The sequence below is a fragment of the Acinetobacter sp. 8I-beige genome, assembly GCF_902505955.1.
GTDB classification, from domain to species: Bacteria; Pseudomonadota; Gammaproteobacteria; order Pseudomonadales; family Moraxellaceae; genus Acinetobacter; species Acinetobacter johnsonii.
Genome location: NZ_LR732790.1, coordinates 1,844,870 through 1,960,212, shown reverse-complemented (window position 1 = coordinate 1,960,212; position 115,343 = coordinate 1,844,870). Strand labels below are relative to the sequence as shown.

The 115,343-nt window shown below is 41.4% G+C and carries 107 protein-coding genes, 4 tRNA genes, 1 other RNA gene and 3 pseudogenes (1 of these 115 cut by a window edge); 74 read left to right on the top strand and 41 right to left on the bottom strand.

The features are described 5' to 3' along the window. The 14 genes from rplF to GVX98_RS09305 all read left to right on the top strand — a co-directional run. A protein-coding gene (gene rplF, locus GVX98_RS09370) for a 50S ribosomal protein L6 (protein WP_004691306.1) crosses the window boundary here: on the top strand, positions 1-14 show its final stretch. The gene continues 520 nt to the left of window position 1, outside the view; only the last 14 of its 534 coding nucleotides appear in the window; the start codon falls outside the window, past its left edge; the stop codon is at positions 12-14. A gap of 14 nt (positions 15-28) precedes the next feature. After that, positions 29-379, top strand: coding sequence for a 50S ribosomal protein L18 (rplR, locus tag GVX98_RS09365; RefSeq protein ID WP_004650473.1), 351 nt, complete (start codon positions 29-31; stop codon positions 377-379). 2 nt (positions 380-381) lie between these two features. Beyond that, complete coding sequence (rpsE, locus tag GVX98_RS09360; RefSeq protein ID WP_004691304.1) at positions 382-879, top strand: 30S ribosomal protein S5; 498 nt, start codon at positions 382-384, stop codon at positions 877-879. Between the two features lie 6 nt (positions 880-885). Beyond that, positions 886-1,062 carry a 50S ribosomal protein L30 gene (gene rpmD / locus GVX98_RS09355; RefSeq protein ID WP_004691302.1) on the top strand — a complete coding sequence of 59 codons (177 nt, stop codon included), beginning with the start codon at positions 886-888 and terminating at the stop codon, positions 1,060-1,062. 3 nt (positions 1,063-1,065) lie between these two features. Beyond that, positions 1,066-1,506 (top strand): 50S ribosomal protein L15, encoded by a 441-nt coding sequence (gene rplO, locus GVX98_RS09350; protein ID WP_004691300.1) that lies wholly within the window; start codon positions 1,066-1,068, stop codon positions 1,504-1,506. A 45-nt stretch (positions 1,507-1,551) separates the two neighbouring features. Then, positions 1,552-2,871 carry a preprotein translocase subunit SecY gene (gene secY, locus GVX98_RS09345; RefSeq protein ID WP_171054269.1) on the top strand — a complete coding sequence of 440 codons (1,320 nt, stop codon included), beginning with the start codon at positions 1,552-1,554 and terminating at the stop codon, positions 2,869-2,871. Positions 2,872-2,890: 19 nt separating this feature from the next. Further along, positions 2,891-3,007 (top strand): 50S ribosomal protein L36, encoded by a 117-nt coding sequence (gene rpmJ / locus GVX98_RS09340; protein WP_000867907.1) that lies wholly within the window; start codon positions 2,891-2,893, stop codon positions 3,005-3,007. Between the two features lie 107 nt (positions 3,008-3,114). Beyond that, positions 3,115-3,471 carry a 30S ribosomal protein S13 gene (gene rpsM / locus GVX98_RS09335; protein ID WP_004691296.1) on the top strand — a complete coding sequence of 119 codons (357 nt, stop codon included), beginning with the start codon at positions 3,115-3,117 and terminating at the stop codon, positions 3,469-3,471. A 19-nt stretch (positions 3,472-3,490) separates the two neighbouring features. Beyond that, complete coding sequence (rpsK, locus tag GVX98_RS09330; RefSeq protein ID WP_001040166.1) at positions 3,491-3,877, top strand: 30S ribosomal protein S11; 387 nt, start codon at positions 3,491-3,493, stop codon at positions 3,875-3,877. Between the two features lie 12 nt (positions 3,878-3,889). Further along, positions 3,890-4,516, top strand: coding sequence for a 30S ribosomal protein S4 (rpsD, locus tag GVX98_RS09325; RefSeq protein WP_159127881.1), 627 nt, complete (start codon positions 3,890-3,892; stop codon positions 4,514-4,516). A gap of 16 nt (positions 4,517-4,532) precedes the next feature. Further along, positions 4,533-5,540 (top strand): DNA-directed RNA polymerase subunit alpha, encoded by a 1,008-nt coding sequence (rpoA, locus tag GVX98_RS09320; RefSeq protein ID WP_004691292.1) that lies wholly within the window; start codon positions 4,533-4,535, stop codon positions 5,538-5,540. An 18-nt stretch (positions 5,541-5,558) separates the two neighbouring features. After that, positions 5,559-5,924 carry a 50S ribosomal protein L17 gene (gene rplQ, locus GVX98_RS09315; RefSeq protein ID WP_004691290.1) on the top strand — a complete coding sequence of 122 codons (366 nt, stop codon included), beginning with the start codon at positions 5,559-5,561 and terminating at the stop codon, positions 5,922-5,924. A gap of 195 nt (positions 5,925-6,119) precedes the next feature. Continuing rightward, positions 6,120-7,610, top strand: coding sequence for an NAD(P)/FAD-dependent oxidoreductase (locus tag GVX98_RS09310; protein WP_159127880.1), 1,491 nt, complete (start codon positions 6,120-6,122; stop codon positions 7,608-7,610). 139 nt (positions 7,611-7,749) lie between these two features. After that, complete coding sequence (locus tag GVX98_RS09305) at positions 7,750-8,541, top strand: alpha/beta fold hydrolase (protein WP_159127879.1); 792 nt, start codon at positions 7,750-7,752, stop codon at positions 8,539-8,541. 35 nt (positions 8,542-8,576) lie between these two features. On the opposite strand, the gene GVX98_RS09300 is transcribed toward GVX98_RS09305, so the two are convergent. After that, positions 8,577-9,749 carry an acyl-CoA dehydrogenase family protein gene (locus GVX98_RS09300; RefSeq protein ID WP_159127878.1) on the bottom strand — a complete coding sequence of 391 codons (1,173 nt, stop codon included), beginning with the start codon at positions 9,747-9,749 and terminating at the stop codon, positions 8,577-8,579. 192 nt (positions 9,750-9,941) lie between these two features. Between GVX98_RS09300 and GVX98_RS09295 the strand changes: the two genes are divergently transcribed. The 5 genes from GVX98_RS09295 to GVX98_RS09275 all read left to right on the top strand — a co-directional run bounded on the left by GVX98_RS09295 (position 9,942) and on the right by GVX98_RS09275 (position 15,258). Continuing rightward, entirely contained in the window at positions 9,942-10,199 is a 258-nt protein-coding gene (locus tag GVX98_RS09295; RefSeq protein WP_004977895.1) for a succinate dehydrogenase assembly factor 2, read from the top strand. A 5-nt stretch (positions 10,200-10,204) separates the two neighbouring features. Further along, a complete protein-coding gene (locus GVX98_RS09290) occupies positions 10,205-10,591 on the top strand; it encodes a protein YgfX (protein WP_078426173.1) in 387 nt (128 codons plus the stop codon). Positions 10,592-11,111: 520 nt separating this feature from the next. Beyond that, positions 11,112-12,149, top strand: coding sequence for a hypothetical protein (locus GVX98_RS09285; RefSeq protein WP_159127877.1), 1,038 nt, complete (start codon positions 11,112-11,114; stop codon positions 12,147-12,149). 71 nt (positions 12,150-12,220) lie between these two features. Further along, positions 12,221-12,793: a rhombosortase gene (gene rrtA, locus GVX98_RS09280; RefSeq protein ID WP_004977887.1), complete on the top strand. Its 573-nt coding sequence runs from the start codon at positions 12,221-12,223 to the stop codon at positions 12,791-12,793. 182 nt (positions 12,794-12,975) lie between these two features. Further along, a complete protein-coding gene (locus tag GVX98_RS09275; protein ID WP_159127876.1) occupies positions 12,976-15,258 on the top strand; it encodes a TRAP transporter large permease subunit in 2,283 nt (760 codons plus the stop codon). Between the two features lie 424 nt (positions 15,259-15,682). Here GVX98_RS09275 and GVX98_RS09270 read toward each other — a convergent pair whose 3' ends face one another. Genes GVX98_RS09270 through rnr form a run of 5 tightly spaced genes read right to left on the bottom strand, consistent with a single transcriptional unit; the run spans position 15,683 to position 21,852 of the window. Then, positions 15,683-16,102, bottom strand: coding sequence for a hypothetical protein (locus tag GVX98_RS09270; RefSeq protein ID WP_004977884.1), 420 nt, complete (start codon positions 16,100-16,102; stop codon positions 15,683-15,685). 5 nt (positions 16,103-16,107) lie between these two features. After that, on the bottom strand, positions 16,108-16,326 hold the full coding sequence (locus tag GVX98_RS09265; protein WP_171065374.1) for a YheV family putative zinc ribbon protein: 219 nt from the start codon (positions 16,324-16,326) through the stop codon (positions 16,108-16,110). A gap of 52 nt (positions 16,327-16,378) precedes the next feature. Continuing rightward, entirely contained in the window at positions 16,379-18,421 is a 2,043-nt protein-coding gene (locus tag GVX98_RS09260) for a M3 family metallopeptidase (protein ID WP_171065373.1), read from the bottom strand. A 52-nt stretch (positions 18,422-18,473) separates the two neighbouring features. Further along, on the bottom strand, positions 18,474-19,355 hold the full coding sequence (locus tag GVX98_RS09255) for a VanW family protein (protein ID WP_159127875.1): 882 nt from the start codon (positions 19,353-19,355) through the stop codon (positions 18,474-18,476). Positions 19,356-19,413: 58 nt separating this feature from the next. Next, on the bottom strand, positions 19,414-21,852 hold the full coding sequence (rnr, locus tag GVX98_RS09250) for a ribonuclease R (RefSeq protein ID WP_212749323.1): 2,439 nt from the start codon (positions 21,850-21,852) through the stop codon (positions 19,414-19,416). A 264-nt stretch (positions 21,853-22,116) separates the two neighbouring features. On the opposite strand from rnr, the gene GVX98_RS09245 reads away from it, so the two are divergent. From GVX98_RS09245 to GVX98_RS09235, 3 genes are all read left to right on the top strand, one after another. Further along, positions 22,117-22,206: transfer RNA gene (locus tag GVX98_RS09245), tRNA-Ser, on the top strand. A gap of 14 nt (positions 22,207-22,220) precedes the next feature. Continuing rightward, positions 22,221-22,297: transfer RNA gene (locus tag GVX98_RS09240), tRNA-Arg, on the top strand. Positions 22,298-22,345: 48 nt separating this feature from the next. Then, positions 22,346-22,422: transfer RNA gene (locus tag GVX98_RS09235), tRNA-Arg, on the top strand. Positions 22,423-22,487: 65 nt separating this feature from the next. Here GVX98_RS09235 and GVX98_RS09230 read toward each other — a convergent pair. Then, on the bottom strand, positions 22,488-23,168 hold the full coding sequence (locus tag GVX98_RS09230; protein WP_004977864.1) for a hypothetical protein: 681 nt from the start codon (positions 23,166-23,168) through the stop codon (positions 22,488-22,490). A gap of 245 nt (positions 23,169-23,413) precedes the next feature. On the opposite strand from GVX98_RS09230, the gene GVX98_RS09225 reads away from it, so the two are divergent. The 3 genes from GVX98_RS09225 to GVX98_RS09215 all read left to right on the top strand — a co-directional run bounded on the left by GVX98_RS09225 (position 23,414) and on the right by GVX98_RS09215 (position 24,945). After that, positions 23,414-23,490: transfer RNA gene (locus GVX98_RS09225), tRNA-Arg, on the top strand. Between the two features lie 270 nt (positions 23,491-23,760). After that, the gene (locus GVX98_RS09220) at positions 23,761-24,258 is read left to right on the top strand and encodes a YcxB family protein (RefSeq protein ID WP_004691260.1); all 498 of its coding nucleotides are present in this window, start codon (positions 23,761-23,763) and stop codon (positions 24,256-24,258) included. 42 nt (positions 24,259-24,300) lie between these two features. Further along, positions 24,301-24,945 (top strand): fumarylacetoacetate hydrolase family protein, encoded by a 645-nt coding sequence (locus GVX98_RS09215; RefSeq protein WP_159127874.1) that lies wholly within the window; start codon positions 24,301-24,303, stop codon positions 24,943-24,945. Positions 24,946-25,004: 59 nt separating this feature from the next. Here the strand turns inward: GVX98_RS09215 and GVX98_RS09210 are convergent, their stop codons facing one another. Then, positions 25,005-25,811 carry a helix-turn-helix domain-containing protein gene (locus GVX98_RS09210; RefSeq protein WP_159127873.1) on the bottom strand — a complete coding sequence of 269 codons (807 nt, stop codon included), beginning with the start codon at positions 25,809-25,811 and terminating at the stop codon, positions 25,005-25,007. A 104-nt stretch (positions 25,812-25,915) separates the two neighbouring features. Here GVX98_RS09210 and GVX98_RS09205 point away from each other — a divergent pair, with 104 nt between their 5' ends. Then, positions 25,916-26,851 (top strand): DMT family transporter, encoded by a 936-nt coding sequence (locus GVX98_RS09205; RefSeq protein ID WP_159127872.1) that lies wholly within the window; start codon positions 25,916-25,918, stop codon positions 26,849-26,851. 91 nt (positions 26,852-26,942) lie between these two features. Here the strand turns inward: GVX98_RS09205 and GVX98_RS09200 are convergent, their stop codons facing one another. Then, positions 26,943-28,193 carry a YihY family inner membrane protein gene (locus GVX98_RS09200; protein ID WP_159127871.1) on the bottom strand — a complete coding sequence of 417 codons (1,251 nt, stop codon included), beginning with the start codon at positions 28,191-28,193 and terminating at the stop codon, positions 26,943-26,945. A gap of 115 nt (positions 28,194-28,308) precedes the next feature. Here GVX98_RS09200 and wrbA point away from each other — a divergent pair, with 115 nt between their 5' ends. Next, positions 28,309-28,902, top strand: a complete 594-nt coding sequence (wrbA, locus tag GVX98_RS09195) for an NAD(P)H:quinone oxidoreductase (RefSeq protein ID WP_159127870.1) — start codon at positions 28,309-28,311, stop codon at positions 28,900-28,902. A gap of 43 nt (positions 28,903-28,945) precedes the next feature. Here the strand turns inward: wrbA and GVX98_RS09190 are convergent, their stop codons facing one another. From GVX98_RS09190 to GVX98_RS09170, 5 genes are all read right to left on the bottom strand, one after another. After that, positions 28,946-29,320 carry a hypothetical protein gene (locus tag GVX98_RS09190; protein WP_029575121.1) on the bottom strand — a complete coding sequence of 125 codons (375 nt, stop codon included), beginning with the start codon at positions 29,318-29,320 and terminating at the stop codon, positions 28,946-28,948. A gap of 212 nt (positions 29,321-29,532) precedes the next feature. Beyond that, complete coding sequence (locus GVX98_RS09185; RefSeq protein ID WP_228716281.1) at positions 29,533-30,585, bottom strand: sensor domain-containing diguanylate cyclase; 1,053 nt, start codon at positions 30,583-30,585, stop codon at positions 29,533-29,535. A gap of 277 nt (positions 30,586-30,862) precedes the next feature. Next, on the bottom strand, positions 30,863-31,438 hold the full coding sequence (locus GVX98_RS09180) for a xanthine phosphoribosyltransferase (RefSeq protein WP_004691243.1): 576 nt from the start codon (positions 31,436-31,438) through the stop codon (positions 30,863-30,865). 90 nt (positions 31,439-31,528) lie between these two features. Continuing rightward, positions 31,529-32,239, bottom strand: a complete 711-nt coding sequence (locus GVX98_RS09175; RefSeq protein WP_004691241.1) for a DUF3108 domain-containing protein — start codon at positions 32,237-32,239, stop codon at positions 31,529-31,531. A 155-nt stretch (positions 32,240-32,394) separates the two neighbouring features. Next, entirely contained in the window at positions 32,395-33,072 is a 678-nt protein-coding gene (locus GVX98_RS09170; RefSeq protein ID WP_004977854.1) for a hypothetical protein, read from the bottom strand. 260 nt (positions 33,073-33,332) lie between these two features. Between GVX98_RS09170 and GVX98_RS09165 the strand changes: the two genes are divergently transcribed. Continuing rightward, positions 33,333-34,190, top strand: a complete 858-nt coding sequence (locus tag GVX98_RS09165) for an energy transducer TonB (RefSeq protein WP_004977853.1) — start codon at positions 33,333-33,335, stop codon at positions 34,188-34,190. A 289-nt stretch (positions 34,191-34,479) separates the two neighbouring features. Continuing rightward, positions 34,480-36,624, top strand: coding sequence for a TonB-dependent siderophore receptor (locus tag GVX98_RS09160; RefSeq protein ID WP_159127869.1), 2,145 nt, complete (start codon positions 34,480-34,482; stop codon positions 36,622-36,624). A 170-nt stretch (positions 36,625-36,794) separates the two neighbouring features. On the opposite strand, the gene GVX98_RS09155 is transcribed toward GVX98_RS09160, so the two are convergent. From GVX98_RS09155 to miaB, 4 genes are all read right to left on the bottom strand, one after another. Further along, complete coding sequence (locus GVX98_RS09155) at positions 36,795-37,205, bottom strand: hypothetical protein (RefSeq protein ID WP_004977849.1); 411 nt, start codon at positions 37,203-37,205, stop codon at positions 36,795-36,797. A 101-nt stretch (positions 37,206-37,306) separates the two neighbouring features. Then, positions 37,307-37,786 (bottom strand): rRNA maturation RNase YbeY, encoded by a 480-nt coding sequence (gene ybeY, locus GVX98_RS09150; protein WP_004977848.1) that lies wholly within the window; start codon positions 37,784-37,786, stop codon positions 37,307-37,309. A gap of 57 nt (positions 37,787-37,843) precedes the next feature. Then, positions 37,844-38,920, bottom strand: coding sequence for a PhoH family protein (locus GVX98_RS09145; protein ID WP_004977846.1), 1,077 nt, complete (start codon positions 38,918-38,920; stop codon positions 37,844-37,846). 38 nt (positions 38,921-38,958) lie between these two features. Beyond that, on the bottom strand, positions 38,959-40,416 hold the full coding sequence (miaB, locus tag GVX98_RS09140; protein ID WP_159127868.1) for a tRNA (N6-isopentenyl adenosine(37)-C2)-methylthiotransferase MiaB: 1,458 nt from the start codon (positions 40,414-40,416) through the stop codon (positions 38,959-38,961). Between the two features lie 311 nt (positions 40,417-40,727). Here miaB and GVX98_RS09135 point away from each other — a divergent pair, with 311 nt between their 5' ends. The 5 genes from GVX98_RS09135 to GVX98_RS09115 all read left to right on the top strand — a co-directional run bounded on the left by GVX98_RS09135 (position 40,728) and on the right by GVX98_RS09115 (position 45,328). After that, a complete protein-coding gene (locus GVX98_RS09135) occupies positions 40,728-42,695 on the top strand; it encodes a lytic transglycosylase domain-containing protein (RefSeq protein WP_159127867.1) in 1,968 nt (655 codons plus the stop codon). 27 nt (positions 42,696-42,722) lie between these two features. Beyond that, positions 42,723-43,376, top strand: a complete 654-nt coding sequence (locus tag GVX98_RS09130; RefSeq protein ID WP_228716280.1) for a ribonuclease I — start codon at positions 42,723-42,725, stop codon at positions 43,374-43,376. A 169-nt stretch (positions 43,377-43,545) separates the two neighbouring features. Next, on the top strand, positions 43,546-44,532 hold the full coding sequence (locus tag GVX98_RS09125) for a malate dehydrogenase (protein WP_004691225.1): 987 nt from the start codon (positions 43,546-43,548) through the stop codon (positions 44,530-44,532). Positions 44,533-44,704: 172 nt separating this feature from the next. Continuing rightward, on the top strand, positions 44,705-44,965 hold the full coding sequence (locus GVX98_RS09120; protein ID WP_004691222.1) for a DUF2789 family protein: 261 nt from the start codon (positions 44,705-44,707) through the stop codon (positions 44,963-44,965). 105 nt (positions 44,966-45,070) lie between these two features. Then, on the top strand, positions 45,071-45,328 hold the full coding sequence (locus GVX98_RS09115; RefSeq protein ID WP_004691219.1) for a DUF2789 family protein: 258 nt from the start codon (positions 45,071-45,073) through the stop codon (positions 45,326-45,328). 86 nt (positions 45,329-45,414) lie between these two features. On the opposite strand, the gene GVX98_RS09110 is transcribed toward GVX98_RS09115, so the two are convergent. Further along, on the bottom strand, positions 45,415-45,942 hold the full coding sequence (locus GVX98_RS09110) for a hypothetical protein (protein WP_125274114.1): 528 nt from the start codon (positions 45,940-45,942) through the stop codon (positions 45,415-45,417). Positions 45,943-46,013: 71 nt separating this feature from the next. Beyond that, the gene (locus tag GVX98_RS09105) at positions 46,014-46,616 is read right to left on the bottom strand and encodes a 2OG-Fe(II) oxygenase (protein WP_159127865.1); all 603 of its coding nucleotides are present in this window, start codon (positions 46,614-46,616) and stop codon (positions 46,014-46,016) included. Between the two features lie 115 nt (positions 46,617-46,731). Here GVX98_RS09105 and GVX98_RS09100 point away from each other — a divergent pair, with 115 nt between their 5' ends. From GVX98_RS09100 to rimI, 7 genes are all read left to right on the top strand, one after another. Continuing rightward, complete coding sequence (locus GVX98_RS09100; RefSeq protein ID WP_004691214.1) at positions 46,732-47,589, top strand: 23S rRNA (adenine(2030)-N(6))-methyltransferase RlmJ; 858 nt, start codon at positions 46,732-46,734, stop codon at positions 47,587-47,589. A 44-nt stretch (positions 47,590-47,633) separates the two neighbouring features. Continuing rightward, positions 47,634-48,464, top strand: coding sequence for a CDP-diacylglycerol--serine O-phosphatidyltransferase (gene pssA, locus GVX98_RS09095; protein WP_005401245.1), 831 nt, complete (start codon positions 47,634-47,636; stop codon positions 48,462-48,464). 27 nt (positions 48,465-48,491) lie between these two features. Beyond that, positions 48,492-49,565: a DUF6670 family protein gene (locus tag GVX98_RS09090; RefSeq protein ID WP_159127864.1), complete on the top strand. Its 1,074-nt coding sequence runs from the start codon at positions 48,492-48,494 to the stop codon at positions 49,563-49,565. 211 nt (positions 49,566-49,776) lie between these two features. Continuing rightward, the gene (tuf, locus tag GVX98_RS09085) at positions 49,777-50,955 is read left to right on the top strand and encodes an elongation factor Tu (RefSeq protein WP_159127863.1); all 1,179 of its coding nucleotides are present in this window, start codon (positions 49,777-49,779) and stop codon (positions 50,953-50,955) included. After that, positions 50,915-51,094 carry a hypothetical protein gene (locus GVX98_RS09080; protein WP_323843838.1) on the top strand — a complete coding sequence of 60 codons (180 nt, stop codon included), beginning with the start codon at positions 50,915-50,917 and terminating at the stop codon, positions 51,092-51,094. The genes tuf and GVX98_RS09080 overlap by 41 nt, the downstream gene beginning before the upstream one ends. Positions 51,095-51,388: 294 nt before the next feature. Continuing rightward, positions 51,389-52,270: a metal-dependent hydrolase gene (locus tag GVX98_RS09075; protein ID WP_159127861.1), complete on the top strand. Its 882-nt coding sequence runs from the start codon at positions 51,389-51,391 to the stop codon at positions 52,268-52,270. 104 nt (positions 52,271-52,374) lie between these two features. Next, complete coding sequence (gene rimI / locus GVX98_RS09070) at positions 52,375-52,833, top strand: ribosomal protein S18-alanine N-acetyltransferase (RefSeq protein WP_159127860.1); 459 nt, start codon at positions 52,375-52,377, stop codon at positions 52,831-52,833. A gap of 29 nt (positions 52,834-52,862) precedes the next feature. Here rimI and GVX98_RS09065 read toward each other — a convergent pair whose 3' ends face one another. The 3 genes from GVX98_RS09065 to trxB form a co-directional block, all read right to left on the bottom strand. Then, positions 52,863-53,678 carry an arginyltransferase gene (locus GVX98_RS09065; protein ID WP_125273874.1) on the bottom strand — a complete coding sequence of 272 codons (816 nt, stop codon included), beginning with the start codon at positions 53,676-53,678 and terminating at the stop codon, positions 52,863-52,865. A gap of 21 nt (positions 53,679-53,699) precedes the next feature. Continuing rightward, positions 53,700-54,431, bottom strand: a complete 732-nt coding sequence (gene aat, locus GVX98_RS09060; RefSeq protein ID WP_159127859.1) for a leucyl/phenylalanyl-tRNA--protein transferase — start codon at positions 54,429-54,431, stop codon at positions 53,700-53,702. Positions 54,432-54,517: 86 nt separating this feature from the next. Then, entirely contained in the window at positions 54,518-55,471 is a 954-nt protein-coding gene (trxB, locus tag GVX98_RS09055) for a thioredoxin-disulfide reductase (RefSeq protein WP_004694912.1), read from the bottom strand. Positions 55,472-55,766: 295 nt separating this feature from the next. Between trxB and GVX98_RS09050 the strand changes: the two genes are divergently transcribed. Continuing rightward, the gene (locus GVX98_RS09050) at positions 55,767-58,859 is read left to right on the top strand and encodes a DNA translocase FtsK (RefSeq protein WP_159127858.1); all 3,093 of its coding nucleotides are present in this window, start codon (positions 55,767-55,769) and stop codon (positions 58,857-58,859) included. Positions 58,860-58,916: 57 nt separating this feature from the next. After that, positions 58,917-59,822, top strand: a complete 906-nt coding sequence (locus GVX98_RS09045; protein WP_159127857.1) for an AEC family transporter — start codon at positions 58,917-58,919, stop codon at positions 59,820-59,822. 64 nt (positions 59,823-59,886) lie between these two features. On the opposite strand, the gene GVX98_RS09040 is transcribed toward GVX98_RS09045, so the two are convergent. The 6 genes from GVX98_RS09040 to GVX98_RS09015 form a co-directional block, all read right to left on the bottom strand. Continuing rightward, positions 59,887-60,174: a PA4642 family protein gene (locus GVX98_RS09040; RefSeq protein WP_159127856.1), complete on the bottom strand. Its 288-nt coding sequence runs from the start codon at positions 60,172-60,174 to the stop codon at positions 59,887-59,889. A 121-nt stretch (positions 60,175-60,295) separates the two neighbouring features. Beyond that, a complete protein-coding gene (gene minE, locus GVX98_RS09035; RefSeq protein ID WP_004694905.1) occupies positions 60,296-60,568 on the bottom strand; it encodes a cell division topological specificity factor MinE in 273 nt (90 codons plus the stop codon). Positions 60,569-60,570: 2 nt separating this feature from the next. Further along, positions 60,571-61,383 carry a septum site-determining protein MinD gene (gene minD, locus GVX98_RS09030; RefSeq protein WP_039889843.1) on the bottom strand — a complete coding sequence of 271 codons (813 nt, stop codon included), beginning with the start codon at positions 61,381-61,383 and terminating at the stop codon, positions 60,571-60,573. A 69-nt stretch (positions 61,384-61,452) separates the two neighbouring features. Beyond that, complete coding sequence (minC, locus tag GVX98_RS09025; protein ID WP_087014344.1) at positions 61,453-62,184, bottom strand: septum site-determining protein MinC; 732 nt, start codon at positions 62,182-62,184, stop codon at positions 61,453-61,455. A 123-nt stretch (positions 62,185-62,307) separates the two neighbouring features. Then, positions 62,308-63,354, bottom strand: coding sequence for a preprotein translocase subunit SecA (locus GVX98_RS09020; protein ID WP_159127977.1), 1,047 nt, complete (start codon positions 63,352-63,354; stop codon positions 62,308-62,310). A gap of 13 nt (positions 63,355-63,367) precedes the next feature. Then, positions 63,368-64,300: an acyltransferase gene (locus GVX98_RS09015; protein WP_159127855.1), complete on the bottom strand. Its 933-nt coding sequence runs from the start codon at positions 64,298-64,300 to the stop codon at positions 63,368-63,370. A gap of 257 nt (positions 64,301-64,557) precedes the next feature. Between GVX98_RS09015 and GVX98_RS09010 the strand changes: the two genes are divergently transcribed. The 9 genes from GVX98_RS09010 to GVX98_RS08970 all read left to right on the top strand — a co-directional run bounded on the left by GVX98_RS09010 (position 64,558) and on the right by GVX98_RS08970 (position 73,702). Next, a complete protein-coding gene (locus GVX98_RS09010) occupies positions 64,558-65,208 on the top strand; it encodes an OmpA family protein (RefSeq protein ID WP_004984284.1) in 651 nt (216 codons plus the stop codon). Positions 65,209-65,334: 126 nt separating this feature from the next. Further along, positions 65,335-67,374, top strand: a complete 2,040-nt coding sequence (locus GVX98_RS09005; protein ID WP_004984285.1) for a UvrD-helicase domain-containing protein — start codon at positions 65,335-65,337, stop codon at positions 67,372-67,374. 43 nt (positions 67,375-67,417) lie between these two features. Further along, positions 67,418-67,870, top strand: a complete 453-nt coding sequence (dut, locus tag GVX98_RS09000) for a dUTP diphosphatase (RefSeq protein WP_004694889.1) — start codon at positions 67,418-67,420, stop codon at positions 67,868-67,870. A gap of 196 nt (positions 67,871-68,066) precedes the next feature. Then, complete coding sequence (locus tag GVX98_RS08995; RefSeq protein ID WP_159127854.1) at positions 68,067-69,494, top strand: phosphomannomutase/phosphoglucomutase; 1,428 nt, start codon at positions 68,067-68,069, stop codon at positions 69,492-69,494. Positions 69,495-69,504: 10 nt separating this feature from the next. Continuing rightward, entirely contained in the window at positions 69,505-70,407 is a 903-nt protein-coding gene (gene argB / locus GVX98_RS08990; protein WP_159127853.1) for an acetylglutamate kinase, read from the top strand. A 168-nt stretch (positions 70,408-70,575) separates the two neighbouring features. Beyond that, a complete protein-coding gene (locus tag GVX98_RS08985; RefSeq protein WP_159127852.1) occupies positions 70,576-71,424 on the top strand; it encodes a class II glutamine amidotransferase in 849 nt (282 codons plus the stop codon). Positions 71,425-71,698: 274 nt separating this feature from the next. Next, positions 71,699-72,154, top strand: coding sequence for a bacteriohemerythrin (locus GVX98_RS08980; protein ID WP_005400160.1), 456 nt, complete (start codon positions 71,699-71,701; stop codon positions 72,152-72,154). Between the two features lie 142 nt (positions 72,155-72,296). Beyond that, on the top strand, positions 72,297-73,379 hold the full coding sequence (locus GVX98_RS08975; protein WP_159127851.1) for a hypothetical protein: 1,083 nt from the start codon (positions 72,297-72,299) through the stop codon (positions 73,377-73,379). Continuing rightward, positions 73,379-73,702: an RnfH family protein gene (locus GVX98_RS08970; RefSeq protein WP_004984298.1), complete on the top strand. Its 324-nt coding sequence runs from the start codon at positions 73,379-73,381 to the stop codon at positions 73,700-73,702. The genes GVX98_RS08975 and GVX98_RS08970 overlap by 1 nt, the downstream gene beginning before the upstream one ends. Positions 73,703-73,748: 46 nt before the next feature. Here GVX98_RS08970 and GVX98_RS08965 read toward each other — a convergent pair whose 3' ends face one another. Then, entirely contained in the window at positions 73,749-74,147 is a 399-nt protein-coding gene (locus GVX98_RS08965; RefSeq protein ID WP_004694868.1) for an outer membrane protein assembly factor BamE, read from the bottom strand. A 112-nt stretch (positions 74,148-74,259) separates the two neighbouring features. Between GVX98_RS08965 and fur the strand changes: the two genes are divergently transcribed. Then, entirely contained in the window at positions 74,260-74,697 is a 438-nt protein-coding gene (gene fur, locus GVX98_RS08960; protein ID WP_004694866.1) for a ferric iron uptake transcriptional regulator, read from the top strand. A gap of 59 nt (positions 74,698-74,756) precedes the next feature. Here the strand turns inward: fur and GVX98_RS08955 are convergent, their stop codons facing one another. Both GVX98_RS08955 and GVX98_RS08950 read right to left on the bottom strand, forming a co-directional pair. Further along, a complete protein-coding gene (locus GVX98_RS08955) occupies positions 74,757-75,878 on the bottom strand; it encodes a PilT/PilU family type 4a pilus ATPase (RefSeq protein WP_004694864.1) in 1,122 nt (373 codons plus the stop codon). Between the two features lie 26 nt (positions 75,879-75,904). Then, entirely contained in the window at positions 75,905-76,942 is a 1,038-nt protein-coding gene (locus GVX98_RS08950; protein ID WP_004694862.1) for a type IV pilus twitching motility protein PilT, read from the bottom strand. A 122-nt stretch (positions 76,943-77,064) separates the two neighbouring features. On the opposite strand from GVX98_RS08950, the gene GVX98_RS08945 reads away from it, so the two are divergent. Both GVX98_RS08945 and GVX98_RS08940 read left to right on the top strand, forming a co-directional pair. Next, on the top strand, positions 77,065-77,754 hold the full coding sequence (locus tag GVX98_RS08945; protein WP_159127850.1) for a YggS family pyridoxal phosphate-dependent enzyme: 690 nt from the start codon (positions 77,065-77,067) through the stop codon (positions 77,752-77,754). A 190-nt stretch (positions 77,755-77,944) separates the two neighbouring features. Continuing rightward, complete coding sequence (locus GVX98_RS08940; RefSeq protein WP_159127849.1) at positions 77,945-78,679, top strand: hypothetical protein; 735 nt, start codon at positions 77,945-77,947, stop codon at positions 78,677-78,679. Between the two features lie 115 nt (positions 78,680-78,794). On the opposite strand, the gene GVX98_RS08935 is transcribed toward GVX98_RS08940, so the two are convergent. Both GVX98_RS08935 and GVX98_RS08930 read right to left on the bottom strand, forming a co-directional pair. Further along, complete coding sequence (locus tag GVX98_RS08935) at positions 78,795-82,388, bottom strand: AAA family ATPase (protein ID WP_159127848.1); 3,594 nt, start codon at positions 82,386-82,388, stop codon at positions 78,795-78,797. Positions 82,389-82,397: 9 nt separating this feature from the next. Then, the gene (locus GVX98_RS08930; RefSeq protein WP_159127847.1) at positions 82,398-83,651 is read right to left on the bottom strand and encodes an exonuclease SbcCD subunit D; all 1,254 of its coding nucleotides are present in this window, start codon (positions 83,649-83,651) and stop codon (positions 82,398-82,400) included. Between the two features lie 397 nt (positions 83,652-84,048). Here GVX98_RS08930 and GVX98_RS08925 point away from each other — a divergent pair, with 397 nt between their 5' ends. From GVX98_RS08925 to GVX98_RS08910, 3 genes are all read left to right on the top strand, one after another. Further along, a complete protein-coding gene (locus GVX98_RS08925; protein WP_159127846.1) occupies positions 84,049-85,026 on the top strand; it encodes a sensor domain-containing diguanylate cyclase in 978 nt (325 codons plus the stop codon). A 334-nt stretch (positions 85,027-85,360) separates the two neighbouring features. After that, positions 85,361-85,807, top strand: coding sequence for an ABZJ_00895 family protein (locus GVX98_RS08915; protein WP_004984321.1), 447 nt, complete (start codon positions 85,361-85,363; stop codon positions 85,805-85,807). 59 nt (positions 85,808-85,866) lie between these two features. After that, complete coding sequence (locus tag GVX98_RS08910) at positions 85,867-86,787, top strand: TIGR01777 family oxidoreductase (RefSeq protein WP_004984323.1); 921 nt, start codon at positions 85,867-85,869, stop codon at positions 86,785-86,787. Positions 86,788-86,794: 7 nt separating this feature from the next. On the opposite strand, the gene thiO is transcribed toward GVX98_RS08910, so the two are convergent. After that, complete coding sequence (thiO, locus tag GVX98_RS08905; protein ID WP_004984325.1) at positions 86,795-87,904, bottom strand: glycine oxidase ThiO; 1,110 nt, start codon at positions 87,902-87,904, stop codon at positions 86,795-86,797. A 27-nt stretch (positions 87,905-87,931) separates the two neighbouring features. Beyond that, positions 87,932-88,945 carry a porphobilinogen synthase gene (hemB, locus tag GVX98_RS08900; protein ID WP_004694843.1) on the bottom strand — a complete coding sequence of 338 codons (1,014 nt, stop codon included), beginning with the start codon at positions 88,943-88,945 and terminating at the stop codon, positions 87,932-87,934. A gap of 108 nt (positions 88,946-89,053) precedes the next feature. Between hemB and GVX98_RS08895 the strand changes: the two genes are divergently transcribed. The 3 genes from GVX98_RS08895 to GVX98_RS08885 all read left to right on the top strand — a co-directional run bounded on the left by GVX98_RS08895 (position 89,054) and on the right by GVX98_RS08885 (position 92,486). Next, positions 89,054-89,551: a thioesterase family protein gene (locus GVX98_RS08895; RefSeq protein ID WP_004694841.1), complete on the top strand. Its 498-nt coding sequence runs from the start codon at positions 89,054-89,056 to the stop codon at positions 89,549-89,551. A gap of 247 nt (positions 89,552-89,798) precedes the next feature. Then, the gene (locus GVX98_RS08890; RefSeq protein ID WP_004984327.1) at positions 89,799-90,950 is read left to right on the top strand and encodes an efflux RND transporter periplasmic adaptor subunit; all 1,152 of its coding nucleotides are present in this window, start codon (positions 89,799-89,801) and stop codon (positions 90,948-90,950) included. Between the two features lie 6 nt (positions 90,951-90,956). Next, positions 90,957-92,486, top strand: coding sequence for a DHA2 family efflux MFS transporter permease subunit (locus GVX98_RS08885; RefSeq protein WP_004984332.1), 1,530 nt, complete (start codon positions 90,957-90,959; stop codon positions 92,484-92,486). A 96-nt stretch (positions 92,487-92,582) separates the two neighbouring features. Here GVX98_RS08885 and glpK read toward each other — a convergent pair whose 3' ends face one another. Next, positions 92,583-94,067: a glycerol kinase GlpK gene (gene glpK, locus GVX98_RS08880; protein WP_004984334.1), complete on the bottom strand. Its 1,485-nt coding sequence runs from the start codon at positions 94,065-94,067 to the stop codon at positions 92,583-92,585. Positions 94,068-94,197: 130 nt separating this feature from the next. On the opposite strand from glpK, the gene ssrA reads away from it, so the two are divergent. From ssrA to GVX98_RS08850, 6 genes are all read left to right on the top strand, one after another. Then, positions 94,198-94,556, top strand: a transfer-messenger RNA (tmRNA) gene (gene ssrA, locus GVX98_RS08875). Between the two features lie 182 nt (positions 94,557-94,738). Beyond that, positions 94,739-95,875: a tyrosine-type recombinase/integrase gene (locus tag GVX98_RS08870; protein ID WP_078426400.1), complete on the top strand. Its 1,137-nt coding sequence runs from the start codon at positions 94,739-94,741 to the stop codon at positions 95,873-95,875. Between the two features lie 430 nt (positions 95,876-96,305). Continuing rightward, complete coding sequence (locus tag GVX98_RS08865; RefSeq protein ID WP_159127845.1) at positions 96,306-98,285, top strand: type I secretion C-terminal target domain-containing protein; 1,980 nt, start codon at positions 96,306-96,308, stop codon at positions 98,283-98,285. Positions 98,286-98,509: 224 nt separating this feature from the next. Next, on the top strand, positions 98,510-100,024 hold the full coding sequence (locus tag GVX98_RS08860) for a TolC family outer membrane protein (protein WP_159127844.1): 1,515 nt from the start codon (positions 98,510-98,512) through the stop codon (positions 100,022-100,024). Continuing rightward, positions 100,021-102,150, top strand: a complete 2,130-nt coding sequence (locus GVX98_RS08855) for a type I secretion system permease/ATPase (RefSeq protein WP_159127843.1) — start codon at positions 100,021-100,023, stop codon at positions 102,148-102,150. The genes GVX98_RS08860 and GVX98_RS08855 overlap by 4 nt, the downstream gene beginning before the upstream one ends. Continuing rightward, positions 102,147-103,337 carry an HlyD family type I secretion periplasmic adaptor subunit gene (locus GVX98_RS08850; protein WP_159127842.1) on the top strand — a complete coding sequence of 397 codons (1,191 nt, stop codon included), beginning with the start codon at positions 102,147-102,149 and terminating at the stop codon, positions 103,335-103,337. Before GVX98_RS08855 ends, GVX98_RS08850 begins: the two co-directional genes overlap by 4 nt. Before the next feature lie 140 nt (positions 103,338-103,477). Here GVX98_RS08850 and GVX98_RS08845 read toward each other — a convergent pair whose 3' ends face one another. From GVX98_RS08845 to GVX98_RS08835, 3 genes and pseudogenes are all read right to left on the bottom strand, one after another. After that, a complete protein-coding gene (locus GVX98_RS08845) occupies positions 103,478-104,131 on the bottom strand; it encodes a hypothetical protein (protein ID WP_159127841.1) in 654 nt (217 codons plus the stop codon). Positions 104,132-104,442: 311 nt separating this feature from the next. After that, positions 104,443-105,354, bottom strand: a pseudogene (locus tag GVX98_RS08840) (IS5 family transposase). A gap of 151 nt (positions 105,355-105,505) precedes the next feature. Beyond that, on the bottom strand, positions 105,506-106,723 hold the full coding sequence (locus tag GVX98_RS08835) for an integrase arm-type DNA-binding domain-containing protein (protein ID WP_159127840.1): 1,218 nt from the start codon (positions 106,721-106,723) through the stop codon (positions 105,506-105,508). 652 nt (positions 106,724-107,375) lie between these two features. Here GVX98_RS08835 and GVX98_RS08830 point away from each other — a divergent pair. The 4 genes from GVX98_RS08830 to GVX98_RS16925 are packed head-to-tail and all read left to right on the top strand — an operon-like array spanning position 107,376 to position 112,960. Continuing rightward, a complete protein-coding gene (locus GVX98_RS08830; RefSeq protein WP_159127839.1) occupies positions 107,376-110,186 on the top strand; it encodes a type VI secretion system Vgr family protein in 2,811 nt (936 codons plus the stop codon). Between the two features lie 2 nt (positions 110,187-110,188). Then, positions 110,189-111,631, top strand: a complete 1,443-nt coding sequence (locus GVX98_RS08825; RefSeq protein WP_004980955.1) for a LysM peptidoglycan-binding domain-containing protein — start codon at positions 110,189-110,191, stop codon at positions 111,629-111,631. Then, entirely contained in the window at positions 111,621-112,427 is an 807-nt protein-coding gene (locus tag GVX98_RS08820) for a tetratricopeptide repeat protein (protein WP_159127838.1), read from the top strand. Before GVX98_RS08825 ends, GVX98_RS08820 begins: the two co-directional genes overlap by 11 nt. Before the next feature lie 44 nt (positions 112,428-112,471). Beyond that, entirely contained in the window at positions 112,472-112,960 is a 489-nt protein-coding gene (locus GVX98_RS16925; RefSeq protein WP_228716288.1) for a tetratricopeptide repeat protein, read from the top strand. Positions 112,961-112,972: 12 nt separating this feature from the next. Here GVX98_RS16925 and GVX98_RS08810 read toward each other — a convergent pair whose 3' ends face one another. Continuing rightward, complete coding sequence (locus GVX98_RS08810; RefSeq protein WP_035326623.1) at positions 112,973-113,842, bottom strand: IS982 family transposase; 870 nt, start codon at positions 113,840-113,842, stop codon at positions 112,973-112,975. Positions 113,843-113,932: 90 nt separating this feature from the next. Between GVX98_RS08810 and GVX98_RS08805 the strand changes: the two are divergent. The 3 genes and pseudogenes from GVX98_RS08805 to GVX98_RS08795 all read left to right on the top strand — a co-directional run. Further along, a pseudogene (locus tag GVX98_RS08805) lies at positions 113,933-114,415 on the top strand (tetratricopeptide repeat protein); the annotation flags it as partial. 237 nt (positions 114,416-114,652) lie between these two features. Beyond that, a pseudogene (locus GVX98_RS08800) lies at positions 114,653-114,835 on the top strand (IS5/IS1182 family transposase); the annotation flags it as partial. A gap of 2 nt (positions 114,836-114,837) precedes the next feature. Beyond that, the gene (locus GVX98_RS08795; RefSeq protein ID WP_155118242.1) at positions 114,838-115,218 is read left to right on the top strand and encodes a hypothetical protein; all 381 of its coding nucleotides are present in this window, start codon (positions 114,838-114,840) and stop codon (positions 115,216-115,218) included. The last annotated feature ends 125 nt before the right edge of the window (positions 115,219-115,343 follow it).

Sequence of the window (115,343 nt, the reverse complement as noted above, 5' to 3'; positions counted from 1 at the left end):
CTAAGAAGAAATAAGGCGCGAGGTTCTTATGAACGAAAAGAAACAATCCCGTTTGCGTCGTGCGAAAAGCACACGCTTGCACATCCGTGCGTTGGGTGCGACTCGTTTGTGTGTAAACCGCACTCCGCGTCACATCTACGCTCAAGTTATTTCAGCAGATGGTGGCAAAGTTTTAGCGCAAGCTTCAACTTTAGATGCTACTTTACGTGCTGGCACAACTGGTAACGTTGAAGCAGCTACTAAAGTAGGTGCTTTAATCGCAGAACGCGCTAAAGCAGCTGGTGTTACTAAAGTTGCATTTGACCGTTCTGGTTTCAAATATCATGGTCGTATCAAAGCCTTGGCTGATGCTGCTCGTGAAAACGGCTTGGAGTTCTAATCATGGCTAAAGTTGAACAAAACGAAGGTCTTGTTGAAAAGCTGGTTGCCGTTGATCGTGTAGCCAAAGTTGTTAAGGGTGGTCGTATCTTCTCTTTCACAGCATTGACTGTGGTTGGTGATGGTAATGGTCGTGTAGGTTTTGGTCGTGGTAAAGCACGTGAAGTTCCAGCTGCTATTTCTAAAGCACTTGAAGCTGCTCGTCGCAACATGATTACTGTTGACCTTGTTAACGGTACTGTACAGCACCCTATTAACGCGCGTCACGGTGCAAGCCGTGTTTACATGCAGCCTGCTTCTGAAGGTACTGGTGTAATCGCTGGTGGTGCTATGCGTGCAGTTTTAGAAGCTGTAGGCGTACGTAACGTATTAACAAAATGTTATGGTTCTACTAACGCTGCAAACGTAGTAAACGCGACTTTTAACGGTCTGCGTGATATGACTTCTCCTGAGAAGGTTGCTGCGAAACGTGGTCTTACAGTAGAACAAATTCAAGGGTAATCAATCATGAAAACGATTAAAGTTACCCAGACTAAATCTTCTGCGCATCGCTTGAAAAATCACAAGCTTAGCCTACAAGGTTTAGGTCTGCGTCGTATTGGTCATACTGTAGAAGTGCAAGATACGCCTTCTAACCGTGGTATGATCAACCAAGTCTACTATATGGTTAGTGTAGAGGAATAAGCCATGACTCTGCGTTTAAATGAGCTTGCACCTGCTGAAGGTGCAAAACGTGAAAATCGTCGTCTAGGCCGTGGTATCGGTTCTGGTGTTGGTAAGACTGGTGGCCGTGGTGTCAAAGGTCAGAATTCACGTAAGAGCGGTGGTACTCGTCCAGGCTTTGAAGGCGGTCAAACTGCGTTATATCGTCGTTTACCTAAATTCGGTTTCACTAGCCAAATCGCTTTGAAAACTGCTGAAGTACGTTTATCTGAGCTTACTAAAGTGGAAGGCGACATCGTTAGCCTAGAAACTTTAAAAGCTGCAAACGTTGTACGTAAAGATATGTTACGTGCTCGTATCGTACTTTCTGGTGAAATTACTCGTGCATTCACTGTTCAAGGTGTTGCTGTGACTAAAGGCGCTAAAGCTGCTGTTGAAGCTGCTGGCGGTAAAGTCGAGGAGTAATCGCTAGTGTCTATGTCTCCTAGTTCTTCAGGTCATGTCAATATGATGAAAGGCCAGCCATTTCATGTGAAATACCGTGAAATTATTCGCCGCATGATGTTTCTCATCGGTGCATTATTGGTTTTTCGACTAGGAGCACATATTCCAGTACCAGGCATTAATAATGCCGCACTTGAAAATCTTTTTAATGCAAACCAAGGCACGATCCTTGGTTTGTTTAACATGTTTTCAGGTGGTGCATTAGAGCGTATGTCCATTCTTGCTCTTGGGATTATGCCGTACATTTCTGCATCGATTATCGTGCAGTTAATGTCTACAGTTATTCCTTCGCTGGAAGCTTTAAAGAAAGAAGGCGAACAAGGCAAGCGTAAGATTAATCAATATACGCGACAGGGTACATTGTTCCTTGCACTCGTGCAGGCAATTGGGATGTGTGCTGGTCTGATCAGTCAAGGGATTACCTTAACTGCAGGTCTGGCTTTCTACGTACCAGCTGTAACCTCTTTGGTTGCAGGTACAATGTTCTTGATGTGGTTAGGTGAGCAAATTACCGAACGTGGGGTGGGCAATGGTATTTCCATGATCATCTTCGCCGGTATTGTTGCAGGTTTGCCGAATTTAATTCTGCAATCAATATCATCAGTAGATAATGGTCAAACCAGTCTAATCGGCTTGGTAATTTTTGGCGTGTTGTCTCTGGCTGTATTAGCTGCAATTGTGTTTATTGAGAAGGCGCAACGTCGTATTCCAGTAAACTATGCTCAAAAACAACAAGGACGTCGTGTATTTACTGCACAACAGTCACATTTGCCATTAAAAATTAATATGGCGGGTGTGATCCCTGCGATTTTCGCAAGTTCATTGCTTTTGTTCCCTGCGAGCTTAGGGCAATGGGTGGGTAGTGCAGATCCGAATGCGGGTATTATCAAACGTAGTTTGCAAGATTTGGCATTGGTGCTTTCGCCTGGTCAGCCGTTGTATTTGGTGCTCTTTGGTGCGTTAATTATCTTTTTCTGTTACTTTTATACAGCGCTTGTATTTAGCCCGAAAGAAGTATCGGAAAACTTGAAACGCAGCGGGGCTTATGTACCTGGTATTCGTCCAGGTGAGCAAACTGCTCGTTACTTAGATCATATTCTTAACCGTTTGACATTTATTGGCGCGATTTATATCACCATCATTTGCTTAATGCCGATGATTTTACAAAGCTCATTTGGTATTCCATTCTCTTTAGGTGGTACCTCTTTGCTTATTGTTGTGGTGGTAGTGATGGACTTTATGGCTCAGCTGCAAGCACATCTCACCTCGCATCAGTACGATAATCAAACGTTAATGAGAAAAACGACTGCTCATCCTAAGGGATAAGCGCACTTGAGGTTTCATCATGAAAGTACAAGCTTCTGTAAAGAAAATTTGTGGTAGCTGTAAAGTTATCCGTCGTAATGGGGTTATTCGCGTAATTTGTAGCGCAGAACCTCGTCATAAGCAGCGTCAAGGTTAATCTGATCAAGACCTGTTGATTTCAGTAGGCTAATTAGGTTATTATCCGCCCCTCAAGATTTTTGTGGGGCGGTTGATTGTCTTAACTGCCTTTTTGGAGAAAATTGAATGGCTCGTATTGCCGGTGTAAACATTCCGGATAACAAGCATGCTGTTATCTCTCTAACGTACATCTTTGGTGTAGGTCGCCACACTGCTAAGAATATCTTGGCTGCTGTTGGTATCGCGCCGACTACAAAGATCCGTGAATTAGATGACGCTCAGCTTGATGCGATTCGTGCAGAAGTTGCTAAGGTTCCGACCGAAGGTGATTTACGTCGCGAAATTTCCATGAACATTAAACGTTTAATGGATTTAGGCTGCTACCGCGGTCTTCGTCATCGTCGCAGCTTGCCTGTCCGTGGACAACGCACCAAAACTAACGCACGTACCCGTAAAGGTCCGCGCAAACCTATTAAGAAATAAGATTTCTGGAAGCTAAAAGATGGCTAAAGATACTCGCACACGCAAGAAGGTCACTCGTACCGTCTCTGAAGGTGTTGCACACATTCACGCTTCTTTTAATAACACCATTGTGACTATTACCGATCGTCAAGGTAATGCACTGGCTTGGGCTACCTCTGGTGGACAAGGCTTCCGTGGATCACGTAAATCAACTCCGTTTGCTGCTCAGGTAGCTGCTGAAGTTGCTGGTAAAGCTGCTTTAGACTACGGTTTGAAAAACTTGGACGTCCTTGTAAAAGGTCCTGGTCCTGGTCGTGAATCTGCGGTTCGTGCTTTAGGTGCAGTGGGTTATAAAATTAACAGCATTACCGATGTGACGCCAATCCCGCACAACGGTTGCCGTCCACCTAAAAAACGTCGCGTGTAAGGAGAAACATTCATGGCTCGTTATATTGGTCCAAAATGCAAACTCTCTCGCCGCGAAGGGACAGACCTGCAATTAAAATCTGGCGTTAAACCATTTGACGTCAAAACTAAAAAAGCTGCTAAAGCTCCTGGCCAACATGGCGGAGCGCGTGGTGGCAAACAATCTGAGTACTCACTACAATTACGTGAAAAACAAAAAGTACGTCGTATGTACGGTGTTTTAGAGCGTCAATTTAGTAATTACTATAAAGAAGCTGCTCGTGTGAAAGGCGCAACTGGTGAAAACTTGTTGAAACTGCTTGAAAGCCGTCTTGATAACGTCGTTTATCGCATGGGTTTTGGTTCTACACGTGCAGAAGCTCGTCAGCTTGTATCTCACCGCTCGATCACTTTGAATGGCCGTCGTGTTAACATCGCGTCTATCCAAGTTAAAGCTGGTGATGTAATTGCTGTGCATGAAGGTGCTAAACAACAATTGCGTATCAAAAACGCAGTTGAATTAGCTGCACAACGTGGCATTCCTTCTTGGATGGAAATTGACCATTCTAAGTTTGAAGGTACGTTTAAAGCTGCACCAGATCGTTCAGATTTACCTGCTGAAATCAACGAAAGCTTGATTGTAGAATTGTATTCTAAATAATCCTTGAGGTAGCAATATGACGCGTACTGCAAATGAGTTTCTAACTCCGCAAGCGATCAAGGTCGAAGCGGTTAGCGGGACCTCGGCAAAAGTTATTCTAGAACCCTTAGAGCGTGGCTTTGGTCATACTCTGGGCAATGCTTTACGTCGCATCCTTCTTTCTTCTTTACCTGGCGCTGCTGTGGTTGAAGTTGAGATTGAAGGTGTCGAGCACGAGTACAGTACTTTGGAAGGCTTGCAGCAGGACATCGTCGAGCTCTTGCTGAACCTAAAAGGATTGTCTATTAAGCTGTTCGATCAAAATGAAGCTTATTTGACATTAGAGAAACAAGGTCCTGGCGACGTAACTGCCGCTGACCTTCGTTTACCTCATAATGTTGAAGTGGTTAACCCTGAACATTTGATCGGTACTTTAAGTGCTTCAGGCTCATTAAAAATGCGCTTGAAAGTTTCTCAAGGTCGTGGTTATGAAACTTCTGACTCGCGTTTCCCAGAAGGCGAAACTCGCCCTGTAGGTCGCTTACAGTTAGATGCTTCTTATAGCCCAATCAAACGTGTGTCTTACACAGTGGAAAACGCTCGTGTAGAACAACGTACAGACCTTGATAAATTGGTCATTGATCTTGAGACCAACGGTACAGTTGATCCTGAAGAAGCGATCCGCAAAGCGGCAACAATCTTGCAACAACAAATTGCAATTTTTGTTGACCTTCAGAAAGATCAAGCTCCTGTTGCTCAAGAACCTCGTGAAGAAGTTGATCCGATTTTGCTTCGTCCAGTAGATGATCTAGAGCTTACTGTTCGTTCTGCTAACTGTTTGAAAGCAGAAAACATTTACTACATTGGTGATCTTGTACAGCGCACTGAGGTTGAGTTACTCAAAACTCCTAACCTTGGTAAAAAATCGCTTACTGAGATCAAAGATGTTCTGGCTTCAAAAGGCTTACAACTCGGCATGCGTTTAGAGAACTGGCCACCAGCTAGTCTCCGTATGGACGATCGTTTCGCCTATCGTAGCCGTTAATTAAGTAGGACTATCACCATGCGTCATCGTAATAGTGGTGTGAAATTAGGCCGTACAAGCAGCCATCGTAAAGCGATGTTTCAAAACATGGCTAACTCTTTGTTTGAGCACGAGTTGATCAAAACAACTGTGCCTAAAGCAAAAGAGTTACGTCGTGTAGCTGAGCCTTTAATCACTTTAGCTAAAAACGATACTGTTGCAAACCGTCGCTTAGCGTTTGCTCGTACTCGTTCAGCAGCAACTGTTGGTAAATTATTTACCGTTCTTGGCCCTCGTTACAAAGAACGTAACGGCGGTTATCTACGTGTTCTTAAAGCGGGCTTCCGTGCAGGTGATGCTGCGCCGATGGCTTACGTTGAACTAGTAGATCGCGAAGTTAAATAATTTCGTAGAATTATTCAGTTGTTCTTAGAAAAAGACCAGTGTTTCACTGGTCTTTTTTTATGGGTTTTTGTTCGACAATCTTTGTATTTTGGCCTGTAGTGACATATTTTACGACAGATCTGCTTAAACTTGACATTGTGTATTGTCAGTTTTATGGTTTAATAAGAACAGAATATAAGACAGGATAAAAACAACATGGATAAGCACGTCGATCTGCTCATTGTAGGTGCAGGTATTTCAGGCATTGGCCTTGCGGCACATTTAACCAAGCATTGTCCACAACGTTCGTTTGAAATTATTGAACGTCGTGACAGCTTTGGTGGAACATGGGATTTGTTTAAATACCCAGGTATTCGTTCTGATTCAGATATGTCGACCTTTGGTTTTAATTTTAAACCGTGGCAACAAGCCAGCGTTTTGGCAGATGGTTCTTCGATTAAGGGCTATTTGGCGGAAGTCATTGATGAACAGAAACTCAAAGAAAAAATTCATTTTAAGCATCGCGTACTCAGCGCCAATTATGATTCTGCTCAGAAAAAGTGGCAGGTAGTGATTGAGAATGCAAAAGGCAAAAAAGAAAACTGGATTGCAAATTTTGTGTTTGGCTGTACAGGCTATTATAACTACGACCAAGGCTACCAACCTGATTTTCCAAATAAAGACGTATTTAAAGGCGAGTTTGTAAATCCACAGTTTTGGCCTGAAAAATTAGATTATACAGGTAAAAAAGTCGTCATTATTGGTAGTGGTGCGACAGCGATTACACTGGTGCCTGCGATGGCCAAAGGTGGGGCTGCGCATGTCACTATGCTACAACGCTCTCCAACCTATATTGCTTCGGTACCATCGATCGATTTTGTATATGACAAAATGCGTAAAGTGTTGCCGGAAGATGTGGCGTATAAACTGACTCGTGCACGTAATATTGGAATGCAACGCGGGATTTACGCACTCGCGCAGAAACAACCGAAATTGTTACGCCGACTGCTGCTCCAGTCGATTAAAATGCAGCTCAAAGGTAAAGTGGACATGAAACACTTCACCCCTGAATATAATCCTTGGGACCAACGTTTATGTGTGGTGCCAGACGGTGATTTATTTAAAATTCTTCGTTCAGGCCAAGCCAGTGTTGAGACAGATCAGATTGAGCACTTTACTGAAACGGGTCTCCAATTAAAGTCTGGTCAGCATTTAGAGGCCGATATTGTCGTCTCAGCCACTGGTCTAGAAATTCAAATCTTGGGTGGTATACAAGCGACCATTGACGGTAAACCGTTAGATACCTCTAAACATATGTTGTATCAGGGCGTGATGGTCAGTGATGTACCGAATATGGCGATGATTATTGGCTATATTAATGCGTCATGGACCTTGAAAGTGGATATTGCAGCTGAATATATTTGCCGCTTACTCAACTATATGGATCAAAAGCAGTGGGCTGAAGTGATCCCGAAAGGGGATGCGACAGAGCTAATGGATGATACGGTCATGGGCAGTTTAAGCTCGGGTTATATTGCACGTGCTGCAAATGTGATGCCAAAACAGGGTAAACATGCGCCATGGAAAGTCAGCAATAATTATCTTGCGGATCGTAAGACATTAAAAAGTGCTTCTTTTGAGGATGGAGTACTGAAATTTGCTAAACGTGATGCAGCATTGGATCAAAAACCTAAACTGGTGTCTTAGACTGAATGGTTGATTTTAAAAAGGAGCGTAACGCTCCTTTTTTATGGAAATGACTTTAGGGTGTTCTGTTTTTACTTTCTTAAACGGTAGGACTGGTGGATGATTTTAAAAACTTAAAAGATAAAGAATAGGGAATATTTTGAATATCTTAGAACAAAGTTACCAAGTCCCATCTGCATCGAATATGATTCATGCCAAAAAATGGCACACTGATGCAGCAGATCATGCTTTAGCTCCGATTATTTTAATGCACGATTCATTGGGTTGTGTGGCTTTGTGGCGGGATTTTCCTGCCCGACTGGCACAAGTGACCGCGCGCGTGGTCTATGCCTATGATCGATTGGGTTTTGGTTTATCTGATGCGAGTACACAGCCCTTGGCACATAGTTTTGTCATCACTGAAGCAGAACAGACCTTTAAAGCTGTATTGGATTATTTTTCGATCCAGGATTTTGTCATCCTCGGGCATAGCGTGGGTGGGGGGATGTCTGTTGCGATTGCTGCGGCTTATCCAGAGCGTTGCCAAGGATTAATTTCAATCTCTGCACAGTATGCGGTTGAAGCACTGACACTGAAGGGGATAAGTGAAGCAAAAATTGGCTTTCAACAAGCGGGACAAATGGAGCGTTTGGAGAGGTATCACCCAGAAAAGGCGCAGTGGGTGCTTGATGCATGGACTGAAACATGGCTATCGCCCGCTTTTCAAGATTGGAATTTGGCCAGAGTGATTGATGGTGTGTGTTGTCCAACGTTGGTTATTCATGGTGAACTGGATGAATATGGCAGTACTGCACAACCTCAGCAGATTTTTGAAGGGGTGTCTGGACAGGCTGAGCTGCACATTTTAGAAGGTCTACATCATATGCCACATAAAGAGCAGCCAGAGTTGGTGGTTGCCTTGATTGCGGAGTTTCATCAAGTACATTGTTAAAAGTAAAAGCCCATCGAAAGAGGGGCTTTTTGATCTTAGAGTGAACGGGAAATTAACTCTTTCATAATTTCATTGGTTCCTGCATAAATGCGATTGGCACGATTATCTAGATAAGCTCGTGCAATCGGATATTCCAGCATATAACCATAGCCGCCATGCAGTTGTAGACATTCATCGACAACTTTAGAAAACATCTCAGAAATTTTATATTTGGCAGCCGCTGCGGCATCAATGCCGAGACTCTCTTCCAGTTGCAATTGCATACAACGGTCGAGGTAAGCGCGGCAAAAATCGATTTCTGTACGTAACTCTGCCAGTTTAAAACGGGTATTTTGAAAGCTTGAAACTGTTTTTCCAAAAGCTTTACGTTCTTTGGTGTACTGAACAGTATGCGCCAGTGCTGCTTCAGCACCCGCTTGGCAGATAATGGCCACCAACATGCGCTCCCAAGCCAGTTCTTTCATCAGCATCATAAAGCCCATGCCTTCCATACCCAGCAAATTTTCTTTGGGGACTCGGACATGATCAAAAAACAATTCGCAGGTATCTTGTCCTTTCATTCCAATTTTATTGAGGGGTTTACCTTTACTGAACCCTGCACGATCAGCTTCAACGATGATTAATGAGAGATTAGCTGAACCTTTTTCACTGTCGCCCGTCTTACAGACCACAATCGCCATATCACAGAGATAGCCGTTGGTAATGAAGATTTTGGAGCCATTGATAATATAGTCATCCCCGTCTAAAACAGCTGTTGTTCGTACCGCTTGCAAGTCTGAGCCTGTGCCAGGTTCAGTCATCGCAATGGCTGTGACGGTTTCACCCGAAGCCATCCGTGTTAACCAATAGTGTTTTTGTACTTCACTGCCAAAGTTATTGATATAGTTCGCGACAATGTCCGAGTGTAGTGAAAATCCAGTTGAGGAATCCATGGCATAGGCTTGCTCCTCGATCAAAATCATACTGTACAAACGGTCTACACCCGAGCCACCATAAGCTTCAGGCATGGTGGCACACAGTAGTCCCATGGCGCCTGCTTTATTCCATAGTTCACGATCGACATGCTGCTGTTGTTCATATTTTTCAATATTTGGAACAACTTCTTTGGCATAAAACTTTCGCACAGTTTCTCGAAATGCCTCATGTTCAGCATTAAATAAGTTGCGCGGCAGCATATTGTTTAACGGGCGAATTGCGCCTGATTGCATGGAAGCTCATCCTGATGTTGTTATTTTGCTAAGAGAGTAGTGAAAAGCAGGACATGCGACAATGGACTGAATGCTCAAATCTATTTGATTTTTTGATGAGTTTTGCCAGTTGTTAAAATTGCGACATTTAACTAGTGGCGAGGGAGGTGTGATCGGTTAAACTAAGCCGTTTCAATTAATTTGGGGAATGTAATGACTGAAGAAATGAGCTTGGAAGAACGTAAAGTAATCTACCGTGCACGTCGTGGTTTAAAAGAAATTGATGTGTACTTTGACCCTTATGTGAAAAATTATTATCTTCAGGCGGATCCTGCGGAAAAGGCCATGTTTGCGGCCTTGGTTGAACAAGAAGATCCAGATTTGCTGGATTGGTTTATGGAAGTCTCTGAGCCGCCACGCCCTGAAATGAAAACCTTGATTCAAAAATTAAAGCATTATGTACACGGATAAGTGCAATGGAACATCGTCATTTTCAACTTAAACCCAGCCGCCTGGCTTATGTGTTTCAGTTGTCGATTTATGCCGTTCTGATGCTGGTCTTGTATCAGCTACTTCCTTTAGGAGTGTGGCTGATCGCTTTGGTTGCAGGCTTTGTGCTGTATTTGTTTTTTCTACGTGGGCCGCAACATTTTCAGCTTCAGCATTTAGATGGCCGTGATTGGTCTTTGTCACTTCAGAAACAAACCAATGTGCAACGAGTGCAAATCAGCCATATTGTTGATCATCGTGCTTATATTGTGATTTATTTTCAACACTTTAGAGCTAAACCGATGTTGGTTTGGTGTGATCAGTTACCCATCACGCAATGGAAAGCCCTGAAAATACTCACTAAAATGCAATAATTGTTGGACAATTTTAATTCGCATTATTTATTTAAGTGATTGAAAAATAATAAATATAACCGTATCGCATTTTACTTTGTCTGACATATCTGAAGAAACTGATGTGCTTTTTAAGATTGTCAGACAACTTTCCTGCAGTTTTTTGATCTTAAAATGTACATTCAAATCACCAACAGCAAACAAGGAAAATCGTATGATGATCCCAACTTGGATGTTTCTAGTGGTAGCAATTGTGTTAGCGATTGTTATAGGACGATTAGGAACTGTGCTGAAGGAACGATTTGCACCAAACAAAGCCTAGCTAGGCTTCACAGTTGATAAGTAGCATGTGCCGAACCGTCGCTATGCTACTTTTTTTTGCCTAAAAAAAAGTTGAGGCGTCATTTTAGTCAATTTTCCGCTTTTTATTTCATGGCAGAGTAGTGGTCTGATTTAGAGTAAATACTCTTTTCTTCGGAAAATGCTTCTGCTATGTTTGTCAGCATGGACACATACAATTATACAAATAGAGGACAGGAAAATGTCGCAAGTCCAAAAAATAGGCCAAGGTGTGGCTGTTGTAGCGCTTACAAGTTTATTATTTTCGGGTTGTTCACAAGTGGTTAAAACAGGCGCCAATGCTGCGCTCGGGTTTAGTGAAAAACATATTGTGCCGCCTATTTTAGCCATGGAAGATGCTGAGATGGTGTGTAACTCAGGCAATGCTTTGACTCCTGCAATTATGTCGACCAAAGACATGGGGGCAGATCCAACGCGTGTTGCAGTTTTACTTTATTCAGCATCGGGTATTTGTGCGGAAAATCAGGCACTTGAGGCTGAGTTACGTTATTTGCGTGCCTCGAAAGCAGGCAATGTCTCTGAAGCACAGGATGCTCGAATTGAACAAAAGCGTTGGGCGGCGACTGCAGCACAACGTCAATATACTGGCTATCAACTTTTTCAAAACCGCTGGGAAAAGAAATATAAGAAACCATTGGGTGAAGGCTGCCCAAAAATGAACAGCGATTTGGATCAAACTGTATATATGCTGGGGATGTTGAGTGGGTTACAAGCCATGACCAATGATATTAACTCAGGTGGTGCAGTCAATGTTCCTAAAGACATTGCGGCTATTGTTGAACGTGGGATGGTGTGTCTAGACAATGAAAAGTTTTGGGGTGCGCCGAATGCAACACGTGCGGTGATTTGGACCTTATTGCCAGGTGCGGGTGAAGGTAAACCTGATCCATATCAGACCTTGAAACAATCGATGCAAATTGGAGAGCAAAAAGGGGTTCGTTTATCTCATGCAATGTATGCTATAGCGGCTCAAGCCAGTGGGGACGATGCCAAGATTCGTGATGCATTGAAAAGTTATGCGGCCTCTTATAGCGATGAAAAACAGAGCAATCCACAATTTAAACTGATTGATAGTATGGCCTCGAGTATGGTTCAGGGTATTTCGGATCGTTATTGGACTGAACATACCGGGACACGAACTGGGGATGGTGGTATGGCGCACTTCTGGGATGAAAAAGAAGACCGTTCTGAGCTAGATGAGTTGTTTAGTGAAAGTTAACCAATTTTAAACTGAGCCGAAGCGCAGAAAAAATAACAATAAATAAATGAGCAACACGATAAGGACATGTGATGCATGATCAATTTCTGAATCGAAAAATCATTTTGATTGCGTTTGTCGTGTCGATCTCGGCATGCCTACAGATTTTTAAAGATCAATTTATTTATTGGCGAGTGGATATTTTTCCTGAAATTTGGCGCTTGTGGACAGCGCACTGGGTGCATGTGGGATGGATTCATTTTGCACTCAATATGCTGGCTTTTATGTGCTTGCCTTTTATTTTTCCACGTGCGCGCGTCTGGCATTTTGTGGCGTTATTGCTGATTTTACCGCCGTTGATTAGTCTGAGTTTTTATTATTTTCTGGCGGATATTGAAGCCTATGCTGGTCTGTCAGGGGTGCTGCATGGGATGTTCACTGCCATAGCCATTGTCCATTTGCTATACCGTAAAGAACGGATGTTTGCGAGTTTGGTGCTGTTTCTCATTTTAGGCAAACTGATTTGGGAAAATACCTTTGGCGAGAGTGCTACGGCTGAACTGATCGGTAGCCCTGTTTTGGTCGAAGCGCATTTGTTGGGCGTGATCTGGGGGATTGTGATTGCAGCTTTATATTTAATTGGGGTGAATCTATTTGATGAATAGAGGATTGACCTAAATTCTAAAAAGAAAATCTAGATTGTCATATTCAAAAATATAAATTTGATGAAAAAATAAACAAAACAAAAATCTAAAGGCATAGAGAAAGGACAAGCTCGAGCCGACTAAAACGACAGGTTCTACGGTGTATTGCGCCGAATAGAACTGTAATAAAAATAGGAAACAACATGCAGAATCATGGACAGCGCAGATCAGGACTCGATCTGCTGAAGTATATATGGACCGAGTGGATTTCTACTTTTTTCATTCTGATTTTACTGTTACTTACGCTGTTAATTGGTACAGGTGAAATGATCCATGGCCAATTGCTACGTATGGGTGAGCGCTTATATGGCGATCCAGCCACGGGTATGCAGTACTCTTTTTTAAGGGCAGAGCCAGCCAAGCCAGAGTGTAATCGTCAGCCGAATGTGGATGCTTTGGTCAAGACTCAAATGCAAGCCAACGCTGCAGATGAGTTCGCAGACTTTTTTGGTACGGCTTCGGAGGCTGATGTGCGTGCGTCCATTTTGGCAGGTGTGCAGCAGTGTGAAGAAAAGTATCAGTTTTATGATAAAGCCATGCAACATATGGAGGCACATCCAAGTATCCGTGCCTATCGTAATTTTGAAACCACTTTTTTTGGTATTTTTAAGTTTGGAACAGAAAATCGCGCCATTCTATTAATTTTTATGGTGGTTTTAGCTGCGATTAGTGCCACCTTAAAAATCCATCATATTGGTTTGCGTGGCCCTGCAACCAAGCTGGATTATCGAGTTTATAGCCTACTGATGACACTGGGTAATGGTTTATTGACTTACTCGAGTATCAGCCAATTTAACTCAGTCAAAGACTCGGGTGTACCGATGAATGGCGAAACCCAGCTGATTTATTGGCTGTGGATGATTCTGTTTTCGGTACTTACCTTGATAAGTGTGTGGCAGCTGTTTAGCCCACCGAAAGAGGCCAAAGCCGGCGGGCGTCTAGGCTTTGCTTTCCTGAGTGTGCCTCTGTATGCCTACATGGCGGTGATTACGGGTGTGGCGTTTATCTTCTTCATGGACTACCCCATGGGGCAAGGGATTTACTTGGGACAGCTGGTTGAATTCTCCAGTATTTTCCTGAATTTAGCCCTATTTATTTGGGCGGGTATGTTGTTGAAACAAACTCGTGTCGTGGATCTGTTCTTAAATATTTTGCGTCCATGGAATTTGGCGCCTGAAACTTTAACTTGGTTGATTTTAATCGCTGCGGCTTTACCGACCGCATATACCGGTGCATCGGGGATCTTTGTGATTGCAGCAGGGGCGATTATTTATAAAGAAGTCTGGAATGCAGGTGGACGTCGTCAGTTTGCTTTGGCTGCAACGGCAATGTCGGGTTCGCTGGGTGTAGTTTTGCGTCCATGCTTATTGATTGTCGTGGTGGCATCCTTAAACAAAGAAGTCACGACGGACCTGCTTTATCAATATGGTGTTTACACGTTCTTACTGACCTCAACACTGTTTTTAGTAGTTTCACTCTTCTTTGCAGAGAGTAAATTCCGCATCGCGGCACCGAGTTTGGCCGCACCGAAATCAGGGCGCGCATTCCTAGCAGTTGTGCCTTATATCGTGATTTTTGTCCTCACGTGGATGTTCTATAAATTCTTATTAGACACTGACCTAAATGAATTTACTGCACCCGTGATGATGCCTGTGATTTTATTGATGATCGTGTTGTTTGATAAATTACGTCATCAGCCTGCGCCTTTGCCTGCTGTGGGGCATTGGGATGAGACACTCAGCGCAAATTATAACTCGGGTGGTGAACCTGTATTGGCAGGGGCTCAAGTTGCCCATGCAGAATACCGTGAAGGGCTACATGGTAATGCCGCAGATGATGGACAAGTGGTGAATCATGGGGTGGTTCAATCTAGTTCCATGGACGTGTTACGCCAAGTCGGTTTTTGGAAGTCGATGCATATCTCGACCAGTGAAACCGTTGGACACATTGGTGCTTTGGTCATTTTAATGGCGCTGTCGGTGAGCGTGGGCGGATTGCTTGAACGTACGGAGGTGATGAGTTTCTTCCCAACTGATATTAGCAGTACGTTCTTGGTCATTACTCTGATTTTGGGGTTGATGGTCTTTGTTGGGATGATTATGGATCCGTTTGGCGCCGTGATCTTGATTTCTGCGACGGTTGCACCTGTGGCCTATCAATATGGTATTCATCCTGTCCATTTTTGGATGATCACCTTGATTGGCTTTGAGTTGGGCTATGTGACACCACCTGTGGCCCTTAATCATCTTTTAGCAAGACAATCCATTGGTGATGCCGAGGTGAATGAGGCCGATGAGGAAGTGCGTCATTTATCTTTCTATTATCGTTATGAACGTTGGATTTTACCTTTGATCGTGTTGTTCCCAGCGATGCTGATCATTGCTTATGTTCCATACTTCTTTAAGTTATTTGGCTGGTATCACTAAGTTGTGAACTTGAGTTAGACCATAAAAAAAGCATCTTCGGATGCTTTTTTATGTTTTGGAGTTATTGGAGATACTTCTGAAGAAAATAGCTCTTTTTTAGGATTTACCAACGTAAATTGCCACTGATATCAAAACAAAGTACAACGATATTGCTAAGCGGCCTATCTTAGAAAATCAGCCCTCACTTAGGCTCAATGATAAGACCCAATCGGCAAATAAACTCCTTCTAAAAGATATCCTTGGCATGAGCTAGGGGCTGTGATGTATAGCGACTAGAGACTTTATTGGTGAAGGTAGTTCAAATGAGATGATGAGTTATGTAATGGCTTAGTGCTGATTGAAAGGATGGGTGAAGCAGCTAGGCAAAAAAAGACGTTAGCGTATCAGTCGATAGGCTAACGTCTTTAAAAAGAATAACTGTATTTTACTGAGCAGCCAATTGTGCTTCTAACAGTTTAATTTGTTCTTCTTTGAGTTTTACGAGTTCATCAGCATCTTTGTGCTGTGCTTGCAAGCTTTTTTCCTGTTCCTTCAACTGGCTTTGAATATCGTCCAGTTTCGCCACTTCTTCTTTAGCAAGTGAGGCATTTTCAGGTACAGGTGCTTTTAAAATATCTTCTTCGACCAATTTAATGGTGTTGTCAGCCATGGAGGTCGAAGCTGCTTTTTCAGCTTCTGGAAGCGCCTTCACGGTCGGTTGAATCAACTCCGCTTGGTGCACCGGTGTTGCAGACTCTTGTGCAGCAAACAACCATTGATAAAGTGCAAAAAACGCAATGATTGCGACTAAACCTGCTGTAATACCCCAGAGTAATTTAGGGTTGTTGTGTTGTACGGACGACATTCGATTCAACCTTTATTCTTTGATTGACGTGGTTTAAATTGAATGACCCCAACCTCGTCAGGGATAGCAGGGATCTGAGGCTCGTCTACATGAGTTGGACGATTCTCAGAATAACCACAGTCGATACATTCAATCCATTCATCGTCATTCGAGGTAAGCATAACAACTCGATCCATCGCCTGACATTTAGGACATTTTGCACCTGCAATGAAACGACGTTTAATAGTCATTAGACTTACCTTCTGAACAATTTAGGCGCCTAGTTTACTCACTTTTTTAGCGGTTCGTCCAACCTTGATGACGAAGTAAAGCATCTATTTTTGGCTCGCGTCCACGGAAATTGATAAATGCATCAAGCGCTGTATCTTTTCCGCCAACTGCTAGAATAAACTGGCGAAATTCTTTTCCAGTGGCAGTATTAAAAATCCCTTCATTTTCGAAACGATCGAAGGCATCACTGGCCAAAACTTCCGCCCATTTATAAGAATAATAACCTGCTGCATAGCCGCCTGCGAAAATATGGCTGAAGCTATGTTGGAATCGGTTATAAGGAGTAGTCTCTAAAACAGCGTATTGTGCACGGATGTCATTTAAGGTGGCTTGGATCTGATCTGCTTTCAAAGCAGGGGCTGCTTTATGAATGCTGAGATCGAACAGGGCAAACTCAATTTGACGTAAACTTTGCATGCCAGATTGGAAGAAACGCGCGTCCAGCAAGGCTTTGAGTAGACTTTCTGGTAAGGTTTCTTGGGTGTCAACATGTGCACTGAGCAGGTCTAAGCTTTCGGTATCCCATGCCCAAAACTCCATGAATTGGCTTGGCAACTCTACAGCATCCCATGCCACGCCGTGTGTCCCCGCAACTGCAATATTGTCAACTTCTGTCAACATATGATGTAAACCATGTCCAAATTCATGGAACAAGGTAATCACTTCATCATGTGTCAGTAGTGCTGCTTGATCTCCCACAGGTGGCGTAAAGTTACACACCATATAGCAAATCGGTTTTTGTAGGCCTTGCGTTGTTTGGGTGCGAGAGCGGAAACCACTCATCCATGCACCACCACGTTTGCCCTGACGCGCATAGAGGTCAAAGTAGAATCCACCGACCACTGCGCCTTGATCTTCGAGTTCAAAATAGCGTGCATCTGAGTGCCAAACTGGGGCTTCACGCTCCACAATTTGAATTCCATAAAGACGGTTCACAATGCTAAATAAGCCCTGCAAAATCTTAGGTGCAGGGAAGTAGGGCTTGAGTGCTTCTTGAGATAAATTGAACTGTTGGACTTTCAATTTTTCCGAATAATACGTGCTGTCCCACGGTTTTAAATCATCAATGCCATCTTCAGCGGCAATGGCTTTCAGCTCCGCCACTTCTTTGAGCGCAGGGGCACGTGAATGTTCAGCCAAATCACGTAAGAACTGATCTACGGTGGCTACATTTGGCGCCATTTTGCTGGCCAATGAAAGCTCGGCATAATTATTGAAACCTAACAGTGCAGCCATTTCCTGACGTAGGCTTAAGATTTCTTCCATCACCGCGGTGTTATCAAACTCAGCATGTTCAGACTGATCTGATGCACGTGTGGTATAGGCACGATACAGCTCTTCACGTAAAGGACGGTTTTCCGCGTAGGTCATAATCGCCAAATATGACGGGAAGTCTAAAGTGGCAACGGGTTGATCCAGTTCGCGCTGCTGACCATATTGTTTTAATAGCTCTACACTGCTTTGGGGTAATCCTGCCAGTTCGTGGTCCGCTAAAGGTTTGAAATAGGCTTGTGTAGCATCAAGAACATGGTTGGAAAAGTCGGACGATAGTTGTGATAAGCGTGCCGAGATTTCTGCATAACGTTTTTTGGCTTCACCTTCTAAAGCCACCCCAGACAGTTTGAAGTCGCGCAGTGCAAGTTTAATCGCACTTTGTTGGGCTTCAGGCAGGTGATCAAATTGTGCAGCATCATGAATGTGTTGATAGGTTTGATACAGCGCTGTGTGTTGACCTAACTCGGTATAGTATTCACTTAAGCTTGGTAATAGTGACTGGTATACCTCACGAGTTTCAGCATTGTTCATCACCGCATTGAGGTGGGACAGTACGCCCCATGCTTCACTCATATTATTTTCTAAATGATCGACTTGTTCTAAGACCGCAAGCTGTGCCTGAATCGATTCAGGGACTTCGCTCAGGTCTTTTAAAAAACTTTGACCCTGTTGAATGGCTTGTTCGATCTGTTGTTGGAGTTGTACTAAGGTGATTTGATCAAACTGTGGAACAGGCAAGGTTACTTTTTCTAATGTCATGCGTTTAAGCCAAATTAAAAGTTCAGTTATCACTAGATGTAAGGGTGATGCACTGGGAAATCAAGTTTTAATTGGTTTTGATGTTTTGCGCCGCTTGAAATTCAGCCCATGAAGGGTAGTGCTGATCAATGCGTGAGGGCTGATAAAGCACTTTGGCAAAGTTACGGGTCATACATTCAGTTGCTAAGATTTCACCGCTTTTATATTTTTCTTTGCGGTGTCGCCAAATTTCGTTTTGTCGGTAGTAGTCCGTCCCGATTTTTAGGAAGGCATGCTGTTGTTCAAACACGTGATAGACATAGCCTAAATCGACTGAGCAACGCAGTTCACCTTCTAGGCATTTCTCACTAAACCACAGCCGAAGTTGAAAGCTATGCGGGGTGGGGTTGTAAAATTGATAATCAATATAGTTATAAAAAATTGCAGCGCCACTACCAAATGGAAGTACACGACCATGATCTGGAAAAGGGTCAAAGGAGTGCTGTGAACGCTGTACCACTTGCAATGGGCTATGCAAGACAAGCCAGTGAATGAGATTGGCAATTTGGCAAATACCGCCGCCAATACCACCGCGTGCTTGACCAAAGCTGAGTTCCATTCCCTCAACATAGCCTTTTTGAGTTGTTGGTTGTCCTACCAACTGACAAAAAGAAAAAGTCTGTTGTGGGTGGATTAAAATCCCAGAAATACACGGACTGGCAATTTTGAGATTGATGACTTTATTGTGTTGCCAGTGCTGATCGATGTCGCCTAATTTACGAAACAGAACGGACTGATGCTTTTTGACGCGAAAAGCCAAAGGAGCGTTAGAAAATGAATGTGCGTAGTCTTTCCCATCTGTTTTCCATTGCCAATAGCGCATCATACGTCGGCTACGCGTGGCCATGAAGTAAAGCAAGGGATGATATTGGCTGATGGGTTTGCTTAAAAATAAACGCAAAAAATTCATGTTGGCCCTATGAAAAAAGGTGCTAGGACACATTAAGCCCTAGCACCTTTTTCATCATTTACTCAGTTTTCGCTTTTGCGTTTGATTTTTTCTTTTTAAGTTTAGCCTTTTTCTTCACTTTATCTTTAACCTTTGTTTCAGACTTTGATGAAGATTTTTTACCAGGCTTTTTGCTGTAGGAGCTAGGTTGGGATTTATCTTTTTTGCGTCGTATGGGCTGGTCTCCGCTGTTACTGGGAGAGGCGTTTGTCGACTCGCTGAAGACTTCTTCTTTACTTTCGCTTCGTGCTGTTTTGGCTTTACCAACACGGGGTGCTCGACTACGTATGGGCCGACCACCATGTGAGAGTTGCTGCAATAATTCAAAATCAATTTTGCGATCTTCTAAATTCACTGCTGCAACTTTGATTTTCACTTCATCGCCCAAGCTAAAGCTTTGACCGCGTGCCTGCCCAATCAAGCTCTGACTTGGTTGGTCATAGACAAAGTAGTCATCGCCTAGTTGGCTGACATGGATCATGCCGTCAACATATAAGTCTTTGAGCGTGACAAATAGACCAAATTCCGCTACGGCAGAAATGGTGCCGACAAACTCTTCACCTAAATGTTGCTGCATATAATGACATTTCAACCATGTGGTGACAGAGCGAGACGCTTCATCTGCACGACGCTCAGTCGCTGAGAAATGTTGACCAGCATCATCCAAAGCAGCCCCTGAAAGAGGTGCAGGTTTATGTTTTAACTTGGCTTTAATCGCACGGTGTAACAACAAGTCTGGGTAGCGACGAATTGGGGAAGTGAAGTGCGTATAGGCTTCATATGCCAAACCAAAGTGACCTGCGTTATTCGCACCATAGTAGGCTTGCATCATTGAACGTAACAGCACGGCATGGATACTTGGAGCATCAATACGATCTTTGGTTGCATCAATCACGGCTTGGTAGTCTTTCTGAGTCGGCTGTTCTGGGAACGGTAGACCGAGCAGTTTGACAAAATCGCGTACTTTTTGAATACGTGAAAACTCAGGTGGTTCATGAATACGGTATAACATTGGCACATCATGTTGTAGCGCATATTCAGCCGCTGCCACGTTTGCCAATAACATACATTCTTCAATCAGTTTATGCGCATCATTACGCGTACGCGGTAAAATTTCCTTAATGCCGCCCAGTTCATCAAAGGTCATGTAGGTTTCAACGGTTTCAAATTCCATAGCATGACGTTCTGCACGTAAACCTTTGAGGACTTGATAAAGTTGGAACAGGGTGTTTAAGGATTTGCGTACATCACGGTCTTCTGGGATGGCACTGCTGTCACCTTCAAAGTATTGAGCAACGTTGGTATAGGTTAAACGTGCTTTTGAGTGCATCACAGATGGGTAGAACTCAAACTTGGTGACGCGACCGGCACGTGACAGGTTTAAATCACAGACCATACACAGACGGTCTACATGTGGATTGAGTGAGCATAAGCCATTCGAAAGAGCTTCAGGCAACATCGGTAAAACAAAGTGCGGGAAATACACTGATGTACCCCGTTCTTGGGCTTCATCATCCAGTGGTTTGCCTGAACGGACATAGTGACTGACATCTGCAATGGCCACCACCACACGGTAACCGCCGCCTGGACGTTTTTCTGCATAGACTGCATCATCAAAGTCGCGTGCATCTTCACCATCAATAGTGACTAAGGCTAAATCTCGTAGGTCAATACGACCTTCACGGTCCTGCGCTGAAGGCTCTTTAAAGCTTTCTGCTTCTTTAATCACTTCTTCTGGGAATTCATACGGCAAACCAAACTCTAAAATGGTTTGGGGAATAATAATTTCAGTATCGGCCTTGTCTGCCATCGATTGCACAATATGACCTGTCGCCAACTCATCTTTGGTTGGGTAGTCATCAATTGCAACACGAACCGAATCGCCCACTTTGACTTGTGCGTGTTCGATTAACTCTTTTTCTAAAGTAATCGGTTGGTGCGCATTGGGATTTGCTGGTTGAATAAAGTATTCACCGTCATGTATCGATACTTTACCAATGATTTGCTTCACACGGTGTTGCACCACTTCGGTAATAAAGCCCCAAGCTTTACCTTTGCGGTCTACTGAGGTTTGACGCACTTTAACACGGTCACCATTAAACACTTGGCGCAGTTCGCGTTCAGGTAGAAGTAAGTCTTCATGCCCTGCAATATTCGCCGTGCCAAAGCCTTTACTGTTGATGTAAACCGTTGCTTCATGTTCAGGTTGCTCTTCGGCAATTTGAAACTTGAAGCCATCTTTCATCAGTTGACCATCACGAACCATCGCAATCAGACGATGGCTGAGCGCTTCAATGCTTTTTTGGTCTGCAATTTCAAAAATTTCGACCAAGTCCGCATGCGATAAAGCCGTCTTTTTTTCTTCGATGGTTTCTAAAATGAGCGTGCGGCTCGGAATAGGGTTGTCATAACGTTCAGCTTCAGCTTTTGCTTCAGGATCGACCCAATTTTTCATAATGTCTTTGGCTGTATGTCAGTAGATAGGATTAGCATAAGTCATGCGAAGACAGACTGCACGCAAATGATTGCAATATTGTGTTTTATGTCGGCAATTTAGAATATCTGCTGTTTTATTCAACATGCAGATGTAGAGAAAAGAATAAATTCGGCTGAATCCGCTCTAAATTGTTTAAAAAGTATTTAATTGAACAGAAATATGCAAAAAATTGAGTGTCTGTGCTTGCAGTGCTAGCATGAAGTTTGTATTATGGCCGCACGTTACGGTGAGATGGGTGAGTGGCTGAAACCACATCCCTGCTAAGGATGCGTACGGGTAACTGTACCGAGGGTTCGAATCCCTCTCTCACCGCCAACTTTACTTATGTCGCGCTCATAGCTCAGCTGGATAGAGCACTTGGCTACGAACTAAGGGGTCGGGAGTTCGAATCTCTCTGAGCGCACCAATAAGTAAATTGTATGTAACGTATCGCCTGAATTGGCACACAAGTAATGCGCTCATAGCTCAGCTGGATAGAGCACTTGGCTACGAACTAAGGGGTCGGGAGTTCGAATCTCTCTGAGCGCACCAACTTGAACAATCAACCGCACATGTTGCGGTTTTTTTGTGTCTGATCGTTTTATATTTGAAAAATATTAATTTTTCAAGAATGTAATTAATGTGATTGCAATTAAATAGCAATAACACATACAGATTGCGATAATAATAGTTTTATTGATCTTTTTTTGCATTTTAATATTTTGAGGAATACTATCGGAAATCTGAAAAGATGCCACGGATCCGAAGAATAAATAACTTATAAATATGAGTATGAGTGAAATCCATAAACTATTTTTTTTATTAGAAATAGAATTTTGATCATCTGGAGGTGTAGTTAAATAATTAAATGTTTGTTGGCGATTATTTTGATCTATGAAAACGATGTCTTTTAAATGTAGTGAAGTATATCGCCCTGTCTGTTTATGTATTTGAGCGTAAAAAAGTACACTTTCAACTTTTATTTCAGATGAATAAGCTAATTTACAGATATTTTTTAGTTTGTTAGTGCAAAGTTGAGAATAAAATACGTCACCATCCTGGCTTATATATAGGCTTTTACGATTATCTCGAAATTTTGACACGGTAAAAAAATAGTTTGAAGTCATATGCCTTTCAAATACGTGCCATTCGTTTGAGTGTAAGCTTTCAATATATCGAACTTGATTTTTTATTGTTTTAATAGAATAGCCAATGACGATGAGCAGGATAAGTACAGATGCTATTGCTGGTCCAATTTTACTCATGTTTAAAGTTGATTGATCTACTTGATTTGGCATTTGTATCTTAAATTAATTTTATGTAATTCTTCTATTTGATTATAAAGAATCTCATACTAGTTGTGGTTGCTGTTTGTGAATTTGCACTAATTTTTAATGTATTGAGTGAATGTTGTAATTATTTATATATTTTTTAGCGACTTAATCTGATTTATGTACGATTAATAAACATTTGATGGTTTGTTGCTACAAAATGACTTATCAAAATGAAATAAACCATATACAATGCACCCGATCAAGACGTCGCGCTCATAGCTCAGCTGGATAGAGCACTTGGCTACGAACTAAGGGGTCGGGAGTTCGAATCTCTCTGAGCGCACCAACTTGATCAATATTGAAAAAACCGCACATGTTGCGGTTTTTTTGTTCCTGAACTTTCTGTTCAGTAGAAATCCATAGCATGGATAGATTTTTTGCCGTAGTTATTCAGTTGTTTCTTACATCTCAGTTTTATAATGCGGTTCTGATATCGGTATGGCCTCGGCTTAAGTGGATAGCCAGCTAATCAACATCGATCTGCTAAAGTCCTAAAAAAATGACCGATTGTGTTGTAGTATTGAGCACAATATTTTTAGCTATTTGATATGACCCTATGTCAGAGAACAAGCCTGCATTATCGACACGTTATTTCCTCACTTTAGAAGAATCCCAAGATGGCTTTGCCTTAGCGACCTTTGGTAAAAAGCAAATGACGCGTTTTATCACGCCGTTGATTAGTGTCGGGATTATTGTGTGGGGCTTTATGCTCGGCTTTTCAGGTGTCGGTCGCTACTATGTGGCGTTGGGTATATTTTTCTTAGTTTTACAAATTCTCATGCGCTATTGGTTTCTGCCGATGATGTTTAAGCGCCAATTTGTGAAATATCAGTTTGGTAAAAGTGAGCAAGGCATCGATTTATACCAAGATTATGCGGAAATTTATGCCAATGGCCGTAAGCAAGTGGTCCATTATAATGAAGTGCAAAAGTTTGCCAGTGGCAAGCTGACCTATATGCTTGAGCTGAAAAACCGTACTGTGGTGATTGTGCCTAAGCGTGCGTTGGCCGATAGTGCGGATCAAGCAAAATTTGAAAATACTTTCAAAAAATAAGCATTTTGTTCCATAACACCATCAACAAATCAGAGGAAGATCATGAGTACACGTCCATCTAAAATTGTCTGTGTCGGTCGTAGTTATGCAGACCATGCCAAAGAATTAGGCAATGCGATTCCTGATCGTCCCGTTTTATTTATCAAACCACCGAGCAGTTTGCTCAGTTTAGATGAGGGCATCTCTTGGAATCCTGCATGGGGGAGTTGCCATTATGAATGTGAACTGGTTTTACGCATTGACCATCGCCTAAGCAAAGCAGCCGATCCAGCTCAAGCCCTGCAAGCGGTGGGAGCTGTGACTTTAGGTTTGGACTTAACCTTGCGTGACTTACAAGATGACTTAAAAAGCAAAGGCCAGCCTTGGGAACGTGCCAAAGCCTTTGATGGTTCGTGTGTGCTGGCAGACTGGGTTGCTGTTTCCGATGTGGTACAGGACTGGGATGATGTGCATTACAGTTTTCATGTCAATGATGAGCTTCGCCAAGCGGGCAACACCGCACACTTAATTTTTGATATTGGGACCTTGTTGGCCGACATTAGCCAAGTCTTCACTTTGGAAGCAGGCGATGTGGTCATGACAGGTACACCTGTTGGGGTTGCTGCATTACAGGCAGGTGAGCAATTGAAAATGACCCTAAAAGGTAAAAACCAAGACTATTCTTGGAATACCTTTGTTAAAGCTTAATTTACAGGCTTTCAAACCCCATCATTCAAAAAGATCACTTCGGTGATCTTTTTTTAGCGTTATTGGTGGCTATGGTACAGTTTACGGAACTGATCGGGGGTATATACCATCCAGCGTTTAAACATATTAATAAAGGCCGATGCATTGGCATAGCCCAAATCCAGCGCGATACTTTCGACCTTTTTTCCCTCTGTCAGCATGCTCATGGCTTTCATGACTTTTAAGCGCTGTCGCCATTCATTCAAGGACATGCCAAGTTCTTTTTGACTATAACGTGCCAGTGTGCGTTCAGTCATATTGTGCTGTACTGCCAGTTGTTGCAAAGAACTGTTGTCCGCAGGGTGCAGATGTAAAAAATCTAAAATGCTTTTTAGGGTCGGGTGTTCAGAGTGCGGTAAATAGCTACTGACCAATTCTGCATGGTGTAATTGGTCAAGCAAGACATAGAGTAAGCGCATGTGTTCAGGTGCATCATCTGGCAGGCTGTGCTGTCTCAAATGCTTAAATAGTGCCGAGACCAAAGGTGAGCTGAGCATAATACCCGCTTGCTGAGGTAGATGAGTGCATAAGCTTTCATGGATATACAAGGTGCCATGCGAAACATCGGTACGATTTAAGCTGCTATGAGCCACATTGGGGGGGAGCCAAATGCCATAAGGTGGTGGGGTAAGGTAGTCAATCTGGTTAATATTCACTTCCATCACACCATTAAAGGCATATACAAATTCGCCCCATGCATGTCCATGCACGGGATAAACCGACTGCGCGGGGTCTTCACGAAAGCTGATCCACAATAATTTATCAATATGATCATTGGTTGGTAATTGTTTGAGTGGCGCGCTCTTTTTTTGTTGTCGTTGGGGCATGGCTGAAATTGCCTGAATAAGAAGATCTCTTGTCTGTTTTAAATTATATGTTTTATTTCAGACAAATCTATAGTGAGCTTTGATCTTTTTCAGTGGAGCAGGTCGTGAGTAGTCGTCAAGCGCTGGACAGTAAAGCTTCAGGGATTATGTTTGGGCTGTGTATTTTGTGGGGATTACAACAAGTGGTGTTAAAGCTTGCTGCCCCCGATATTTCTGCAGTGATGCAAATTGCGCTTCGCTCAGGTTTATCTGCGTTGATGGTTTACCCCATGATCAAGTTGGCAAAGGGCACATCTTTGTGGGGGCGAGACTACTTACCCGCAGGAATTTTAGTTGGGCTTTTATTTGCAGCAGAATTTTTTCTGGTCGCGCAAGCTTTACGTTTTACCTCAGCGGCGCATACCGTGGTTTTGCTTTATACCGCGCCTATTTTTGTAGCATTGGGTTTGCACTGGAAGCTGCCTTCAGAACGTTTATCACTTATCCAGTGGTTGGGCATTGCATGTGCATTTTTCGGGATCGTGATTGCATTTTTATTTCGCCCTGCAGCTTCGCAAGCAGCCGCAAGTTCTGCACTTTGGGGCGATGCTTTAGCACTCTTGGCAGGGGTATTGTGGGCAGCCACAACTATTGCAGTTCGGTTGACTAAACTAGCAGAAGCACCTGCGACCCAAACTTTGTTTTATCAGCTCTTTATCGCTTTCTTAGTGTTATTGCCTGTGGCTTTTTTCATGGGACAAGCGACGATTCACTGGTCTGTATTATCCGTTACAAGTTTGCTTTTCCATACCGTTGTCGTGTCATTTGCCAGTTATCTGATTTGGTTTTGGCTGTTGAAAAAATATTTGGCATCCCAGTTGGGAGTCTTTTCTTTTTTGACCCCAATCTTTGGGATGTGTTTTGGTGTGGTATTACTCAATGAGCAGCTGGAACTCAACTTTTTGGTGGGAACATGCTTTGTGTTGATGGGGGTAATGGTGGTGAGTTTGCATCATAAAATTAAGCAGTATGTACAAGCATTTAAAATGGCTTTGCAGTAAATACTGAGTCGGTTTGAATCTGTCTTAAACTCAGACTGATTTGAGTTGGATGATAAAAAACGTGTCTTGGACACGTTTTTTATATGAAGTCTTAAGACTTATCATCAAAAATTGTAGACAGTGGAATGGCGAGTTTGGCCGCCAGGTAATCATCCGATTCTACTAACGCTGGGCCAATTTTCTGCATCCAAACATCATCCGGATGGACATTACCCATATCTTTACGCTTTGGTAAAGGGTAAGGAAGTTTGCTGTAAAAACTCCAAAAATCGACTTGAGATAAATTACGTACCAGTACATATTGGTTGTCATCGGTACGTTTGACTAAGTTTTGCTGTTCAAGCATAAACACGTAACTCGGCCAACGCCCCAATTCATCCCGTCCTAATACATCTAAAGCTTCATCATCAGAGACACTGAGTCCTTGCTGTTGCTTTTTATAAAACAGCTCCAGCAAATCTAACAGCATAATGACTGGGTGCCGTTTTTGCTCTTTATGGGAGGTAAATGCGGTCAGTGCATAACTAATTTCGACCCCGATCAGGACAATATTCCACGATAGAAAAATCCATAATAGGAAAATTGGAATCGCGGCAAATGCACCATAGATAATTTCATAACTGGTGAAGTTCGACATAACGAAGCCGAATAAGTTTTTTAGGAGTTCAAACACGACGGCACTAAATAAACCTGCAATCAAAGCTGATTTAATTGGGACACTGCGGTTTGGAATGGTCCAATTCAGAATAAAAAAGCCGACGACGGTTAAGCAGAATGAAATCAGCCACAGGACAAATGCACCATCAAGCTCATAGCCTGCAAAATTATTGCTCAGAACATTGAGCGAAGCCATCGTCGACGAAATGACAAAGGCACTGCCGAGTAGAATGGGGCCCAAAGAAATAATGGTCCAATAGCGCATAAAGCCAATAATGCCACCGCGAGTCTCACGAACGCGCCAAATTCGGTTAAAGACCGTTTCAATACTGGTCAGCATCATGACGGTAGTGACGAATAAAAATAAGATCCCGATAATGGTTAAATTACTGGATTTATCGGTAAACGCATTTAAGGCCTTGTCAAAAGCAATCGTGGTTTTCGGTAAAAAATTACTATAGATCAGTTGTTGTAGTTGCTGCCGTGCAGGTTCAAGTGCTTTAATTGAGGAGATGATCACCAAAAAAACGGTCAGCATCGGAACGACGGCAAACAGGGTGGTATAGGTCAGCGAGCCCGCTTGTTCACGACATCGATCGGCCTCAAAGCGGCGCAGTACAAATAAAACGAACTGAAACCAAGTTTTCTCATAGAAAGGAAGTTTTCTTAAGTACTGTTCTAACATAGGCAAAGTATCTCTTTTGTTTTCTTCATCTTTTCTACATTTTTCACCCTAAGCTTAACCAAAAAATAGGAAAAATACCGTATAGTTTTATTTTTTCTGTCACTGAACTCTATTCATGCAAACCTATGTTTTAGTTTTATATTACAGCAAATACGGCAGTACCCGTGAAATGGCGCATCTGATTGCAAATGGAATTGAAGCCAGTGGTGTTGCAGTTAAAATTCGAACGGTGCCGAATATTGCGGCTGTGGTGAAGGAAGCAGAGCCGAGTATTCCTACAGAAGGCGATATTTATTGTAGTTTAGAGGATTTGGAGAACTGTGCGGGTTTGGCGCTAGGCTCACCAACCCGCTTTGGTAACATGGCCTCTGAAATGAAATATTTCCTCGACCAGACCACAAGTCTTTGGCTCAATGGAGCTTTGCATGGCAAGCCGGCTTGTGTGTTTACCTCGTCAGGTTCGATGCATGGTGGGCAAGAAAGTACTTTATTGACCATGCTGCCACCATTGTTTCATCATGGCATGATGATTTTAGGGTTGAACAATGCCATTCCCGCATTGTCATATACTAAAACAGGTGGAACACCGTATGGCGCTAGCCATGTCAGCGGGGCTCGACATGATCAGAGCTTAAGCCAAGATGAAAAAGTGCTGTGCGAAGCTCAAGGTAAGCGTCTTGGGGAAGTTGTGAAGAAACTACAAGCCTAGAACATTGAGACATGAAAAAAGCCCATCCATGATGGGCTTTTTATTATTGGGCTGGTGTCAGATGCTGTTCTTTGAACTTTGTACCGCACTTGAGACATTTATAGTCAAGAAATACATTTTTATCGACAATCACACCTGCTTTTTTACCAAAACGATGTCCTAAAAAACCACCTGTCACACCAATACTGACTGCACCGACAAAAGTGCCAATAGTACCACCCATAATCACCCCAAGAGGTCCAGCCGCTGCACCGATCGCTGCACCAATAGAGGCCCCAGATGCTGCACCACCGACGGTACCAGCGGTTGCACCTGCCGAACTGAGCAATACGCCCCCAATTTTAGTCAGTTGTTGCTCGTGATTGCGTTTTTCAACCTCACTAGAGCCACATTTTGGGCAGAGAATTGTATTTTCCATAGTCTATTGGCCTATTCGGGTGACCAGTGTTTGAAGCTGGCAGCCGTTTTACGGTGTGGATGACACGTTGCGCAGAACAACCGTGTTTTGTGCTTGAATTTGAAAGATCTAAACAACTGAATCTAGAGTAAATCTTAGTTGAACTTGCAGCAATAATATTTATTAAACTTGTAATTTTCTTGAGTACTTTATGCTGTATTTTTAAATATGGTTTAGTTGGCAAAGTGAATTCGGTTTCGTCCTGCTTGTTTGGCACAGTACAAGGCTTTATCTGCGCGTTTAAAGACATCCTCTGCATCAGCGTCATGTTTACCGACTTCAGCAACCCCTATACTGACCGTGAAACAAAGCACTTCTTGTTCATAATGCACTTCCATGGCTTCAATCGTTGAACAAATACGTTTAAAGACTCGCATGGCTTCATCACCCAAGCAGGCGGGTAAAATAATCGCAAATTCCTCCCCACCAATACGGGCTAGAAAGTCTTCGTCACGCAGTACGCTGCGGATTTTTTTGGTCATCTTTTTAAGCACATGGTCACCTGCGGTATGCCCATAACAGTCATTCAGCTGTTTAAAGTGATCAATATCTAAGATGCCTATCGTAAAGGGCACGCGAGTATGGCTGAAATGCTGCATGGTTTGATTACTTTCTTGCACAAATACTCGACGGTTAAAGGTTCCTGTGAGTTCATCTGTAGACGCTAAGACAGCCATTTCTTGCACTTGTAAATGCAGTTTAATGTTTAAAGCTAACCATGTGGCGAGGCTCTGTAAAAGAATCGCTTGTTGTAGGGTGTAGTGATATTTACGTTGATCTGCCACATTTAAGGTGCCAATACACACGCCATTGTGAATCATGGGCGCATCCATACAGGTGCCCATGCCATGCTCTAAAAGCATTTTACAATCCAGCTCATCCGACTGAGCGAGGTCATCGCAAATGATCAGTTGAGACTGGGCAAAGACTCGTCCGACAAAAGTCTGCCCAATCGGAATTTTAAAATCCATCGGAATCGCATGATTGCCTGAGATCGAATACAGCTTGAGATATTCTTCAGTATCTTGCAAGGTAATACTGGCCCGATCCGCATCAAACACGTGAGAAATCCAGTAAGCAATGGTATCTAGAACAGCTTGCAAGGAGTCTGCTTTACTCAAGTCGTGAATGAAGTCTACAGGGAGTTGGATGGAGTGCGCGCCATCAAAGCCAGATAATTGGCTTGGGGTAAATGATCGTTCAGTTAATTGTTTCTTGTTTATCATTCAATTCGGTATCTCTATAAAATAGTATCCAATTTAGTCTTTGTTTGTTTTGCTCTTAGAAAGTGGACATTACCTTTTAGATTTGATCATGCTATATAAATCGCATTTCTCCAACTTCAATGTGTAATTAAATTGAAAAAAAACGATATATTTTTACTTTAAATTAAAAATAACCTACAGCGCAAATGTGGCATTTACATGTGGATGACCCGCGGGTCATCTGAGTGACAAAAAAAGAGCACCTGAAGTGCTCTTTTTTTGAAGTTAAACGCCGTGATTAGTCTCGAACAAATTCAACAGTGCCATTTGCCAATGACTTTACGCGTGCCAAAGATTCAACGCGGTAGCCTTTTTCAAGCAAAATGTCACGACCAGGTTGGAATGATTTTTCAATCACAATACCCACACCAACAACTTCTGCTTTCGCTTGGTGAATTAAGTCAATCAGACCCAATGCCGCTTGACCATTGGCCAAGAAGTCATCAATCACGAGGGCTTTGTCTGCTGAGCTGATGTGCTTATTTGAAATTGCAATCGTGCTTTCGGTTTGTTTGGTAAACGAAAAGACTTTTGAGCGGTAAAGGTCATCTTTTAAGGTTAAAGATTGGTATTTACGCGCAAAAATAACGGGCACGCCCAGTTCTAAACCTGCCATGATTGCAGGTGCGATACCTGATGCTTCAATCGTGATGATTTTAGTGATGCCTGCATCTTTAAAACGAGCAGCAAATTCTTTACCGATTAATTGCATCATAACCGGATCAATTTGGTGGTTTAAGAAAGCATCAACTTTCAGAACTTCATCAGATAGAACGATACCTTCGCTTAAGATTTTCTGTTCTAGTGCGTACACGGGAGAATCCTCTAGGGGCAGGTGCTTTTTCAAGCAAAAGCGTATTTTAGGAAGCACCTGAAAAAATGCAAGTAAAATTCGTCAAAATGACTAATTGCTTGCACCTTTATAACCCGTTAATAGCAATCCATAGGATGTTTTCTTATCCACATGGCTGACTTTGACTGGAAGGTAGTCCAATTTAGGTGCTAACCAGAAAATGGTTTCGCGGCCAGGTTTGTCATGTTTCATGACCACTTTAATGGTGTCAAAGGTCCCATAATCGGTTTTGATTGACTCAGAACCTTGCTTCACAAATTTACGTGCTTCGACTTCTTTGGCATCGGCCAAATAATAAGTCGATTTTAAACCACCATTTTTGATGTCTTCACGAAGTTGTAATTCAGCATTCAGTTCATCCAGTACGCCAGCTTTCCAAGCGAAAGAACGCGTTTCTTTGTCTTTCTTGGTATTGATGGTTTTTGCCGCTGGATTGAAGTTAATACTCATGGTGTTGTTATGCACCAAAATTTTACTACTACGGCTAAAGCTGCTGGACTGAATTTGTTTACCATTAAAACTAAAGCGACTACTTTCGGTTGCAGAGGCGATACCACCAGCTTTGGCTGCAAAGACATAGTTCCAGTTGTTGCCCGATTTCGATAACGTACGCGTCGCTGAGCCCATGTTTTTGCCATTATAGTTAAATTGATAACTGGCCTGGAATGGACTCATGGCAAAGGTTTGACTTGAGAAACCGACAAAGAGCAAGGTGCTGACACCTGTTGCCATTGCGACTGTTTTCAACATTGATTTAGCCATAAGAAAAAGTTTCCTATTCAGTTGTAGGCACAAATTTTTTGCATAGAAATATTATGCACGTTGATTATGAAGAAAAAATTCGAAACATAGGGCAAACTGTAGTTTTATGTTTCTTTTACCCACCTTAAGTCACATTTTAGTCGCAGCATCCCGAGTTATTTTTGTCGAATTGGCGAGACCGTGCTTTCGTCTAGATTGGGTTCAATCAAGTCATCGATAGAGGTTTGCGAAAACTTATTGAACAATGCCGTTAAGTTGACATTACCGATCACCACCAATTCTGCTTCACGCAATACGGCATGATTGACATGGACTTTACCTAAGGTATCGATAATAGAACGATTTTTTCCTAACCAGCGATTCAGATCCAAATGCAGTAGATCATCTTTGACTTTAATCACATTTAGTTTTTCTAAAATCATGCCTAAGGGGTCTTGGTTCAGGACTTTTTGATAAAAGAATAGGGCACAGCGCACACCCATTTTATGAAATACCGTTGGGTATTCAGCATCCAGCACACTGGTGTCACTGATTTGCTCAAATACGATCAACTGCGTTTTTTTATTTAACTCCATTTGTGCCAGTTTCAAATCTACCGAAAGCGTGAGTTTGAGCCCGTTATAGTCGAGCGTGGCATATAAGCGTAACCAATCATCATGTAAGTCGGCATGCAGGTCTTTCAACATTCTCACGTTGTCGGTCACAAAACGCTGAAAAGTGGCATTTAAAAAGACTTGAGACATTGGAAACTCGCGCTCATCCTCAATAAATCCTTCCGCCTTTTGATAAACTTGGCGTAAACGATTTGAAATGTTGGAAATAAGCGTTTGCATAAGAGGCGTCCTAGCTAATCAACGTGTTTGAGCGATCAGATCTCTGGTCGAAATGTTTGAAAAATACTGCTCATGAACCTTGCAGTTTAGCAAAATTAATTGCACCATTTTCATGATTTTACGAAACAGTGAATCTAAAGGGCACAAGGTCTCATTCTACGCAATAAAATGAAGACTGTGTCTATTTTATACTGCGCGTATGCGCTTTGGGGAACAAGACAAATTGTCGGTTTGGTGTGATGCTTAGAAAAATAAATGTAATGCCTTTGGCTCATGATTGGTGGAAAGACCCAATTTTTACAGCGACCGTCGTACTGGCGGTATTTTTGCATCTCGTGATTTTGACTTTGCAATTTGCGATGCCTCAAGAAAATGATGCGGCAGTGAAAGAAATTGCCGTTACTTTGCGTCCTTCAGATAAAAAAATTGAAAATGCAGATTTTTTAGCGCAGGCCGATCAACAAGGTTCAGGGACCTTTCGTGAGTCACATCGCATGTCGAGTGACATGCCCGCACCGATGCTTGAGCAAAGTACAGGGGAACAGCAGCGCGAGACTTTAGAGCAGATCCAACAAAAACGTGAGCTGAATTTTGAAGAAAAACTGTTGATGACGACTTTAAGCTGGCAAAAACAAGCTGAGGATAATCAGCGCAAAAAAGCCATGGACGAAATGAACAGTCAGTTTCAAGCCAAAGCAGCAATGGTGGCCAGCCTTGAAGCGCAATATTTACAACGCCAACAAAACTTTAGCCGTCAGCAAAAAATTAAAACAGTCGATGGTATTCAAGCCAAGCAAGATATTTCGGCTGCCTATCTTGAAAAGTTCCGTCAGAAAGTCGAGTTTTATGGCAACCGTTACTACCCAGAAGCAGCTAAACAGCAGCGGCTGGCGGGTGAAGTGCGTTTAATGGTGATTCTAAATGCATCAGGAGGTATCCGCGCCATTCGCCTGATTGATAGTTCAGGCCATGAGATGCTCGATGAGGCTGCAAAAGCCTCGGTACGTAAAGCTGCACCATTTGGTGGATTTGATGCCAAAATGAAGGATATTTCTGAGTTACGCATTGTGCGTACATGGCGTTTTGATCCAGCAGAGGCAGAGTTTGAAGTGCACTGAGCTGTGCACTTTTTTACGTAAAATTATTATAATTAATTTAAATTTAATAAAATTTTAAAAAACAACATGTTATTTATTTGTTTTGGTTTTTAATTATTTTAAACAATAAAAAACAACAAATTAGGTTTACTTCTTAAAACTTGAATTGATAATAAAAATAATTATCATTTGCGGTGTATTTTTTGTTAAATATTTTTAAGCATTGAGACATCTTTCTTTATAGCGAAGCGATGGGGTGAGAGCGTGCATGCCTTTAAATATTCGATCCCTGTTATAAGGACATAGTTTTATGTACAACTCTCCAACGTTAAATCGCTTCAAAGTTAGCCCACTGATGTTGGCTATGGCGGCAGCAACGGTATTTCTCCCGACGTTGGTATCTGCAGCAGCAATAGACAATGAAAGCACCCAGCTTGAAACCATCACTGTTCAGGCTGAGGAAGAGAATCCAGCCGTAACAGAAGGAACAAAGAGTTATACGGCTAAGAGTGCAAGTACTTCGACCAAATTAAATTTGTCGCTTCGTGAAACACCGCAGTCGGTTAAAGTTTTAACCCGCGAGTATTTAGATGATGCAAATATTAATTCTTTCCAAGATATGTTGAACAGCGTGACAGGAGTCACTACCAATCGCTGGGATGAACGTCAATATCCGACAGCACGTGGGTTTGATGTGGATTACTATTTATTTGATGGTGTTCCGAGTTCGTCTGAATTGGACATTGCAAGTGATCCAGACCTGAGTATGTATGATCGTGTGGAATTGGTGAAAGGCGCTAATGGGCTAATGACAGGTGCGGGTAATCCCTCGATTGCGATTAACATGGTGCGTAAACATGCCAATGCAAAAGAGTTAACGGGGACATTAAGCAGCTCTTATGGTTCGTGGAATGCATGGAATAGCATGGCAGATATTTCTGCACCTTTAAATGCGGATGGTACTGTGCGTGGGCGAGTTGTTGTTAAACATGAAAGCACAGACTCTTTCGCAGATTTGTACGAAAAAGAAAATAATTTATTTTATGGCGTGCTTGATGCAGATCTGACCGATAGCACATATGTGTCAGTTGGTGCAAGTTATCAGGAACTTGATCGTTCAGGCATTAAATGGGGGGGGTTACCTGCATTTTATAATGATGGTTCGCTAACAGATTTTGATCGTGATTTAACGGTAACCAGTGATTGGACCTATTGGAATACCAATACAACTACAGCATTTGCCCAGTTTAAGCAGAAGTTATTTAATGATATTACGTTGAATGTTAATTATGATTACCGCGAAATTGATGCAGAGACAGCATTATTATATCTGTGGTCCGAATCTGTAGATAAAGCAACCAATAGCAGTGGCGGGTTATATCCATACACAGATACTTCAAAGACTACGCAAAATAATGCAGATGTTTATATTTCTGCACCTTTCACTTTGGGTGGCCTACAGCAAGAGGTTGTTGCTGGATTTATGTATAACCAAAGTGAGCTGACTGACCGTTATTATGGATCACCAACTTTAGATAATGGAACGATTGATTTTAATAATTTTACGCCATCAAAAATTATTGGATCCATTAATAATAATGTCGCAAATCCATCTAATAAAACCACGCAAACAGGGGCTTATCTAGCAGGTAAGTTCACTTTGTTAGAGCCTTTAAAGTTAGTAACAGGTGTACGTGTATCTAACTGGGAGTATGAAAGTGAGGATGGCAATGGCAATCGTAAATATAATAATAAAGTGACGCCATACGCAGGATTGATTTACGACTTCTTAGAAGATTACTCATGGTATGCAAGTTATACCGAGATTTTTAAACCAGAAAATAAGCAAGACGCGAATCAGCAATATCTTGACCCACGTGAAGGTAAAAGCTATGAAACGGGCTTGAAGGGAGAGTTTTTTGACAAACAACTTAATGCATCAATGTCGGTATTTTTAACCCAGCAAGATAATGTGGCTGAGAAAATTGGATCAATTAAGATTGGCGATGAATTCAAAGATGTCTATAGCAGTACAGATAGTGTAGAGAGTAAAGGGTTTGAAATAGAACTAGATGGTAAAATTACCAATAACTGGGACATGAGTTTTGGTGTCGCTCATTTTAATGCCGAAGATGCGAATGGCAAAAAAGTACAAACGACTGCTGCGAGAACTTCAGCCAATCTATTTACCAAATATACACTCGATAAATGGAGTTTAGGTGGTGGCTTAAACTATAAGAGCGAGGCATATAAAGATGAGGCTGCGGGGCGCATTACGCAAGATGCCTATGTGTTGGCGAACTTGATGGCAGCTTATCAAGTTGATCAAAATATTAAACTTCAACTGAATGTGAACAATTTGTTTGATGAGAAATATTACGAAGGCTTAGGTAAAAATAGTATGGTATATGGTGCACCACGTAATGCAACGCTAACTTTCCGCTATCAATTCTAAAAATCTTGAGAAATACAGAAACAGCTTATTAATAGCCGTTTTTTATTAAAATGTGGATAAGTCTCGGCTTATTCACATGCTGTCTTGACTTGAGTAAGCATGTTCTCATTTTCAGACTTAAATGGCCGTATATTGGTTTTAAGTTGTTATGCTATTTGGGTTCGCTCAGTTTATTGGGTTGCGCGGACATAGGCCCCGTCTTGACGCCCACCGATCCAAGTCACAGTTAAATGAGACTCTTCCACATCTAGGCGGCTAGGAAAGATTTCTAAATGCTTGCTATATTTCGGCAGTGCCTTTAAACCAATGCAGTTGCCATTTTTCCACCATGTCCCCTCAGCATATTGATCTAAAGAGCCGACAGCTAAGTACCATTTAAATTTACCGTTGGTCTCTAGTAAAAGCTCGGAACCGACCTCCATAACACCCTGCAAATAATAATGTCCAGCCCACGCCTGAGCAGTGTCTTGAAACTTCACTTCTTGACAGGATGTTTGATTTTTATCATTGCTCTTGGCATAAAGTGGTGTAGTGCAAGATAGGGTGATAATGCAGAGTAGTTTTGAAATTGGTGTATGCATTTTTATAATCTCTTCATCTATTTTTTCATCTTGTATTATTTTTAGCATAAATAAACCCGACACATCGAGATGAATCGGGTGAGTTGTTTCAGATCTAATAGCTATTGTTCTAAATAAGGATTTTCAAAACCGAGTTTAGCCAAAATTTCAATTTCGATACCTTCCATTTCTTCAGCATCTGCTTCTGACGTTTCATGGTCATAGCCCATGAGGTGCAAAGTGCCATGTACCAACATATGAGTGAAATGCGTCAGTGGCGCTTTGTTTTGTTCTTTCGCTTCCAACAGCACCACAGGAATGCAAATGACTAAATCGCCAATCGGAAATGAGTCAAGAATTTGCGCCATTTCATCGGGTAAGTCGCTCGGGAAAGACAACACATTGGTTGATTTATCTTTGCCGCGATATTCCAAATTCAATTTATGACTTTCGTCATGGTCGACACAAGCAATGCCAATTTCACAGTTAGTCTGTGTGCCAATATGACGTAAAACAGTTTCTACAACTTTTTTGATATAGCCACGTTTCAAGACCAACTCAGGTGCTTGAAAGTCCTGTTGTAGAGAAAGACTCAGTTTCAAAATAGATCCTTAAATAATGATATCTGCGGGCATTTTAAAATGCCCGCAGACTTTAACTTAATGCTGAGCATCGGCAGCGGCATCATTTTCAGCCACTAAGGCCTCTTGACGCGCTTTGCGTTCAGCACGCGCTTCAGCAGTTAAGCGATGTTGTTCTGCATCCCATCCCTCATAAGCTTCAACAATTTTTTGCACTAATTGGTGACGTACTACATCACGAGAGTGGAAGCGGGTAATGTGAATTTCTTTGATTTTGTCGATGATGCGTAAAGCATGCGCCAGACCAGATTGCTGACCACGCGGTAAGTCGACCTGTGTGATATCGCCTGTAATCACTGCGCGCGAACCAAAGCCTAAGCGTGTGAGGAACATTTTCATTTGTTCAGGCGTGGTGTTTTGTGCTTCGTCTAAAATCACGAAAGAGTGGTTTAAAGTTCGACCACGCATATAAGCCAGTGGTGCGACTTCAATCACTTGACGTTCAATCAGTTTGGCCACTTTTTCAAAGCCAAGCATTTCATACAAGGCGTCGTAGAGTGGACGCAAATAGGGATCAATTTTCTGGCTTAAATCACCCGGTAGGAAACCAAGTTTTTCACCTGCTTCAACGGCAGGGCGAACTAATAAAATTCGTTGAATTTCATTGCGTTCTAGCATGTCGACTGCGGCTGCAACTGCGAGATAGGTTTTACCTGTACCCGCAGGTCCAATACCAAAAGAAATATCGCTTTGTAGAATACGCTGCACATAACGCTTTTGGTTGGCACCACGTGGATTGATACGACCTTTACGGGTTTGGAGCCACACTTCATCTAAACCAGTGTGCTCTTGCCCGTCGAGGTCTTCTTGCAATTCACGGTCAGTCTGACTGCCTTGAATCATGAGGTGTAAGGTGTCGGCACTGATTTGTGCCGTATTTTCCGCTTCTTCATGCAGGCGATGGAGCAGACCTTCGGCTCTCTCAACTGCATCCATTTCACCATCGACATAAAATGCATCACCTCGATGGGAAATAGTGACATCTAAACGCTGTTCGATTTGTTTCAAATGACCGTTATAAGCACCGAGCATGCTCTTTAAACGTTCTATTGAAACCCCAGGAAAAGTTACTGTACGTCGAATCGCTGCAGTCAAGAGAATTCCTTTAAGTAGTCAGAATCTATTCCCTTACATTACGCCACGTCAGGCTCAAGATTCAAGAGTTCACCATAAACAAAATTCAAAGTTTTAATCTCTGTCACTTCGATTTCAGCGAAACGTCCGACCCATGCTGCATCACCAATAAAACTCACACAACGAGTGTTATCCGCCGTACCAATCAGTAAGTTTGGATCTTTATCCGAAACTTTCTCGACCAAAACGCGTTGAATGGTGCCGAGCATGGCATCGGTCTTGTCAATACTGGAGCGTTTGATCCATTTTTGAACTTTACTGAGACGCTCTTTTTTCACCTCTTCAGAGGTGGTGTCTTCAAGATCAGACGCAGGTGTACCTGGACGTTTTGAATAAACAAAACTGTAGGAATGGTCGAAGTCCATATCTTTGATGAATTGATAGGTTTCTTCAAAGTGTGCATCGGTTTCGCCCGGGAATCCAATGATGAAGTCACTGGATAAATGCATATCTGGACGGACTTTGCGTAATTTGGCAATTTTGTCGATATACACATCAATGGTGTGGTTACGTTTCATGGCTTGCAGAACATCGTTTGAGCCGCTTTGTACAGGTAAATGTAAATGCGATACCATTTGTGGGAGGTCACGGTAACATTCAATCAAGTCATCATTAAATTCAAGCGGATGTGAGGTGGTGTAGCGTAAACGTCCAATCCCCGGAATTTCTGCTACCAGACGCAATAAGTCTGCAAAAGTACAAATATCGCCTTCGAATGTTTCACCGCGGTAACCATTGACGTTTTGACCCAATAAAGAAATCTCACGGACGCCTTTTTCGGCTAAGGTCGCAATTTCAGCTAAAACATCATCCAGCGGGCGAGAAACTTCTTCACCACGGGTGTAGGGCACCACACAGAATGAACAATATTTTGAACAACCTTCCATAATTGAAACAAAAGCCTTGTAACCTTCTACACGCGGTTCAGGTAAAAAGTCGAATTTTTCAATGTCTGGGAAAGAAATATCGACCAATTTGATTTTTTCTTTCTTGGGTTTTTCGATTTGATCAAAGTGCTGATCCAGCATTTGTGGCAAACGGTGTAAGGTTTGCGGGCCAAAAATCATGTCGACATAGTTGGCACGTTTTTGAATGTTGTCACCCTCTTGAGAGGCCACACAACCACCGACACCAATGATCAGGTCTGGATTTTTGTCTTTCAGCTTGCGCCAGCGACCCAATTCAGAGAACACTTTTTCTTGGGCTTTTTCACGAATCGAGCAGGTATTCATGAGTAGAATATCGGCTTCTTTCGGGTCTTGGGTCAGCACATAACCGTGCGAGTCGCCAAGTAAGTCTGCCATACGGTGACTGTCATACTCATTCATCTGACACCCTTGCGTTTCGATATACAGTTTTTTAACTGATCCATCGATGGCTGGGGTGTGCTGTGGCTGGGTAACAGTGTTTTCTGAGGCAGCTTGGGCACTATTTGGAATGAAGGTTTGAACCGTCATGTAGGCTCCTAAGGGGGGATAAATCTAGGTTTTTGTGTCTGATCAGTATCTGTGGCGGCGAAAGCAGAGCTTAGCTGGCGACAAAAAAAGGGTGATCAAACACCATGTGAAATCTACGAAAGGCGCATATTTTAGCAGGAAATCTGAATAAACTTATAGCTTTAAATCTGAAGCTAAAAAGATTGATTTGTGAAGTGAAAATGCAGGAAAATTAATATTGTCTAATCATAAGGTTACATAAGAGAACAATAGAGTCTGTTATGAGTTATTAAACTAATGAAAATGATGAGACGAGACTAGGCAATCCAAAGATGACTGAAGGCAAACCCATGTTAAAACGATTACAGAATAAATATTATCAAGTGTTTGCGTTGGGTGTAGCTGCCTTGGGTCTATCGGCAGCGACACATGCCGCAGATGAACAGTTTAATGATGCCTTGCGTGCAGCAAATGCAGGCAATGTTGGTTTATTACAGCAATATCAAAGCAGTATGCAGGATGATGTGCTGGGCTATTATCCTGAATACTGGGTGCTTAACAGTAATTTGGCGTTGCAACCTGCGGCGAATATTGTCAATTTTGCACAGCGCTATCCGCAATCTGCTATGGCTGAGAAGTTAGCAGCAGATTACATCGAAGAAAAAGTCAAAATGGCCGACTTTGCTTCTGCGCAGCCAGTATTGGCCTATGTGTCCAATGCAGATCGCGCAGAAAGCTGTGCCATGGCGCAAGTCCGTGCCAAGTCAGGCGATCCTTTGGTTTTTGCCGAATATAAAGATGTTTGGCTCACCACTAATTCACAACCTGAATCTTGTACAGGGCTGGGGCGCATGATGTTGTCTAGTCCACTGATGACGGAACAAGACAAACAACAACGCCTATGGTCACAGTTACGTGCAGGGCAGTCAGGCCAAGCAGTTGCAACCGCACAAACTATTGGCATGAATCTGTCTTTGGCTCAGCTGAACAGTATTCAAGCCGATCCACTGAACTATCTATGGTCCGCACCGAAAGCATCGGCGGCAGATCAAGCGTATTTAATTTATGCCATTGGGCGCTTAGCCGACAGTGATCTAAATACTGCACTGGCGTCGGTAAAGCGTGCTGCTGAGGGGACACCTGAGTCGGTGCAAAAAGCGTTGTACCGAGCCGTGGGGTATATCGGTGGTACAACCGTCATGAAAAATAATTTTAATGTCGAAGTGTTGCAAGCTTTCGATCGGAGCTATGGTTTAGCACTGAGTGAAGAAGAAGCTGAAATTTATGCACGCCAAGCCATTCGTTTCGGCGCATGGGAGAGTGTCATTCGTGCCATTGATGGCATGAGTGTGACGCAGAAACAAGAAGATCGCTGGCAGTATTGGTTAGCCCGTGCTTCAGAACAACGTGGTGATGCAAAATCAAAAGCACTGGCGCGCGAGATCTTCAAAAAATTGTCAGTAGGTGACGATTATCATAACTTATTGGCAAAAGATCGTATTGGTCAGCGTTATCAAACGATTCCAGCCAATACCCAACCGAGCAATGCGGATGCGCAGCGTTTGAGTCAAGATATTCACTTTAGCCGCGCTTTTGCACTGCGCAACGTCAATGCGCCAGACAATTATGTCAACCGTGAATGGAACTGGGCCGTTCGACAAGCTTATTTAAAACAAGATGATGGATTAATTTTGGCTGCTGCCAAACGTGCAACAGAAATGGGATGGTATGACCGCGCGATCTATGCAGCCGATCGAACCGTCAAGCAACATAACTACAGTTATCGTTATGCCATGCCGCATCAAAGCTATGTGGTCAGCCATAGTCGCAATGCAGGCATAGATCCTGCATGGGCGTATGGGTTAATGCGCCAAGAAAGCCGATTTGTTACCCATGCTCGCTCGCATGTTGGAGCAGGCGGTTTGATGCAAATCATGCCGGATACGGCAAAACTGGTCGCTAGACAAATGGGTGAAACCTATAATCCTGCTGCACTGAGTGATATGAATACCAATGTTCGTTATGGCACATTTTACTTGTCCATGATTCAAAGCCAATTAAGCAACAGTCCTGTACTTGCCACAGCAGGTTATAATGCAGGGCCAAATCGTGCGCGTCGTTGGCAGCCTGAAAATCAGCCGATTGCGGCGGATCAATACACAGAAAGTATTCCTTTGACAGAAACTCGTGATTACGTCAAGCATGTCATGAGTAATGCGACCCATTATGGTGTGCTGCTTGGACAGGGTCCACTGTCAATCACCCAGCGCATGCAAAATATTCCTTTTAGAAGTCAATAATAAAGGCCTAGGCATTTTATGGTTTTGATGTCATCCCAATCAGTCTTAACGCAAAAGCTTCTGCTATTAATCAGCAGCGGTATTGCTATGGGATTTTTTGCGACATCAGCCCATGCAACACCGACCGTGTTTGGCTATGTGATGGAAGTTCAAATGACACCCGCCGTGTGTTTGTTCGATAACCAAGGCTCAAAGAAACGGAAATGTTTGGAAGGCTATTCGCTCAATATCACAGGATTGTATCCTGAAACCACGACACGAGAGTGTCAGACCAAGTCTTCAGCCGTCCTGTCACCACTTCAGGCCAAAGTGGTGGCGAGAGTCATGCCCGATGAACATGCGCGTCGCCAGTTGTGGGCAGAAATTGGGGGGTGTGTGCCGATGAGTGCCAGTCAATATTTTCGTAACGTGATTAATTATGCAGAACGTTTAAAAATTCCCGCAGATTTGACTTCGTCTGAAAATAAAACCACGCAACTTAATATCTTACGAGGGCAGTTTCAGCGTTTGAACCCCGGGCTGCCTGCAAGCGGGTTACGTTTTAGCTGCCGTACTCACCGTCAAACCAATATTTTGACCGAAGTCAAGGTCTGTTATAAACCCAATGGTCAGTACAAAGGCTGTGCAGAGAATATACAAGAAAACTGCCCAAATTCTTTTGCGATCAAGGGTTCTTACTAATATCTTTCCTTAAATTAATTTATATTTCCTATCATACTTTTGTTGGAATTCATTCTCTTTTACATGCATCTGCCAAAGTATTGGAGTACAATCTTTGCCGTTTATGATTATTAAGATTAGATAGAACAGCTATTTAATCATATAACGTTCCTCAAATGGAGATAAGTACATGAAGCAACCTGTTCGCGTTGCCGTTACTGGCGCTGCTGGTCAAATCGGTTATAGCCTATTATTCCGTATCGCTAGTGGCGAAATGTTAGGTAAAGACCAACCAGTTATTCTGCAATTGTTAGAAGTTCCTTTTGAGAAAGCTCAAGCTGCGCTTAAAGGCGTAATGATGGAATTAGACGACTGTGCTTTCCCATTATTGGCTGGCATGATCGGTACTGATGATCCAAAAGTTGCATTTAAAGATGCTGACTACGCGTTATTGGTTGGTTCACGTCCACGTGGTCCTGGTATGGAACGTGCTGACTTATTGAAAGTGAACGGTGAAATCTTCATCGGTCAAGGTCAAGCACTAAACGAAGTTGCTAGCCGTGACGTTAAAGTACTTGTTGTAGGTAACCCTGCAAATACAAATGCTTACATCGCAATGAAATCTGCTCCAGATCTTCCAGCGAAAAACTTCACAGCAATGTTACGTCTTGACCACAACCGTGCGTTGACTCAAATTGCTCAAAAAGCAGGTGTTGCTGTAGCTGACATCAAAAACATGACTGTTTGGGGTAACCACTCTCCAACGATGTATGCTGACTACCGTTTTGCAACTGTAAACGGCGAAAGCTTAAAAGACAAAATCAACGATGCTGACTGGAACGCGAATGTATTCCTTCCAACTGTTGGTAAACGTGGTGCTGCGATTATCGAAGCGCGTGGTTTGTCTTCAGCTGCTTCAGCTGCGAACGCTGCGATCGACCATATGCGCGATTGGGCTCTTGGCACAAATGGCGAATGGGTAACGATGGGTATTCCTTCTGACGGTTCTTATGGTATTCCTGAAGGCGTAATGTACGGTGTTCCTGTAACTTGCGAAAATGGCGAATACACACGTGTTGAAGGCCTAGAAATCGATGCGTTCAGCCGTGAACGTATGGACAAAACTCTTCAAGAACTTGAAGAAGAGCGCGCAGCAATTGCTGACATGCTTAAATAATTAAAAACTAATCTGTTCAAGATCTGTTTTGAAAAAGCACTCCGTTTGGGGTGCTTTTTTATATGGGGGTGTGTTGAACAAAAAATAACATGCTGTGATGTAGATACAACTGAGCATAGATGGCCAACGGTTTATTCTAAAAGGGCATGATCAGAGCTTGAGGAGAACAATGATGTTTGACCAACAACCGACTTTAGAACTTTTATTTGAACAATTGGGGCTTGATGCGAGTGCGGAAGCAATCGATCAGTTTATTGAAACACACCAACTTACTTCAGACGTTCCATTGCATAAAGCACCCTTTTGGTCAAAAGCACAGCATGACTTCATTATCAGTAATTGGAAAAAAGATGATGAATGGGCAATGGTGGTCGACCTGTTAAATGAACAATTGCATACAGAACATACGCTTTCAGGATCGTGTCATTTATAATCACAAATTGAAACAACAAACCTAGTTTTATGACTAGGTTTTTTTAGAAAATACATATAAGTTAATTCAATAATAATTGACAATAGTATTGATAAGGAGGCCGAGATGCTCAGTCAACATAAACCATCCTTAGAGCTTTTATTTTCGCAACTGGGACTCGCCAATAGTGCGGCTGCCATCGAGTTGTATATTCGTACGCACCAACTTCCTGCTCATCAATCTTTACACGATGCACCGTTTTGGAATTCCGCACAACGTGCGCTATTAATCAGTCATTTGGTTCAAGATGATGATTGGGCGATTATGGTTGATGAACTCAATCAACAGCTACATCTTGATGCTTATAAACTTCAAACTGCCTAAATTGATCCTATGCCGTTGTGATTTACATAGTGGAATTGACCCATTAAAAAAACGCCTGATTTCAGGCGTTTTTTTATTTGTAGATTTTAGTGCAATTTACTTTGCATCAGCTTGATAAACCAATCTTCTTGATGAAGGTCAACAAAAGCTGCATGTTCACGCAGTAAAACGAAATCGAACTCGGTGCTTTTCGCATATTTGCTAAGCCAGTGTCGTGCCAATGCTGACTCTTTTCTACTGACTGAGGCATAGGCCAAAAACAGGTAAATATCGCCCTGACCATAGCTGGTCAGTGGTTTTAGAATTTGCTGTGTAATCAGTGCAAAGCGATCTTCTTTGGTGATTTCAAAGTACAGCATATAAGCCTTTGCAAGGTGCAAAGACAAATTGAGGTACAAAGACAGAGGCATTTCCTCAAACTCAATTCGACCTTGCTCAAGTAATACTACCGCTTCTTGTAAAAAGTGGACTTGCTCTTGGCGCAGTTGGCTCAGTGTGACCAACTGTAAGCGCAAATCAGCACGCTCAAGGGCTAATTCAGGGCTATTGCCTTGTAGGTAGAGTTGATCTGTTTCACCAATACGCTGAATAATTTGTTGACTGCTGGCACGCATCGGTTACATCCTCATCAATTGATGTTCAGTATATGAGGATACTTCTTACAATTTAAAGTCTTTTGCTTGAATCACAGGATTGTACTGTCACTCCGTAACCATCCAGTAATCGATAAACGCTGATGTTTAGCTTCTAAGACCTCATGCAGTAAGTTACTTTGAAACAGCGCAATACGATTCGGTTTGGGTTGTAGCACATGCCAAATGTCATTTTTATCTTGCAGATGAAGTTCACCGCCCCAATCGTCTTGCCAGTCTTCGTGTAAATAATAAACCGTAGAAATCATGCGGCCATTTTTGCCTTGAGGATTATCACGGTGTAGGGCATAAAACTCGCCAGCGTTATAGCAAGCAAAATGTGCTTCTACGTCTCGAATACCAAGATAAAAGGCACGATTTAGTTCCTGACCCAAACTATAAAGGGCTTGAACATGATGATGAGAAATAACGAGCTCGGGATTGAGCCATAAAATGTGATCACTACGGATGTTGCTGATGACACCGTTTTGAATAGCGGCTTCACGAAAGCGGTTTAAGTTCGAAGTGCATTCTTCAATGAGTTGATGTACATAGTCATTAGAATAAACGTCATCAATGATGGCAAAACCATGTTGATCTAAATCATCTAGGATTTGATCAACATTCCAAGACTTTGGGAGAAGAACTGCTTCCATTACATTAACCTAAAAAAGACAAAGAAAAGCCACGGTTATTCTAGTGTATGAAAGCAATCTGAACGAAACTATTTTTCATGCTAAAATACTCATTGATTTTAGGAATGATAGAAACATGAATTACCGTCACCACTTCCATGCAGGTAACTTTGCAGATGTCATGAAGCATGTCCTTTTGCTTCAGATTTTGACTCGCCTCAATCAAAAAGATAAACCGTATCGTTATATTGATACGCATGGCGGTGCTGGTAAATATGATTTATCGACTTCAGAAGCACAAAAGTCGGGTGAGTTCTTAAATGGTATTCACCGTTTAGTAAAACTTGATGACTCGATTAAGCGTAATGCGCCTGAAGGTGTTCAGCAGTATTTAAAAATTGTTGAAAAAATGCGTGAAGGTTCAGGTAAGGGCGCTTATCCAGGTTCGCCGTGGTTTGCACTGGAAGGCATGCGCGAAATCGATAAAGCCACTATTTTTGAAATGCAACGTGATGTATTCCAACAGTTGTATTACAACGTTCGTGACAAACGCGCGGGCTTACATGAGCGCGATGCGTATGAAGGGCTATTTGGCGTTATTCCACCCAAAGAAAAACGCGGTTTGGTGATGATTGATCCACCTTACGAAGTGGAGCGTAAAGATTTCCCTCAATTGGTTGATCTCATAGCGACTGCATATAAAAAATGGCCAACGGGTGTGTTTGCAATTTGGTATCCAATCAAAGACCGTGCCATGATTGATCGTTTTGAAAAGAAAATGATTAAAACCGGTATTCGTCGTCAGTTGATCTGTGAAGTATGTGTTTGGCCAGATGATACTCCAGTGGGCTTAAACGGTTGTGGTCTATTGGTGATTAACCCACCTTGGAAGTTTTCTGAAGACGCAGATGAGGCGCTACAATGGTTATTCCCACATTTACGTATGAGTGAAAATGGTGGTCATGCTGCTGTTCGTTGGTTAGTTGGCGAATAAAGATAGACTAGTAAGAGAAAAGGCTAGATTAGGATCGACAGAGAATGACAAATATAAATAAACCTGAAAGCGAATCTTCACCCCGCAGTACGCCTACTTTTGATGGGATTACTTTTGAGGTAGAAGAAGAAGAGCACACACAGGAAGGTCAAAAAGTAAAACGTCGAGGTATTTATTTGTGGCCGAACCTGATTACAACGGCAGCGTTGTTGTCAGGCTTTTATTCCATCATTGCCAGTATGAATGGCAACTTCCAGCAAGCGATTTATGCCATTTTCTTGGCAGCGTTGTTGGATGGCTTGGACGGCCGTGTTGCACGAGCAATTGGTGCGCAGAGTGCTTTTGGTGAGCAGTATGATTCTTTATCTGATCTATTGGCATTCGGTGTTGCACCCGCTATTTTGATGTATAGTTGGAGTTTGGATTCGCTCGGTCGTATAGGTTTGGCGTGTTGCTTTGTCTACACCGCCTGTGCTGCGTTCCGTCTAGCTCGTTTTAATGTGCAAATCGGTGTGGTCGATAAGCGTTACTTTATTGGTGTAGCTAGTCCACTTGCTGCGATTATTATTATTTCATTGGTTTGGGTCGGACTCGATTTCCCCGAAATTTTTGATATTCGTGAGCGGGGGATTCAAGCCATCAGCGCAGCAGTGATTGTGTCTGTCGGACTCCTCATGATTTCGAATATTAAATATTATTCATTTAAAACGGTAGATCGTAAGCGAGTACCATTTTTTGTCCTTCCTATTGCGGTCTTTATTTTTGCTGCAATGACTTACAATATTCCTGTGGGTATTTTAGTTATTTCTTTGATTTATGCACTATCTGGCTTTGTTACTACATTTTTAGCACGACGTCAGCACAGCCCATCATGAGTTAATGATATGTAGAAGGAGTATGATATGTGGTTGTTTCAAGATTTTCTCGATCAGTCTAAACAACTTAATCAGGCTCCTTCACGGTCACTTCCTGCTTATCACCCACCCAATAAAAAATATAAAATTATTCATCAAGCTTTAAACATTCCCAATCTTCCAGCACCATTACATTATTTAAATTTTTTGAGCATGATTGGTCAGCCCAATACGCCCATGTTTCGGAATAACAGTGCAATCAGAACTACACCCTTAGATACCGCGACCGTATTGGCCAGTAGTAGTCCACATATGGCAGGGCAACTGAACCGCTATTCAATTTCTGCGGAATGTTCATTTCAAGAAAAAACATTTAAATTTGCCAATAAAGAACAGCTCATGGGGGCATTCCCAAAATTTCAAATTCAAAGAAAAGACACAGAATTGAGTTTTGAAATTGAAATAACAACAACACCACTGATCTCACATTTCACCAAATTGCGTTTTGGTCTTGCTGAGCATTGGTCTGTATTGTGTCGATGTCAGGGAGAAGTTAAATATAAAGAACAGCGCTATGACATTGATCAGTTGGGAGCTTTTGAATACGCGCGCAGTATCGACTTTAGTTATTTACCCTTAGCGTTTTTCACATATCAAGTCATTAATCTAGTAGATCAGCGTCAGTTATTGTTAGAACAAATTCGAGATTCATTTAATCGAATTGTACAGTCACGTATCTATATACGTGATTTGCACAAACAACAAACCCATATGTTTGATCGGATGGTGCGCTTTCAAGTTCATCGTGTTTATCCTGCTGTGAAAACCCCCAATGGGCAAAAAATGTATTTGCCGCGAGAATTTGAATGGCATTATCAAGACGAGCAGGGACATCACATCCATCTTTGCGCGCAAAGTCGTGGTGATTTTAAATTTGGTTTAGCTGCAGGTTATGTGGGGAGCTTTAAATATCAACTCAAAATGGGTAATTATGAGGAACAGGGCGAAAGTGGTTATTGTGAATATGTGGATTGTCGTGCATTAAAGTGGCAAGAAAAAAATTCTCAGGAAAAAATACACAATGAAATTGAGGAAATTATTCCCTTTTCACTCAAAAAATAAGAAAAAAGCATCATTTTGCTGAATAAATAAACAAGTGGGAGTTTTTTTATAAATAATTGAGAAAAGGGGGTTGTGTTGGGTGTGAAATGCTGTAGAATGCACATCCATCGGCGGTGATGTTGATTAAAACTTGTTGAGAAACAAGGATTTAGCCCAAGCGGTAGAATCTGAAAGTCTTGAATAAGTTTAAAAATAATTAACAAAACCAGTCATGGCTAAGGCTAAGTTTGAACGTAATAAGCCACACGTTAACGTGGGCACAATCGGTCACGTTGACCATGGTAAAACAACTTTAACAGCTGCAATTGCAACTGTATGTGCGAAGAAATTCGGTGGCGAAGCGAAAGACTACGCTGCAATTGACTCTGCACCAGAAGAAAAAGCACGTGGTATTACAATTAATACTTCACACGTAGAATACGATTCTCCAACTCGTCACTACGCACACGTAGACTGCCCGGGCCACGCCGATTATGTTAAAAACATGATTACTGGTGCTGCTCAGATGGACGGCGCGATCCTTGTATGTGCTGCGACTGATGGTCCAATGCCGCAGACTCGTGAACACATCCTTCTTTCTCGTCAGGTTGGTGTACCTTACATTCTTGTATTCCTTAACAAGTGTGACCTTGTTGATGATGAAGAACTTCTTGAATTAGTAGAAATGGAAGTTCGTGAACTTCTTTCTACTTATGACTTCCCAGGTGATGACACTCCAGTTATCCGTGGTTCAGCTCTTCTTGCACTTAACGGTGACGCTGGTCAGTATGGCGAAGAAGCGGTTGTTGCGCTTGTTGACGCACTTGACACTTACATTCCAGAGCCAGTACGTGCAATCGACCAAGCATTCTTAATGCCAATCGAAGACGTATTCTCTATTTCTGGTCGTGGTACAGTAGTAACTGGTCGTGTAGAAACTGGTATTGTGAAAGTAGGCGAATCAGTTGAAATCGTTGGTATCCGTGATACTCAAGTAACTACAGTTACTGGCGTAGAAATGTTCCGTAAACTTCTAGACGAAGGCCGTGCGGGCGAGAACTGTGGTGTTCTTCTACGTGGTACTAAGCGTGAAGACGTACAACGTGGTCAAGTACTTGCTAAACCAGGTGCAATCAAGCCGCACACTAAATTCGATGCAGAAGTATACGTACTTTCTAAAGAAGAAGGTGGTCGTCACACTCCATTCCTTAACGGTTACCGTCCACAGTTCTACTTCCGTACAACTGACGTAACTGGCGCGATCAAATTACAAGATGGCGTTGAAATGGTTATGCCTGGTGACAACGTAGAAATGTCAGTAGAATTAATCCACCCAATCGCAATGGACCCAGGTCTACGTTTTGCGATCCGTGAAGGTGGCTGGCGCGATCAAATTACAAGATGGCGTTGAAATGGTTATGCCTGGTGACAACGTAGAAATGTCAGTAGAATTAATCCACCCAATCGCAATGGACCCAGGTCTACGTTTTGCGATCCGTGAAGGTGGCCGTACAGTTGGTGCTGGTGTAGTTGCTAAAGTAACTGCATAATCATCTAATTGTGTGAAAAAAAGCGCTCCTTTGGGGCGCTTTTTTTTATTTCTTCATCTTAGCAATTAAGTGATTATTTTAGGGCAAGATACAGCATGCTTTAGTGTTCATCCTAAAAATAGCGTAGAACTTTACGCACACTAAACTGTCTAACAATCCACCCTGAAAACTGTCCTAAACTGATATTTTGCTGACCCTAACTGCACTTATGGGCGGAGCCCAATCACGTAAGATAAAAAGACGAAAACAACTATAAGTAATGGATGTCTTCAGGATATTCATAGGAGCAGAAAGATGAATGCAAAGGTAAAAATCACCAACCGTGCGGGCGCGAGTTTCCCTGTACGTCGGATGAACTTTGAGTTTGAAAGCGTACCTGAATATTGGATGAATGGTTCAGCTGGACTGACCCATTTTATGACTGCGCTTTCGGCACTCTTTCCAGCAGGTGAAATGTTTTTTATCGACAGTGTTCGTGCCGTTAGACAGCATCCCTCAATCAAAGACAATGCCGAATTACAAAAAGAGATTTCAGCCTTCATTGGTCAAGAAGCGATGCACACACAAGAGCATGAAGGTTTTAATGCGTCGGCACAAAAGTATGGGCACGATGTTGCAACACTTGACCGCTATACCGACCGTGCAATTCAAACCACACGTAAAGTGTTTGCTTTTCTAGGCAAGCCTGTGGGTATTACTCAAGAGATGGTGGATTTAACAGCCACCACCGCGCTGGAACATTTTACTGCAACGATTGCCTCTCAGTTGTTGGTCAATAACCACATTCAAGAGCTAATGAGCGATGAAACCATGAAAACCATGTGGTTATGGCATGCTATTGAAGAAAATGAGCACAAAGCTGTGGCTTATGATGTGTTTGAGGGAGTTTTTGGAAAGGGAGTCAAATCCTATCTACTACGAACGGGATCGCTGGTTGCAGCCATGGCCATTTTATTTTGTGTGCAGTCGTATTTTGTGTTTCGTTTATTACAGCAAGATAAACAGCTGAACAGGACTGCGCTGAAAGATATTTATACCTATGCGTATAGTCCATCGAAAGGAATTATTACCGGGATGGCACGTGAAATGATCATGTACTTTAAACCAGGTTTTCATCCTAATCATCATGACACCGATGCGTTACTTGAGAAGTGGAAGCTAAAATTAGGTTTTTAAGCGGTTTTGGTTCTTTGAGCGATGTAAATCGCTCTTTTTTTTGTTCGGTTTTTAGCACAAATTTTTTATACTGTAACCTCCACATTTTAGAAAGATAAACGAAGATGATTCGTTTAATGCAAGCTACGGACTTAAGCCAAGTTGCGCAGATTGAAAATTTAGTTCAAACCCATCCTTGGAGCCTAAAACAGTTCCAAGAGTCTATGCAGTCTTATCATAGTACCGTGATTGAACAGGCAGGGCAGGTCGTGGGCTTTTGTATCCTCCAACCTGTTCTTGATGAGGCTAATTTATTGTTGATGGCCATTCATCCAAGCCAGCAAGGCAAAGGGCTGGGTTACCAGTTATTAGATGCATCACTGGCACAACTCAAAAACAACCCGCTACAGGTGTTCTTAGAAGTCCGTGAGAGCAATCAAGCAGCCATTGCCTTATATGAGAAGTCTGGTTTTCATCAAATTGATTTGCGTAAAAATTATTATCCTAAACCAGATGGTGGTCGTGAGCATGCCATTATTATGGTGAAATCGTGTAGTGATGACTTTTCCGAGTTGTTTAAATGAGAGAACAGTTAAGCTTCTGTATGGCGCCATTATTTAATAATGGCGTTATTCCACCCCGAAGGTAGGGTGGTCATTAAGGAGTTTCCCAATTGCTGCACTTCCTCGCTGCTCAGGCTATGATTGAGTCTGCGCCACTGACCATCAATCAACAATTCTAGTGGTAAATACTGCGATTTATAGTTCATTTTTTCTGAGTGCGGTACCCAATAGCCCAAATACACAAACTGTAAAGCGCGTGCTTTGGCGAGCTCTATTTGTTTTAAAATGGCGAAAGTGCCGAGTGAGCGTTTGTTTTCATCGGGATCAAAAAAGGTATAAACCGCAGATAAACCATCATCTAGAGGATCGCAGGTCGAAACACAGATGAGCTGGTCTTCTTTCCACAGTTCTAAGAAGAAGCTATCGGTACAGCTATGGACGAGGAATTTATCAAACTGATCACGGCTAGGCGGGAACATGTCTCCATCTGCATGCCGTTTAAAAATATAGCGCTCATATAAGTCATAATGTTTTTTGGTGGCATCCGCAGTGCGGGTAATTTTTAAAGTGAGGTCTTGATTGCGTTTCCATGCTTTTTTTTGACTGCTGTTCATTTTAAATTCGCGCACAGGTACGCGGCTAGATAGGCACTGTCGACACAGATGACACTCTGGGCGGTAGACAAAATCACCACTCCGGCGAAAACCCACCCGAGAAAGTTCGGATAGCGTGACGACATCAATACGATGCGCTGGATCGAGAAATACCATCCGGGCTGACTTTTTTTCTAGATAGCTGCAGTCATGCGGTGGCGTGATGTAATACTGTAAATCATTCAGTAGGGACTTCGGGTGATACGAATTCATGATAAATCCCTCTATTATTCTTTATTCAGTCAGTCGCGCATTTTGCGCTATTGTTTTACTTGAAAATACACCCTCCTGATACATTTTCCAATCGATAGCGGGTTGATTTACAACATCTTGTAACGATTTTAAGTAGGTTTGCCGAGAAAGTGTACAAGCACCAAGGCTTAAAAGATGATCATTGACCAATTGGCAGTCGATCCAAGGCAGCTTATTTTCACGCCCAATCAACATCAGCGTATAAAATGCCATTTTTGAGACATCCGTTTCGGTACTGAACATGGACTCCCCAAAGCAGCCGTGTCCAATGCTGATGCCGTATAGTCCACCAACCAAGCGTGTTTGATCCCAAACTTCAACGCTATAGCCATAACCAGCATCAAACATTGCACAGTAGCCATCTATAATGTCTTCACTGATCCACGTGTCACCAGCGTAGCTGCGTGGTAGTGAGCAGGCACGGATCACCCGTTCAAAAGCTTGATTGATGGTGATGCGATAATCTTGCTTTTTCATGCTCCGAAGGAGAGTTTTACTGGGCTGATAATCCTGCGGACGGATGATGCAACGTGGCTCGGGGCACCACCAGCAAATGGGCTCGCCTGTTGAGAACCATGGAAACAAACCATGGGTATAGGCTTCAAACAGGGTAGAAGGGGAGAGGTCTGCACCGATACAAATTAAGCCTTCACCCTCGGGGTCAACTTCAAGCGGATCGGGAAAGATATACTCAGAAGGCGGTAACTGCTGCATAGTGGTGTGTATACATGATAAAAAATGACTTTAAGATCATACATAAAAAAACCGCCTATGGAAGGCGGTCTTTTTCAAGGCTCAGATTATTCGCCTAAAGCATCCAAATACTTTTCCGCATCTAGCGCAGCCATACAGCCAGAACCCGCTGAAGTGATCGCTTGACGATAAACGCTATCAGCAATGTCACCTGCTGCGAATACACCAGCGACAGAAGCAGCTGTGGCATTACCAGATGTACCGCTTTGAACTTGGATATAGCCATCACGTAAGTTCAATTGACCATCGAACATTGCGCTGTTTGGTTTGTGGCCAATTGCGACAAACAAACCTTGAACATCAATATCTTGTGTAGATTCGTCTTGAGTCGATTTTAAGCGAACTGCGGTTACACCCGTGTTGTCACCTAAAACCTCATCCACTTGGTGATTCCAAATGATGCTGATTTTGCCTTCTTTTTCTTTCTCAAATAAATGATCTTGAAGGATTTTTTCAGAACGCAATGAATCACGACGGTGAACCAAAGTCACATGCGATGCAATGTTAGACAAATATAGTGCTTCTTCAACGGCAGTATTACCGCCACCCACAACCATGACTTTTTGGTTTTTGTAGAAGAAACCATCACAGGTTGCACATGCGCTCACGCCTTGGCCCATAAAAGCAGCTTCAGACTCAAGACCTAAGTACTGAGCGGTTGCACCTGTGGCAATAATCAGTGCATCACAAGTGAACTCATCCATGTCACCTTTGAGTACAAATGGACGTACAGAAAGATCGACTTCATTGATATGATCGTAGATGATTTCGGTACCAAAGCGTTCCGCATGCGCTTGCATACGTTCCATCAGTGCAGGACCTGTTAAGCCTTCAGGGTCACCCGGCCAGTTATCGACTTCAGTTGTTGTCGTTAGCTGACCACCGAGTTGGATACCCGCAATCAATGTAGGCTTTAAGTTGGCACGCGCAGCATATACCGCAGCGCTGTAACCCGCAGGGCCTGAACCGAGAATAATCAAACGTGAGTGACGAGCGCTCATACGTAGAATCCTTTTTTTATTTAGAAATTTGTGGAATTATACGTGAAACTCTATAACAGTTGTGTGAGTTCAATGTCGATATTATTGATCAATCAAATCGATTTGAGCTATATAGAAGAAATATGCGGTGTAGAGCGGGAAAAAGTGGAAAAATCATCTGCTCGCTATACATAAAGCATTTAAGAATAGTGCATCTTTTTATAAAGAAGAGGTGCATAATATGACGTTTATTGTGAAACTTTTGCTTTAGGTTTCGAACAAAAACATTAATGAAGAATTTGTTACAGGACAGTATATGACTGAGGTGTCGGGTGCTTATGCACAGCGCTTATTAATGACATTATTTTTAGTCTCGTTTGGCATTTATTTGTTCCTTGCTACCGTGACCTATACCCCATTTGATCCGGGCTGGATGCATATATCAAGTGATACTTTGCAAGTCTCGAATGCCAGTGGCGTTGCAGGGGCGTGGATTGCTGACTTACTGTTCGGTTTTTTAGGCTGGGCAAGTCTACTTATTCCTGTGTTTTTGTTCATTGAAGCCATTCAAGTCTGGTGGCCGCATAGTTTTTTAAACCGCCCATTTCGTTATGCTGCACAATTCTTTATTTTGCTTGCAACCGCCAGCTTACTGTTCTTGTTTTGGAAAGTTCCAGCAGACACTTTAGACAATGCCTCTGGCGGCATTATTGGTTATGAACTGGGACAAAGTTTGTCGCAGATTTTAACCATTTACGGTGCAACCTTATTTTTGGTCGTATTTACCTTGGTCTTATTGACCTTGGCTTTCGGTATCAAATGGAACCGTACTTTCGCGACCCTCAAAGCAACTCCTGCGTATTTACAAGATTTATTTTACCGTAACGTACCTGAAAGCGAGTCTGCCTTTGATCGTACGACGCCAAGCGTGAAAAAAGAAGTGATTGCAACGGCACCGAAAAAGGGTGTTGAAGTAACGGAGTTGGTCGAGGCGCCAGCCGTACAAGAGCTATCGGTTAAAGCACCTCAGCGCGACTATTCAGCCGAGCATTTGTTTAATGACATGGTGGCCAAAGAGCAACTTGTTCAAGAACAACAGGTGGACGTGGATGATGAAGTAGAGCTTGAGCGGACTATAGAAAAAGCGCACCAATTAGAACAAGACAGTCAACGTGTGGTGGCGACAGGAGAAGTGTGGCGTGCATTAAACTCAGGTGAAGATCAACGTCATAAAAATGATATTGATGCTTTACTTCGTGCTGCCGAAGAAGATCGCCCATTTAGCCCAGAACAACATTTTCAAGCAGTGGTACAAGATCATACAACTCCAATTGCTGATCCTAATTATTTCCAAGACGATGCCCCTGCACAGAAGAAAAATGTTGATTGGGATGATGATGAAATCTTTGACGAGCTGCTTGCTGCCGTACCCAATGGCAAAACAGCAACGGATGTTCACAGCCCCTTCAATACGCCTGAACCGGTGTCTCATTTACATGTGGTTGAAGATCCAATTGCGGTAGCCGAGGTTGCAACCTTAAGTGCTGCTGCAAGTCCCGTTGCATTACAACCAGCGCCGAGTGGAATTGCAAAAGCACAGCTTGATGAGTCGGATGATTTAGACGAATTCCTTGCTGAAGATTGGTCGGAGCAGAAAGTTGCTGCTTCAGATGTACGGACTAGCAGTAGTTATGCGCAGTCATCTGCTTTTGTACAAGCACCTATTCAGCATCATAATACCGTAAGCACAAGTGCTACAGCGGCTGTAGCCAAAGAAGTTTTGTCCAAAGAAGCATTTATTGAAGCATGGCAGGACACCGCTGGAAAACCGCAAGACGAAGAAGGGTTTGACTTTGATGCTCCATTGACTGATGCATCAGGCCGTCCAATGTCTTTGTCCATGCAAGTAGCAGAGCGTCGTCGTGATTTATCACCGCTGCCAGGACTGGATTTACTGGATGAAGTTGACCTCAATAAAAAAGTCAATTTCACTGCGGAACAGCTAGCTCGGTTATCTGAATTGCTTGAAATTAAGCTACAAGAATTTAATGTCAAGGCTAAAGTGGTCGAAGCACAGCCGGGGCCTGTGGTAACTCGTTTTGAGTTGGATTTAGCACCAGGTGTGAAAGCCTCTAAAGTTACCAATATCTCACGAGATCTGGCACGTTCAATGTCCATGGCATCTGTACGCGTGGTTGAAGTCATTCCGGGTAAACCGTATATCGGGATTGAAGTGCCGAATAGCACACGTGAAATGGTGCGTTTAATCGAGTTGTTGACTATTCCTGCTTTTACCGATCCGAATAGCATTCTTTCGATGGCAATGGGCAAAGATATTTCAGGTAATCCTGTCATTGCTGACTTAGGTAAAGCGCCGCATATGCTGGTTGCAGGCACAACGGGTTCAGGTAAGTCGGTGGCAGTAAACTCGATGATTTTATCGATGTTGTTGAAATATACGCCGAATGAGTTACGTTTAATTTTGATTGACCCGAAACAGTTAGAGCTCGCTAACTATAACGATATTCCACATTTGCTTACCCCTGTGGTCACGGACATGAAAGATGCAGTCAGTGCCTTGAACTGGTGTGTGAATGAAATGGAACGTCGCTATAAGCTGATGTCTTTCTTAAAAATTCGTAAGCTAGCGGACTATAACCGTAAAGTGGAAGAAGCGATTGCCAATGGCGAAGAGTTGATTGATCCGACCTGGAAAGCCAGTGATTCGGTTGCCGGTGAGCGTGCACCACGTTTGACCCCATTACCATCGATTGTGATTGTGGCGGACGAGTTTGCCGATATGATTATGCAGGTCGGTAAGAAAGCTGAAGAAATGATTACGCGTTTGGCACAAAAGTCACGTGCCGCAGGCATTCATTTGTTACTTGCAACGCAGCGTCCATCGGTCGATGTAATTACGGGTCTGATTAAAGCCAATATCCCAACACGTGTGGCTTTACGTGTGAACTCGAAAATTGACTCACGCACGATTTTGGATGCTGGTGGGGCGGAAGACTTACTCGGTCATGGTGATATGTTGTTCTTAGGGCCGGGTAAAATTGAACCTGAACGTGTACATGGTGCCTTTATTGCCGATGATGAAGTGAACCGCATCTGTGATGCTTGGCGTGAACGTGGCTCGCCAAATTATGTTGATGAAATCCTAACGCCATTTGATGAAGAGCCAAGTTCTCGTGGCTTTGAAGATGGTGATGGCGATCCAAACCGTGATGCACTTTATGACCAGTGCGTATCCTTTGTATTGGAAACACGCAAGGTTTCGGTGTCCTCGCTACAACGTAAGTTTAGTTTGGGCTATAACCGTGCCGCGCGGATTGTCGACCAAATGGAAGAAAATGGGATCGTGAGTGCGCAAGGTGCGAACGGTAAGCGAGAAATTTTAGTTTAAAAAGAAAGCCTGCGGATTGCAGGCTTTTTCTTAATCATTCAGTTTAGGCATCCAGTCATGCAAATTATTGATGCATTAATTCCATTGGTAGTACTCATTGCCATGGGGTATGTATTAAAGCGGTATCGCTTTTTAACGGTAGAATTTTGGCAAGGCGCTGAAAGACTGAATTATTGGATTTTGTTTCCTGTTTTGCTGTTCAGTAGTCTAGCCACCGTTCATTTTAATGTCGGGCAAGTCTTGCCAGCGCTTGCTGTGGTCTTTAGTGTGACCTTGCTGATGAGTGTGGTGCTGTGGGTATTAAAAGCGGTGTATGGTACGCCTGTGGCGCAATTTGGCGTCTATTTACAGAGTCATATTCGTTTCAATACTTATATTGGTTTGACCAGTATGGCTTTGATTTTTGGTGCTGCAGGGATGCAAGTCTTTGCCATGATTATTGCCTTTGTTATTCCTTTAGTGAATGTACTTTCCGTACTTGGTTTTTCTCAAGGGCAGGGACTGTCTTATAAAAATATTGCGTGGTCGGTTGCGAAAAATCCACTGATTCTCGCCTGTCTGGTCGGGATCATTTTTAATTTTTCAGGTATGCATTTGTCCGAGAGCATTAGCCAATCTTTAAAGCTGGTAGCAGGGATGAGCCTCCCGCTTGGGCTCTTGTGTGTGGGCGCAGCACTCCAGTTTAATGCGTTAAAATATGCGGGTCGAGCGCTAATCTTAAACACTTTTGGACGTTTAATCTTGGTGCCTATTTTAGCCTATGTAGGCTGTCTTTTATTTGGTTTAGCAACATTTGAAACCATGATTGTAGTGGTATTCTTCTCGCTCCCAACGGCTTCAGCAGCCTATGTCCTGACCAAATATTTTCAAGGGGATAGTCAACTCATGGCAGCAATCATTAGTTTGCAAACTTTGTGTTTCGGTTTGACTTTTCCACTTTGGATGTGGTTTTTACAGTCATAAAAAATGCCAGTCTCCTAGGAATGAACTGGCATTTGTAGATCATGCGCATTAAGCAGATCTAGGTTTAGGCGAATTTAGCCAAAACCTCTAAGAAGGGAGCTGCTTGACATGGATAAGCGGCAATCACGTCATGGATACGCTGACCTTCTGGATTGGTGGCATTAATGTCGCGACCATCCGTTTTAAATTGGGTGAGCAGTCGCTCATAATCACTTGGGCGCATGTGTTTAAATGCATGGTACAACACATGAAAATCGCCATTCACGCCTTCAGGAGGAAGCTGAGTTAAGTAGGCAAATACACGCTCATCTGACCATTCTTCATTGAACGTTGCTGGCTGAGATAATGCCATAGCAATCTCCTTGCTGGTTTAATCATTAAAAAAGGCAAAATATGGGAGACAAAGAAAATACTTTCTTGTGTCTGCGCATATTCTGCCTTGATTCAATTTGCTTGACTAATCAAAAATCAGATTAACGTTCTTCAGGCAAATTGATATTCATTTCAAGCATTTCAATATTCGCTTCAGAGCGTACAGCCATTTGAATGTGCTGTTCATCTACACCGCGAACATAGCGATTCACCACTTGCATGATTTCTTTCTTCATTTGGTCGATTTTGTCTTGGCTAAGACGTTTACCTAAACCACTTTCAGACGCTACGATGACTTTCAAACGATCCTTCGCTGTTTGAGCACTAGACGGTTTTTCATCATTACTAAAAAGCTTACTCCAAAATCCTGCCATGTCTACGCTCCAAATAGTCGTGCTAACCAGCCTTTAGGCTTCACCGTAATATGACGGTAAGGACGTTCGTCACCTAAGAAACGTGCCACAAGGTCATCATAGGCTTGACCTGCTGATTCTTCAGTAAAGAGAATCACTGGTTTACCTTCGTTCGATGCTTGTAAAACGCTCTTACATTCAGGAATTACTCCCAAAGTTGGCACACGTAAAATATCTTTAGAAATGTCGTCAATGGTTAACATTTCTTGTTTATCGGCACGTTCAGGGTTGAAACGTGTGATACACAAGTGTTTACGAATACGACCTTCATTCATTTCAACTTTTTTGGTTTTGCTGTCGAGCATACCAATAATACGGTCAGAGTCACGTACAGATGAAATTTCAGGGTTGGTCACAATAATCGCTTCATCGGCATGGTACATTGCTAAAATTGCACCGCGTTCGATACCTGCGGGTGAGTCACAAATAATGTAGTCAAACTCTTGTGACAACTCATCCATGACACGTGCTACGCCTTCATCAGTTAAGGCATCTTTATCACGGGTTTGCGAAGCAGGTAAAATATATAAATTCTCGATATCTTTATCGCGGATAAGCGCTTGTTGTAATCGAGCTTCGTTATTTAATACATTGACAAAATCATACACAACGCGGCGTTCACAACCCATGATCAAATCAAGGTTACGTAAACCTACGTCAAAATCGATCACAACAGTTTTGTGACCACGTAGGGCTAAACCTGTTGCAAAAGATGCGCTTGTCGTAGTTTTGCCTACGCCACCTTTGCCTGATGTTACGACAACAATTTTCGCCACCGAATCCACTCCTGTTATGGTTTAAATCCCCTTATTTATCATTTGGGGCTTTTGGTGTTTATTTATACATTAAAATTCAAGCGCTTCAAATACAAGCTCTTGTTGATCATTTAAGTAAATATGTGTTGGGCGTTTTAAATGCTGCGCTGGAATATCATCTGCAACACAATAGGTCCCTGCAATTGAAACCAATTCGGCTTCTAAAGCATGACAGAAGATGCGTGCAGCGCTGTTTCCGCCCGCGCCGGCAATGACTCTACCACGAGCACTACCATAAATATGTATATTTCCTGAAGCAATCACTTCCGAGCCACTGTTAATGCCTGCGGTAATAATGATATCGCCTTGATTTTGAACCAAGCACTGACCAGTACGTAAAATTTCGTCATGGTATGAAGTTGCATGGCGAATGACAGGTGCTGCCGCAACGGGTGCATTGGTAGAAGTTGTCGCAGCAGGGGCAGGGGCTTCAACCACTTGCTCTTTGGTTGCTTTGACTTCTTGAAGTTGCGAGCTAATACCATGTCCTTGCGCTGGAATCACAGGGAACTGAATGGCGCGGGCTTGTTCAGCCAAAATTCCTTCTTGTACTGCCATCGGCTGTACATCTAGATCCAGTAATAATTGAATCAAGGAAATTAACTCTTGCTCAACGCTACTTTCCAGAACAACTAACGCCCCAGCAGTCGATGCATTTTGTAATGTTTTACTTAATTGCTGTCGGATTGCATCATGATCATTGGTGTCAAGGGTAATGCGAATCGCATTGACCATTCTGCCAGTTATCCGGATATCAGCCATAATTTTTCCTTAAGACTTCTCAGATTTATTTTTTACTAAAGAAGTGATGTTGTAAATAGAGCAAATCCTAGAACAAAATGAAGGATTGCACTAGCTGCGTTTGTAATATTTTTACCTTAATGCTTATTCTTTGGCTTGATCATCTTTTTCAAGCTCTTCTAACCACTGTTTCACCTTAACTTGCTTGCGAATGGCATCCAAACTTTCATAGACCACAGACTCAACCAACTGTTCCAAAGACTGATTATCGATTTTTAAATTACTGACTTTTTCAGCTATCAAGCGATAGGTGACATTGGGCTGTGCTGGATTTCCCACCACCATCGGTTCCAGTAAACCTTGTGTGATGTTTTCACCAAGTCGTTGTCCGATACTTTGAATTTGTTGCTCAATTCTTCCACCCACAATTGGGATTAAACGCAGTAATTGGGTGAGTTCAGGGGTATCTTCAATCGCACGATTCACAATCAGACCAACATTTTGAGCAATAAAATATTGACGTTGTTTCAGTTCAGTGGCGAGAGATTCTTGTAAAATTTCAGCCAATGCTTGTGCAAATAAAGCCCGATGATGATCGACGAGGTCATGGATAATTTTTTTATGGGTCGAACTGGTATTTAATTCGTGCTTCACCCCATCCAAGACGGTAATCACGACGCGGTCAGAGAGTTCTTCCATCACCACACGGTAGTAAAATTTGGCTTTGGCTTGTACCGACTCAGGAATCACGTTATAGCCTAATTCATGCAGTCGAAAAGCAATCACCCCTGCACGAAATAATCTTAAAAAACGTAAATGAGGAATAATCGCTAAAATTTCGTACCAATGAATGAAGGGAAAGAAAAACCAGCGACGATGGTGTCGATAAACGATCGCAATGCCCCAACGCACCAATAGTTCAGTAATCAAGAACAGAATAAACCAAGCTTCTGTGGTGATGACCCACGGATGTAAATGCTCACGATAGACGGTTAAGACACTTTCTAGGTGAATGGCATGAAAAAACCATCCACCAATATTGCTCATGATAAAAAAATTAGCACATAAACAAAACAAGTTAAAAATGATGAGAAACACCATAAAAATGTCATAGATCAAAAACAGTTTGAAATACAAACTTTGTGGATCAACCTGATGATATTTAGACTTTTTGACTTGGTTATTCTGCATCATGCATAGACCCTTACTGGGTTGAATTGGAGGTTGAGTATTTGGCTTTCATTTTTTCAATCAACTGGTTTTTTTCAGCCCAAAGTTGATCGACCCACTGTTGGAATTGTTCACGAAAGTGAGCATCGTCTTCATAGTTTCCAGCGAGTACCCATGTAGGAATATCAATTTTACGCAAATTAACCGCAATCCGTGGGACTTCCCCGAGCCAAAATTCGCTATAGCCAGGTGCGCCGTCGGGATAGACAATGGTCATATCTACTAAGGCATCAATGTCATTACCTAAAATACTTAAGGCTAAGGCCAAGCCACCCGCTTTCGGTTTAAGTAAATTTTGATAAGGCGATTGCTGCTGTGCATGTTTTTCTGGAGTAAAACGCGTGCCTTCCAAATAGTTTAACAGGGTGAATGGTTGGCTAAGCAGTTGTTCACAAGACTTGCGTGCCTCTTCCATATCGCGTGTTTTCAACGCAGGATTTTTCGCAATTTGTTCTTTACTATGCCGCTTCATCATCGGGAAGCCTAGAATTTTAAAAGCTTGGCCGACAAATGGAATAAAAATAAGTTCCCACTTGGTAAAGAAACGGGTGAGGGGCATACGGGTTAAACCAAAATATTGGTTAACCGTGGTGTCGACCCAACTTTGATGGTTGCAAGTCATCAGGTAACGACCCTGCATACTTAGCTCAAGATCATCATCAACAGAAATGTCCCATTTCGTGTTGGGCAAGACATGATCGATTAAATAATTGTTCACAGCCAGCCAGCTGTTGGTGATTTGAATATTGGTCTCATCCACTTTTTTAGATTTTTTAAACAGTTTGGTCAGGCCGAGTGCCAGCACTGGCGGACCATGAAAAAAAGTACTGCCTGTAATGACTGAACCAACAGTTAAACCACGTGTGATTTTTTTTAATAAAGGTTGTTTTTGGTTTGGCGATGACATAAAAATAAACCCTAAAATATAATGCGTTTCGCAACTCGTTCTATTTTCTAAAGGTCAATATAGTACGGGATGATCAAATAGAAAAGCACCAAACATTAACTGTGTAGAAATTGTGACGAAGAAAGCCTTGAAAAGGAAATTTTTTATTACATATTGTAAATAAAGGCTTTATTATTAACAAAAAATCAATGGTCTAGATCATCGTTTTACGACAATATTCGTTCTATAAACAAAACACACAAAGAAGGAGGCATGCGATGCGTGCACTAGCAATTTCCGCAGTCGTTGGGGCAATGGTTCTTACAGGTTGTCAAAGCACTGGTAATAACATTGGTGGTGTAGAATACGATAAAGCTGCTCTAGGGACCTTAATTGGTGCTGCTGCGGGTTATGGTATTTCTAAAGGAAGTGCAAATACTAGCCGTCAAAACAACCGTGCTGCAGCAATTGGCGCAGTTGTCGGTGGTGCAACTGGTGTTTACCTTGACAACAAAGAGAAGAAACTTCGTCAACAAATGGCGGGTACTGGTGTAGAAGTTAACCGTAATCCAGATGGTTCTGTAGGTTTGGTTATGCCAGGTAACATCACTTTTGATACCAACAAATCAAACATCAAGCCGAACTTCTATTCAACTTTAAACAAAGTTGCGCAAACCTTAACTGAAGATAACAAGAGCGGTATTCTTGTAACGGGTTATACAGACAGTACAGGTAATGATTCAATCAACATTCCTCTGTCTCAAGCGCGTGCGCAATCTGTAGCAAGTTACTTGGCATCTCAAGGTGTTTCTACAACACGTATTAATGCACAAGGTCAAGGTTCAGCAAACCCAATCGCGTCTAACGCGACTGCTGAAGGCCGTGAGCAAAACCGTCGTGTAGAAATCAGCATCTACGCAATTCAATAATTTTTATTGAAGACTGAAAAACCACCTTCGGGTGGTTTTTTTATGACTGTTAAAATATGAATTTGCATTATGCATCTGTAGCGGAGATGACTATAATCGAGCTCGGAATGAAATAGAGGAAAGACTATGTCACTGGCAAGTCAGTTAAACGACAAGCAACTTGAAGCCATGAAATACACTCAAGGACCCTTGTTAGTACTTGCAGGGGCTGGTTCAGGTAAAACTTCGGTGATTACCCGTAAGATTGCCTACTTGGTGAAACACTGCGGCATTCCTGCTTATCGTATTACCGCGATGACGTTTACCAACAAAGCAGCACGCGAAATGAAAGAACGTGTCACCAAGCTGCTGTCACGTGAAGAGGCAAAAGGGCTTTCAGTCTCGACCTTCCACACCTTTGGCCTAAACATGCTGCGTTTAGAGCTGAAACACACACCATTAAAAAATAATTTTTCTATTTTAGATGCGGACGACTGTAAGCGTATTTTGATGGACTTGATGCACCGTGACAATTTATCCGGTGCGGAAAGTAAAGAACTGATTGCTAAAGCCATGAAGATGATTTCAGATTGGAAAAACGATCTGATTCCACCTGAGCAAGCGCATACCACTTGTGAAACAGCTGAAGATGTTCAATTTGCGCACTTATATCAGTTGTATGAGCGTAATTTGCGTGCCTATAACGCAGTCGATTTTGATGACTTGATCGTGATGCCGACGCGTCTTTTACAAGAAAATGTAGAAGTTCGTGAGCGCTGGCAAAATCGTATTCGCTATTTATTGGTCGATGAGTATCAAGACACCAACACCGCACAGTATATTTTGGTGAAATTGCTGGTCGGGGTGATGGGACAGTTCACTGCGGTGGGTGATGATGACCAATCGATCTACGCATGGCGTGGTGCCAAGCCTGAAAACATGGCTTTGCTCAATGAAGATTTTCACAATTTAAAAGTAATTAAGCTCGAACAGAACTATCGTTCGACCAGTCGTATTTTAAAAGCGGCCAATACCGTGATTGGTAACAATCCGCATATTTTTGATAAAAAACTGTGGTCAGATAAAGGTCATGGTGAAGTAATTCGAGTGATTACGTGCCGCAATGATGACGATGAGTCAGAACGCGTAGTGAAAGACTTAATTACCCATAAACTGATGAATGGTAAAAATTGGAAGGATTACGCCATTTTGTATCGGGGTAACTTCCAAGCACGTGCATTGGAAACACAACTGCGTCAAATGCAGATTCCGTACAAATTATCAGGTGGTCAGTCGTTCTTCGGACGAGCTGAAATCAAAGACGTGATGAGCTATTTGCGCGTCATTATTAATCCTGAAGATGACAGTGCATTTTTACGGATCATCAATACACCTAAACGTGCCATTGGGCCTGTGACTTTAGAAAAGCTGGGGCTGTTTGCACAAGAAAATCATTTGTCTTTGCTCTCTGCCGCAGGTGATCAGCGTCTCACCATGGTGATTCCTAAAAAAGCCACCACGCAGTTGGCGGAGTTTGCAGACTTCATTACCACCTTTACCCGTGAGTTGCTTGAGGATGATGAACCTGTACCGATTATTCGCAAGATGATGGTTGAAGCGGGTTATATCGACTATGTCAAAGAGTCTGCGGCGACGCCTGCGCAAGAAAAAACCAAGCTTGATAATATTGAAGTGCTGTATAGCAGTATTCAAAGTTTGATTAACCGTGCTGAAGATGTTGATGAGAAAAATATTGAAAGTGTAATTCGTAAAATGGTGTTGCTGGATATGTTAGAGCAGCAGCAAGAAGAAGAAGACACTGACAAAGTAAACCTGCTCACGCTGCATGCATCTAAAGGTCTAGAGTTTCCATATGTCTATCTGATTGGTCTTGAGGAAGAGTTACTGCCGCATAAAAACTCGATTGCCGCAGATACAGTTGAGGAAGAGCGTCGCCTGATGTACGTGGGCATCACCCGTGCGCGTCAGGGTTTAACCATCACGCTTGCAGAACAACGTAAGGCAGGCGGTCAAATGAAGCAAATGACACCAAGTCGTTTCTTGGATGAGTTGCCGCAAGATGAGTTGGAATGGCTGGGGCGTAAAAAGAAACTGGCGGGCAATGTCGATCCGAAATTACAAGCGCAGCATTATTTAGACAATTTACGTGCGTTGATTAAGCGCTAAATATTTTTTTGTTTTAGAATTTTATTGTACTAGGAAAAAGAGAATGAAAGTTCAGGTTAAAGTGTTGGATTCACGTTTAGGCAATGAATGGCCAATGCCAACTTATGCGACAACGGGTTCAGCAGGCTTAGACCTTCGTGCATGTGTCGATGCTGCGACCGTCATTGAACCGGGACAAACTGTTTTGGTCAAAACGGGTTTATCTATTTATATTGAAGATCCACACTTTGCAGGTTTAATTTTACCGCGTTCAGGCCTAGGTCATAAGCACGGTATTGTTTTGGGTAACTTGGTGGGATTAATTGATTCGGACTATCAAGGTGAATTGATGGTGTCAGTTTGGAACCGTAGCCAAACAGCTTTCAGTTTAGAACCGGGTGAACGTCTTGCACAATATGTACTCGTACCTGTGATTCAAGCACAGTTTGATATTGTAAATGAATTTGAAGCGACAGAACGTGGTGCAGGTGGTTTCGGACATACTGGTCAAAACTAATCTGTCAGTGATAAAGTAAAACAACAAAGCCTCTCCATGAAAGAGGCTTTGTTGTTTTAATGCTGAATGATCATTTTTAGTTCATAAAAAGTTACAACTCTTTTTTGAATCCTTAGTAAAATTAAATGCAGCGTTAAGCATAACAACAAGGACAGCTGAAAGAGCTGTTGATCTGAATAAATTAGAAGTTAGACCTATGGATTTTCAGCCAAAATTTCCTGCACATATTTTTCGTGCCTATGACATTCGTGGCAAATTGGATGTCATGAGTGCTGAGCTGATTCGTGCCATTGCACAGGCGCTCGCAACTCAATATTTAAAGACTGGGCAGACACGTTTAGCCATTGGTTATGATGCCAGACAAAGCAGTCCTGCTTTTGCAGAAATTATTTACAAAGAATGTCTTAAACAGGGTCTAGATGCGCAGATCATCGGATGTTGTGCTAGCCCTGTGTTGTATTACACGGCACGTCAGTTTGATGGCAATGGCATTATGGTGACAGCCAGCCACAATCCGAAGTCGGATAATGGGATCAAATGGATTATGCAGGGTGAGCCTCCTTTACCTGAGGCAATCCAGCAGGTGGCACGCGATGCAAATGAATATTTTGACAGCCGCGCAGAGATGAACTGGCAAATGTTGCCACATCAGATCGTGCCTGAATATTGTCTGGCTTATCAGGCGGCGTTGCTCAATGATATACAGCTCATGCCTCAACCTCGACCCTATAAAGTAGTGGTGGATGGTTTATACGGTTCAGCGGGACGTTGTGCCGTCTTGGTCTTAAAGAAACTCGGCTGTGAGGTGCATGCTTTACGCTGTGAGGCCAATGGTGAATTTCCTGAACATGCCCCCGATCCATCTCAAGCCAAACATCTAAATCTGCTGCGTAACGCCGTGCAGCAACAGCATGCCGATATCGGTATTGCCTTTGATGGTGATGGTGATCGTGTTGTATTGATTGATGAAAAGGGCGTAATCATTTCAGCAGACCGTTTATTGTCCTTGTTTGCGCACATGTGTTTGGCCGATCATCCTGAGCATGAAGTGGTTTTTGATGTGAAATGTTCCACAATGGTTCGAAATACAGTATTGGCTCATCAGGGTATTCCAAAAATGATTCGCACAGGCAGTTCTTTTTTGCGGAAATATTTGGCGCAATCCCATGGACAAGCTATTTTTGGCGGTGAATATGCAGGGCATTATGTGTTTAATGATGGTCGTGGTTTTGGTTATGACGATGGTTTATATGCCGCACTACGTGTGTTGGAATACCTAAGCTTGAAGCAATGCACTTTGTCAGAAGCGCTAGCAGCCTATCCAGAGCGTGCCAGTACAGAAGATATTTATATCAGCACCCATCAGATTTCACCCGCGCTGGTTTTAGCGAATGTGGAAAAACAAAGTCAGCACTTTCAAGCGGAAATGAGTAAAATTGATGGCGTAAGACTTGATTTTGAGGATGGATTTGGCATTATTCGAGCATCGAATACAGGCGAGTATTTTACCGTACGTTTCGACGCGGACAGTAATCAGCGGCTCCATCAAATTCGCCATAACTTTGTGCACATGCTGACGGCAGATTATCCGCAGATTGCACAAGACCTATTAGACGCCCATTAAGGAGAGGCACATGCCACATCAACATACTGGCCTCGACAAAGCACAAGTTCTGACTGAAGCTTTGCCGTACATTCAACGTTTTGCTGGAAAAACGCTAGTAGTGAAATATGGTGGCAATGCAATGACCGATCCTGAGCTTGAGAGCTCGTTTGCACGTGACATCGTTTTGTTAAAAACCGTCGGTTTAAACCCAATCGTAGTACATGGTGGCGGTCCACAAGTGGATTCGTTTTTAAAGCAATTGGGGCGTGAGTCTGACCGTATTGATGGTATGCGTGTGACCGATTCAGCGACCATGGAAGTGGTTGAAATGGTGTTGGGTGGTAGTGTGAATAAATCTATCGTAAACTTGATTAACCAACATGGCGGTCGTGCCATTGGTTTAACGGGTAAAGATGGTAACTTACTGCGTGCACAAAAGTTACTGATGGAAAAAACTGCTGAAGATGGCACGGTACAAAAAATTGATCTTGGTCTAGTTGGCGAAGTGACCAGTGTTAAAACCGATGTATTGGAAATGTTTACCAGTGGTGATTTTATTCCTGTGATTGCACCCTTAGGTGTGGATGAAGAGGGCAACACCTATAACATCAACGCAGATTTAGTGGCTGGAAAAGTGGCTGAAGCTCTCGGTGCTGAAAAGCTGATTTTGTTGACCAATATATCAGGTGTTTTAGATGAAAATAAAAACCTACTCACGGGTCTAACTACCCAAGAAGTTGACCGTCTCATTGAAACGGGCGTGATCTACGGCGGAATGATTCCGAAAGTGGGCTGTGCTCTAGATGCGGTGAAAGGTGGTGTGGTGAGTGCGCATATTGTGGATGGTCGTGTGCCACATGCAACGTTGTTGGAGATTTTCACCGATCATGGTGTCGGTACATTAATTACCAATCGCAGTAATAAGCACTAAATATTTTGAAAAGCCTCCTCGGAGGCTTTTTTTAGGCCTATGCATTTTATAAAAATAGTTTTATGCGTGAATGTGTTCGGGTTATGAAGCATTGTGAATTGCAAGCCAGTCAGGACTCATGCACAATAAAACCATCATAAATAAATATGTTTAAATAAGACCAAGATTATGTGCCAACTGCTCGGAATGAACTGTGCAACACCGACTGATATTACCTTTTCATTTCGAGGCTTTTCACAGCGCGCGGGGATTACTTCAGACCACTGTGACGGTTTCGGGATTGCTTTTTTTGAGGATAAAGCCTGCCGTTTATTCGTTGACAATCAATCTGCAGTTGAGTCCCCGATTGCTGAATTAATTCGTAATTATCCGATCAAATCACGCAATGTGATTGCACATATCCGCAAAGCGACACAGGGAAAAATTAACTTAGAAAACTCACATCCATTTAGCCGTGAGTTATGGGGACGACAGTGGATTTTTGCGCATAATGGCGATTTGCATGAGTTTGATCCTGTACTTTCAGGACGCTTTACCCCAGTTGGCAATACCGACAGTGAACGTGCATTTTGCTATTTACTGGACCAACTGGTGAATAAATTTGGCTATACCGAGCCAAGTCTAGATCAAGTTTTTGATTTATTAACTGATGTTTCTCCACGGATTGCGGAGCATGGCACGTTCAATTTCTGTTTATCAAATGGGCAGGCCCTGTTTAGTTATGCCATTACCAAACTGCATTGGTTGGTGCGTGAGTACCCATTTAAACCTGCGCAGCTGATCGACATTGATGTTGAAGTTGATTTTAGTCAAGTGACTACCTCAGAGGATCGCGTGGCCGTGATTACCACCGAACCGTTGACTCAAAATGAAGCGTGGACGGCATTTTCACCCGGTGAAATGATTTTATTTCAATATGGCAAAGCGATCCGCCACCAAATGACCCATGTGGAACGTTTAATCCGAGAAGCCAAAGATCCGTCTTTAAAACGCATCACTAAAGCAGATCAATATTAATTTATTTCAAAATGATTAGAATATAAAAGCATGTTGATAATAATATAAAACATGCTTTTATTTTGATACATACTTATAAAATAATAAAATCGATTAAATAATAACTTATTCTTTTGGTCGGATTTAAATTTATTTACCTATTTAAAATATATACTTAAGTTTAATTTTGTGAAAATAGTATAAAACCAACCAATTTGATTCACTTTTATTTTTAATTATAGTCGATATGATTAATTCATGTAATTAATCTATTAATTTTTATTGGGTGGTCGGAATGATAATGAAGTGGGTTCCAGAATATAATACTGGTATCGATGTGATTGACGATCAACACCGTCGTATTCTCGATTATATCAATGAAATTGATGCGATTGATGTCAATACTGACCGTGAACGCGTGAAACAGATTTTAGAAAATATTATTGATTACACACAGTCTCACTTTACTTTTGAAGAGTCTCTCCAAGAAGAAGCGGGTTATAAATATCGTGTACCACACAAACGTGTACATGATTTATTTATTAAAAAAATTGAATCTTATCGTGACCGTTTTGAGTTGGGTCATTCAATCGAAGCTGAGCTGCATGAAGTGTTGTCGAAATGGCTGATTAACCATATCCAGCATGATGATGCAGATTATGTCGGTGCCGTAAAAGAAAATATGATGGGCATTATTAAAGAAAAAGAAAAGAAAAAAGGGAAAAATTGGTTTGCTCGTTTCTTTTCATAAGTGAGCCAAACGAGGGATAAAAACAATAAATTTTAATTATATTTAGCGCAGCAAATCATCAGTTTTGATGGTTTGCTTTTTGTTTTTGATTTTCATAAGCGAGCAAGGCAAAATAGCGCAAGACTTATTGAAGGAACGCATCATGCAAGACAATGCTCTGTCACGATGGTTATCGCCGCTGATGGCATTTTGTTTATCATTTATTATCATTGCCACACTTGCACCCTTGGTGGGAATTCAGGTTGAACGTCAGCTCGACTTTTGGTTACTTTGGTTAGTGACCATGGTGATCTTGGCTTTACCTGTGTGTTACTTAGAAATTGCCTTAGCCAAGCGTTCAAAAAACACGGCATTGAATGCTTTGTCGAATTTAACGCGTGATGCCGATGCTTCACAGACGTGGCGTCTTGTAGGATGGCTTGCTGTCGTCTTTATTCCTTTTTTAGCGGGCGGCATGTTGTCTAATGCTGCACAACTATTAAATCAATATGCACTGGCCGATATGACATCGTCCGTGATCTTTATTGCTTTGGCTGTGGTTGCCATCGCGTTGTCTTTTGCCCCACGTCTGCTGACCTTAGCGTTAACGGCGGTCGGTGTGCTGATTTCCTTAGTGCTTGCAAACCTCTCTGGTACAGGAATTGCTGAGTGGCAGGTGACACCGGTTGAATTTTCAGAATGGGGCAGTGCAACGGTATTGGCTTTGGTGGCAAGCGGTTTAGGACTCGGCCTGTACTGGCAGAACAGTTTAGCTCAAGTTCAACAGCAAGATGCTGCAACCAAGACTGTTTTACCGATTTGGATTGCACAAATTTTGGCGGTAGTTGCTTTTGCATTTTTTGCAGTCCAAGCGGCATTACCTGCGTATGCGATTGCTTTAACTGCGGTTGCAGCGGCAGCCGTGTTGTTACAGATGGCACGTGAGCAGTTGGCACAGCGCCAGTTAAATATTGTGATTCAGTGGCTCGTGCTGCTTGCTGCAACTTTGGTGTGGTTAATTCCAGCCACTGGCCCGATCTTTAACATCTTACTGATGCTGTGGGGCTTAGTGATTTGTTTGATTTATGCCATTTTTGCCGGTTGGATTATGAAAATTAGCCATTTACGTAAGTCGATGAACTTTAGTAATGAAGCTTTTTATAATATTTGGCGCATTGCCGTGCGTGTGGTATTACCTGTTTCTATCGTATTGGCCATTGTAGCCGTACTTGGAAAACTGATCTAATGCGCATGCTTCAACAAGTCTGGGTTGCTTATGCAACAGCAGACCAGCAGTTTCATATTAGTGTGCCGTTTTCTGAAGGAATGACGGCGCAGGATGCGATTCAACTGAGTGGTATAGGTTCGCAGGTTGAATTGCCTGAGCCTTTACAATTGGGCATCTTTGGTATCCGTTTGAAAGATCTTCAACAGGTTTTGCAAGTAGGGGATCGTGTTGAAATTTATCGTCCTTTGAGCATTAATCCTAAAGATATTCGAAGGATACGTGCACAAAATAATCCTGTGGGTCGCTTTGCAAAAGGCAATCGCTTAAAACAATCGAAATGATATGAAAAACCCCTCAGTTGAGGGGTTTCTTTTTTAGAATAAGGCTTTATAGTGGGGGCGCGTTTAGAATCGCTTCTTTCGATGCTGGTAAGCCCGGCTGAGATGCAGGAATGGTTTCTAAGCCTTCAATTTTTTGGACAATACCGTTTGGGTCGAAATAGACTTTCAGGTGTTGACCTTGTGCAGCAGGAATCTTGGCTTTTTTAGCATACGTTCCTGGGGTATAATTGTAGATGTAGTCCCAACGTAGCGGATTCATTGGATCTGAAACTGTCGGGCTGCCAAGCAAAAAGCGAACTTGTTGATGGCTCATGCCAACTTGTATTTTTGACGCTTGTGCTTGAGTTAATGGCGTACCTTGAGGAATATCAACTTTATAAACGCCCAAGGTCGAACAGCCTGCGAGCAGTGAAGTGACGAATAACGCCAACATGATTTTTTGCATTTTGCTACACTATCCCAAATTAATTATGATGCAATTGAGCCACGGATAGATCATACTGCATCTACACTTTGTTGCATATTCTAACTTTAAATTTGTTGAGAGACCTTTTTACATGCCAATTTCAAATCAAGATCTACGCAAAGCTGGACTTAAAGTTACACTTCCACGAATTAAAATATTAGAACTACTAGAAAATTCAAAGCAACACCATTTAAGTGCGGAAGATATTTATAAGACTTTACTTGAACAAGGTGAAGATGTCGGTTTAGCAACTGTTTACCGCGTGTTAACGCAGTTTGAAGCAGCGGGCATTATTCAGCGCCATCACTTTGAAAATAACCATTCTGTTTTCGAAATCATGCAAGACGATCATCATGATCATATCGTTTGTCAAAACTGCAACAAAGTGGTTGAGTTTAGCAACGAAGTAATTGAGCATGAGCAGCACGAAGTTGCTGAAAAGCATGGCTTTACTTTAACAGGTCACTCACTCAACCTATATGGTTACTGTGATGCTGCTGAGTGCCAAGAAGCACTGCGTAAAAAGTAATAATTTAGATCTAAAAAAGGGCTTCATGAGAAGCCCTTTTTTATTGTTTAAAGAAATGCTTAAGCTTGTCCGTCAAACGTGATGTTTGCACTGGCATGCAATAGACGATCACCGCCTTCTTCGGACAACTTGATTTGTAAGCGTAAGTCGTTTGGAGAGTCGGCGTGTTTCAGCGCATCTTTATAGGTAATCTGCTTAGCTTTGTACAAATCGAATAAGGCTTGGTCAAAGGTTTGCATACCGAGTTCACGAGAACGCTTCATCAGGTCTTTAATTTCATGGATTTCACCTTTACGGATCAAATCGGAAATTAACGGTGAGTTAATCAAAATCTCAATCGCAGCGCGACGTGAATTACCGTCTGGTGTTGGAATCAATTGCTGAGCAACCATCGCTTTAAGGTTTAAAGACAAGTCCATAAACAATTGGCTATGACGGTCTGCTTCAAAGAAGTGAATAATACGGTCGATGGCTTGGTTGGCGTTGTTGGCGTGCAGCGTTGCAAATACCAAGTGACCTGTTTCAGCAAAGGCAATCGCATAATCCATGGTTTCACGGGAACGAATCTCACCAATCAGAATCACATCGGGTGCCTGACGTAAGGTGTTTTTCAGTGCGATTTCAAAAGAGTCCGTATCAATGCCCACTTCACGCTGGGTAATGATACAGCCTGCATGCTCATGAATAAATTCAATTGGGTCTTCAATGGTAATGATATGACCTTTTGAGTTTTGGTTACGGTAACCAATGATCGAAGCTAAAGAGGTCGATTTACCCGTACCTGTTGCACCCACAAAGATGATGATGCCACGTTTGGTCATGGCCAACTCTTTGAGCACAGGCGGGAGTTTTAACTCGTCCATAGTTGGAATCTGCGTCTCAATCCGACGCAAAACCATACCTGGCATATCACGCTGTTGAAAGGCACTGACACGAAAACGTGCAGTTTTATCCCGATTCATAATCGCGAAGTTGCACTCATGTGTATCTGCAAATTCTTTACGCTGCTTTTCACTCATAATCGAGTTGAGCAGTTGCCCCGCGACATCACCCGTCAGCTTGCCCTTAGCCACAGGCACAATTTGACCGTTAATTTTCATGGAGGGTTCAACATCAGCGGTGATAAATAAATCTGACGCTTTTTGTTGAATCATATAATTGAGTAAGTCGTTAAAATCCATATCTATACCCCAAATCCATTGTTTTCTTATAAGAAGGTTTCAGGTTGCTTGGCAGCTGTACGGGCAGTTTGTGGACTGATCACTCCTTTGGTGACCAAGTTTTTCAAACTTTGATCCAGTGTGGTCATACCGTAGTTTGCACCAGTCTGAATAGCAGAATACATCTGTGCCACTTTGTTTTCACGAATTAAGTTACGAATGGCAGGAATACCAATCATGATTTCATGCGCGGCAACACGGCCACCGCCATTTTTCTTGAGTAAGGTTTGAGAAATCACGGCTTGTAGCGATTCAGATAACATGGCACGAACCATGTCTTTTTCTTCAGCAGGGAATACGTCAATCACACGGTCAATGGTTTTTGCCGCAGAGGTGGTATGTAGTGTACCGAAGACCAAGTGACCCGTTTCTGCTGCTGTGAGCGCCAAACGAATAGTTTCAAGGTCACGCATCTCACCCACGAGGATAATATCGGGGTCTTCACGGAGTGCAGAGCGCAGTGCTTCGTTAAAACCATGTGTATCACGGTGCACTTCACGTTGGTTGATCAAACATTTTTTTGACTGGTGTACAAATTCGATTGGGTCTTCAACTGTTAAGATGTGGTCATAGCGGTTATCGTTAATATAATCGATCATTGCCGCCAAAGTGGTAGATTTACCAGAACCAGTAGGCCCCGTCACTAAAACTAAACCACGTGGCAATTCACATAACTCTTTGAAGGTTTGTCCTAAACCTAAGTCTTCCATGGTCAGGACTTTAGACGGAATGGTACGGAATACTGCACCTGCACCGCGGTTTTGGTTGAATGCGTTCACACGAAAGCGAGCAATGCTTGGAACTTCAAAGGAAAAGTCTGTTTCTAGTTTTTCTTCGAAATCACGACGTTGTTTGTCATTCATGATGTCATAGACCAGTTTATGCACTTCTTTGTGTTCTAAAGCTGGTAAATTGATACGACGAACTTCGCCATCGACACGAATCATCGGTGGCATACCTGCAGATAAGTGTAAATCTGATGCCCCGTTCTTAGCCGAAAAGGCTAGTAATTCTGTGATATCCATTATTTCCCCGAGTTCATTTAAATGCTAATTATTTTGATAGAATAATAAGGCTTTCAATCAACTTAACCAACAGTTTGTTGAAAGGCAAAGCAAAAAAGATGACCGAAATGAGACCCTCGTCAATGAATATCTTGCAAAATTCACGTCAACACGTGTTATCCCAAATTCAGCAGGCCTGCGAAATATCAGGTCGTGACGTGGAGTCTGTAGAGCTTTTGGCGGTTTCTAAAACACATCCGAGTGAAGTGTTACGAGACATGTATACTTGTGGTCAACGCGCCTTTGGTGAGAACTATTTACAAGAGGCTTTGCAAAAGATAGAAGAGCTACAGGATTTAGAGATTGAATGGCATTTTATTGGGCATGTACAACGCAATAAAACCAAACATTTGGCTGAAAAGTTTGCATGGGTGCATGGGGTTGATCGTTTAATTATTGCAGAGCGTTTATCGGCGCAGCGTCTGATAACACAACCACCATTAAATCTTTGTCTACAGGTCAATATCGATGGTCAAGACAGCAAAGATGGCTGCCAACCTGATGAAGTTGCTGAGTTGGTAAAAAGTATCAGTCAGTTGCCTAACATCAAACTGCGTGGGTTGATGGTGATTCCGGCGCCGAACAATACCCAAGCCTTTAAGGCCGCGAAAGTGTTATTTGACCAAGTGAAAGAGCTGCATGTACATCCTGAAGACTGGGATACCTTAAGCATGGGCATGTCAGGCGATATGGTCGATGCAATTGCAGCTGGGTCGACTATGGTTCGCGTTGGAACCGCCTTGTTCGGAGCGAGAGATTATTCGCAGCATTAAGTCTAAACAGGGTTTATTGAGCTTAAAGGCAGTGAGAAGCGCTTAACTTACAATTATATAAAATTAATGGGCTGCTGAAAAAATAGGCTTAATTTAAACTCATGAATTGAATCGTCTATAGATTAGACAGATGAACCATGAAAAATGATTTCCTGACAACGATAAAAATTGCATTTAGGATGAAGCCAAAATGAAAAAACTCTATTTATTTATCTCCCTGCTTTTGAGTTTATTTGTAGCAGCTTGTAGTAGCACAAATACCAAAATGAGTGAGATGAGTGCGGAATCTACGGTTCAAAATGCTCACGTCGCTAAAAGTGAAAAATTAGGCACCAAGTGGGGCGATGAGATTAGTTCAAACGTAACGGAAGTCAATTTAAAGCGGTTATCCAGCAGCCCAATAGCTGAATCACAAGTTCGCTATGCCAGCAAAAAATACGTGGGCAAGGCTGTGAACAGTCTGTCATTGGCTGCTGGGAAAATCAGTTTTTCGATTGTAGATGATGCACAGCGTCCACTGCCTTTATTTCGAGATGGTCAGCAGTATTATTTATCTGGCAAAGATGGACAAAGCTATCAACTCAAATATCAAAACCATAGCAATAGCACGTTTGAAGTGGTTGCCAGTGTGGATGGTTTAGACGTCATCGATGGACGTGCAGCATCACGCAGAAATTCAGGTTATGTGCTTCGTCCACAAGGTGAGTTGATTATTGAAGGCTTCCGTAAGAGTGACTCTGCGGTGGCGTCCTTTACCTTTAGCCGACCTCAAGATGCCTATGCTGCAAACTCAGATCATGGTTCCATCCAAAATACAGGTGTGATTGGTACAGTGATCTACCCGCTACAGTCTATGGCGGCTACAGACAAAGCAGCAGATGCATCTAAATATGCGCCTCCACCAAAAGCATTCCCCGCGGATTAAAGCATTTGTTTGGATTTCAAAGGGAGCACTTACATTAAGTAGGATGCTTCCTTTATTTTTAACTGAGAGATAGTGTCTTAAAACAAATCAAATTTTGACTTTCAAAAATTTGAAATTATCCCACAACCTCAATGGTACTGGCACCTGCGCCCAAAGCTTTAACTTGGATTTGTACAGGAATACGTTCATGCATTTCTTGGATGTGTGAAATCAGCACCACTTTACGACCTTGGTTTTGCAGCTGATCGAGAGCATTCATGACCATGTGCAGGGAAGATGCATCTAAAGTCCCAAAACCTTCATCAATAAACAGAGATTCGATTTTCATTGAGCCTGAGGCCATATTGGCAATGGCAAGAGATAGGGCAAGAGCAGTCAGGAACGACTCACCCCCAGAGAGTGATGCAACGGAGCGGGTTTCTCCATCCATGTCATGATCAATAATGGCCAGACTCAGCGAATGTTCTAAACGCTTTAAGGTATAACGTTGTGAGAGTTGGTTGAGCTGTTGGTTGGCATGCTCCAGTAAAATATCGAGATTATATTGCTGTGCATAATCACGGAATTTTTTGCCTGTTTTGTCCCCCATCAGACCTGAAATTTTCTCCCAACGGTGTTCTTCCTGTTGTATCACTTTAATCTGATCTGCAAATTGTTTTTGTTTCTCGATATTTTGCTGATGCAATTCGATTTGAACTTTATATTGATCTCGTTGTTCAGCTAAAGTTTGCATATTTTCAACAAGTGTAGCGAGCTTAGAAATTAATACTTCAAGTGCAATTTCAGGTTGATGCTCAAGATGTTGTTTGAGTTGTTCTTGGATGGTTCTCATCCCTGCTTGTAGATCTGCATAAGCACGTTCAACTTTTAAAATATCTTGTTTTAATTGCTGTTCTTGCTCGTGAGAAATCGTACTTAGTTGTTCTAACATTGCATACGTAAAATCAGTATTTTGGTTTAACCATTGTTGAACATGGGTAGTCGCTTGCTCAGCTTGTTTTTGCAGTTGAGCGTTTTGAGCAAGACATTCTTTTAATACATTATTTTTAGTTTCAAAGTCTTGTCGGATTTGATCAAAACTTTGGCGTGCATTTCTAAGTTGGTTTTGTAGATATTGTTGGTTTTGATCAAAATCGGTTAACCATTCATGTGGCTTTTCAACAGTATTTTGCGTTATTTCAAAAATAACCTGGATTGCAATATCGCTATTTTTTTTGCCTTCAATGGTTAAACTTTCGATATGCTTTGTAGCTAAATGAATCTTTTCCTGACCGAATTTAATGTGCTGTACACATTGTTGAAGTTGTTGAGTGGTTTGATCGAGTTGTTTGTTCAGATCATTTCGCTGTTTTAATGTGAGCTGACGTTGTTGTAAGCAGTTTGAAATTCGTTCTGCGGTATTTAATGTAGATTGCGTCCACATTTGTTTTTCTATGTCATTCAACAAACTTACGATATGCTGAATATTTGATTCGGCCTGTTGAACATTTGATAAATGCTGTGTGGTTTGTTGAATCGATTGTACTAGTTCATGACGTCGCTTTTGAGCATTTCCATGTAAAGCTAAACTGTCTTCAAGTTGTTTTTGAGTTTGTTGAGTATTCTCTTTTTGAGCCTGAATGATTTGAGTTAACACATCATGATTTTTTGAAAAATCAAAGGTGATATGAAGCGTTATAAGTTGCTGTTCAAGCTCAGACTGAAGCTGTAGTCGTTGAGCGGTGAGAGTAACCAGCTGTTTTGTATTGGCATCCAGTGATGCTGTTTGCTGAGTCAATGTTGTCTTTAACTTTTGCCAAGTTTCAAACGCCACCTTTTCAAACTCAAGTGCTTGATGCTCATGCTGTTCTTGTAGTTTCAATAACTCATCGGAAAAAGCTTCTTTTTCAGCATATGGATGATGTGTACTGCCACAAACCAAACAAGGTTCACCATCAACCAAATCTGCTCTAAGTTTTTCAATATCTTTAGTATTTAGTAAACGTTGCTGTTGCAAGATTTTTTGCAGTTGTTCACGTGCATTTTTTTGTTCATGGTAATTCGTTTCGGCAGTTTTGAATTCAGTTTGAGTGTGTATAATTTGTTGATTTAGCGTATTTTCCCAACCCGTTAATTTGTGATATTCAGTATCAATCTGTTGAAAATTATGCCATTGATGTTGAATCACATTGAATTGATTTAACTTTTGTACAAGTTGATCACGCTCGATGCCTAAGGTTGTAATTTTTTGATTGAGTGGATCATCTTGACCGAATTGTATTGTTATTTCTTCAAGCTGTTTCTGTTTTGCCAAAAGTTGCTGATTGGCCTGTTGCACATCACCATAATTTTTTTCAAATAGAGCGTAACTTTGAATAAAGCGTTGAATTTGGGGGATGTGCGCTGAAAGAGAATCATCCAAAGAACCAAAATGATCGGATGGTTCTAACTGCACCGTGTGTTGAGAAATATTGAGTTGTAATTGTTTAAGCTGATCTTGAACTAATTTTTCCTGATCAAGATGGGGAATCTGTTGATTCTCTAGTTCTTTAATAGCACCTTGAGCTTTACGAAGTTGCTCACCCAATAGACGGCGGTCTGCAATACGATCACGCACCAATTTAATTTTGTCTTGATGCTGAGTCTCAAATAATTGTAGTTGATTGTGCTCAGTATCTATTTTTTCAAAGGCAAGTTTTTCAGTATTGTATTTCTGTTCAACAGTATTGAAATCTTGCTGTGCTTTGAACAATTGAGGTTGTAATTTGCCAAGATCAGTATTGAAATTCTTATGTTGAATGACATATGGGTGAATAGAAGCAAAGCGCTCAAGTTGGTGTAATTGTGCTTTTTGCGGAGCGAGTGCCTCAATATATTGTTGTTGAAGTTTCAATTGTTGCTGACGACCTTGAATATCAGCTTCTAGTTTTTGTTTTTGCTCAAACCATTGTTGTTGTTTTTCCAGTTGCGACTTTTGAGCTTCAAGCTGTTTATAATCCCTGTCGCACTGCTGAAACTGTGTCGATAATGCAGTGACTTGTTCATCGGTTAACAGTTCAATATGACCCAGCACATTTTCCAGTTCTTTGCGCTGCGTGGCGACGGATTTGGTTTTTTCATAAGCCAGTTGACCAATTTTCCCAAAAATAGCGGAATTGGTCAGATATTCCAGCAATTCACCACGTTCATTGTCCCGTGCTTTTAAAAAAACGGTGACCTCAGATTGGGCCAATAAAACGGCACGAGTAAATTGTTCAAAACTGAGCTGAGTGATGCGTTTGATATTTTCATCGACGGCTTTGGCTTTATCAGCAACCACAACACCATCGGTGACACATTTTAAAGAACGTTGCACACTTTGCAGTTTGCCATCGGCTTTTTCCCGCGAACGTTTTAATTCCCAACGTGCGATATAGCGTTTTTGGTCTTGTGCAATAAAGCATAGCTCGGCATAACCATGTGCAGTGCCACGACGCAGTACGGTCAATGGGGAATTGGTGAGCAGCTCTGAGCCATCGACATCTTGAAGTTTCCCATCACTGTCTTTTAGTCGTGGAATACGGTTAAACAGGGCCAAACACATAGCATCTAAAATGGTGGATTTACCTGCGCCTGTTTTCCCCACAATGGCAATCAGACCTGCACTGGCTAAGGGATCACTTTCAAAATCAATCAAATGCTCGCCAGAAAGTGAAGCAAGATTTTTAATTCGAATCGATAAAATATTCATACTAAACCTTTAAGCCTCGTGCTCATCTGCAAGGGATTGTTCTGCTTCACGCATTAAGCTCATAAAATCGTTCAATACTTCTGCATCATTGTGATAACCCTGTTTTTCCCAAATTTGCTGAAACAGTTTTTCTGGTGTTGGCGGTTCTAAACTTACTTTAGCGGGTGCATTGGGGTCTTGCTCAGTCGCTAAATATTGACGTGAAATACGGACTAAACGATAACGGTTTTTGGGTAGAGCCTCTTCGAATTGTTGTCTTAAATTGGGCTGAGGTGGAACAGCAGTATGGTATTCAATATCGACATATTCACGTTGATCAATCTCTGGGATAGCGCCTTGAGGCAATGCTTGCAGCTTTTCCAGTACTTCATTGAGTTCACCGCGTATTTTATGCAGTTGAATGCTTCGTGGTATCGCTAAAACATTCAACTGAAAACGGGAGGTATCATTTCGTGTGGGATCAAGTGTCACTTCAACAACTTGATGTTTATAGTTAATTTCACTAAAGGACAGAGGGATCGGTGAACCACTATAGCGGATATGCTCTTCACCGACTTTTTGTGGTTTATGCAGATGTCCGAGCGCAACATAGTCAATGATTTCATCAAATAATGCTGTTGAGAGTGCTTCTTCATTCCCAATTACAATAGGACGCTCAGAGTCAGAGGTTTCGCCGCCTTGCATATGTGCATGAGACATTAAAATTAGGGCTTGATCAGCTGTTTTTCGAGCTTTAACCTCGGCGATCAATTGTTGATGCAAATAGGCAATCGCGTTTTGGCTATTGGTGGTGTGTTCATTAAAGCCTGTAATCTCAGCAGGACGTAAAAAGGGCAGGCTCAGACACCATGCCACAGTATTTTGTTGCTCATCTAAAATCGGCACCAATAGGTGCTCAAGATCGATCTGCTGTTGACTATTTTTATGAATCACTCCCACCGCTTTGGCGTTGTATTTGGCCAGTAACGGTTCAACTTGTTCAATGCGGTAGCCTGAGTCATGGTTGCCTGCAATCATCAGAGTTTGCATATGCGGTGCACGTGCATGTGCATCTGCTAAGAACTGATAGAGTTGCTTTTGTGCGGACGAAGCAGGGTTGATGACATCGAAAATGTCTCCTGCAATCAAAAGCGCATGTGGCTGTCTTGCACTGATTTGCTCCAGTAGCCATGCTAAAAACTGTTCATGTTCATACTGACGGGAATGGTTATAAAAAAACTGTCCCAAATGCCAATCAGATGTATGAAAAAAACGAACAGCCATAGATACCCCAAGCTCAAAGCGCAATAGAGCTATAAGCTAACATAAATCAAAATTATTCGATGGATAATTGTCGCTACGACGACAATCTCTGACCTGACAGTTGAGTGCCTATTGTTAAGTTAAATTGCACAGAAAAATTAGTGAGTGATTATGTGAAAAAGAAAGTGATGGGTTTATTTGATTAACACTATAGTAAAAAGATAAATTTTGATTAAAAAATGTTCTTTTAATGGGGTATTATGTAAATCTATGAAATTGTATATCGTGTCATAGCCATAAAGGAAATGTGCAGCTCGTTCACGGATTCAATTTTGAGACTTTATAAGAATGATTTATGCAGAATGTCTAAAAAATAAGTCATGTATTGAGTAGGACAGGGTATAAGGAGAACGTAACTATGTCTGATTCTATTTTCAATTCGCCCCGTATTGTCAATGATCTGGTGTATAAGACGCTGATTGAATCAACACTTGCTATTCCTTGGAGTATTGATTGGGAAACCAAAACGTTTAGTTATATTGGCCCACAAATTGAAAAAGTGCTGGGTTGGAAGCAAGATTCGTGGAGAACAGTCGAAGATTGGGCGATGCGAATGCATGAAAATGATCGTGCATGGGTGGTTGATTTTTGTGTGGCGCAGTCGATTTCTGGGGTTGATCATGAAGCAGACTATCGCGCACTGACCATCAATGGAGAATATATTTGGATTCGCGATGTGGTGCATGTAGTGCGAAAACCAGATGGGGAAGTCGATAGTTTGGTTGGATTTATGTTCGATATTTCGGAGCGTAAAAAACAGGAACAAGAATTAGAAACACTGAAAAAACAACTGGAAGAATATTCTTATCAAGACGGTCTGACGGGGATTGCCAACCGCCGCTTCTTTGACGATAGCTACCAACGTGAATGGCTCAATGCGCAACGTGAACAGCAACCACTGACCATCATGTTATTAGACATCGATTATTTTAAACAATACAACGACTATAATGGCCATATTCTCGGTGATGCTTGTCTGAAACAGATTGCACAAATACTGAAAAAAAGTGTCTCACGTCCACGTGATTTGGTGGCGCGTTTTGGCGGGGAAGAGTTTGTTTTGATATTACCCGATACCTCACAAGCGTCTGCAATTGAAGTGGTGGAGCGTATTTTACAGAGTATTCGAACCGCTGATATTTGCCATAGCTCATCGCCATTGGATCAGCGTTTATCGGTCAGTTTAGGGGTGAAAACCATTATCCCAACCCAGAAAAATGACAAAATGGCCTTTTTAAAAGAGGTCGATCAGAATCTGTATTTGGCCAAAGAGCAGGGACGTAATGGTTATGTCATTCAGGATGCAGAAGACGTCCAGCACTTAAACTCATATTAACTTTTAAGGGCTTCTTCATCTATTGAGGTGGGGGAGCACTGAAAAATCAGTCCTCAAAAAAATAAAGACCGACGATTCGAGTGATGATGAAATCGTCGGTCAAAGAAAACTGCTTCACGCTTAAATGTCGGCTGCTGACAACATTTAAATTTGGAGCCAATCTTATTGCTCTAGGAAAGGTCACCGTACGTATTGTGGATGCCGGTACAATGTTGACGGTTGCTGCGACCTTGTACCCTATTTAACGCACATCAACTTCGATTGGTTGACATGAAAATGAAAAAAAACTGAATTTTTTTTATAATGATTTTTTGGCTGGGTTTAAAGTAGCGCTATGATTTCGCTAACACGATATTTTCTCTGGTTTTTTTTCATATGTTTTGTCTTTAGTTGTGTCTGTGGTGTACTCGCTGCTCTACTTCCGACAGGGATGGGAGCGGTATTAACGGCTGTACCTTATTTGGTGGCCATGATTTGGGTTTTACTTAAATTTATTAAGCAGCAGCGCCGTGCGCCAACCCAAGCAGAGCGGAAGAAATTCGCTTTAGGTTTTAGTCTGATTTTTTGGAGCTATAACTTTGCCTTTTTCATGTTAGGTTTATTTATCTTTGCGCAGGGAGATGCCGAAGTTTGGCAAAACTTTATGCTCTACGTTCAACAACCTCAATTTATCAGTATGGTGGTGATTTTGATTTTATTGATCGCGATTCCGCTGTATGTGCTGACTTACTGGTTTTATGGCAAACAAGCAGAGCGTATGGCAGCAAAAATGATCGATTAATCGTAAAGCTTTCTTCTAAATGCTATAGTTTGAGCAAAAGCATCATTTGAGATCACGCTATGCAAAAAGAACGTGTATTGGTGACAGGAGCAAGTGGTTTTATTGGTTCAAACTTGCTCGATTATTTATTAGAAAAAGATTATGAAGTGATCGGCTTAAGCCGACAGAAAAATTTGCCTAAAATTCACCCACATTTGACTTGGATTCGAGCTTTAGAAGAACTCAAGCATGATCGCATTGATTATGTGGTGAATTTGGCAGGGGAAAGTATTGCTCAGGGGCGTTGGGCAGATGCCCGCAAACAAAAGCTGATTGCCAGTCGTGTTGAAACCACGACAATGCTCTATCAATATCTCGCTAAAAGAAAGATTCAACCGAAATGTATTATTTCGGGTTCGGCAGTGGGCTATTACGGTATTGATTCAACTGAACAATGGACAGAGTGTTGTAATGAGCAGTCAGCTCCGCAGTCTATTTTTATGTCAGAGTTGTGTCAAAAATGGGAACAATCTGCACGGCAAGACACTTCGCAAAATACCAAAATTATTCGTTTAGGCGTGGTCTTTGGACGTGGGGCCGGCATTTTGCCGCAAATGTTGTTTCCGATCAAAATGAACTTATGTGGACGTATTGGTTCGGGGCGACAACCTGTGGTGTGGGTGCATATTCAAGACGTGCTGCGAGCGATTGAGTTTCTAATGTTGCATGAAACCACTGCACAAGTCTTTAATGTCGTCAGTCCAGAAAAAGTCACCCAGTCAGCATTTGCACAAACCGCAGCGCAAATTCTGAAACGTAGACCTGTACTTTCTTTACCTGCTTTTGTGCTGAAGTTACTTTTAGGTGAGCAGTCTCAACTGGTGCTGAATGGTCAATTTGTTCGCCCCGAAGCATTGAAAGCACAGGGGTTTGAGTTTAAATATCCCACTTTAAAAGAAGCCTTGATCCACATTATTCAACCGCAAAATTTACCCAAATAGCGTTTGATCAAGCAAAGCTTACTAAGCGCTCAGGGCTATAGGCACTGGCGTCAACCGTTAAGCTTTGGCTCAACATCAATTCGCGTAGCAGTCGTGCAGATGCAGGCCCCATACATAGACCATTTCTATAGTGACCGAAGTTTGCCCAGAGATTGGCTATTTCAGGGAATGCTCCAATATAAGGAACACCCGTGGGGGAACTTGGGCGTAGACCCGCCCAATGTTTCACAATCGGAAAATCAGCCAGCTCAGGCACCATGTCCAAACATGCTTTATAAATATTTTGCTGGGTTTGTAAAGAAGGGCGTTGGTCAAAACCGACATCCGCCATGCTTGAACCGCAAACGATATGACCATCCAAACGTGGAATCAGATACATAACCTGATTCATACACATAGTTGGTAGCCAGTTTTCAGGGGTTTTAAACAGCAGCATTTGTCCTTGTACGGGGTTCACTGGAATGCTGCACTGGAGTTGTTCGGACCAATGCTGTGACCATGCGCCTGTTGCAATCACCACATGATCCGCTGAATAGCTCTGACCATCGGCAGTTTTTATCCCTTGAACTTGCTGATTGACCATGTCAAAGGTATGTACCCACGCTTGCTCATGAAAGGTGACTTGTGGCTGCCGTTTGAGATATTCCACAATCGACTTGAGCAGTCGAGGATTACGGACATTGGCTAACTGTGGAAAATGGATGGCTTGTTGAAAGTGCGAAGAAATGCGCGGATTGACCTGTTCCAGTTGTTCGCGTTGCAAAAGTTCACAATGCTGCATCGGTTCTTGGTGTTGATCTTTATAATTTAGGCCAATGTCAAAATCAGCTTCATCAAAAATCAGCATACCTGTTTCGTGGATTTCAAAATCTATCCCCGAAACCGGACTAATTTTTTCATTCCATGCTTGATATATGCTTTGGCCATATTTGGCGAGGTCATTGACACTTTGTGGATAGCGCCATGGGTACATCGGGGAGAGAATCCCTCCACCTGCCCATGAAGCCGCTTGTCCCGCTTGCTGTTGGTCAAAAATCTCAACCGAACAACCGTGTTCAATCAGCTCAAGCGCTGTCAGTAAACCACTGATTCCTGCGCCAATGATGGCAATATGCATTGAAATTCAATCCTTTTAAACGCGCTGTTATTTCATGTCTTTTAGTTTCAGTGCCGCTTCTTCTGCAAAATAGGTCCAGATGCCATCTGCACCCGCGCGGCGGCAGCTCATCAGTGATTCAATAATCACGCTGTCCGATAACCAGCCGTTTTGGATGGCCGCTGCGAGCATGGCATATTCGCCACTGACTTGGTAAACGAAAGTTGGCACGCCGAAGTTGTCTTTGACTTCGCGGACAATGTCCAAATACGGCATACCCGGTTTCACAATCACCATGTCAGCCCCTTCTTGAATATCAAGGGCAATTTCATGTAATGCTTCTGCGCGGTTGCCGACATCCATTTGATAGTTGTATTTGTTGCCACCTTTAAGGTTGCTGGATGAACCGACCGCATCACGGAAAGGGCCATAGAAGCTCGACGCGTATTTTGCTGAATAGGCCATGATTGAGGTGTAGATATGACCATTGGCTTCAAAGGCTTGACGAATCGCACCGATACGACCATCCATCATGTCACTTGGCGCAAAGACATCTGCTCCAGCTTCAGCGTGGCTTAACCCTTGTTTGATCAGGGCTTCAACGGTTTCGTCATTGAGTACATAACCTGTTTCATCAATGATGCCGTCTTGACCATGCGTAGTATACGGGTCAAGTGCTCCATCGGTAATCAGCACCATTTCAGGTAATTCTTTTTTGAGCAGACGTAGCGTGTTTTGAACCACACCATCTTCACGCCATGCTGCTTCGGCACTTAAGCTTTTATCTTCTTGGGGAGTAACTGGAAATAGCGCCAGTTTCGATACGCCAAGTTCAAGTAAACGTTCTGCTTTTTTTAAGAGTAAGTCCGCAGATAGGCGTTGCACCTTCGGCATACTGGGAATGTCTTGCGTTTGGTTTTGTCCCGGCAGTACAAATACTGGATAGATAAGATGATCTGTCGTTAAATGGGTCTCGCGAACCATAGAGCGCAGATGTTCATTTTTACGAATACGGCGCATGCGAGTAGCGGGGAAGGCGGGACGGTTGAACGTATAGGTCATACAAATCTCGATAATCGGTATTAAACTAGGTCAGTATTGTAGACCTATCTTATGGCTTTGGGCACATATTGACGGGTTTTTATTGTTTTAAGAGTGAAGCAGATTGTTATGAGTAGTGGTGAAAAAAGCTGGACGGGCAGCATACACTTAGGAGCAAAAGTGGATATAGATGTGGTTTTTGAGCAGTTGGTTAAGGCTTTTAATGCGTCGCCATTTTTTAAGCACAACACCATGACTATGCGAGTCGTTGACGGGCAAATTGAAGCCTATATCGATATGCAAGATTACTTAATTGGCAATGTTGCGTTCCAGATTCTACACGGGGGCGTGGCTGCAACGGTTTTGGACAGTATTGGTGGTATTGTAGCGATGGGGGAGCTGTATAAAAAAGCGGAACCTGACACGATTGCGGACACCATTAAAAAAGTATCCCGTTTAGCTACAGTCGATATGCGAGTTGATTATCTTGCGCCGGGACGTGGAAAATACTTTATTGCCCGTGCTGAAACCCTAAGATTGGGGCGTAAAGGCTGCACGATGCGCATGACCATGGTCAATGATGAAGGCAAATCGATTGCAACAGCGATTGCTTCTTATGCTTATTAGTTTTAAATTAATTAAGTAGTTAATATTCAAGTGAAATCTACAGCATCTAATAGGAAGTTGGATGCTGAAAACTAAAATAGACTGAGCAGTTACAATTTATTTTCTCAAAATGTGATTATTTGCTCTTAGAATGCATCAAATTTTATTGTGACTTTCTCATCGACACCAATGCAGACAATACTTGTCTGATGTCCCTTTCGCAGGGATGATGCCGGCTGACCAAGTCTGTTAGATTTAGGAAAAATCAATGACAGATGCCTCAAATACACTGCCAGATACTGATCCAGCCGATCAAATCAATGATCAAGCACTGAAAGCTAAACGTAAGAAAAGCTTAGGTTTCGTGGCTGTGATCCTGATCATTGCTGCCATTTTATTCTTGATTTGGAAACTGTTCTTTAACCATTCGGTTTCAACTGATAATGCTTATGTGGGCGCGGAAACGGCCTCGATTACCTCTATGGTGACAGGCCAAGTTGAAAAAGTTTTGGTCAGTGACACGCAAACTGTAAAAAAAGGTGATGTGCTGGTTTTGGTCGATCATCGTGATGCTGAAATTGCTGTAGCGCAAGCTCAGGCCGAATTACTTAAAGCACAGCGCCAGTATAAACAAAGTGCGGCCAACAGCAGCTCTCTAAACTCGCAAGTCTTTGTGAGTGATGATGCTATTCACAGTGCTGAAGCACAAGTGGCTAAAGCCAAAGCAGAGTTAGATAAAGCGCAAGATGACTTGAATCGTCGTCAGCAGTTGAGTGCGACAGGCGCGATTTCTAAAGAAGAATTAAGCACGGCACAAGCTGCTTTAAATAATGCACAAGCGGGCTATAACTTGGCGCAAGCGGGTTGGGCGCAGGCTAAATCCAGTCAGAAAGCTGCGCAAAGCAATTTGGCTGCAAATGAAGCTTTAATTCAAGGCAGCAATGAAAATTCGACTCCCGATGTTTTGGTTGCTCAAGCAAAACTGAAACAAGCTTTACTTGATTTAGAACGTACTGAAATTAAAGCACCATTTGATGGGGTGGTGACGAGCCGAAAAATTCAAGTTGGACAGCGTGTGGCACCGGGTTCTGTGCTCATGGTGGTGGTGCCAATTTCACAGTTATATGTGGACGCGAACTTTAAAGAAAGCCAGCTGGAAAATGTACGTCCAGGTCAAAAAGCGGTTTTAACCTCAGATTTGTATGGCGACTCGGTTGAGTTCCATGGCACGGTCTTGGGCTTCTCTGGTGGAACAGGTTCTGCCTTCGCGCTGATTCCTGCACAAAATGCCACAGGCAACTGGATTAAAGTGGTACAGCGTTTGCCTGTACGTATTCAACTCGACCCGAAAGAGTTGGCTGAACATCCTTTACGTGTTGGCTTGTCGATGGAAGCTCAAATCGATTTGAAATCGAAGTAGTTGCGCATGAATAGCTACGTTCCCTATGGTGACTTAAAGGGTGGTCGCCTGATGCTGGCGGCTTTCGTCCTTGCTTTGGCCAACTTTATGGTCGTGCTGGACATGACCATTGCCAATGTTTCTGTGCCTCATATTACGGGAAGCCTTGCAGTATCGAGTTCACAAGGAACATGGGTGATTACCTCTTATGCCGTGGCTGAAGCGATTTGTGTTCCCTTAACAGGCTGGCTCGCAGGTCGTTTTGGTGGAGTGAGGGTTTTTACCTTAAGTCTGATTGGCTTCACCATATTTTCGGTACTGTGTGGTTTATCGACCAGTTTAGAAATGCTGGTTTTCTGCCGAATTGGTCAAGGTTTATTTGGTGGCCCGATCATGCCGCTCAGTCAGATGTTACTGATGCGGATTTTCCCTCCAGAAAAGCAATCCCAAGCCATGGGCATGTGGGCAATGACGACGGTGGTTGGCCCGATTCTTGGTCCGATTTTAGGAGGAACCATCAGTGACAACATGTCTTGGCATTGGATTTTCTTTATTAATATTCCTGTTGGGATCGCGTGTGCTTTTGCTGCGATGCGTTTGCTTAAACCTGCGGAAACCGCCACGGCCAAACTCAAAATTGATCGCGGTGGATTGATCCTCCTGATTTTATGGATTGGAGCATTACAGCTCATGCTCGATCTGGGGCATGAACGCGATTGGTTTAATAGCCCAGCGATCGTGGTACTGGCTTTAACGGCTGTGATTGGCTTGGTGATTTTTACCATTTGGGAGCTGACCGAACGGCATCCAGTGGTGAATATCCAAATCTTTAGATACCGTAGTTTCACGATTTCTGTCTTGGCACTGGCCTTTGGCTTTGGCGCATTTTTTGGCAGTATTGTGCTGATTCCGCAGTGGTTACAGATCAATTTGGGCTATACCGCAACTTGGGCCGGTTATTTAACCGCAACCATGGGTTTTGGTAGTTTAGCTATGTCACCCATTGTGGCGAAATTGGCAACCAAATATGACCAACGTGCACTGGCCAGTTTTGGTTTGAGCATCTTGGGCGGGGTGACCTTGATGCGCTCGTTCTGGACCACAGATGCAGACTTTTTTGCATTGGCATTGCCGCAAATCTTGCAAGGCTTTGCTGTACCATTTTTCTTTATCCCATTATCAAATATGGCACTGTCATCGGTATTGCCGCATGAAATGGCATCTGCCGCAGGTTTAATGAACTTCTTAAGAACCATGGCAGGTGCGATAGGTGCCTCTATTGCTGTCACTATTTGGGACGATCATACCAAAGTTGCACGTAGCGAAATGGTCGGTAGTTTGCATACAGATCAAACTCAGTCGGTGTTGATGCAGCAGGGAATGAGCGCGGAAGGTGCATTAGGTTATATTTCTAGTTTGGTGGATAAAGAAGCGTTGACTCTATCGGCAAACTATATTTTCCTAATCTTGGCCTTGGTGTTCCTATTTGCAGCATCTATTATTTGGCTCTGTCCTAAACCTAAAATAGGGGCAGGCGGTGGCGGGCATGCGCATTAAGGTAATAAAAAACCGCTTTCTTGAAGCGGTTTTTTATTCTACATGTTATGCAGTTTTATGATGTTTTTGTTATCTCAAAACAATAGCGTTAAATAATCAAAGTTCTGACTTTGCACGCTTTAAGGCAGATTGCCATTGTTGCAAATGAAACTCACGTTGATCTGGACTCATTTTCGGTTCAAAAGCACGTTCAAGCTGCCAAGACTGTGCAATTTCATCCAAACTTGAAAATACGCCAGACCTTAAGCCTGCCATAGCAGCCGCGCCCCATGCGGTCGACTCCTGCATCTTAGGGCGTAGTACAGGCACATTTAAAATATCGGCTTGAAACTGCATGAGCATGTCATTTTGACTGGCGCCACCATCGACACGGAGCTCTTTCAGCGGCTGCTGGATATCGGCTTGCATGGCTGTCAGTACATCCGAGACTTGAAAGGCAATGGATTCTAAGGCTGCACGAGCAATATGGGCCTTATTGGTGCCGCGTGACATTCCACATAAGAGGGCACGCGCTTCACTGTCCCAATGTGGCGCACCAAGTCCAGTAAATGCAGGAACAAGCATAACGCCATCGGTATCTTTAACTGTACAAGCTAATTTTTCAACATCGCTACTTTTTTGAATAATGCCTAAATTATCCCGTAGCCACTGAACAATCGCACCTGCCATAAATACACTGCCTTCTAGGGCATAAGTGGTTTGATTTTGCGTTTTCCAACCCAGTGTCGAAAGCAGTTTGTTGTTACTGTATTGAACGGTCTCGCCTGTATTGAACAGCATAAAACAACCTGTGCCATACGTGTTTTTTGCAGTCCCAATGTCAAAACAGGACTGTCCAAACAGTGCAGACTGCTGGTCGCCTAATATGCCTGTGATCGGAATATTGGCACCGAGCAAGCCTGCCGCGGTATCTGCGACGTAGGTATCTGAGTTGATGATTTTCGGTAGTAATGCAGACGGAATATTAAATAAATCTAATAGCTCTTCATCCCACTGCTGGGTACTTAAGTTCATGAGCATGGTGCGAGAGGCATTGCTGACTTCCATGACATGTTGAGCACCTTGGGTAAGATTCCAAATCAGCCAACTATCAATCGTGCCAAAGGCCACATGCCCCTGTTCAGCCAGTCTGCGTAGACCATTGACATGCTCAAGTAACCAGACCAATTTTCCTGCACTAAAGTAAGGGTCAATTCGGAGTCCAGTTTTGGATTGAATCTTATCTTTTAAGTTTTGCTGTAGGAGCTGATTGCACCATTCAAATGCGCGACGGTCTTGCCAGATAATGGCTGGTGCAAGCGGCTGTCCTGTACGTTTATCCCATACGACAGTCGTTTCTCTTTGGTTAGTAAGACCAATGGCTTTGATGTCTTTGGCTAAAATACGAGCAGAGGCCAGAGCCTGCTGTACAACAGCAATTTGTGAGCTCCAAATCTCTTGGGCATCTTGTTCTACCCAGCCTGATTGGGGGGTATGTATACGTGTTTCGCGTTGCGCCGTTGCCTGAACTTGACCTTGTTCATTGAAAATAATGGCACGACTCGAAGTGGTTCCTTGGTCGAGTGCAAGTAAGTAGCTCATAAATTATTTTATTGTTGGACTTGAAAACCAAAATATTAGCGCAATTATGTAATTAAGCGCATCAATATGTGTGTTTGTTTAGAAAATAGATCGTATTTTCTAGCAACTATGCTATGATTGTCGCTACTTTGGGGGTGTTTCTGGCTTCGACGCTGGTGATGAAACTCATAGATGCATGTCGAGAGCGCATTTTCTCTCGTAAATCAAATTTGCATTTTTTAGTCGCAAACGACGAATCATACGCTCTAGCTGCCTAAGGGCAGCTTGTCCGCCTCTCCGAATACTTGTGGTTAGAGAGTCCGACTGAAGCGCACGCACACAAGTCCGTATAAAACCAAGCCTCGGGGTTTTGTACTAAATTAAGAGGATCGCGATTTGTACCCTGTTCGTCGGGTCACAAAGAGTTAAAACAGTAGACGATATCTAAGCATGTAGTATTCTCGAGCGTAGTGCTGGCGGACGCGGGTTCAACTCCCGCCACCTCCACCAAAATTCTTTCCGAAGTAATCCGTCGGAGTATAAAAAAGCCTTTAAACTCAATGTTTAAGGGCTTTTTTATTGGCTGTATTGTCCGATGCTGTCTTAAGCGATTTGACCCTATTTTTGCTTTGTGTGGGTAAAAATTGGCAAAATTTACCCAGAAATTAACACAACAAATTCTGGTTAAAGATATGTCACTCACAGATGCAGAATGTAGAAAAGCTCAACCGAAAGATAAGCAATATCGTCTATCAGATTCACATGGTTTATCGCTGATTATTACGACTAAAGGTCAGAAGTATTGGAATGTCCGCTATACCGTTCATGGGCAGCGTCAATCTGAGTCACTAGGACCATACCCAGAACTTAGTTTGAAAAAAGCTAGAGAAATGGCTTATGAACTTAAGTATAAACATTCAAAATCAGTACTTCATGAGGACATAAAGCCTTTCTTTAAAGAAGTAGCTGAAGATTGGTTTGAGAATCAGAAAGAAACGTGGTCCCCGAAGCACATTAGCAATGTCAGAGCATCTCTAGATGAATTGTATCTTTCATTAGAAAATAAGCGTATTAATCAGATTCAAGCACCAGAAATTTTACAGATCATAAAAAAGATTGAGGCAAGAGGCTCACTTGAAGTAGCCAAACGTACCTTATCTCGCTGTGGCATGGTCATGAAGTACGCTATTGCACACGGCTATCGCTACGATAATCCTGCAGGTGATTTGGTCTATGCACTAAAAAATAAGCGTGTGAAAAATTTAGCATCATTACCTGCTTCAGATATGCCTGAATTTCTAAGAAAAGTTAGAGCTTATCCAAGTGATGCTCAGACACATCATGCCATCATTTTAATTATGCTGACTGGTGTTAGAGTCAGTGAGTTACTACAAGCACGTTGGGATGAATTTGATTTGGAAGGGCGTAAGTGGGATATTCCTGAAGACCGCATGAAGAACCGATTGCCACATCGTGTGCCATTGACGGACATGATGATTGAGGAACTGAAAGCTTTAAGACTTACTCATAATCAGGAACTGCTATTTCCACATCGTTTAAATAATAAAGAACCTATGCGTAGTGAATCGATCTTAGCTGTGATTAAGCGTTCAGGTTATGCAGGACGAATGACTACACATGGATTTAGATCGCTATTTAGTACAGTCGTAAATGAGTCTAATTTGTTTAATCCTGACGCGATTGAGCGTCAGCTTGCCCATGTCCCTCAAAATAGAATTCGATCAGCCTATAACCGTGCACAATATTGGGATGAACGTATAAAAATTATGGAGTGGTATGGGGAACAAGTAAGAAAGTGGTGTTTTTAATAAGGATGAAATGCATGTAGAGACTCTCTTTGAACATAAAAGTCTCTACATATTTTGAAAATTTTACCAAATTAAATATACACTTAATATTTACTATTCTCTTTCTCGTCACACATTTCCTTAAGAAACATTTGGTGGATGAGTTGCTCTAACATCTCAGATTCTGACAGTTTTTTGAAAGCTGATAGTTCTTCAAGTTCTGCCTTGGCCTTCTTTGTTAGAGGTAGATGGTGAGGTTTTCTTACTTTATCTCTGTCTCTAAATTTTTTTTGACTCCATGCCTTATTAAGTTTATTGATTGTATTTTCATGGAGGATATAATCTTTGTCTTATACACATCTGACGCTGCCGACGAATAGCCTTGTGTAGATCTCGGTGGTCGCCGTATCATTAAAAAAAAAAAAAAAATAAGNATACAGCACAGTTGGAAATGACTGATGTTGATCCAGTAAGTGGCAAGCCAATCGTAGATGGTTCAGCAGTCAATGTTGAAGCGAATACGACAGACCGTAATGGTCAGGCAGTTACTCCAGCAACGGATAGCATTGCAGCACAAGGTGACAACGACAACGATCCGAGCACCCCAGAAGACACAGGTCTAGACTTGGTTGATGGTTCAATCACCGTTGATATTGTTGATACAAATAGTACTCAAATTACAGGGACCACAGAAGATGTGGCATCAAATAGTAAAGTCACATTAGAAATTACTAGTATTGATGAAAACGGTGAAACATTAACTTTTACTAAAGAAGTGTTTACGAATGTGAATGGTGAATACACCTATACATTAACTCAAGCAGAAGGTAATGCAACAGACGTTGTTGCCAAAGTTGATGACCGTAACGGTAACGAACGTCAAGATAATGATCAGTTTAATATTGTTAATGAGGATGCAAAAGCCGAGGTTGATGGTAATGGAAATGATACTTTAACTGGAACTTCAGGTAATGATGTACTGTCTGGTGACACAGGTGGTTTAAAAACCAATTTTGTTGCAGGTAATGACTACAATATATCTATTGTTTTAGATTTATCTGGGAGCATGCTTTTTGCAATGGATGGTACGAGTAATCCTCCAGCAGGTACGTCACGTTTAGATATAGCAAAGAAAGGTTTAAAAGCTTTTATTCAGCAAATGGTAGATCATGACGGAGTAATAAATTTACAACTCGCATCATTCTCATCAACCAATACTGGTAACAATGCAGGTAATCAATACAATAAATCATGGGGTGTTGGTAAAGGTAATTTACAAGAAATATTTAATTATATTGATGCTCTACAGGCTGGAGGTGGTACTCGTCCAGATCTTGGCTGGAAAAAAGCAGAAAATTGGTTTGATGGTAGTTTAACTGGTTTAGAAAGTGGCTCTGTCACAGCGAATTCTAGTTATGAAAATCAGACTTACTTTCTAACTGATGGTGAACCAAGTCCAAAAGGAACTGGTGGTGATGCATTAGTTGGCACTGCAAATGAAACACAAAAACAATCATACGATGCAGACTTTGTAGGATTGACTGAGAAAAGTAAAGTTTTTGCTGTCGGTGTCAGCTCTGCTGTGTCGAGTAATACCGTCTCACGCTATGATAACACTGCTGAAAATGGAGATAAGATTTCAAATTGGTCTAAAGATAATCATGGTGATGCCAAAGCGATTGCTGATGCAAATAAACTAATCGCTTATCTTATTGGTGGTTCTGAAAACTTTTCTCCTGCAAATGTTGGAAGTGATGTTGTCAAAGGCGGGGCGGGTGATGACATTCTGTTTGGTGATGCCATGAATACAGATTGGATTACAGGCTTAGACCCTCTGTTATATCCAAAGTACTCAGGCTACTCAAAACTGATTGCACATTTAAAAGCTGAAGTGACTGGTGGTGCAGAACCAACACAACAGGAAATTTATGACTTTGTAAAAGCCAACTTCCAGAAATTTGTTGATGCAGATGCGGCTGATTCAGCGACTAACGGTGGTAATGACACCATTTATGGTGGTTCTGGTAATGACATCATTATTGCTGGTGCTGGAGATGATCGTATCTACGGTGGTTCAGGAGACGATATTATTTCCACAGGCCGCGGTAATGACACTATTATTTATGATGTGTTAAATGCCGCTGATGCAATGGGTGGTAATGGAACCGATACATGGGTCGATTATGCAGCTAATGACAAAATTGAGTTTGGTGCAGATTTCTTTGAAGGTCTACTTGCTGATAAGTCGAATATTTCTGAATACATTAAAGTTGAAGATGTAAACGGCAAAGCAGTATTGAAAGTCGACCGTGATGGTGCTGCTGATGCAACTGGTGGTACAACCCATGATTGGGCAGATTTGTTAATTATTGAAGGTAAAACCGCATCGGAATTACAGGATTTAATTAATAACCAAATCATCATTGGCTAATCGCTAAGTGATGGATTGGTTTTAGGCTAATCCTTCACAAGGAGCGTTATGTCAAACATAACGCTCCTTTCATTCGTTTTAAATTTGAATTTATCTTAAGTTAACTTTGGACAAAGATAGATAAAAATTTGCAATGAAAATGGCTGCAATTACAGTACTCATTTAATGCTATGACACAGCATTTGAAAACTCCCACGGTATGAATTTACCAAGATGCTTAAATCATGAATTTTATAAAATCAAAGATATGGCTTGTGCTATTTCTTCCGTTTTGTGCACCAATAACGCCTATTTATGCAGCAAAACCAAAAAATTATTTAGACTCAGCTAAAGCAAACATCGAACAGTTTTTTTCGTCGCAACCTGCAGATTTGAATCAAGTGAGTATTCAAGAACTCAGCAAATTCTCATGGGGTGAGCAGACAGCGCAAGATACTTTGCCAGTTATCAAATCGAGTGGTATTCAACCACAACTTAAAGGTATGGAAAAAATAAGCATTAACTCTGAAGCTGAGCTAACACTTTTTGATGCAATTCATCAAGCGCTACAGCGTCGACCTGAAATCACTCAGAGTATTGCTACTATTGCAGGCCAAAGTGCAAACATTGATGCGGCGAAAGCACAATATTTTCCTCAAATCTCTGGTGGTATTAGTACAGCTGATTTAACGACTGGCGAACGGGGAAGACAACTTTACAGTTTATCCGCGACACAGGTTTTATATGATTTTGGTAAAATCAAAAGCGATATCAATATAGAAGAAGCGAAGTTATTACAAGAACAAGCAAATACATTAGATAGCATTGATGATATTGCATATCAAACAGCGAATGCGATGGTCAATATTAACCGTTATCAAGAAATCGTTCGTATTGCTAATCAACAAATCAAAGGAATTGCTCGAATTGCGGAAATCGCCAATTTACGGGCTAATGCGGGTATTAGTAGTCAGGCAGATCCGATTCAGGCGCAGTCAAATTTAGAAGCGGCCCAATCAAATTTACTAATACAAGAAACGCAATTAAAGCAATATCAGCAAAAATTACAAATGCTACTAGGCTATGACGTCTCTCATGTGAAGATGCATATTCCAGATACGATCATTCGTAATGCGGGTTTATACAATGACCCAAACTTCACTCAAATTCCTAAGATGATCGTAGCTCAGGCATCAGTGCAAGTTGCTAAATTTCAAAAAGAACAAACAAAACTGAGCGCTTATCCAACAATTAATATTAAAGGTAGCTTAAATCAAGCTTTGAATGGGAAAAATCCGAATAATAATGAAGATGATGGTTTTTATAGCTCTGTCATGTTGGAAGCGAATAGCAACTTTTTCCAAGGAGGGGCAACCCGATCAAAAATTCGTTCTGCAAATTATGCGGAAGAAGCAGCAAAAGCGGCGGTTAACACTGTTTATTTAGATGTCTTGGATCAAATACAGCTCATTCGTGTACAGGTCGAAAATAAGCAAAAACAAATGGATGTTCTAGCGTTAAGAAAAGAAACCACGGCACGAACAAAAGAGTTGTATCAAGAACAATATAAATTAGGTACACGCACAGTGGTTGATTTATTGAACTCTGAACAAGCAATTCATACTGCCGCACAGGAAATTGAGAATGCTAGATATGATATTTATGCGGCCCTAATTCAATATATCTATGTTACGGGTGGTTCAAGAGCACTTTATCAACTAAATAATATTTCTATTCAAGGGTTTGAGATTTTACCATGAGCAAAACTATGAATTATCAGCCATGGCTTCAAGCCGTTCTAGCTATTGCAAAACATTATCGTATCGAACCATCTGAAGAGCGTTTACGTCTGCAACTCGATTGGAATCCGAACCAGTCAATTGATGATATTTTGATTTTGGTGAGCCGTCAGATCGGGATGAGTCTAAGAAAAACTGAATTTAGTGAAGATATTTTGAATCCGTGGCGTTTACCACTTCTAATTCAAATGCAAGATGGACAAGTTGGCGTATTGAATCAACTCGATGTCAATGGGAATGCAAATATTCAGTTCAGTGGTGATCAGGGATTAGCACAGGTACTTACTGTAGAGCTATTAAAACAAAATGTGAACAATGTTTATATTTTGAGACCTGAGAAATCAATTCCTGATGTCCGTATTGATGAATATATTAAACCATATGAGCAGAACTGGTTTTGGACGATTGTACTCAGGGATTGGAAGCGCTATTTGGATGTGATGTTTGCATCATTAATGGCCAATATACTTGCATTGGCGACAATTTTATTTTCAATGAATGTTTATGATCGAGTTATTCCTGCACAGTCTGTTCCAACTTTATGGGTATTAGCCGGTGGTGTACTCATTGCAGCAATATTTGAATTTTGTTTACGAGTCGCACGTATTTATTTATCAGACATTATCGGAAAACGTGCAGATCTAAAAATCTCAGATAAGGTATTTGGTCATGCCTTAAGAATTAAAAATAAAGAGCGATCCAAATCCACAGGTACATTTATTTCTCAGATACGTGAATTGGAAGGTGTTCGTGAATTAGTCACTTCTACAACCATTTCAGCGATTGCAGATTTACCTTTCTTCTTTTTGTTTTTGGCAATTTTCTGGCTGATCGGTGGCAATCTGTTTTGGGTTATGGTTTTGGTTGTACCTTTAATGATTATTCCTGGAATTTTGATTCAAAAGCCATTGGCAAAATTAGCATCTGAAGGAATGCGTGAAGGCGCTATTCGCAATGCAACACTAGTGGAAGCTGTTCAAGGTATAGAAGATATTAAGTTATTACGTGCGGAATCCCGATTTCAGAACCAATGGAATCATATGAATGAAGCTGCTGCAGATATTTCAATGCGCCAGCGGAAATTAGTTGGAATTGTGGGGGCGTGGACCCAGAAAGTACAAGGACTTACTTTTGCGATAGTCGTACTTGTAGGATGTTTTGCTGTAATGAAAGGAGAAATGACTACAGGTGCATTAGTTGCTTGTTCAATTTTATCATCGCGCATGCTTGGACCAATTGCACAGATTTCAGGAGTTCTAGGGCGTTTTCAGCAAGCTAAAGTTGCTAAGACAAGTTTAGATGAGCTTATGAAGAAACCTGTTGACCAAGTACCAAATACACATTTAATTCATAGGCCTGTTTTGAATGGACATTATGAACTTAATAATACTGTCTTCAAATATAGCGAAGATGATGCAAAACCTACTCTCATCATTCCCAAACTTGAAATTCAAGCTGGTGAGAAAATTGCGATTTTAGGCCGTAATGGTGCAGGTAAATCTACGCTATTGCAGTTGTTATCAGGAATGCAGGAATCTGTTCAAGGGAAAATCAAATTAGATGGGGTGGAGTTGGGGTTAATTGATCCAACAGATGTACGTCGAGATATGGGCTTACTCAATCAGAATGCATATTTATTTTTTGGTTCTGTACGTGAAAATTTAACATTAGGCTCACCTTTGGCGACTGACCAAGAGCTTTTAAATGTGCTCAAGCTCACAGGGGCATTAAGCTTTGTATTAGATAAGAAAGAAGGTTTAGATCATCAAATTTTAGAAGGTGGTGTCGGTTTTTCTGGTGGCCAGCGTCAAGCTTTACTTTTGTCTCGATTATTACTTCGCCAACCAAATATTTTATTGCTTGATGAGCCTACAGCCGCGATAGATGACGTTTCTGAAAAACAACTGATTGAGAACCTTAAGGGCTGGTTAGGACAAAAAACTTTGGTCATTGCAACGCATCGTCGAGCAGTACTGGAGTTGGTGGATCGAATTATTGTGGTACATGATGGAAAAATTGTTATGGATGGCCCCAAGAATCAAGTATTAGGTAATACCCCCTCTAATGGCGTGAGTACAGCATCATGATTAGAAAATCTATAAAAAGACAAGATACTGTAAAGGCTAAAGAATTAGAGCCCGCATTACCAAGAGCTAGTTTATTTATTTGGATTATTTGTGCTGGTCTTTTGGCATTACTCATCTGGGCGTGGCTTTTTAAACTTGAAGAGGTCTCAACAGGAACTGGCAAAGTTATTTCATCTTCTAAAGAGCAAGTTATTCAGTCTCTTGAAGGTGGTATCTTAACGAAGCTCTATGTGCATGAGGGCGAAATTATCGAAAAAGGCCAAATACTGGCTCAGCTTGATCCGACTCGTTTTGCATCAAATGTTGGTGAGTCAGCATCCTTACTTCTTGCTTCTCAAGCAACTGCAGCGCGATTACGCGCAGAAGTGAATGGGAATGCTTTAGTATTTCCAAGTGAAGTATTAAAAGAGCGTAGTTTAGTTGAGGAAGAAACAGCGCTGTATCATTCCCGTCGATCTAATTTGGAAGAATCCTTAGCTGGATTGAAGCAGGCACTTGCTTTAGTTGAACAAGAGCTACAAATGACTGAGCCTTTGGTTGAGAAAGGTGCAGCAAGTGAAGTGGAAGTTTTAAGACTTAAACGTCAAGCGACTGATTTGCGCAATCAAATGAGTGATGTGCGAAACCAATATTCAGTAAAAGCTCGTGAAGAACTAGCAAAAGCAAATATAGACATTGAAACTCAGTCTCAGGTCGTAAAAGGGAAGTCGGACTCATTAAGTCGGACTCTATTTAAGTCACCAGTGAGAGGGATTGTAAAAGAAATTGATGTGATGACTATTGGTGGAGTGATTTCTCAGAATGGTAAGTTGATGACAATTGTTCCACTTGATGAAAAGCTTTTGGTAGAGGCTCGTATTTCTCCACGAGACATTGCTTTTATTCATCCAGGACAAGAAGCTCTTGTTAAGATTACTGCATATGACTATTCAATCTATGGTGGATTGAAGGGAAAAGTTTCCATTATTTCCCCAGATACTTTAAGAGACGAGGTGAAGCAAGATCAGTTTTACTACCGTGTTTATATTCGAACGGATTCAGATAAGTTGATCAATAAAGAAGGGCAGAAGTTTAATATCACACCTGGAATGGTTGCAACGGTAGATATTAAAACAGGCGAAAAAACGGTGTTGGATTATTTAATCAAGCCATTTAATAAGGCTCAAGAAGCCTTAAGAGAAAGGTAGAAAGGAGTTACCATTAAGTTTTCCTTTTACATGTTTTAAGACCATCTTACGATAGTGAGGTGGTCTTTAGAAAGTTGTAGTGTGAAAAACTCGTATGATAAACTGAAAAAAACCAGTAGTTTAAAATTTAAGAGTATTCCTTAATATGGCTCTATATTGATTTCATATATCAATTCTTCACAGTTCAAACGTTGCTCTTTTGGTACTTGAATTTCGGTAGAAAAATCAGGTTTATAAATAATTTTTCTTTGGCCTAGAGCTAAAGGAACAGAAAAATTATATTGATAGGTCTTTTTTTCAAGTGAGCCATATTGTCTCACCATACTATCATTTGGGCATACCAATTCTTGTATATCTTTAAATTCATTTCCTGTTTGATCTTGCAGTCTTAAATTTGATTTACATTCTGTGAAATATTCAAAGACAGGTCTTTGACTTAAGTTTTCTGTGGTAATTTGAATTGACACATTAGTTGGTTCAGCTTCAGAAGGCTGTGGTACGAAACTTCCTTGGCCAATTTCAAGAGGTTGTTTAGTTTGGCTATGTAAAAACTGCATACTTATTTTTACATCACCACATTGGTCTTCTAGTTTTCCATTAGACCAAATAATGTATTCATCAATTATGTTCCCCCCTGGATCTGGAATATCTGAAGGTCTTGGTGGTGTTGTTCCTGCTTGAAAAGACCCTGTTCCTGATCCACCTAAGCTTACACCAGCAGAAAAATTGTCATTTTCACCACAAGCCACTAAAAATATAAAACTAAAATAAAAAAACTTATAGCCAGGTTTCATTTGATTTCCAATCTTTAGCCTAAATATATTACTTACTTTAAAAAATTAATTGAATTAGGTTTAATGAAAATTTTATCTACTAGGGTAATAACTAGAATGATAGAAGTTCAAAAAGATTTGGAATTATAAGCTATCTCGTTGTCCGTTATATAAAAATTTTTTTATAATTGTTAAAACGTCCATTTTTAAAATTTGTTTTAAATCAATTAATTATTATGATATTGAAGAGGTGGGGCTGTCTTACTTACTGATGCTGATGGGCTTTGTTGCATAAAGTATTTAAAGGCAAAGTTCTCCTAGGCGCCTCATATTTAAGTGACAACTTTGGTATGAGGTCGGCCTAACTCTGTGTATTTATTTAATACTGCCACACGTGCATGAATCTCATTCACCTGACTAGGAAAGCTTCTTGCCATTAATTTATCGCCTAATAATTTGATGCAGTGCATCTTAGTTTCGACTAAACTTCGGCGATGATAGCCTGAACATTTTTTCCATAGTGTTCTGCCGAAACGTTTAACTGTTCGAAGTAATTCATTTCGCTCCCGCGAATGAACTTAGTTATCTTTCCAAGGCTTTGCATTTTTTCTGGGTGGAATCACTACATACGTTTGCCGATCTACAATGACCTGACGGCATTGTTTTGTGTCATAAGCCCCATCTGTATAGACTGAATAAGTTTGCTTATCCAACGGAATTTGATCAAGTAAATCTCCAAGAACTTGCGAATCACTGACATTATTCGTTGTAAGCTGAACTGCTCGTATTTGCAGGGTTTTAGCATCTATACCGATATGCAGTATACGCGATTGGCGACGATATTCAGGCTTATGTTTCTTACGTTTCCATTCACCTTCACCTAAAAACTTCAAGCCCGTGTAATCGACGAGTAGATGCAATGCATTACAAGTCTTTTCATAGCAAATTTGAATATCAATATGCTTTTGTCTTCTGCAAATGGTTAAATAATCCGGAGCTGTCCAATTTCGACCACACAGTCTAATGAGGCATTGAACAAAACCAGTGACCATCCGTAAAGAAAGACGAAATAAGGATTTGATCATTAAACAGCATTGGATGGCTGTGTCGGAATAAGTTTGATTTCGACCATGTTTGCCTTTGGGGGGAGCGTACCATTGGGTTTTAGGATCAAACTAAATTGTTAAATTACCACGATTGATCAAAGCACGATTGTAGGATGACCAATTTGTTGTACGAAAAATTTTAGGTGTAGGCTTATCATCTGAGAATTATATTGCTGAATAAGCCTTTAGAGGTAGGTTTGTGCAACAAAGCCAGTGGTAATTGAAATAATGTGGTGTTCGTTTAGGAACACCACTCTTTCATATGTATACTTTATTTTAAAGTAGTTTATTAATTTTCCCAATTATCAATCATATTAGCCCAAGTTTGTAGCATAGCTTTCCTGTCTTTCAGCCATTTGGCATGATCGTAAGAGGCGCGTGTCTTGTTGACTTTGGCATGGGCAAGTTGTATTTCCACCCAATCAGTATTGAAGTTTGCTTCATGCAATTCTGTTGATGCTGTAGCGCGAAAGTGGTGCATAGAAATATGGCCAGTACCCAAATTATCTAAAGCAGAATTAAGGGTATTCTTTCCGATCATTGAGATTCCATCGTCGCCAGGGAAAATATATTCACTGTCCGGGTAGAGGGAGAACTGTTCTTTTAAAAGATCAATCAACTGTGAGGACAAGGGAATAATATGAATACGATTCTTTTTCATATTTCTTTTGCCAGCTAAGATTTCCTCATTAGTTACTCTGGGAATGGTCCAAGTTTCATCTTCAAAATTAATAAATGTTTTTTTGGCTCTTCGTACTTCAATTGTACGGAGCATACTGTAAAGCAAAGTTAAGATAGCATTTTTAGTGCTGGTGCAACCTCTATAACTTTTTATGGTTGGAAGAATGATTTTTTTATCTTCATCACTGAGTGGTTGGGCATGTTGAACATCAGGTCTACGGATATAACGTCTTAATGCATATGTTGGATCGGTCGTTATACGTTGGGTAATAATTCCATACTGTAGTACTTCAGCGCAAATCTGTCGTACAAGAGTTGCTTTCACTTCTCCAGTACCACGTTTACTTTTGCGTATGCGTGTAATAGTGTTGTCTATAATGACTCTAATATCAGTTGAATTGACATCCTTGATAGGTGTTTTTCCTATAATTGGATAAATGTCTTTAGAAAAATATCGAGTTCTATTCACAAACCAGTCTCTAGATTTCCCTGTTTTGTACTTCTCTAGATATTCTTCAGCGACATTTTTAAAGCTATCTGCATTTGATTGAATAGCAGCTGTACGCTCTTCTTTCTGAGATTGAATAGGATTAGTACCTTTAGCTAGCTTTTCTCGATATTCCATCGTTTTACTACGTGCATACGCGAGACTAATTTCTGGATATTGCCCGATGGTTAGCATTTTGGCATTATTTAAATAACGGTATCTATACCGCCAAAATTTGGCACCTGTGGGACGTATCTCAATGCATAAACCTGAATGATCTGCAACTCTATAAATTTTTTCTTTGGGCTTTAATTGTTTGATTTTGAAATCGTTTAGCATGGTGTGTGAGTAACAAGTTTTTTAAATAGATTTACTCACAATCTTACTCACATTTTTCTGAAATGTCATTGCATGCCAGGTTATATAAAGTAATAATAAAAAATAATGTAAAACAATACCTTACTTTTAATTTCTGGAAAGGTGATATGTAGTAATCAAGCAGTGAGGAATGATGTAATCTGCACCATATTATTTTAGATGTAAAAAGGCCGCTTAAATGCGGCCTTTTTATTATTTGTAGATGTTGGATTAGTTTGGCTCATAATGTTCAAGTGGTTTAGTTAGGCTGTTTAATTAAAATAATTGATTTTTTAGCCATTTTTTAATCTGAATAAATTTTAAGTATTATCATACTTTGATCGTAATATTATGGTTCTATTTATTGATCATTTATATTTAACATTTTATTGATAAGTTATTGAAGCAAAATACATATTAAGTTTTTTTATTGCTGTGTTTGTGCATTTTTTCGGATTTATTTATGGCTATCTAAGCCATTTTAATATTATTTGATTGCACTGTTTTAGGAATATAATCAAATAGATTAACAATAAAAAACATAAATTATCATTCAAATATGGAAGTAACTAGATTAGAATTCGGGCCAATTTGTATAAATGACCACATTCTAAAATTAAATAATAAATCGCTTATGTCTAACAATATTTATGCTGCATTAGAGCAACTTGGACTGATAGCACAGAAACGTGCGATCCATGTGCAATTCTCAAATACATCTCTAAATAATCAAGTTTTCCTACAGCGTATTGATGGGATGCATAGCCTCAATGAGAGTACTCATCTACAATTGATTTGTCTTTCAACCAACGCTCAAATTCCATTAAAACAATTTATTGGGTGCCAAACTGCTGTTGATATTGTCACAGACAAATCTGAGTTAACTCGTGTTTCAGGTATTGTGACCCAAGCAGATATAGGTGCGAGTGATGGTTCTCTTACAATCTATCGTTTGACTGTCAAAGATTCTACAGCCTTATGGAACCATCGTCGTAATAGTCGCGTGTTTATGAATAAGTCGGTTGTGGACGTGATCCAAATCGTGTTTCAAGAGTGGGTGCAACGTAGTGCGCTCTTCGCTTTAAGTTTGACTTTGGATAAAAGTGGCTTAACCCAAGATTATGATGTTCGTCCATTTATTATGCAGGCCTCGGAAAGCGATTTTGACTTTCTGACGCGGTTGATGAGAAGTGAAGGTATTAACTGGCTGATTGATGAAGCACAACTTAAAGTGCTTAGTTCTAGTGAACAGATCCAGCCGCAAAGGTTAAGATTAATTGATGATAATTCGCAATTTAACGTCCTAGACCGTCGCATTATCCGCTTTCATCGCAGTAGTGCCGTAGAAAAAAGCGATTATATTACTCATTTTGTAGGTCAGCGTTCAATTCAACCGACTTCTGTACATGTACAACGTTGGCAAGCCGATGTCTTGGCAACTGAAGAAGGTGCGGGAAGTGTTCAAAGCAAGCATAGCCATAGTGAAAATTATGACAATGCTAGTTTAGGTTTGGAGCAGGCATGGCACTTTAGCCCTGCATGGATACAGGACTTAAACGGTGAAGATGGTGCGACCAAATCAGGCAATAGTCAGATTGAAAAGTTTAATCAAACCTTAAGTCACTACTACAATGCACAAGCTAAACAATTTTGTGCAACCTCTACAGTACGTGATGCACATGTAGGCTACTGGTTTGAGTTCAATGAACACCCCGAAATAGATCAACATCTAGATGCAGATAAACAGTTTCTAATCACTGCTAAGATTTTTCACAACCAAAATAATTTACCTAAAGACCTGAATGATCAAGTGGGTGCCTTGCTTCAACAAAGTAATTGGCAAACAAGCAAGATTGCAAACAATAATACAGATGAACGCCAAGCCAACACACTCACGCTTCAACGACGTAACATTGTTACTGTTCCAGAATACAATCCGCTACAACATAGACCGATAGCATCACCACAACGTGCCAAAGTTGTTGGCCCAAGTGGAGAAGAAATCTATGTTGATGAATGGGGACGCATCAAAGTTCGATTCCTATTTACTCGTAACGAAGACAACACTCATGATGGTGGTGCTGGTTCCAATGATAACGATACGGATTCTGCTTGGGTAGATGTACTGACCCCATGGGCAGGTGAGAGCTATGGGGCAAGATTCCTACCACGCATTGGTGAGATCGTGGTCATTGATTTCTTTGATGGTAATATCGACCGACCATTTGTGGTGGGACGTATCCATGAAGCACAACGTCATCCAACCAAGTTCGACAACAAAGGTAAACTACCTGATACTAAAAAGTTGGCAGGGATAAAAAGTAAAGAATATCAGGGCAGTGGATACAATCAACTTAGGTTTGACGATACGACAGGGCAAATCAGCAGCCAGTTACAGAGTAGTCATGGCGCTAGCCAACTCAACTTGGGCAAACTGAGTCACCCAAAAGACAAAGCTGAAAGTGATGATCGTGGTGAAGGCTTTGAGCTTCGTACTGACCAATGGGGAGCAGTACGTGCAGGACAGGGCTTACTACTTTCGACCTACAAACAAGTTCAAGCCAAAGGTGAACATTTAGATAGTGAGATTGCCAAAAAGCAGCTTGAAGGCAGCCAGACCAATAGTAAAGCCTTAAGTGATATTGCCAAGAATCAAAAGACCGATGAAATTGAATCGATTGAGCAACTAAAAGCTTTTGCCGAAGAAATTGAAAAAGATGTTGCCAAGTATAAAAAAGCCATCATGTTACTCAGTTCTGTTGATGGGATTGCCTTAAGTACCCTTGAAGATATCCATCTTTCAGCCACAGGTATTATCAACCATACTGCGGGCGATAGTATTAACCTCAGTACCCAAAAGAATCTTTTGGGACAAGCTTTAGGCAAAGTGAGTCTATTTGCTGCACAAGGTGGCATTAAAGCCATTGCCGCGCAAAGTAAAGTTGAAATTCAAGCACAGTCAGATGCTTTAGATGTATTTGCTAAATTGGGAATTACCATCTCGTCTACAGAAGATCGGATAGAAATCAGTAGTCCGAAAGAAGTTTTGATTACGGGTGGCTCATCGCAGATTGCCTTGAATGGCTCAGGAATTTTTCCAAAAACGGGTGGGAAGTTTGAGGCTAATGCTGGACAACATATGTTTATGGGGGGGGATAAAGTAACATATGAACTTCCAATATTGCCAAGTACAGATTTTGATTTAGATCAAAAAAGTATGAAGTACGATTTAAGTCAATTGGATACGTTATCTGATTTTTCTCAATCAAAATATAGAGTTTATAAGAATAATGGGGCTTTCCACGAAGGGTTTTTAGATGCGGAAGGCCTCACAAAAAGAATTTCGTCTTCTGAGATGGAGGAATTGGAATTGTTTATTGAACATCCTGATTTTATTGTCGAAGAGGAATTTTTCGTAGAACCAAATGGTAATTTGGAGAACTGAAGTTGGCTAAATTAAATTTCCGCATCACATTTTTTTATTTTGGTTCTGAGGAGGTTGTCCCTAACCTTGAGTATAGGATTCAAACGAGTAATGATATTCTTAAATTGACACCTGAATTACAAAAAAAATGGACAACCCCTATGATAGCACCTTCCAAACTTAGGAAATTTACAAATAAGAAGGGCGAGACAGAACCTTTTACTGTGAGTGGGATATGTACCATTGAAGTCCTTGTGAAAGGAAAACCAACATCATTTAGCCAATGGACATTGGTAAAAAAAATACACGTCAATGAAAATTATCTTCATATAAAAAGTATTGAATATCCTTTAAGAGTGCATATTCCTATAAGTAAACTGGGGAAAGCTGTTACAGCCGATAAAGGTGCTTCTAATCATCAGTCTGACTACTATCAAGTACAGTCCGGAGATACTTTAAAAACAATTGCTCAGAAATTTAAAAAAGATATTCATGTACTTATGAGAAATAATGAAATAAAAGATCAAAATAAAATTAAGATTGGACAAAAACTTTATATTGGCGATACTGTAAAAAAAGAAAAAATATCAATTAAATCAAGTAATCCAAATGATTTTGTGGATGTTGTCTATGAAGTTAAAGCTGGGGATACGCTATCGAGTTTAGGAAAAAAGTTTAAGGTTAATCCTAGCCTGATTGCTATGCAGAACAATATTCCTTTGTCTAATATGAATATACTTTCAGTTGGAAAAATTTTAAAAGTAAAAAATAATCGAGATCGCTATATTCCTGAAATTCTAAAAAAAGAGCTGATGTTTTCAAAAGCAAAAGGTTTAGCAATCACACAGTATCAAGCCAAAGAACCTTCTGCTAAACAAATATTTATAACTTTTAGTGGAGCACTATATTTTATTGGAAGTGCGTTAGATATTGGGATTGCTTATGATGATAACGGAGACTGGATGTTATTCGTTTCTGTTGGCGTAAGTGGTGAAGTTGACCCAAGTAAAGTCCCTCATTTAGCCAATGGTGGAAATATAAATGAATTATCGCAATTGTTAAAAGATGAAAAAAAACTTAAAGAAAGTTTAAAGAAAGATGTGAGCGTTTCTATGGGAAGTACCACACTTAATGTGAAAGCTAAGCATGTTTCTGACCTGACTGGTAGTGGGCTAACTTTAACTAATACCCTAAACGTTGGTGTTTACTCGATCAGTCGGGTTAATGGTTATGCCACAGTGAGTGATGTTGATAGTCAAGGAAACACTATGGAAAGAACGGTGAGGAGTAGAGGATTTCAGGATGCATATGATGTAAGTGCTAAAAAAGTTAAAAAAATAGCAGAAGGGAAACCTGTTTCAATCACGCATTCTGTTGCAAAATCCTATACAATTCCGATTTTATTATATGATCGAAATGAACGTCTTATGAAAGGAAAAGGCAAGGGGATTGAATATGTGGATTAAGACTAAAAAGAATATTTTATTAATTGTTCTGACTCTGTTTTTATCTTCATTTATTTTAGTCGCTTGTAGTAATTCTGCTAATACCACAAAACCGAAAGATAACCATAGCCAACAAGACGTTAATCCTTTATTTGAAAAAGCACAAAATTTATTCGATGAAGATAAATATGAAGATGCATATAAAATATTTAAGCAACTTGCGGATCAAGGTGATGCTAAAGCTCAAAACGCATTAGGCAATGGTTATCAGCATGGTTTTTGGGGAGAGACTGATCTAAAACAAGCTAAAAAATGGTTTCAAAAAGCAGCTGATCAAAATTATGTTGGTGGTATCCATAATTTAGGTATCTTAGACTTTTTACAAGGAAATTATAAGCAGGCTTTACCGTATTTTGAAAAAGCTGCAAATATGAATAATGCCGATTCTATCAATATGTTAGGAATTTATCATCAAGAAGGAATAGTTTTTGAACAAGATTATAAAAAGGCGCTTTCATATTTTTCTCAAGCTATAGATATTGATGCAGATAATGCAAGTGCTCTATTTAATATTGGACAAGCTTATTACTATGGAGAAGGGGTCGAGCAGGACTATAAAAAAGCTTTTGTATGGCTTACTAAATCTGCAAATCAAGATTATAGCCTAGCGCAGATTCAATTGGCTGAGATGTATTTTAGCGGCAAAGGTGTCAATAAAAATGCTGCGAAAGCTATTGAAATTATTAAGCCTCTGGCAGATTTAGGTGATCCCAAAGCACAACAAAACCTGAAGTGGTATATTGATCATCCAAATTAAGGTGGTCAATATTAGATAATTAGTGAAAGGAAAATAGATTGAATATGAAGATTAAGACTAAAAAGAATGTTTTCTTAGTTATTCTAACTCTATTTTTATCTTCATTTTCTTTAGTGGCTTGTGGTAATTCTACAAATACAGAAATACAGAAATACAGAAATACAGAAATACAGAAATACAGAAAAACAGAAAAACAGGAAAATAGCAATAACCAGCAGGATATTGATACCTTATTTAAAAAAGCACAAAATTTATTTGATCAAGATAAATATGAAGATGCTTATAAAATATTTAAACAATTGGCTGATCAGGGTGATACTAAATCTCAAAATGCTTTGGGAAGTTTATATGTTCATGGAAAGGGCGTGAAACAGGACTATGAGAAAGCTTATACTTATTTTGTAAAAGCAATGGATAAGAATGTGCCAGAAGCTATTAACTCAATTGGATTTATGTATTTTAACGGATTTTATTTTAAAAGGGACCTTAAAAAAGCGCGCGAATATTATGAGAAATCAGCAAAGTTAGACTAACCCGAATCCTGTTTAAGCCAATGATTCCATAATTTGAATTTTTGGCTTATTTCGTTGAGTTAATTGATATGCGCATAACGATGTGTAAATCCCACTTAGAAATCCATGAATACTACGTGCTTTACTCGTCACTAAATTGTATTGACCTTTCAATAAGCTGAATAACGTTTCTATTTTATTGCGCTGTTTTAAGTGATATTCATCTGATGTACAGAGTTGAACAGACTGCATATTCTTTCGATGATAGGTAATCAAATCAATACCTTGATTCTTTAACTTGCTTTTTAAATCTTGGCTAATATAGCCACGATCCGCATAAAGCTTTGCTTCTAAGCCTTCAACTAAATGCTCAACTATTTTTATGTCAGCCACATGTCCATTAGATAAAGCAGAACATGCTATTTCACCCAATTGATTCATCGTGATATGTAATTTACAGCCATAAAACCATCCCATCGAACTTTTACCACGTGATGCAATTTTGGCTAATGATTTATGGCGTTGAATCCGTTGATTTTTACAGACAGGTAAAGTGGTTGAATCAACCCATAAATATTGGCTACGTTGGCCTTTCATTAAGGCGACATGTAAAGCATGTAGTGCCAATTGATGCATATTGATGAGGTGAATCATCCGTTGGTAGCAGGGTAAATTTTTGAATAAATGATTTTTATCCTGTTTCAACCATGAAAAGAATGCTTTGAAATTATTGATATGAGAACACTTATACCAAATGGCGATAAAATTGATTTCGGAGAGACTCAATTGGGCTGGTCGAATTCTTATAGAGTGACGACTTTGTTTAAGAAATTTCCAATAAGTTGCTTCAAATTTAAGAAAGAAATCATCGATTACACAGAATAATTCGGTACTATTGAACATTAGGACTAGAGCTTTAAGTTTGGTGTGGTAACTCAACTGATGGCTCTAGTCCTCTTATTTTTCAAGTCAATTTCTTATCCGAGATTCGGGTTAGACTACGGTTTGGGAGCTGCAAATACTGCTAACTGTTATTATGAAGGTTGGATAGGGATAAAAGATAAGAAAAAATATTTTGACTATTCTCTAAAGGCTGCTGAAAAAAATTATGCACCCTCACAATTTAATGTTGCAGTTATGTATAAGAAAGGCGAGGTAATAGATAAGTCTATGACGAAAGCTGTCTACTAGTACGAAAAGGCAGTAGAAAATAATGAACCTCGTGCTGCTTATAATTTAGCCTCATTGTATGAAAAAGGTGATGGAGTAGAACAAAATTTTGACCTTGCATATGCATATTATACTTTAGCGAATGAGTTCGGGTTAGAGATAGCTAGAAGCAAGTTGCTTGAGTTAGAGAGTAAAGTCGTTAAAGAAAATATTCGAATTTTAAAGAATGGCGAGAAAATACAAATTGTAATAGATGATCCTAATAGTAAATGGGAGATTAAGGATGAAGAGGAAGGAAAAAAGTAATAAATTTGGAACTGTGAAGAATTGATAGTTGAAAAAGCAGCGATAGACGCAAACACCAACTACCAGCTTCAGTTGTGTATGACCAATATAGCGTTCCATTTGAAGGCTTTAGTGTCGTATCACATGATGATGGAAGTTTATTGCTGAATTTTGGTTCGAACTGGAATTTCTATTTTCATAGTTTTAATGCTGGAAAACATTATCATCTCGTTCAATAATTTAATGAGCAGACTGATGAAAAAGTGGTCTGGGTATCATCTGCGCAGTTTGGTCGAAACTAAGATACATTGTATCAAATTATTAGGCGATAAACTCAGCGCTAGGAATTTTGACAGCCAAGTCAACGAGATTCATGCACGTGTGGCAGTCTTAAATAAATTTACAGAATTAGACCGAGCTCACACCCAAGTTGTCACTTAAATTTGAGTCGCTTAGGGGTATTTTATTTTTTAAATCTTTGTGCAAAAAATTATAGGAGTATCGATGACTATATTAAAAACATGGATGAAACATCAAAAGTAAGTAAAAGTTTAAAGTGGGGTGGAAGATTAGTTTTTGCTTGGGATATTTATGGCAGTGTAAATTCAGTGGCTCAGGTCTATGAAAAAGGTGTTCCAGATGTTACAAGGAAAGAAATTTTAAAACAAACTGGTAAAATTAATGGCGGCCTATTAGGTGCAAGAATTGGAGGGAGCATTGGAACAGCCATCGGTGGTGTAGTAATAGGCGTTGTTGGAGGAACTGTTGGCCTTCCTGTTCTGGCCGTTGTAGGAGTTATAGCAGTTGGAGGTACTCTTATCTGAGGATATGTTGGTGGAGTAACAGGTCAAGCAGTTGTAGAATATGGATATGAAAGATTAAAATGAATATAAAAGATTTAATAGTTATTTCACTAATATTAAGTATTATCTTTTGGGCTATATTCCAT

What these genes read in the sequence shown, in the direction of transcription:
- rplR (WP_004650473.1), top strand. Translation starts at nt 29, where the DNA reads ATGAACGAAAAGAAACAATCCCGTTTGCGTCGTGCGAAAAGCACACGC.
- rpsE (WP_004691304.1), top strand. Translation starts at nt 382, where the DNA reads ATGGCTAAAGTTGAACAAAACGAAGGTCTTGTTGAAAAGCTGGTTGCC.
- rpmD (WP_004691302.1), top strand. Translation starts at nt 886, where the DNA reads ATGAAAACGATTAAAGTTACCCAGACTAAATCTTCTGCGCATCGCTTG.
- rplO (WP_004691300.1), top strand. Translation starts at nt 1,066, where the DNA reads ATGACTCTGCGTTTAAATGAGCTTGCACCTGCTGAAGGTGCAAAACGT.
- secY (WP_171054269.1), top strand. Translation starts at nt 1,552, where the DNA reads ATGAAAGGCCAGCCATTTCATGTGAAATACCGTGAAATTATTCGCCGC.
- rpmJ (WP_000867907.1), top strand. Translation starts at nt 2,891, where the DNA reads ATGAAAGTACAAGCTTCTGTAAAGAAAATTTGTGGTAGCTGTAAAGTT.
- rpsM (WP_004691296.1), top strand. Translation starts at nt 3,115, where the DNA reads ATGGCTCGTATTGCCGGTGTAAACATTCCGGATAACAAGCATGCTGTT.
- rpsK (WP_001040166.1), top strand. Translation starts at nt 3,491, where the DNA reads ATGGCTAAAGATACTCGCACACGCAAGAAGGTCACTCGTACCGTCTCT.
- rpsD (WP_159127881.1), top strand. Translation starts at nt 3,890, where the DNA reads ATGGCTCGTTATATTGGTCCAAAATGCAAACTCTCTCGCCGCGAAGGG.
- rpoA (WP_004691292.1), top strand. Translation starts at nt 4,533, where the DNA reads ATGACGCGTACTGCAAATGAGTTTCTAACTCCGCAAGCGATCAAGGTC.
- rplQ (WP_004691290.1), top strand. Translation starts at nt 5,559, where the DNA reads ATGCGTCATCGTAATAGTGGTGTGAAATTAGGCCGTACAAGCAGCCAT.
- GVX98_RS09310 (WP_159127880.1), top strand. Translation starts at nt 6,120, where the DNA reads ATGGATAAGCACGTCGATCTGCTCATTGTAGGTGCAGGTATTTCAGGC.
- GVX98_RS09300 (WP_159127878.1), bottom strand. Translation starts at nt 9,749, where the DNA reads ATGCAATCAGGCGCAATTCGCCCGTTAAACAATATGCTGCCGCGCAAC.
- GVX98_RS09295 (WP_004977895.1), top strand. Translation starts at nt 9,942, where the DNA reads ATGACTGAAGAAATGAGCTTGGAAGAACGTAAAGTAATCTACCGTGCA.
- GVX98_RS09290 (WP_078426173.1), top strand. Translation starts at nt 10,205, where the DNA reads ATGGAACATCGTCATTTTCAACTTAAACCCAGCCGCCTGGCTTATGTG.
- GVX98_RS09285 (WP_159127877.1), top strand. Translation starts at nt 11,112, where the DNA reads ATGTCGCAAGTCCAAAAAATAGGCCAAGGTGTGGCTGTTGTAGCGCTT.
- rrtA (WP_004977887.1), top strand. Translation starts at nt 12,221, where the DNA reads ATGCATGATCAATTTCTGAATCGAAAAATCATTTTGATTGCGTTTGTC.
- GVX98_RS09275 (WP_159127876.1), top strand. Translation starts at nt 12,976, where the DNA reads ATGCAGAATCATGGACAGCGCAGATCAGGACTCGATCTGCTGAAGTAT.
- GVX98_RS09270 (WP_004977884.1), bottom strand. Translation starts at nt 16,102, where the DNA reads ATGTCGTCCGTACAACACAACAACCCTAAATTACTCTGGGGTATTACA.
- GVX98_RS09255 (WP_159127875.1), bottom strand. Translation starts at nt 19,355, where the DNA reads ATGAATTTTTTGCGTTTATTTTTAAGCAAACCCATCAGCCAATATCAT.
- GVX98_RS09230 (WP_004977864.1), bottom strand. Translation starts at nt 23,168, where the DNA reads ATGCCAAATCAAGTAGATCAATCAACTTTAAACATGAGTAAAATTGGA.
- GVX98_RS09220 (WP_004691260.1), top strand. Translation starts at nt 23,761, where the DNA reads ATGTCAGAGAACAAGCCTGCATTATCGACACGTTATTTCCTCACTTTA.
- GVX98_RS09215 (WP_159127874.1), top strand. Translation starts at nt 24,301, where the DNA reads ATGAGTACACGTCCATCTAAAATTGTCTGTGTCGGTCGTAGTTATGCA.
- GVX98_RS09210 (WP_159127873.1), bottom strand. Translation starts at nt 25,811, where the DNA reads ATGCCCCAACGACAACAAAAAAAGAGCGCGCCACTCAAACAATTACCA.
- GVX98_RS09200 (WP_159127871.1), bottom strand. Translation starts at nt 28,193, where the DNA reads ATGTTAGAACAGTACTTAAGAAAACTTCCTTTCTATGAGAAAACTTGG.
- wrbA (WP_159127870.1), top strand. Translation starts at nt 28,309, where the DNA reads ATGCAAACCTATGTTTTAGTTTTATATTACAGCAAATACGGCAGTACC.
- GVX98_RS09190 (WP_029575121.1), bottom strand. Translation starts at nt 29,320, where the DNA reads ATGGAAAATACAATTCTCTGCCCAAAATGTGGCTCTAGTGAGGTTGAA.
- GVX98_RS09185 (WP_228716281.1), bottom strand. Translation starts at nt 30,585, where the DNA reads ATGATAAACAAGAAACAATTAACTGAACGATCATTTACCCCAAGCCAA.
- GVX98_RS09175 (WP_004691241.1), bottom strand. Translation starts at nt 32,239, where the DNA reads ATGGCTAAATCAATGTTGAAAACAGTCGCAATGGCAACAGGTGTCAGC.
- GVX98_RS09170 (WP_004977854.1), bottom strand. Translation starts at nt 33,072, where the DNA reads ATGCAAACGCTTATTTCCAACATTTCAAATCGTTTACGCCAAGTTTAT.
- GVX98_RS09165 (WP_004977853.1), top strand. Translation starts at nt 33,333, where the DNA reads ATGCCTTTGGCTCATGATTGGTGGAAAGACCCAATTTTTACAGCGACC.
- GVX98_RS09160 (WP_159127869.1), top strand. Translation starts at nt 34,480, where the DNA reads ATGTACAACTCTCCAACGTTAAATCGCTTCAAAGTTAGCCCACTGATG.
- GVX98_RS09155 (WP_004977849.1), bottom strand. Translation starts at nt 37,205, where the DNA reads ATGCATACACCAATTTCAAAACTACTCTGCATTATCACCCTATCTTGC.
- miaB (WP_159127868.1), bottom strand. Translation starts at nt 40,416, where the DNA reads ATGACGGTTCAAACCTTCATTCCAAATAGTGCCCAAGCTGCCTCAGAA.
- GVX98_RS09135 (WP_159127867.1), top strand. Translation starts at nt 40,728, where the DNA reads ATGACTGAAGGCAAACCCATGTTAAAACGATTACAGAATAAATATTAT.
- GVX98_RS09130 (WP_228716280.1), top strand. Translation starts at nt 42,723, where the DNA reads ATGTCATCCCAATCAGTCTTAACGCAAAAGCTTCTGCTATTAATCAGC.
- GVX98_RS09125 (WP_004691225.1), top strand. Translation starts at nt 43,546, where the DNA reads ATGAAGCAACCTGTTCGCGTTGCCGTTACTGGCGCTGCTGGTCAAATC.
- GVX98_RS09120 (WP_004691222.1), top strand. Translation starts at nt 44,705, where the DNA reads ATGTTTGACCAACAACCGACTTTAGAACTTTTATTTGAACAATTGGGG.
- GVX98_RS09115 (WP_004691219.1), top strand. Translation starts at nt 45,071, where the DNA reads ATGCTCAGTCAACATAAACCATCCTTAGAGCTTTTATTTTCGCAACTG.
- GVX98_RS09110 (WP_125274114.1), bottom strand. Translation starts at nt 45,942, where the DNA reads ATGCGTGCCAGCAGTCAACAAATTATTCAGCGTATTGGTGAAACAGAT.
- GVX98_RS09105 (WP_159127865.1), bottom strand. Translation starts at nt 46,616, where the DNA reads ATGGAAGCAGTTCTTCTCCCAAAGTCTTGGAATGTTGATCAAATCCTA.
- GVX98_RS09100 (WP_004691214.1), top strand. Translation starts at nt 46,732, where the DNA reads ATGAATTACCGTCACCACTTCCATGCAGGTAACTTTGCAGATGTCATG.
- pssA (WP_005401245.1), top strand. Translation starts at nt 47,634, where the DNA reads ATGACAAATATAAATAAACCTGAAAGCGAATCTTCACCCCGCAGTACG.
- GVX98_RS09090 (WP_159127864.1), top strand. Translation starts at nt 48,492, where the DNA reads ATGTGGTTGTTTCAAGATTTTCTCGATCAGTCTAAACAACTTAATCAG.
- tuf (WP_159127863.1), top strand. Translation starts at nt 49,777, where the DNA reads ATGGCTAAGGCTAAGTTTGAACGTAATAAGCCACACGTTAACGTGGGC.
- GVX98_RS09075 (WP_159127861.1), top strand. Translation starts at nt 51,389, where the DNA reads ATGAATGCAAAGGTAAAAATCACCAACCGTGCGGGCGCGAGTTTCCCT.
- rimI (WP_159127860.1), top strand. Translation starts at nt 52,375, where the DNA reads ATGATTCGTTTAATGCAAGCTACGGACTTAAGCCAAGTTGCGCAGATT.
- GVX98_RS09065 (WP_125273874.1), bottom strand. Translation starts at nt 53,678, where the DNA reads ATGAATTCGTATCACCCGAAGTCCCTACTGAATGATTTACAGTATTAC.
- aat (WP_159127859.1), bottom strand. Translation starts at nt 54,431, where the DNA reads ATGCAGCAGTTACCGCCTTCTGAGTATATCTTTCCCGATCCGCTTGAA.
- trxB (WP_004694912.1), bottom strand. Translation starts at nt 55,471, where the DNA reads ATGAGCGCTCGTCACTCACGTTTGATTATTCTCGGTTCAGGCCCTGCG.
- GVX98_RS09050 (WP_159127858.1), top strand. Translation starts at nt 55,767, where the DNA reads ATGACTGAGGTGTCGGGTGCTTATGCACAGCGCTTATTAATGACATTA.
- GVX98_RS09045 (WP_159127857.1), top strand. Translation starts at nt 58,917, where the DNA reads ATGCAAATTATTGATGCATTAATTCCATTGGTAGTACTCATTGCCATG.
- GVX98_RS09040 (WP_159127856.1), bottom strand. Translation starts at nt 60,174, where the DNA reads ATGGCATTATCTCAGCCAGCAACGTTCAATGAAGAATGGTCAGATGAG.
- minE (WP_004694905.1), bottom strand. Translation starts at nt 60,568, where the DNA reads ATGGCAGGATTTTGGAGTAAGCTTTTTAGTAATGATGAAAAACCGTCT.
- minC (WP_087014344.1), bottom strand. Translation starts at nt 62,184, where the DNA reads ATGGCTGATATCCGGATAACTGGCAGAATGGTCAATGCGATTCGCATT.
- GVX98_RS09020 (WP_159127977.1), bottom strand. Translation starts at nt 63,354, where the DNA reads ATGCAGAATAACCAAGTCAAAAAGTCTAAATATCATCAGGTTGATCCA.
- GVX98_RS09015 (WP_159127855.1), bottom strand. Translation starts at nt 64,300, where the DNA reads ATGTCATCGCCAAACCAAAAACAACCTTTATTAAAAAAAATCACACGT.
- GVX98_RS09010 (WP_004984284.1), top strand. Translation starts at nt 64,558, where the DNA reads ATGCGTGCACTAGCAATTTCCGCAGTCGTTGGGGCAATGGTTCTTACA.
- GVX98_RS09005 (WP_004984285.1), top strand. Translation starts at nt 65,335, where the DNA reads ATGTCACTGGCAAGTCAGTTAAACGACAAGCAACTTGAAGCCATGAAA.
- dut (WP_004694889.1), top strand. Translation starts at nt 67,418, where the DNA reads ATGAAAGTTCAGGTTAAAGTGTTGGATTCACGTTTAGGCAATGAATGG.
- GVX98_RS08995 (WP_159127854.1), top strand. Translation starts at nt 68,067, where the DNA reads ATGGATTTTCAGCCAAAATTTCCTGCACATATTTTTCGTGCCTATGAC.
- argB (WP_159127853.1), top strand. Translation starts at nt 69,505, where the DNA reads ATGCCACATCAACATACTGGCCTCGACAAAGCACAAGTTCTGACTGAA.
- GVX98_RS08985 (WP_159127852.1), top strand. Translation starts at nt 70,576, where the DNA reads ATGTGCCAACTGCTCGGAATGAACTGTGCAACACCGACTGATATTACC.
- GVX98_RS08980 (WP_005400160.1), top strand. Translation starts at nt 71,699, where the DNA reads ATGATAATGAAGTGGGTTCCAGAATATAATACTGGTATCGATGTGATT.
- GVX98_RS08975 (WP_159127851.1), top strand. Translation starts at nt 72,297, where the DNA reads ATGCAAGACAATGCTCTGTCACGATGGTTATCGCCGCTGATGGCATTT.
- GVX98_RS08970 (WP_004984298.1), top strand. Translation starts at nt 73,379, where the DNA reads ATGCGCATGCTTCAACAAGTCTGGGTTGCTTATGCAACAGCAGACCAG.
- GVX98_RS08965 (WP_004694868.1), bottom strand. Translation starts at nt 74,147, where the DNA reads ATGCAAAAAATCATGTTGGCGTTATTCGTCACTTCACTGCTCGCAGGC.
- fur (WP_004694866.1), top strand. Translation starts at nt 74,260, where the DNA reads ATGCCAATTTCAAATCAAGATCTACGCAAAGCTGGACTTAAAGTTACA.
- GVX98_RS08955 (WP_004694864.1), bottom strand. Translation starts at nt 75,878, where the DNA reads ATGGATTTTAACGACTTACTCAATTATATGATTCAACAAAAAGCGTCA.
- GVX98_RS08950 (WP_004694862.1), bottom strand. Translation starts at nt 76,942, where the DNA reads ATGGATATCACAGAATTACTAGCCTTTTCGGCTAAGAACGGGGCATCA.
- GVX98_RS08945 (WP_159127850.1), top strand. Translation starts at nt 77,065, where the DNA reads ATGAATATCTTGCAAAATTCACGTCAACACGTGTTATCCCAAATTCAG.
- GVX98_RS08940 (WP_159127849.1), top strand. Translation starts at nt 77,945, where the DNA reads ATGAAAAAACTCTATTTATTTATCTCCCTGCTTTTGAGTTTATTTGTA.
- GVX98_RS08935 (WP_159127848.1), bottom strand. Translation starts at nt 82,388, where the DNA reads ATGAATATTTTATCGATTCGAATTAAAAATCTTGCTTCACTTTCTGGC.
- GVX98_RS08930 (WP_159127847.1), bottom strand. Translation starts at nt 83,651, where the DNA reads ATGGCTGTTCGTTTTTTTCATACATCTGATTGGCATTTGGGACAGTTT.
- GVX98_RS08925 (WP_159127846.1), top strand. Translation starts at nt 84,049, where the DNA reads ATGTCTGATTCTATTTTCAATTCGCCCCGTATTGTCAATGATCTGGTG.
- GVX98_RS08915 (WP_004984321.1), top strand. Translation starts at nt 85,361, where the DNA reads ATGATTTCGCTAACACGATATTTTCTCTGGTTTTTTTTCATATGTTTT.
- GVX98_RS08910 (WP_004984323.1), top strand. Translation starts at nt 85,867, where the DNA reads ATGCAAAAAGAACGTGTATTGGTGACAGGAGCAAGTGGTTTTATTGGT.
- thiO (WP_004984325.1), bottom strand. Translation starts at nt 87,904, where the DNA reads ATGCATATTGCCATCATTGGCGCAGGAATCAGTGGTTTACTGACAGCG.
- hemB (WP_004694843.1), bottom strand. Translation starts at nt 88,945, where the DNA reads ATGACCTATACGTTCAACCGTCCCGCCTTCCCCGCTACTCGCATGCGC.
- GVX98_RS08895 (WP_004694841.1), top strand. Translation starts at nt 89,054, where the DNA reads ATGAGTAGTGGTGAAAAAAGCTGGACGGGCAGCATACACTTAGGAGCA.
- GVX98_RS08890 (WP_004984327.1), top strand. Translation starts at nt 89,799, where the DNA reads ATGACAGATGCCTCAAATACACTGCCAGATACTGATCCAGCCGATCAA.
- GVX98_RS08885 (WP_004984332.1), top strand. Translation starts at nt 90,957, where the DNA reads ATGAATAGCTACGTTCCCTATGGTGACTTAAAGGGTGGTCGCCTGATG.
- glpK (WP_004984334.1), bottom strand. Translation starts at nt 94,067, where the DNA reads ATGAGCTACTTACTTGCACTCGACCAAGGAACCACTTCGAGTCGTGCC.
- GVX98_RS08870 (WP_078426400.1), top strand. Translation starts at nt 94,739, where the DNA reads ATGTCACTCACAGATGCAGAATGTAGAAAAGCTCAACCGAAAGATAAG.
- GVX98_RS08865 (WP_159127845.1), top strand. Translation starts at nt 96,306, where the DNA reads ATGACTGATGTTGATCCAGTAAGTGGCAAGCCAATCGTAGATGGTTCA.
- GVX98_RS08860 (WP_159127844.1), top strand. Translation starts at nt 98,510, where the DNA reads ATGAATTTTATAAAATCAAAGATATGGCTTGTGCTATTTCTTCCGTTT.
- GVX98_RS08855 (WP_159127843.1), top strand. Translation starts at nt 100,021, where the DNA reads ATGAGCAAAACTATGAATTATCAGCCATGGCTTCAAGCCGTTCTAGCT.
- GVX98_RS08850 (WP_159127842.1), top strand. Translation starts at nt 102,147, where the DNA reads ATGATTAGAAAATCTATAAAAAGACAAGATACTGTAAAGGCTAAAGAA.
- GVX98_RS08845 (WP_159127841.1), bottom strand. Translation starts at nt 104,131, where the DNA reads ATGAAACCTGGCTATAAGTTTTTTTATTTTAGTTTTATATTTTTAGTG.
- GVX98_RS08835 (WP_159127840.1), bottom strand. Translation starts at nt 106,723, where the DNA reads ATGCTAAACGATTTCAAAATCAAACAATTAAAGCCCAAAGAAAAAATT.
- GVX98_RS08830 (WP_159127839.1), top strand. Translation starts at nt 107,376, where the DNA reads ATGTCTAACAATATTTATGCTGCATTAGAGCAACTTGGACTGATAGCA.
- GVX98_RS08820 (WP_159127838.1), top strand. Translation starts at nt 111,621, where the DNA reads ATGTGGATTAAGACTAAAAAGAATATTTTATTAATTGTTCTGACTCTG.
- GVX98_RS16925 (WP_228716288.1), top strand. Translation starts at nt 112,472, where the DNA reads ATGAAGATTAAGACTAAAAAGAATGTTTTCTTAGTTATTCTAACTCTA.
- GVX98_RS08810 (WP_035326623.1), bottom strand. Translation starts at nt 113,842, where the DNA reads ATGTTCAATAGTACCGAATTATTCTGTGTAATCGATGATTTCTTTCTT.